Annotated in this window: 78 protein-coding genes, 2 tRNA genes and 1 pseudogene (1 of these 81 cut by a window edge); 24 read left to right on the top strand and 57 right to left on the bottom strand. The window is 44.2% G+C overall.

Features of this window, described 5'->3' with window-relative positions; all coding sequences use genetic code 11:
• From K339_RS0128720 to K339_RS36815, 7 genes are all read right to left on the bottom strand, one after another.
• Window positions 1-254: transposase (locus K339_RS0128720; protein WP_028522830.1), on the bottom strand; the 254-nt coding region annotated here is incomplete at its 3' end.
• 45 nt (window positions 255-299) lie between these two features.
• On the bottom strand, window positions 300-3,437 hold the full coding sequence (locus K339_RS35155) for an Eco57I restriction-modification methylase domain-containing protein (protein ID WP_051398317.1): 3,138 nt from the start codon (window positions 3,435-3,437) through the stop codon (window positions 300-302).
• 95 nt (window positions 3,438-3,532) lie between these two features.
• Window positions 3,533-5,191, bottom strand: coding sequence for an ATP-binding protein (locus K339_RS0128710; RefSeq protein WP_028526685.1), 1,659 nt, complete (start codon window positions 5,189-5,191; stop codon window positions 3,533-3,535).
• On the bottom strand, window positions 5,188-8,442 hold the full coding sequence (locus tag K339_RS0128705; RefSeq protein WP_028526684.1) for a helicase-related protein: 3,255 nt from the start codon (window positions 8,440-8,442) through the stop codon (window positions 5,188-5,190). The genes K339_RS0128710 and K339_RS0128705 overlap by 4 nt, the downstream gene beginning before the upstream one ends.
• A gap of 217 nt (window positions 8,443-8,659) precedes the next feature.
• Window positions 8,660-8,736 (bottom strand) — tRNA-Asp (locus K339_RS0128700).
• 114 nt (window positions 8,737-8,850) lie between these two features.
• A tRNA-Asp gene (locus K339_RS0128695) sits at window positions 8,851-8,927 on the bottom strand.
• On the bottom strand, window positions 8,905-9,135 hold the full coding sequence (locus K339_RS36815) for a hypothetical protein (protein WP_028526683.1): 231 nt from the start codon (window positions 9,133-9,135) through the stop codon (window positions 8,905-8,907). Before K339_RS36815 ends, K339_RS0128695 begins: the two co-directional genes overlap by 23 nt.
• A 48-nt stretch (window positions 9,136-9,183) precedes the next feature.
• Between K339_RS36815 and K339_RS0128685 the strand changes: the two genes are divergently transcribed.
• The 3 genes from K339_RS0128685 to K339_RS35150 all read left to right on the top strand — a co-directional run bounded on the left by K339_RS0128685 (window position 9,184) and on the right by K339_RS35150 (window position 13,083).
• Window positions 9,184-10,284, top strand: coding sequence for a Nif3-like dinuclear metal center hexameric protein (locus tag K339_RS0128685; RefSeq protein WP_028526682.1), 1,101 nt, complete (start codon window positions 9,184-9,186; stop codon window positions 10,282-10,284).
• A 68-nt stretch (window positions 10,285-10,352) separates the two neighbouring features.
• Window positions 10,353-11,084, top strand: a complete 732-nt coding sequence (locus K339_RS0128680; RefSeq protein WP_028526681.1) for a zinc ribbon domain-containing protein — start codon at window positions 10,353-10,355, stop codon at window positions 11,082-11,084.
• A 157-nt stretch (window positions 11,085-11,241) separates the two neighbouring features.
• Window positions 11,242-13,083, top strand: a complete 1,842-nt coding sequence (locus K339_RS35150; protein ID WP_037302116.1) for an alkaline phosphatase — start codon at window positions 11,242-11,244, stop codon at window positions 13,081-13,083.
• Here K339_RS35150 and K339_RS0128670 read toward each other — a convergent pair.
• Together K339_RS0128670 and K339_RS0128665 are read right to left on the bottom strand one after the other, a co-directional pair.
• Window positions 13,060-14,190 (bottom strand): glycerate kinase, encoded by a 1,131-nt coding sequence (locus tag K339_RS0128670; RefSeq protein WP_028526680.1) that lies wholly within the window; start codon window positions 14,188-14,190, stop codon window positions 13,060-13,062. The two genes, K339_RS35150 and K339_RS0128670, sit on opposite strands and share 24 nt — an antisense overlap.
• Before the next feature lie 6 nt (window positions 14,191-14,196).
• A complete protein-coding gene (locus K339_RS0128665; RefSeq protein ID WP_028526679.1) occupies window positions 14,197-16,521 on the bottom strand; it encodes a penicillin-binding protein 1A in 2,325 nt (774 codons plus the stop codon).
• Window positions 16,522-16,705: 184 nt separating this feature from the next.
• Here K339_RS0128665 and K339_RS0128660 point away from each other — a divergent pair, with 184 nt between their 5' ends.
• Window positions 16,706-17,341, top strand: coding sequence for a TetR family transcriptional regulator C-terminal domain-containing protein (locus tag K339_RS0128660; protein ID WP_028526678.1), 636 nt, complete (start codon window positions 16,706-16,708; stop codon window positions 17,339-17,341).
• On the top strand, window positions 17,338-18,672 hold the full coding sequence (locus K339_RS0128655) for an ABC1 kinase family protein (RefSeq protein WP_028526677.1): 1,335 nt from the start codon (window positions 17,338-17,340) through the stop codon (window positions 18,670-18,672). Before K339_RS0128660 ends, K339_RS0128655 begins: the two co-directional genes overlap by 4 nt.
• Window positions 18,673-18,717: 45 nt before the next feature.
• Here K339_RS0128655 and K339_RS0128650 read toward each other — a convergent pair whose 3' ends face one another.
• From K339_RS0128650 to K339_RS0128640, 3 genes are all read right to left on the bottom strand, one after another.
• The gene (locus K339_RS0128650; protein ID WP_169731910.1) at window positions 18,718-19,278 is read right to left on the bottom strand and encodes an SCO family protein; all 561 of its coding nucleotides are present in this window, start codon (window positions 19,276-19,278) and stop codon (window positions 18,718-18,720) included.
• A gap of 104 nt (window positions 19,279-19,382) precedes the next feature.
• Window positions 19,383-19,946: a sigma factor gene (locus K339_RS36305; RefSeq protein ID WP_051398316.1), complete on the bottom strand. Its 564-nt coding sequence runs from the start codon at window positions 19,944-19,946 to the stop codon at window positions 19,383-19,385.
• Window positions 19,947-19,996: 50 nt separating this feature from the next.
• Window positions 19,997-21,517, bottom strand: coding sequence for a D-apionate lactonase family protein (locus K339_RS0128640; protein WP_157607771.1), 1,521 nt, complete (start codon window positions 21,515-21,517; stop codon window positions 19,997-19,999).
• A 215-nt stretch (window positions 21,518-21,732) separates the two neighbouring features.
• Here K339_RS0128640 and K339_RS37330 point away from each other — a divergent pair, with 215 nt between their 5' ends.
• Window positions 21,733-21,891 carry a hypothetical protein gene (locus K339_RS37330; protein ID WP_157607770.1) on the top strand — a complete coding sequence of 53 codons (159 nt, stop codon included), beginning with the start codon at window positions 21,733-21,735 and terminating at the stop codon, window positions 21,889-21,891.
• A gap of 94 nt (window positions 21,892-21,985) precedes the next feature.
• Here K339_RS37330 and pepT read toward each other — a convergent pair whose 3' ends face one another.
• From pepT to K339_RS0128620, 3 genes are all read right to left on the bottom strand, one after another.
• Window positions 21,986-23,224, bottom strand: a complete 1,239-nt coding sequence (pepT, locus tag K339_RS0128630) for a peptidase T (protein WP_028526673.1) — start codon at window positions 23,222-23,224, stop codon at window positions 21,986-21,988.
• Window positions 23,225-23,256: 32 nt separating this feature from the next.
• The gene (locus K339_RS37790; RefSeq protein ID WP_051398315.1) at window positions 23,257-23,781 is read right to left on the bottom strand and encodes a hypothetical protein; all 525 of its coding nucleotides are present in this window, start codon (window positions 23,779-23,781) and stop codon (window positions 23,257-23,259) included.
• Window positions 23,782-23,846: 65 nt separating this feature from the next.
• Entirely contained in the window at window positions 23,847-24,518 is a 672-nt protein-coding gene (locus tag K339_RS0128620; RefSeq protein WP_028526672.1) for an NUDIX hydrolase, read from the bottom strand.
• 71 nt (window positions 24,519-24,589) lie between these two features.
• On the opposite strand from K339_RS0128620, the gene K339_RS0128615 reads away from it, so the two are divergent.
• The 11 genes from K339_RS0128615 to K339_RS0128565 all read left to right on the top strand — a co-directional run bounded on the left by K339_RS0128615 (window position 24,590) and on the right by K339_RS0128565 (window position 34,405).
• Window positions 24,590-25,027 (top strand): DUF2721 domain-containing protein, encoded by a 438-nt coding sequence (locus tag K339_RS0128615; protein WP_028526671.1) that lies wholly within the window; start codon window positions 24,590-24,592, stop codon window positions 25,025-25,027.
• Window positions 25,028-25,108: 81 nt separating this feature from the next.
• A complete protein-coding gene (locus K339_RS0128610; RefSeq protein WP_028526670.1) occupies window positions 25,109-25,888 on the top strand; it encodes a pentapeptide repeat-containing protein in 780 nt (259 codons plus the stop codon).
• A 120-nt stretch (window positions 25,889-26,008) separates the two neighbouring features.
• Window positions 26,009-28,492, top strand: a complete 2,484-nt coding sequence (locus tag K339_RS0128605) for a S9 family peptidase (RefSeq protein ID WP_028526669.1) — start codon at window positions 26,009-26,011, stop codon at window positions 28,490-28,492.
• A gap of 99 nt (window positions 28,493-28,591) precedes the next feature.
• Window positions 28,592-29,380, top strand: coding sequence for a DUF6242 domain-containing protein (locus tag K339_RS0128600; RefSeq protein ID WP_028526668.1), 789 nt, complete (start codon window positions 28,592-28,594; stop codon window positions 29,378-29,380).
• Window positions 29,381-29,504: 124 nt separating this feature from the next.
• Entirely contained in the window at window positions 29,505-29,738 is a 234-nt protein-coding gene (locus K339_RS38145) for a DUF6932 family protein (protein WP_028526667.1), read from the top strand.
• Window positions 29,739-29,829: 91 nt separating this feature from the next.
• A complete protein-coding gene (locus K339_RS0128590) occupies window positions 29,830-30,084 on the top strand; it encodes a hypothetical protein (protein WP_028526666.1) in 255 nt (84 codons plus the stop codon).
• A gap of 33 nt (window positions 30,085-30,117) precedes the next feature.
• A complete protein-coding gene (locus K339_RS0128585; protein ID WP_028526665.1) occupies window positions 30,118-30,516 on the top strand; it encodes a nuclear transport factor 2 family protein in 399 nt (132 codons plus the stop codon).
• A 16-nt stretch (window positions 30,517-30,532) separates the two neighbouring features.
• Window positions 30,533-31,126, top strand: a complete 594-nt coding sequence (locus K339_RS0128580; protein WP_028526664.1) for a GNAT family N-acetyltransferase — start codon at window positions 30,533-30,535, stop codon at window positions 31,124-31,126.
• 16 nt (window positions 31,127-31,142) lie between these two features.
• Complete coding sequence (locus K339_RS0128575; protein ID WP_028526663.1) at window positions 31,143-32,042, top strand: carbon-nitrogen hydrolase family protein; 900 nt, start codon at window positions 31,143-31,145, stop codon at window positions 32,040-32,042.
• Between the two features lie 47 nt (window positions 32,043-32,089).
• Complete coding sequence (locus K339_RS0128570) at window positions 32,090-33,139, top strand: winged helix DNA-binding domain-containing protein (RefSeq protein WP_037302111.1); 1,050 nt, start codon at window positions 32,090-32,092, stop codon at window positions 33,137-33,139.
• A gap of 39 nt (window positions 33,140-33,178) precedes the next feature.
• Window positions 33,179-34,405: an MFS transporter gene (locus tag K339_RS0128565; RefSeq protein WP_028526661.1), complete on the top strand. Its 1,227-nt coding sequence runs from the start codon at window positions 33,179-33,181 to the stop codon at window positions 34,403-34,405.
• A gap of 63 nt (window positions 34,406-34,468) precedes the next feature.
• On the opposite strand, the gene K339_RS0128560 is transcribed toward K339_RS0128565, so the two are convergent.
• The 19 genes from K339_RS0128560 to K339_RS0128465 form a co-directional block, all read right to left on the bottom strand.
• Entirely contained in the window at window positions 34,469-34,924 is a 456-nt protein-coding gene (locus K339_RS0128560; RefSeq protein ID WP_028526660.1) for a hypothetical protein, read from the bottom strand.
• Between the two features lie 138 nt (window positions 34,925-35,062).
• The gene (locus tag K339_RS0128555; RefSeq protein ID WP_028526659.1) at window positions 35,063-35,989 is read right to left on the bottom strand and encodes a nucleoside hydrolase; all 927 of its coding nucleotides are present in this window, start codon (window positions 35,987-35,989) and stop codon (window positions 35,063-35,065) included.
• A gap of 73 nt (window positions 35,990-36,062) precedes the next feature.
• On the bottom strand, window positions 36,063-37,814 hold the full coding sequence (locus K339_RS0128550; protein ID WP_028526658.1) for an ABC transporter ATP-binding protein: 1,752 nt from the start codon (window positions 37,812-37,814) through the stop codon (window positions 36,063-36,065).
• A gap of 263 nt (window positions 37,815-38,077) precedes the next feature.
• Window positions 38,078-38,485 (bottom strand): Dabb family protein, encoded by a 408-nt coding sequence (locus K339_RS0128545; RefSeq protein ID WP_084332344.1) that lies wholly within the window; start codon window positions 38,483-38,485, stop codon window positions 38,078-38,080.
• 19 nt (window positions 38,486-38,504) lie between these two features.
• Window positions 38,505-40,751, bottom strand: a complete 2,247-nt coding sequence (locus K339_RS0128540; protein ID WP_028526656.1) for a TonB-dependent receptor — start codon at window positions 40,749-40,751, stop codon at window positions 38,505-38,507.
• A 121-nt stretch (window positions 40,752-40,872) separates the two neighbouring features.
• Window positions 40,873-42,210 (bottom strand): HupE/UreJ family protein, encoded by a 1,338-nt coding sequence (locus K339_RS35130; protein WP_229598840.1) that lies wholly within the window; start codon window positions 42,208-42,210, stop codon window positions 40,873-40,875.
• A complete protein-coding gene (locus K339_RS0128530) occupies window positions 42,155-43,555 on the bottom strand; it encodes a DUF3500 domain-containing protein (RefSeq protein ID WP_028526655.1) in 1,401 nt (466 codons plus the stop codon). The genes K339_RS35130 and K339_RS0128530 overlap by 56 nt, the downstream gene beginning before the upstream one ends.
• Before the next feature lie 114 nt (window positions 43,556-43,669).
• Window positions 43,670-44,425, bottom strand: coding sequence for a LytR/AlgR family response regulator transcription factor (locus K339_RS0128525; RefSeq protein ID WP_028526654.1), 756 nt, complete (start codon window positions 44,423-44,425; stop codon window positions 43,670-43,672).
• Window positions 44,422-45,396, bottom strand: a complete 975-nt coding sequence (locus tag K339_RS0128520) for a sensor histidine kinase (RefSeq protein ID WP_037302109.1) — start codon at window positions 45,394-45,396, stop codon at window positions 44,422-44,424. Before K339_RS0128520 ends, K339_RS0128525 begins: the two co-directional genes overlap by 4 nt.
• A gap of 327 nt (window positions 45,397-45,723) precedes the next feature.
• Entirely contained in the window at window positions 45,724-46,719 is a 996-nt protein-coding gene (locus K339_RS0128510; RefSeq protein WP_028526652.1) for a zinc-dependent alcohol dehydrogenase, read from the bottom strand.
• A complete protein-coding gene (locus K339_RS0128505; RefSeq protein ID WP_037302108.1) occupies window positions 46,719-48,014 on the bottom strand; it encodes an MFS transporter in 1,296 nt (431 codons plus the stop codon). The genes K339_RS0128510 and K339_RS0128505 overlap by 1 nt, the downstream gene beginning before the upstream one ends.
• Before the next feature lie 20 nt (window positions 48,015-48,034).
• Window positions 48,035-49,156, bottom strand: coding sequence for an alpha/beta hydrolase (locus K339_RS0128500; RefSeq protein ID WP_028526650.1), 1,122 nt, complete (start codon window positions 49,154-49,156; stop codon window positions 48,035-48,037).
• A 33-nt stretch (window positions 49,157-49,189) separates the two neighbouring features.
• Window positions 49,190-50,077: an amidohydrolase family protein gene (locus tag K339_RS0128495; RefSeq protein ID WP_028526649.1), complete on the bottom strand. Its 888-nt coding sequence runs from the start codon at window positions 50,075-50,077 to the stop codon at window positions 49,190-49,192.
• Between the two features lie 130 nt (window positions 50,078-50,207).
• Window positions 50,208-51,335 carry an ATP-binding protein gene (locus K339_RS0128490; protein WP_028526648.1) on the bottom strand — a complete coding sequence of 376 codons (1,128 nt, stop codon included), beginning with the start codon at window positions 51,333-51,335 and terminating at the stop codon, window positions 50,208-50,210.
• A gap of 141 nt (window positions 51,336-51,476) precedes the next feature.
• Window positions 51,477-52,583, bottom strand: a complete 1,107-nt coding sequence (locus K339_RS0128485; RefSeq protein WP_028526647.1) for a 5-methyltetrahydropteroyltriglutamate--homocysteine S-methyltransferase — start codon at window positions 52,581-52,583, stop codon at window positions 51,477-51,479.
• Window positions 52,584-52,658: 75 nt separating this feature from the next.
• Complete coding sequence (locus K339_RS0128480) at window positions 52,659-53,426, bottom strand: 3-hydroxyacyl-CoA dehydrogenase (protein ID WP_028526646.1); 768 nt, start codon at window positions 53,424-53,426, stop codon at window positions 52,659-52,661.
• A gap of 63 nt (window positions 53,427-53,489) precedes the next feature.
• Complete coding sequence (locus K339_RS0128475; protein WP_028526645.1) at window positions 53,490-55,322, bottom strand: feruloyl-CoA synthase; 1,833 nt, start codon at window positions 55,320-55,322, stop codon at window positions 53,490-53,492.
• Complete coding sequence (locus tag K339_RS0128470) at window positions 55,319-56,104, bottom strand: crotonase/enoyl-CoA hydratase family protein (RefSeq protein WP_037302106.1); 786 nt, start codon at window positions 56,102-56,104, stop codon at window positions 55,319-55,321. Before K339_RS0128470 ends, K339_RS0128475 begins: the two co-directional genes overlap by 4 nt.
• Before the next feature lie 167 nt (window positions 56,105-56,271).
• Window positions 56,272-57,081 (bottom strand): LuxR C-terminal-related transcriptional regulator, encoded by an 810-nt coding sequence (locus K339_RS0128465; RefSeq protein WP_028526643.1) that lies wholly within the window; start codon window positions 57,079-57,081, stop codon window positions 56,272-56,274.
• A gap of 121 nt (window positions 57,082-57,202) precedes the next feature.
• On the opposite strand from K339_RS0128465, the gene K339_RS0128460 reads away from it, so the two are divergent.
• Window positions 57,203-58,309, top strand: coding sequence for an OmpA family protein (locus K339_RS0128460; protein WP_028526642.1), 1,107 nt, complete (start codon window positions 57,203-57,205; stop codon window positions 58,307-58,309).
• A 34-nt stretch (window positions 58,310-58,343) separates the two neighbouring features.
• Window positions 58,344-60,377, top strand: a complete 2,034-nt coding sequence (locus tag K339_RS0128455; protein WP_028526641.1) for a tetratricopeptide repeat protein — start codon at window positions 58,344-58,346, stop codon at window positions 60,375-60,377.
• Window positions 60,378-60,669: 292 nt separating this feature from the next.
• On the opposite strand, the gene K339_RS0128445 is transcribed toward K339_RS0128455, so the two are convergent.
• From K339_RS0128445 to mgrA, 3 genes are all read right to left on the bottom strand, one after another.
• Window positions 60,670-61,416 (bottom strand): SGNH/GDSL hydrolase family protein, encoded by a 747-nt coding sequence (locus K339_RS0128445; protein ID WP_084332343.1) that lies wholly within the window; start codon window positions 61,414-61,416, stop codon window positions 60,670-60,672.
• 45 nt (window positions 61,417-61,461) lie between these two features.
• Window positions 61,462-62,652: a PQQ-dependent sugar dehydrogenase gene (locus K339_RS0128440; RefSeq protein WP_028526639.1), complete on the bottom strand. Its 1,191-nt coding sequence runs from the start codon at window positions 62,650-62,652 to the stop codon at window positions 61,462-61,464.
• A gap of 119 nt (window positions 62,653-62,771) precedes the next feature.
• Window positions 62,772-63,767: an L-glyceraldehyde 3-phosphate reductase gene (mgrA, locus tag K339_RS0128435; protein ID WP_028526638.1), complete on the bottom strand. Its 996-nt coding sequence runs from the start codon at window positions 63,765-63,767 to the stop codon at window positions 62,772-62,774.
• 187 nt (window positions 63,768-63,954) lie between these two features.
• On the opposite strand from mgrA, the gene K339_RS0128430 reads away from it, so the two are divergent.
• On the top strand, window positions 63,955-64,608 hold the full coding sequence (locus K339_RS0128430) for a Crp/Fnr family transcriptional regulator (RefSeq protein ID WP_229598838.1): 654 nt from the start codon (window positions 63,955-63,957) through the stop codon (window positions 64,606-64,608).
• Window positions 64,609-64,676: 68 nt separating this feature from the next.
• Here the strand turns inward: K339_RS0128430 and K339_RS0128425 are convergent, their stop codons facing one another.
• The 5 genes from K339_RS0128425 to K339_RS35125 all read right to left on the bottom strand — a co-directional run bounded on the left by K339_RS0128425 (window position 64,677) and on the right by K339_RS35125 (window position 72,017).
• A complete protein-coding gene (locus K339_RS0128425) occupies window positions 64,677-65,192 on the bottom strand; it encodes a nuclear transport factor 2 family protein (protein ID WP_028526636.1) in 516 nt (171 codons plus the stop codon).
• Between the two features lie 83 nt (window positions 65,193-65,275).
• Window positions 65,276-66,598 carry a DUF418 domain-containing protein gene (locus tag K339_RS0128420; protein WP_051398312.1) on the bottom strand — a complete coding sequence of 441 codons (1,323 nt, stop codon included), beginning with the start codon at window positions 66,596-66,598 and terminating at the stop codon, window positions 65,276-65,278.
• A 151-nt stretch (window positions 66,599-66,749) separates the two neighbouring features.
• Window positions 66,750-67,232: a RidA family protein gene (locus K339_RS0128415; protein WP_037302101.1), complete on the bottom strand. Its 483-nt coding sequence runs from the start codon at window positions 67,230-67,232 to the stop codon at window positions 66,750-66,752.
• A gap of 21 nt (window positions 67,233-67,253) precedes the next feature.
• Window positions 67,254-68,801: a SusD/RagB family nutrient-binding outer membrane lipoprotein gene (locus K339_RS0128410; protein ID WP_028526633.1), complete on the bottom strand. Its 1,548-nt coding sequence runs from the start codon at window positions 68,799-68,801 to the stop codon at window positions 67,254-67,256.
• 15 nt (window positions 68,802-68,816) lie between these two features.
• Window positions 68,817-72,017, bottom strand: coding sequence for a SusC/RagA family TonB-linked outer membrane protein (locus tag K339_RS35125; protein ID WP_051398311.1), 3,201 nt, complete (start codon window positions 72,015-72,017; stop codon window positions 68,817-68,819).
• Window positions 72,018-72,274: 257 nt separating this feature from the next.
• On the opposite strand from K339_RS35125, the gene K339_RS0128400 reads away from it, so the two are divergent.
• A complete protein-coding gene (locus tag K339_RS0128400) occupies window positions 72,275-73,033 on the top strand; it encodes a DeoR/GlpR family DNA-binding transcription regulator (RefSeq protein WP_028526632.1) in 759 nt (252 codons plus the stop codon).
• A 48-nt stretch (window positions 73,034-73,081) separates the two neighbouring features.
• On the opposite strand, the gene K339_RS0128395 is transcribed toward K339_RS0128400, so the two are convergent.
• The 3 genes from K339_RS0128395 to K339_RS0128385 all read right to left on the bottom strand — a co-directional run bounded on the left by K339_RS0128395 (window position 73,082) and on the right by K339_RS0128385 (window position 76,403).
• Window positions 73,082-74,329 carry a PQQ-dependent sugar dehydrogenase gene (locus K339_RS0128395; protein ID WP_028526631.1) on the bottom strand — a complete coding sequence of 416 codons (1,248 nt, stop codon included), beginning with the start codon at window positions 74,327-74,329 and terminating at the stop codon, window positions 73,082-73,084.
• A 386-nt stretch (window positions 74,330-74,715) separates the two neighbouring features.
• Window positions 74,716-75,582: an aldo/keto reductase gene (locus K339_RS0128390; protein WP_028526630.1), complete on the bottom strand. Its 867-nt coding sequence runs from the start codon at window positions 75,580-75,582 to the stop codon at window positions 74,716-74,718.
• Window positions 75,583-75,638: 56 nt separating this feature from the next.
• Window positions 75,639-76,403, bottom strand: coding sequence for a hypothetical protein (locus tag K339_RS0128385; RefSeq protein WP_028526629.1), 765 nt, complete (start codon window positions 76,401-76,403; stop codon window positions 75,639-75,641).
• A 153-nt stretch (window positions 76,404-76,556) separates the two neighbouring features.
• Between K339_RS0128385 and K339_RS0128380 the strand changes: the two genes are divergently transcribed.
• Window positions 76,557-77,444 carry a helix-turn-helix domain-containing protein gene (locus K339_RS0128380; protein ID WP_028526628.1) on the top strand — a complete coding sequence of 296 codons (888 nt, stop codon included), beginning with the start codon at window positions 76,557-76,559 and terminating at the stop codon, window positions 77,442-77,444.
• A gap of 2 nt (window positions 77,445-77,446) precedes the next feature.
• On the opposite strand, the gene K339_RS0128375 is transcribed toward K339_RS0128380, so the two are convergent.
• From K339_RS0128375 to K339_RS36810, 11 genes and pseudogenes are all read right to left on the bottom strand, one after another.
• Window positions 77,447-78,640: an ATP-binding protein gene (locus K339_RS0128375; RefSeq protein WP_028526627.1), complete on the bottom strand. Its 1,194-nt coding sequence runs from the start codon at window positions 78,638-78,640 to the stop codon at window positions 77,447-77,449.
• Window positions 78,641-78,775: 135 nt separating this feature from the next.
• Window positions 78,776-79,450, bottom strand: a complete 675-nt coding sequence (locus K339_RS37970; RefSeq protein ID WP_229598843.1) for a 3-oxoacid CoA-transferase subunit B — start codon at window positions 79,448-79,450, stop codon at window positions 78,776-78,778.
• Window positions 79,451-79,504: 54 nt separating this feature from the next.
• Window positions 79,505-80,194: pseudogene (locus K339_RS37965) on the bottom strand (CoA transferase subunit A); the annotation flags it as partial.
• Between the two features lie 142 nt (window positions 80,195-80,336).
• Complete coding sequence (locus K339_RS0128365) at window positions 80,337-80,789, bottom strand: DUF3237 domain-containing protein (RefSeq protein ID WP_229598837.1); 453 nt, start codon at window positions 80,787-80,789, stop codon at window positions 80,337-80,339.
• Window positions 80,790-80,877: 88 nt separating this feature from the next.
• Window positions 80,878-82,113 (bottom strand): flavin-dependent oxidoreductase, encoded by a 1,236-nt coding sequence (locus K339_RS0128360; RefSeq protein ID WP_028526624.1) that lies wholly within the window; start codon window positions 82,111-82,113, stop codon window positions 80,878-80,880.
• 3 nt (window positions 82,114-82,116) lie between these two features.
• Complete coding sequence (locus K339_RS35120) at window positions 82,117-83,316, bottom strand: multidrug effflux MFS transporter (RefSeq protein ID WP_037302096.1); 1,200 nt, start codon at window positions 83,314-83,316, stop codon at window positions 82,117-82,119.
• A gap of 186 nt (window positions 83,317-83,502) precedes the next feature.
• Window positions 83,503-84,711, bottom strand: coding sequence for a 3-oxoadipyl-CoA thiolase (gene pcaF / locus K339_RS0128350; RefSeq protein WP_028526623.1), 1,209 nt, complete (start codon window positions 84,709-84,711; stop codon window positions 83,503-83,505).
• 4 nt (window positions 84,712-84,715) lie between these two features.
• Window positions 84,716-85,474, bottom strand: a complete 759-nt coding sequence (gene madM / locus K339_RS0128345; RefSeq protein WP_028526622.1) for a malonate transporter subunit MadM — start codon at window positions 85,472-85,474, stop codon at window positions 84,716-84,718.
• The gene (gene madL / locus K339_RS0128340) at window positions 85,475-85,843 is read right to left on the bottom strand and encodes a malonate transporter subunit MadL (protein WP_028526621.1); all 369 of its coding nucleotides are present in this window, start codon (window positions 85,841-85,843) and stop codon (window positions 85,475-85,477) included.
• A 212-nt stretch (window positions 85,844-86,055) separates the two neighbouring features.
• A complete protein-coding gene (locus K339_RS0128335; RefSeq protein ID WP_028526620.1) occupies window positions 86,056-87,543 on the bottom strand; it encodes an acyl-CoA synthetase in 1,488 nt (495 codons plus the stop codon).
• 131 nt (window positions 87,544-87,674) lie between these two features.
• Complete coding sequence (locus K339_RS36810; protein WP_084332342.1) at window positions 87,675-89,021, bottom strand: 3-oxoacid CoA-transferase; 1,347 nt, start codon at window positions 89,019-89,021, stop codon at window positions 87,675-87,677.
• 43 nt (window positions 89,022-89,064) lie between these two features.
• On the opposite strand from K339_RS36810, the gene K339_RS0128325 reads away from it, so the two are divergent.
• Together K339_RS0128325 and K339_RS0128320 are read left to right on the top strand one after the other, a co-directional pair.
• Window positions 89,065-89,304: a hypothetical protein gene (locus K339_RS0128325; RefSeq protein WP_028526618.1), complete on the top strand. Its 240-nt coding sequence runs from the start codon at window positions 89,065-89,067 to the stop codon at window positions 89,302-89,304.
• Window positions 89,301-89,687: an HNH endonuclease gene (locus K339_RS0128320; protein WP_028526617.1), complete on the top strand. Its 387-nt coding sequence runs from the start codon at window positions 89,301-89,303 to the stop codon at window positions 89,685-89,687. The genes K339_RS0128325 and K339_RS0128320 overlap by 4 nt, the downstream gene beginning before the upstream one ends.
• Before the next feature lie 4 nt (window positions 89,688-89,691).
• On the opposite strand, the gene K339_RS35115 is transcribed toward K339_RS0128320, so the two are convergent.
• Window positions 89,692-90,330: the final stretch of a 4-hydroxybenzoate 3-monooxygenase gene (locus tag K339_RS35115; RefSeq protein ID WP_051398310.1), read on the bottom strand. The gene runs 645 nt beyond the window's last position; only the last 639 of its 1,284 coding nucleotides appear in the window; its start codon lies off the right edge, out of view; its stop codon occupies window positions 89,692-89,694.

Below are 90,330 nucleotides of genomic sequence, written 5' to 3'. Positions count from 1 at the left end.
AATTCTTTTTCAGCGATTATCTCTTTATAAGCTTGAATCTCTCGCTGAAGGCGAAGAATCTCTTTGTCTTTATCAGAGTTACTAACGCTGGATGGGCTTGAAAAACCTCCTTTTTCGTACTGGGAAACCCAGTTATAAATGTTTGCACTCGAGACGTTAAACTCCTTAGATGTCTTAGCAGCTCCGTGTTCTTTGTAGTAATTCACTATGGTCAGTTTTTCCTCCTGGCTCCATGATTTTTGATGCTTTCCCATTGAATCACAAATTTAAAAGTTATACCCTAATTTGTGTCCAACTTTTTAGCGGGCTAGATTCAAACTATCTCGATAACAGTATTTGAAAAGCGATGAGTTAAAAAAAGCTGTTAAGTAAGCGATATGGTCTCCCGTGATGATAAAACATTTATTATTTGTCATAAAAGCCTTTTCATCGTAATAAAAATTGAGAAATTTAGTAATCTCTGGATAGATGATTTTTTCGTTAAAAAAATCGTCCATATAAGCACAGTTTCTGAGATTGTATGGCGTTTCTCCTTTATCTGTTCTCTTTTCGAGTTCGGGGTAAAAAGTATCTAAGTATTTTTTTATCGCGGGATAATCGTTGATTTGAATGGGTTTAGTGCCTTTTTCCTTGATTCCGTTATGGGTATTGATAATCCACAGGTCTGCAAACTCATACCCATAGCGTTTGATGTCTCTGCCGCGAAGAATCGGGCGTATAATTTCGGCAGATTTTGGGTCAGCAGCAATGAGTTCATCTTTTTTCTTGCCATCAATGATGAAAGCCTCGTTGTAGCCTGTAAGAATACCTCTATAGATATTTATATCCCAATCTTTAAGAGGTGTGCCTATTTTCTCTATTTTTTCTCGGATTCGTTGCTCTATCGGGCTAAGAATTACCCAACTATCAGATGTTTGAAAATGACAGGTGGCTTGGTGCTGAGTAACATAAGTATGTAGAGAATCAGGCCATCTGTTCTTTACCAAACAGGCTTTTGTTTTTCCTTGATTGACACTTTTTTGCGCTATCAGGATATTGGTGTCCACCGTAGCATTATCAAAGATTTTTTGGCCTGCGAAATCAATTAAAGTAATTGGGTTTGTCTTTTCCGCAAAGAACTTTCGTAATGACTCGCCGTAGCCCGCCCGCATCCATTTGTTGGAAGTAATATAACACAAAACACCTTGGTTTTTAAGACATTTGAAGCCCTGTTCATAAAAAAGTGCATAAATATCACCCGTGCGTTCAAACGTGTCAAACTTTTCTCCTTCAAATAATTTGGACAAATACCCTCCCTCGTTTTGTAATTGGATATACGGCGGATTTCCAATTACAATATCAAAACCGCCTTGCTCAAATACATCTTTAAAATAGAGATGCCATAAAAAGTAGGGGCGTTCGTTACGATCTTGGAGAGCATGTAGGTTTTGGCGGCTTTGGGCTACTTGCTGCTGCTCTGCTACGAGTTTATCGTATTCCTTTCGAGTTTTGGGTTTCATGTTTTCGGGCTTGCCCGCTTCGGCAATCCGTCGGTGGAGGTGTCGTTCACGGAGTTCGATATTGTATTCGATGTGGTCGTGTACGGCTTGGTTTATTTGCTTTCGCAGGCTATGTTTCCGCTCGGCATTTTCAACGCCAAAGTATTCGTCAATCAGTTTTTGGAGGTCTTGGGTTTGTTGTGTCTGAAAAATCGTCATTTGGGGCTGTGTCAGATTTCCAAACAAATCACGCTGAGGTTCAAATACTTGCACACTCTGCTGATGAATTTTAGATAAATCAATACCTTCAAAGCTTTCCAAAAGGCTGTTGCCCTGCATGATTTTGTAGTCGAGATTAGGCAGGGGGCTTGGGGTTTCTTCGTCCACCACGAGGGCGAGCCAAAAGCGTAATCGTGCAATATCGACAGCCCCACGCTCCAAGTCCACGCCATAAATAGAGTTTTGGATGATATGGCGTTTGGTGTCCGCAGGGTCGAGCGTAAGGTCGAGCGTCATTTTTGCCTTAAAAATCTCCTGCAACATTCCCATCGGAAACGCCCCCGAGCCAATGGCGGGGTCACAGATTTTTACGTTGTCGAGCAGGGTTTCAATCTTACGGGCATTTTTGACAATAAAACCTTTGGCCTCACCCCGCTCGCCATTACGGATGAAAGACTGAATCGCTTCTACATCTGTTCCCCCATCGGAGCGGTCTGCCGCAGCGGTTAGGGGGCTTTTTAAATATTGAATCAGAGCCTCTTGGCACATGTACTGCACTATCTCTTTGGGTGTATAGAAAGCCCCCTTGTCTTTGTTTTCTTCGAGGAGGTTCTCAAAGATATGCCCCAGCATTTCGGGGTCAATGCCCACGTTGGCATCGTCGGGACTGTTTTCGTCAATGGTGAAATTGTACTGATCAAAAAACTCGAACAAGTCGGCAAAGTAGCTTTCGGGAAAATCAATGTGGTTGGTGTGGGGTTGGTCGTTGTCGAAGAGGCCGCCGTTGAGGTAGGGAACCAGCACAGCCCCCCTGCCCCCGATAGGGGTAAACAAATGACCATCACGCTTTGTGTTAAGAGTTTCAAAAAAAAGTTGGGTAAGGCATTTTGAGTAGAAATGCTGTTTTTCGGGGAAATACTGAAAGAGATTTTTAATAAAGTTTGAATCTCCATTTGCCCAAACAGAAACTCCCCCATCGAGGGCTGGGGGGCTTCCCATCCAGCCTTTTTTCTGCAAAAAGTAAAGGAAAACGATACGTCCGAGGAGTTTTTTGGCGAAGTCACGGATAGGCTTTTCGGTTTTATTGGTGTCGGCTTGTTCGCCGTCTTTCAGAATGTCATAGTATTCGGTTTTATTTTTTAGGTAATGCCAAAATTTTTCGTAGTGTTCTTTGTAGCCTTTGAAAAAATCTTTATTCAGTTTTTCGACTGAGAAAGCGTTGGTGACAGCCTCAATGGTGCTTGTATTTTTGTTACCCATCAATTCCATCAGCCGTCTGGCAGCAGTAGTGCAAGATTCGTTTGGGCCGAGCAAGAAGCTGTACCTTTTGGTGGCGGTTTGGGTGGTGATGAGTTCGCCTTCGTCGTTGAACGTGCTGCTTTTTGAGATAAAAGAAAAGCGGTAGTCTTTTTGTTGATTGGCATGAAAAAGCACCAAAAGCCCTTCAAATTGCCCAGAATCAATGAGTTTGGCGGCCAGGTTGCGGAGTTCTACTCGATTTCGGGCAATAACCTTGTTGTCAGTAAGTTGTACGTCAACAAGCGCCAATCGTTTTTCGTCAGCAAGAGTAATCACGCCAAACTGAAAGGCTTTTTGCACAAAGTCCACGCCCTCAAACAAAGGCTGATAAGCAGAAGACAGAAAAAAATCGGAACGAGTAAAAATGATTCGTACTATCTCCTGCCAAATATCGAGATGATACGGCTTGTGTAGTTTTTCTTTGAGTTCTTTTTCGGTCATGTCAGGGTTTTCTTTTTAGTCTTTTTATTTCAGAAAAAAGAAACAACATCATTAATTATCTAAATATCAATTGATTGTATTTTTTCTTTTTTTATTTATTTTTCATTTCTTTTTTTTTTTGCCAGTTCGTATTTACGATATGTTTTACCACCAGCATATCCTAATTCACCTTCTTCTACCAATTTATACACGGCTTTTTGAATATCCTTTCGGTCAATTTCTTCAAATCGTTGATGAATATCTTCGATGCTGCTTTGAGGTCTGAGGCGTAATTCTTCGATAATCAGGGCTTTGAGGCGGTGCAGTTCTATGACTTTCAGGCTGGCTTTGATATTCAGTTTGGCATTGGCCACCAATTGGGGATTGATAAGGTACTCTGTACCTTTTTTAAGACCACGACTAATGAGCAAACCTTGTTCCGTTAGGCGACTGACATAACTTCTAAGGCGTTCTTCCTCGGGTAATTGTAGCTGCTTGTAGAGCTGGGTAGCCAAGACTTTTTGCCATCTCGATACAATGCCTAAAGTGATAAACTCGCGTTGCGATAGTTGATAGTGATTCGACACATATTCAAGTAGCGCAATGCTTGATTCGTCCAAGATTTTAGATTCCTGTACCACTTTGACACTGTCAAAGTCGGCCTCTACAATTGGAAAAGGTTTGGCGTTTCGGCTACTAATTTCGTACAACAAATCAAAACCTGATCCTTCGCCTTCCATCAGGTTGAGGTCGTGAAAAATTTTGATGAGGTGAGGATTTCGTCGGGCGGTTTTGTGCAGGATATTGTCTTTTGAAATCCCCATCAATAGCCCACCTGGGTTTTTGATTTCCAATCTATCCACATACACACTGATAAAAATATCGCCTGAAATGGTATAGCTTTTGTGCGCAAAGGCATTGATGAGTAGCTCTCTGATAACCCGTTCGTCATAAAACCGAATGGGTTTGCGCTGGAAAAGCCCGTCTTTGAACTCATGGTAGTAAGTAAGTTCGATGGCCTCTTTTTCGATTTCTTGTAATAGCTCTTTGGGATTGAGGGCGTAATCATGCCAATCTAATTTACGGACTTTTTCTTCTAAGTCGTTGTAAACCAAATACTGTATCGTAAGCGGGTACGCCAATCGGCTGCGTTGGGAGGCATTGCCAAGCCACAAAATGCCCAAGTTTGTTAGTTGCTCGTTGTTGATGAGGTTATAATGCTCGGCGATTTCGATATCACTTCTTTGTTTGATACTCTCCTTTACCCTTGGCGATTGTCTAATCTCGTTGGCAAATTTTGTCAGATGTTGGACAGGAATATCATTTAGCCAAACGTTTCGCAATTGCAATTCCCACTGAAAAGCATCTTTTTCAGCTGCAATCCTTACGAGGTCTTCGCTACGGGCCGCATGACATTGATCACCAACCCGCAGGTAAATTTTTCCGTCGTTGGTGGTGGCAATGGTTTTAGAAGACGGCAAAATAGTAAGTTCAAAATACTGCCCTCCGTTAGGATGCGTCAGCACATCGCTGGCGGTCAAACCCACATTAAAAGACAAAGAACGAATTCGAGTGAGGGTTTTGTTGATATCCTCTACATTGATGATTTGTTCAATTGGAGGCTGTTTATTGGTATCTTCTATGCCTATCACGAGTTTTCCGCCTTGCGCATTGGCAAAACAAACCGCTGCTTGGGCTAAGTCTTTAAAACCGCTCTCTCCTTTCTGAATGATACGAATGCTTTTGTAATCAATATGTTGTGATTCGGGTGTCATGCGTCAAAACTTTCAGAAATGATAATTTTGGGAACGAGGTCTTTGGGCGTGGCTGTTACTTTGGCAGTAGGTGTTTGGCGGGTTTGTAAGTTATAACCATGCAAGATTTTGAGCAACTCGTCAAGCAAAACCGACAGTTTCAATTTTGCTGTTTTCTGGTTTTTTTGCAATTTATTGATATCGCGTTGTAGGTTTTGATACCAGCCTTTTTGCAAAGCTTCTTTGGCCAATAGTATCAACGTTTTTTCGTCTTGTCCTAAGTGCGGGACGTTCAAAAAGCCGTTGAGGTACTCTTGGGCTTTCTTTTCGTTGGGGCCTGGTGTAACGTCTATTTTGTGCTGTCGGCCTGCTTCTTGCTCAATATCGGCCTGAAATTGGGCGATGGCAGCCTGTACTTGCTCGTGGTGCAGGGCATGAAGCGCAATGGCTTTTTCGGTGGCTTTGGCCTGAAATTTCTTGACGGCTTCGAGAAACGAAAGTGGCAACACCTCGCCGTTGGCTTGCACATAAAAGAACGCGTCGCGTTTGGGGTTGCGGATAAAACTGATGGTTTCGTGGCGCTGGGTTTTGTCTTTGCGGCCCACCCGTGCCCGCAGGGGCATCTGCTGAATTTTGCGAAAAAAATCGGGATCTTTCTCTCTGAGTTCGCGCAAAAACATCAGGTATTCAAGTTTTTCATCTTTTTCTTCATCAGGGTCTTTGTCAAAAAGGCCAAAAGTTTCGGGGGTTTCGTCGGGGCTATAAATCTGACTATCTTCACCCAATGCTGCGTGGAAGGCTTGCAATTTCATCAAGGCTTTTTTCTGTAATTCGATGTCGTTGTCCACTTGCGCCGTGGGAAAAAAGTTAAATATATGTACCTCTTTGGCCACTGACCCAATACGATTTACACGCCCAATGCGCTGCATGAGTCGGGTGGAGTTCCAAGGGGTATCATAATTGACAATCACGTTGGCTCGGTGCAGGTTTACTCCCTCGGCCAACACTTCGGTTGAGATAACTACCTGATAGTCATTACGCTTCGTACCCGTGTAATTGGCATCAAAATTCTCGCGGATAATAGGCATACGGTCTTTGCGAGTATGACTGTCCACGGTCAAGATTTTCTGGCTGATAAACTGGGGTAGTTTTTTTGCTAAATAGTCGGTGGTTTCTTTGCTTTCCGAAAACACCACCAATTTTTTTTCGTGGTTGATTTCAGTAAACAAGCGGTTTTTGAGGTACTCAACAAAGGTGTCGAGTTTGGGGTCTTTATCGCCAATTGCCTCCCAGAGCGTTACCAATTGGGTTAATATGTCTTGATCTTGTTTCAACCCACTTTCAAAACCTACTACAAAATCATCGGGGGCGCAAATTTCGATGGTGGGGTCGTTGAGTTGCCGTTCCAATACCAAATCTAAGAGTTCATCTTCTTTGCCGTCGTTGATGTACTCGCTCACTGGGAGGTTGGGAGCAATAAAAATACGGCCTTGTTCAAACATGGTTATCATGGCTTGATTGGCCTGTAAGAATCGTCCCAAAGAAGATTTGAAGGCATGAAAACTGCTGTCAATACGCTTGACGAGCATGGTTTTCATGATTTTGGCCAACTGCGTCGCAATCATATCGGCTTTTTTGTACTTCTGTTTTTTGGGAGGTGTCAGAAACCCAATGGCGCGGTAACGGTTGTAAGTTAGGCCCAACGTGGGGTGGGTGAGCAAAAAGATGGTCTGGTCGTAAAGTTGTTCGAGCACTGGGTCTAACTGATAGAAAATTTTTTCGGGGCCGCGCACGTCAGGAAACAGAATGCCCTGCGCCTCCAAATCTTTTGAATATAACTCGTGGGCGTTGAGGTCGGTACGGGTACGCCTCACGGTGAGTGGTTCGATAACTTTGCTACGAATGTCGGTATAAATCAGTTTGACAGCCACCATGGTTTGGGCCATGTCAGGGTCGTTTTTTGCCTTGCGGTAAGCGTCTATCTTTTGTCGGAAAAAGTGCTGTAAATTACCCACTTCGAGGGTAGAATCTTTACTATCTTGAAACAAATATACCAAACTGGCCACATCTTCGGGACGGTTGTTGAGTGGGGTAGCCGACACGAGCATCACTTTCTTATTAGGATGTGAACCATCGGACAGGGTACGACGAGCAGGGGTTTTACAGATTTTTTGGAGGTCGTTGTAAGCATCCGAGGTGTCAGACCTAAACTTGTGGGCTTCGTCCACAATCACCAAATCGTATTTTTCAGGATTACGCACTTTATGCAAGCTACCGTTGGTGATGATTTCATAACTCTCAAAGCCAAATTTGTCAAGGGTTTCTTCCCAGTTACCTTTGAGAGCGGGTGGCACCACAATGAGTGTGCGAGAACGATGTTCGGGAAAGCCGTTTTTGAAATAAAACTTTTTAGCAATGAGCGTGGCTACAATAGTTTTGCCCAAACCAACGACATCCGAAAGAAAAAAACCGCCATGGCGTTCCATTTTGGTGTAACCATCATTGACAGCATCAGTTTGGTACGAGAGCCGTTTGAAGCCCTTAGGTAAATCACCTGCTGAGTTGGGGTCAAACTCAATACTTTTGCCAAAATATTCAACCAAAAATTTTAGATAAACTTCGTAAGGCGTAAAGGCATCATTGAGGTAGGTCTGTTCTTTGAGTTTTTCGACAAACGCTTCGCTAACGGGCACGCCTTCTATCCAAAGTTTATCAAAGGTTTCGGTAGCAAAGGCAATGTCAGTATCGTCACGTAGTTCAACATTGAACTCAAAATTTCGCTGAAGGCCTGCATCGGTCAGATTACTCGACCCCGTGATGACAGACCCGTAGCCGTGGACGTGTTTGGTTTGCTCGCGAAAGATGTAAATTTTGGCGTGAATGTTTTGTTTGGGATGTACCCTGAGTTGGAGTTTACCCGTGGCCAAATCATGAATAAACTGTAACATTCCATCTTCGATGTGTTTGGTGTAGGTAGCTTGCTGAATATTTTCGCGGAGTGAATCAAAAAACTGTTGTTGGGAAAGGTGCGCATCCGCTTGGAAAAGAACACCATTTTTTTGTGCTTCGGCCACCAATTGGTCAATATTAATACCTACCAAAATACGAATTTCTTGGGCTTTTTCGATAAACGGACGAATATGAAAGTAGCCCGTGGCGCGGAAGTAACCCACAAGAGCGTCGAAGAAGTGAATGTTTTTATATTGAAAAACGCCCTCTATTTTTTGCAGGAGGGTGTTGTCGGTTTCATTGGTAAAAAACTTAGTAGCCATATAAGCTTCGATTAGAAGAAAGCTAAATTAAAAGAAAAACCAAAATAGATTGGTTAGAACCACTAAAAAAACCTTTTTTTTAAATTGCTTATAAATTAAAATACGAATCCTACCCTTTCCGATAACCAATATTTTTAATTCAAAAGATTAATACATCAAATTTCCAAGGGCATAAAACAAAAAAAGCCCAGATTTCTCTGAGCTTTTTTGTTTGTGTTGGCGGTCCGGACGGGACTCGAACCCGCGACCCCATGCGTGACAGGCATGTATTCTAACCAACTGAACTACCGGACCAATTGTCTTCTGTCTTTTGTAAACTTTGCATGACAAGCATTTATTCTAAACAACCGCCAAACGCTTTGTGAACTACCAGACCAATATTTTACTTTAAGAACACTTACTTTGTGTTGGCGGTCCGGACGGGACTCGAACCCGCGACCCCATGCGTGACAGGCATGTATTCTAACCAACTGAACTACCGGACCAATCATCTTCTGTCTTTTGTAAACTCTGCGTGACAGGCATGTATTCTAAACAACCGCCAAACGCTTTGTGAACTACCGGACTAAACTGCGTTTTTTTTACTTTTTTGCGTTTTGGTATCGCTGAAAGTGGTGCAAAAGTACTATTTTTAACTTTCAATGCAATACTTTTGCCAACAAAAAAACAGACTTTTTTTTGAATTATTTTCAATTTTTAAGACATAATTCTGATTTTTAAATAGTTACAAGCTCAAAAAAAATGACAAAAATTAAAGACATTACTTACTTTTTAGAAACCATAGCCCCATTATCCTACCAAGAATCATACGACAACGCTGGTCTCATTGTGGGTAACCCTACAGCCTCCGTTACCAATGTGCTCGTTTCGCTTGACTGCACAGAGGCCGTCGTCGATGAAGCCATTGCCAAAAACTGTAATTTGATTGTTGCCCACCATCCCATTGTATTTAAAGGGTTGAAAAAGTTCAATGGACGAAACTACGTCGAACGTACGGTTATCAAAGCGATTAAAAACGACATTGCCATTTATGCCACGCATACCAACCTCGATCACGTGGTCGGTGGCGTCAATTTTATGATTGCCGAGCGCTTGGGCTTGCAAAACGTCCGCATTTTAGCCCCTAAAAAGGATTTGTTGATGAAACTTGTCTTTTTTGTTCCCGTTGAGAATGCCCCAGAAGTCGTGGAAGCCTTGCATAAAGTAGGTGTCGGCCAAATCGGGAATTATGATCATTGTAGCTTTAGCGTCAATGGGACAGGTACTTTTCGCCCCAATGAAGCAGCTACGCCCTTTATTGGGAATGTTAATGAAATCGAACGTGTAAATGAAAGCCGAGTTGAGGTCATTTTCCCTGCTTATTTGGAAGCAACGGTGATGCAAACACTCAACGAAACCCATCCGTATGAAGAGGTGGCGCACTATCTTACGCTTTTGCAAAATACCAATCAAGAAGTAGGTGCAGGAGCAATTGGTCTTTTATCAGAAGGCATTGCTGCTACCGATTTTTTGGCCTATCTGAAACAAAAGATGCAACTAAATGTCATTCGGCATACCGCCATTTGTTCCCCAATTATTCAGAAAGTAGCCGTTTGTGGAGGCGCAGGAGGATTTTTGTTGAACGACGCTGTTCGCCAACAAGCTGATGTTTTCATCACTGCCGATTATAAATACCATGAGTTTTTTGATGCCGATGGCCGCATCCTTATTTGTGATATTGGGCACTATGAAAGCGAAGTTTTTACAAAAGAATTATTGCAACGATATTTGTCGAAAAAATTCATTAATTTTGCGACAATTTTGTCGGAAACTATTACCAATCCAGTAAATTACTACGTGTAAGGTGTCGGTTATCGGACGTAAAGAATGAAATTCTAAACTGAAATAACCACACTTCAAACCCAACAAATATGGAACTGACCGTCGCGCAGAAATTAGACTTATTGCTCAAATTGCAGCAAATTGACTCCGAGTTGGATGACATCAAAAAAATACGCGGCGACTTGCCCGAAGAAGTTCGTGATTTAGAAGATGACATTGCGGGGTTTGAAACCCGTATCGGAAAGTTCAACAACGAAATCAGTGTTCTTGACGAAGAAATTAGCCGCCATAAAGCGACCAAGAAAGACGCTGAGAAGTTGATTGCTCGTTACAAAGAACAACAGATGAACGTTCGTAACAACCGTGAGTACGACGCCATCACGAAAGAAATGGAACTTCAGGCGCTTGAAATTGAACTTGCCGAAAAGAAAATGCGGGAAGCAGAATACAAAATCAAAGCTAAGAAGGAAGAAATCGCAGGAACTGATGGTCTTTTAAAAGAACGTCGCGAAGATTTGAAAGCGAAAAAACAAGAGCTTGATACCATCACTTCTGAAAGCCACGAGGACGAGAAGCAGTTGTTGGATCAGCGCGAAGCCCAAGCCCAAAAAGTAGAAGACCGCTTGTACAAATCGTACACGAAAATTCGTAACAACTCCGAAAACGGATTGGGCGTAGTGAAAGTAAAACGTGGTGCTTGTGGAGGTTGTTTTAACGTAGTTCCTCCTCAGCGTCAGGCAGATATTCGTGAAAAGAAAAAGATTATTGTTTGTGAACACTGTGGACGTATCTTCGCAGATGTTGACACTGAGTACAAATAGTTTATTGTACTTTTCTAACACAAAAACGCTTTGGTATCGTTACCAAAGCGTTTTTGTGTTTATGAGCATTCGTAAAAATTTCACAGTAACATAATCGCCTGTAGTCCAAATAGTCTGTTTGATTGTATTACTATTGTTGCCGCACTAAATTTTATTTATGAAAACTTCGTCTTTTGGCCTTTTATTATTGTTGGCAGGTTTTGTTCATACCAACCTCTATGCACAAATCAACTACACAAATGCCAACATCCACTCCCACAATGATTATCAGCAAGCAAACCCATTTTGGGGTGCGCATACGCTTCAATGTGGCTCTATCGAAGCTGACCTTTACTTGCACAATGGAGAGTTGGTCGTGGCACATTTGCCCTCGGAAGTAAAACCCGACCAAACACTCACAAAGATGTATTTACAGCCTTTGCAACAACAGCAAAAGGCGGGCAAGGGTTATTCTTTCCAGTTTCTCATTGACCTTAAAACCCCTGCCTCTCCTACACTCGATTCGCTGGTGAGTCAGCTGAGTCGTTACCCCGAACTTTTTGGCGAAGGGAAAAACGCACGGGTGGTCATCAGTGGCAGCATGCCAACTCCTGCCCAATTCGCCAATTACCCTTCCTGGATTTCATTTGACGGACGTTTTGAACAAACCTACGATGCCGCAACCCTCAAGCGTGTTGCACTCATTAGTGCGCCGTTTACACTCGTATCTCGTTGGGACGGTAAAGGGCTTTTCCCCAAAGAAGACCGCGAAAAAACCGTTGAATACGTCACGCGGGCGCGTCAACAAGGAAAAAAGGTGCGTTTTTGGGGCGCTCCTGACAACGAGGCCATTTGGAAAGAACTCACTGCCCTTGGCGTTGACTGGATTGGAACTGACCGCCCACAGGTATTGTCTGATTATTTCAAAAATAACAAACCAGCTGATAATCAATACGCGTATCCATCATCGCCTTATACGGTGTACCAACCTACTTACCGTAGTGATGGTGCTACCAAAACACCCAAAAACATTATTTTTTTAATCGGGGATGGCATGGGGCTTGCCCACATGCAGACGGGGTTGGTCGCTAATCACGGTCAACTTCACTTGGCTTTGTTCAAACGCCTAGGCTTGATGCAAACCCAACCTGCGGAAGGCTATATCACCGATTCGGCTGCGGCTGGAACGGCTTTGGCTACTGGGCATAAAACCAAAAACGGCACCATAGGCATGGATGCGACCTTGGTGGCACGACCTTCGTTGGCGGTTGTTGCACGACGCAATGGCAAAAAAACGGCGGTTATTTCTTCAGGTCCCATTACTGATGCCACCCCTGCCGTTTTTTATGCCCACCAACCCAAACGCAGTATGCAAGAAGAAATTGCGGCAGATTTTCTAAAGGAGCCTACGGATATATTGGCAGGTGGAGGCAGCAAATATTTCTTTGAGCGCAAAGACAAAGCAAATTTGGGCGATTCATTAGTGGCGCGTAATTACTCCGTTATTCGTCGGTATGCCGATATTACTTCTGAAACCAAAAAAGACAAGTTTGTAGTTCTTGACGACCAAGCAGGGCTTTCTATGGAGAAAGGGCGGGGCAATTTTCTACCTTTAACCGTAGGAGAAACGGTCAAACATTTTAAGAAAAATGCCCCAAAAGGCTTCTTTATGATGGCTGAAGGTGCTCAAATTGACTACGCTGGACATGCCAACAACGTCTCATACGTGATGAATGAAGTCCTTGATTTTGACCAAGCTGTAGCAGAAGCCCTCCGTTTTGCCGACCAAGACGGCCAAACGCTTGTTATCGTAACGGCCGACCACGAAACTGGTGCCATGGCGCTTACGGGTGGTAGCGAAAAAGATGGAATGTTAAAGGCTAATTTTGGTTCAAAAGGCCACTCTGGCATCATGGTTCCTGTGTATGCCTATGGCCCTCAATCGCAGTTATTTGGAGGAATTTATCAGAATACCGAGCTTTCTGATAAAATAAAGTCATTGTTGGAGAAGCGTAAATAACGACACCAACGAATGTGAGGTTTCCTTCACTCCCTGATAGGCGTATTCAATCGCCTCAGGGAGTGCCATTGGGCGGGGCAAAATTGACCTTGCATACGAAAGTCCCAACGACTGTATGTCGTGGGTAGTCAGTAGGAGTGTTCCACATAAGGCTATCACAGGGATATTTCTTTCCTTGGCGGCTCTGGCAATCCCTGCAATCAACTTCCCTTGCAGGGTTTGTTCATCCATTTTTCCCTCCCCAGTCAATACCAAATCGACCCCTTCTAGTTGTTCTTCAAAGTGCGTTTGTTCCATCACGATTTTGACGCCTTCTTTAAGGTTAGCCTTGAGAAAAAATAAAAGCCCAAATCCTAGCCCACCTGCTGCGCCAGTACCAGGTTGGTACGCCAAATCTATCCCAAAATCGCGTTGAATAATTGCTGATAAGTGTTGTAATCCCGCATCTAAGGTTTTTACTGCTGCCTCATCCGCTCCTTTCTGGGGGCCATAAACATAAGCTGCCCCTGAGGGTCCAAAAAGCGGCGCAGTTACGTCGCAAGCTACATCGATGGTTACGTCAATTAAGGGACTTTCAGGCGGGATAATTTGTTCAATATGAAGTAAATTTTCGCCGATAGGCGCTAGTTCATTGCCTGTTTTATCGCAAAAACGCCATCCAAGTGCTGCCGCCATTCCAATACCTGCATCGGTAGTGGCGCTTCCTCCAATCCCCAAAATAATGTGTTTGGCTCCCGCTTCAAACGCCTTTATTATTAGCTCTCCAGTTCCGTAAGTACTTGTTTTTAAAGGATTTCGTTCTTCCGAACTAAGCAGTTTGAGCCCCGAAGCGCTGGCCATTTCGAGAAAAGCCGTTTGGCGATTGGGAGTCATTCCAAAATTCGCCCTGATAGGACGCCACAGCGGATCCATCACTTCCGTTTCTACAAAAAAACCACCCGCATCTTGGGTTAAAATTTCGGCCGTGCCCTCTCCCCCATCTGCCATTGGAATCGCAATTACTTCCGCCGTTGGGTTGGCGGCCAAAATACCATCACGCATGGCGTTACAAACGTCGAGTCCGGTCAGCGAACCTCTAAATTTATCAGGGGCTAAGAGGATTTTCATCAGGGCTTAAAACAGAATACTTTCATCGTCGGTTACCCTTGGCCGCATGTAGGTGTTGAGGGTGTCCAATTTAGGACCACCGCAACCCAAATTTGCTTCCATGCCATCGGGTTTATAAAAACGCTCGCGACGATACGGCGAACGCTCATTACCTGCCAAGTCAGGGTCTGCATATATTTTTTGCATATAAAGTCCCCAAGCAGGCATCGCAATCCGCGCCCCTTGTCCCAGCGCCATCGTCGTGAAGTGAACGTGGTTATCTTCACCACCTACCCAAACACCCGTTACCAAATTAGGAGTCATCCCCATAAACCAGCCGTCGGTATAGTCTGACGTCGTACCAGTTTTGGCCGCAATGTCATTGTTTTCAGAAAGTCCGTATTGGGTACGAAGACGCTGCGCCGTTCCCCACGGATCTTCAACGGCTCCACGCATGATAAACAACATTTGATACGCCATGCTTGGGCTTATCACCTCTTTTTCATCGACAGGAAACTCCGCCAACACTTGTCCTTCTTTATTTTCGATACGGGTTACAAAACGTGGTTGAACGTGTTTTCCTCCGTTGGCAAAAGTCGAATACGCATTAACCATTTCAAAAACAGATACGTTGGGTGTTCCCAAACAAATGGTTACTTCGGCAGGAATCGGGCTTTTTATCCCTAGTTTATGCGCATATTCGACCACTTTTTTAGGCCCTACCATGCTCATCAACCGCGCACTAATGGAGTTGACCGATTTGGCCAGCGCTTGGCGCAAGGTAAGTTCTTGCCCCGAGAAAGAACCCGTTGAGTTTTTGGGGCACCAATCACCGATACAAACCTGCGCATCGCGAATGGTCGTACAGGGCGTTACAAAGCTTTCATTGATGGCCGAACAATACACAAACGGCTTGAAGGTAGAACCTGGCTGGCGCTTTCCTTGATATACTTGGTCGTACTTGAAGTGTTTGAAGTTAATCCCTCCTACCCACGCTTTTACATCACCGTTTCGCGGATCCATCGACACCATTCCGATACGCAAAAACTTGTTGTAGTACTTAATCGAATCCAGCGGGCTCATAATCGTATCACGGTCGCCTTGCCACGAGAAAACCTTCATTTTGATGGGCTTGCGCAGTTCTTGCCAAATCTTCACCTCATCATCCCCATACACTTTCTTTAATTCGCGGTAACGCCAACTTCTGCGTACAGCCCTTTTTTCAAAATAAGGATCGGGCGCATAACCACCGTTTGTGCCTTTCACAACCCAAGGGTTCATTTTAAGCTCTTTGAAGTGCGTAAAAAACTTGGTCTGTTGGTCGCGCATGTGTTGGTCGGCTGCCTGTTCGGCATAATTCTGCATTCGAGAATCAATCGTTGTATAAATACGAAGTCCATCGCGGTACAAGTCGTAATCGGTGCCGTTTTCTTGGTTGTATTGTGTCAACCAAGTTTTCATCCAATCACGAAGTACTTCACGGAAATAAGGAGCAGGCCCTGTATTGTGGTTTTCGATGTAAAAATTGAGGGCAAGTGGTTTCAGTTTATTTTGGGCAAATTCCTCAACCGTTAAGAAACCATATTTCATCATTTGCCCCAACACCACATTACGGCGTTCCAAAGCCCGCTCTTTAAACAAACGAGGATTAAAACGAGAAGGGTTTTGCAACATTCCCACCAGCAAAGCGGCTTCGGGGAGGTCGAGGTTCCAAGGTTCTTTTTTGAAGTATGTCTTTGCAGCGGTTTTAATCCCATCGGCGTTGTTACCAAACGACACCGTGTTTAGGTACATCGTCATGATTTCTTGTTTGGTATAATTCCGCTCCAAGCGCACCGACAAAATCCACTCTTTGGTCTTGGCAATAACGGTTTTTATAATCGGCAAATCACCCAACGAACCTTTGTATTTGTCGCTGCGGGTTTGAAACAAGTTCTTGGCCAATTGTTGCGTAATTGTACTTCCTCCCCCCGTTGTACCTTGGTCGCTTGACACGAGCCCTTTGAATACCCGAAACATAGAACGGGGGTCGATGCCTGAGTGTTTCACAAAACGCGCATCTTCGGTAGCGATAAGCGCCTTTACAAGGTTAGGGGAAAGTTGATCAAACTCAACAGGCGTCCGATTTTCAATAAAATATTTTGAGAGCGTCTGCCCGTCGGCCGAAATGATTTCCGAAGCTACTTGACTTTCAGGATTTTCGATGGCTTTTAATTCAGGCATTCCCCCAAAAAGCCAAAAGAAATTGAAATAGACTGCTACCAAGTACAAAACAGCGCTTCCGATAATAACGGTAGCCAATTGCCAAAATCGAATGATAGGTTTACGGTACTTTCCGTTCAAAAATGCCATAGTAGATGCTTAAATAATACGCCTCAGAACGCAATTATACGGTTTTTAACTGTATTTTTTTTATAATCATACAAAAAACGTGCAAAACTCGGCATGTTGTTTTACAAAACTAAATACCCGCTTTTACCAAACCTTTTTAGGGCACAGTTCGTTGTTTAATGTGTATTTAGATTGACTACATATCATGGAAAAAGCCGAAAAAATCCGTAAGTCGTATATTGATTATGTCCTTGAAAACGGACAAACTCCTGCTTCCTTTTATGCTTTTGCCAAAAAATTAAAAATGGCAGAGGCTGAACTCTACGAATTTTATACGTCGTTTGAGTCTATTGAAATGGATGTATGGAAGTCTTTTTTTGACCAAGCCCTTAAAACTGCCGAAAATGACCCGACCTACCAAGGGTATAGCGTCCGCGAAAAGTTGTTGGGCTTTTATTATACATGGGTAGAAGTGCTCAAGGCCAATCGGAGCTTTGTTTCATATAGTTACCGAAAACTTCCTCAGCCAGTCGCGGCCAAAAATCCCCAAGAGCTTCGTCTTTTTAAAGAAGCCTTTTTTACGTTTGCGCATGATTTGATGTACGAAGGGCGCGAAAGTAAAGAAGTGATTGCTCGTCCCTACATTGCCAATAAATATCCCGAAGCAGTTTGGCTCAACACGCTTTATATTTTAGACTTTTGGGTAAAAGATACCAGTCGAAATTTTGAATTAACGGATACCGCCATCGAAAAAACGGTGAATACGGGCTTCGATTTAATGGGGCGTTCGATTGTGGATACCGTAGTTGATTTAGCAAAATTCATGTATCAGAACCGATGAAAACACAAGATAGTATCCCCACCTCCAAAGTGGCTCGGGCCACTCAATTCTTAAAAACAGGGGCAAAAATTGGCGGGAATTACCTGAAATACAACGTCAAAAAAATCATTGACCCCACTACGACTCGGGAAGAATTGCACCAAGACAACGCCACCGACGTCTATGCGTCTTTGAGTGAATTGAAGGGTTCAGCCTTAAAAGTAGCCCAAATGCTCAGTATGGATCGCAGCGTTTTGCCCCGCGCGTACGTCGATAAGTTTCAAATGTCGCAATACTCCGCACCGCCGCTGTCGGGGCCGCTGGTCGTGAAGACATTTAGGAATTTCTTTGGCAAAGCTCCGCACGAACTCTTCGACCAATTCGACATCAATGCGGCCAATGCAGCCTCTATTGGGCAAGTACACCAAGCCTCGAAAAATGGTCAGAAACTGGCCGTCAAGGTACAATACCCAGGCGTAGCCGATAGCATCAGCTCAGATTTGAAAATGGTCAAACCCATGGCAGTGACTTTGTTTGGCCTCAATGAAAAAGACGTAGAACGATATACCGAAGAGGTAGAAACCAAACTTTTGGAAGAAACCGACTATGACCTTGAATTGCGTCGTTCGGTGGAAATTTCGGAAGCGTGTAAACACATCGACGGGCTCATTTTTCCCAAATACTACCCCAACCTTTCGGCCAAACGGATTTTGACAATGGACTGGTTGGACGGGTTTCACCTCAAAGATTTTCTCCAAACAAATCCGTCTCAGGAGGTTCGCAATCGGATTGGACAATTACTTTGGGATTTTTATGACCACCAAGTACATAGCCTCCGCCAAGTTCATGCCGACCCGCACCCTGGCAATTTCTTGATGCGCGCCGATGGTACAATGGGCGTCATTGATTTTGGCTGTGTAAAAGTCATTCCTGACTACTTTTACGACAATTATTTTACGCTTATCAATCCTGACACGCTGGATGATGATCCATTGATCGAAAAAATCTTCTATAACCTCGAATTTTTGGTCAAAGAAGACAAACCAAGCGAAAAAGCCCTGTTTAAAGATTTGTTTAAACAAATGATTGTGATGTTAGGCAAACCTTTTGCCGTCGATGAGTTTGACTTCGGCGATCATACTTACTTTGATTCGGTCTATGCATTTGCCGACGAACTAGCCAAAGTGGAAGAAATCAGAAATTCAAAAGTAGCGCGTGGTTCCAAAGATGGCTTGTACATCAATCGTACCTATTTTGGACTCTATTCGATGCTGAATGAGTTAGGCGCTAAAGTTAAAACCACACGTCCTGATTGGCTACGAAGTAAGAAAGAAATGGCACTTATGTCATAACAATTCACAAAAAAGCCATTGAGGACAGTTCAATGGCTTTTTTGATTATTCTAGTTTCAACGTTTTTATATCCTCTACCAACTGATTGATTTCCAGCGGAAGTGTGCCATTGTAAATTCCTCTTATTCGAAGATTTTTATCTACTAATATGACGTTTTCGGTATGTAAAAAATCGTTTTCGCCTTTTCGTATCCCCAAATTTTCATCCGCAAAATACGACCGACGCGCTGTTTCATACATGTCTTTACGATTTCCTGTCAACAACTCCCATTTACTTGCCTCAATTTGATGCTGTTGCGCATAAGCCCGCAACACAGCTACCGAATCTCGCTCTGGTAACACACTGAATGACAACAGCTTTACACCTTTATCGTTGCGAAATGCACGTTGTAATTCTTTCATATTTCCCATCGTTCGCGGACAGAGACTTGGGCAAGCCGTAAAGAAAAAATTAGCCACGTGAATTTTACCCCATAAAGAATCCGAATCCACCCATTGATTCGCTTGATTTTTAAAAACAAATTTCTTCAGCTGGTGGATGGTATCCATTGAGGCCGACGATTCTACCCAATGCGGGGTAAAATCGGGCGTGTGATAATAGGGCAATCGGGTTGTATTTCGTTGTTCAGTTGTTGGTTGACAAGAACAAGCTATGAGTACTACAAATCCAGAAAAACAAAAACGTGTCAACATGGCTGAAAATAAGTACGTTATATTTTTATTGAATTTGCCCCCCGTTCGTTTTCTCCCATGCAGCCTTTGGCGCCGAGCAGCCCAAATCGCCGTCCGTTCTGAATGACATAATTGGCTTTGATTTGCCCATTCACGTACCACATTTGTTGTTTCCCTTCGGGTTGACCTTCGTTATTGTAAGTGCTTAGGCTATACATTTGCCCGTTTTCAAACCATTCGTGATGAGTTCCTGTGGCTACGTCCTCCGAAAAATGATAGTCAAATTTCGGAATTCCATTGGGCCACCAACCTTTGTGCAAGCCATTTTTATGGTTTTTGTGGTAGGTTCGTTGTTCGGCTAATTGCCTATTTTCGTACCATTTTCGGTAAATCCATGAGCTTACTTTGGATTCACCCCTAAACTTATCAATCGACTCATACACTTCCATAAACACCTCTTGAGCGACGTCTTCTGCTTCTTCGGGGTGCTGAACAATGGCCAATACCGTATTAAACACTTTCGTTTGATAGTGCTCAACCAAGTATCGAAACGCCACCGCTTGACGTGATTGAAGTCCTTGAAGAAGTTCTAAATCGTTCAAATGGAATCAGATTTATTCGTTTAGATGCACCTTCCTCTAAAAACTTGCGGTCAATGGTGATTTTTTTTTGGAAATATTTCAAACGCAGGATACGGAGTCCCTTCTAGGGACAGAATTCCCAGTTCGCCTACCGTACGTAAAAGCGTGGCAGAAGCCACTGTACTTGCCGACAGACTCCGAAAAACTTCTGATAACCAATCTTTTGTAAAATCTGTCGATTGGCGCGGGTCTATTTGTTTTGAAATGGGAATTTGAACATCCGAAAGGGAAGAAGCGTAGGGATTGGCGCGGGCTCGTAGCGAAATAAAGTTGATGTGAACGGGTTTATTATACAAATGTTCGGCACTTTCTGTTTGGTATTGCAGCGTTTCGGCATTTTCTAATATCGTAAGATTGTCAAAAGCGTGTGCCTGCGGATGGTAGGAAAACGTGACAAAATCGGCTTCTTTGGCCTCAAAACGGTTGCGGTTTAGTTCCGTAAAATTGTAATTGGTACCTACCCCAAATTTTATCTTTGGAAGTTGTTTCTTAAATACTGGAATTAGATCAATGATTCGTTGCGGCGTAGTTACCTCATTTTTAGAAAACAACAACACACTACTGATATTCAAGCGATTCTGTTGACATATTGACACAAATTCTTCCAAGTTTTTTTCCTCCTCTTCCCCTATCGTAAGGGCTACTTCCAAAGGTAAACCAAGGTCAAAGGCATTTTCGCAATGGGTAGAAAATTCAGTAATCCACGAGGCGGAAGGAAGTGCAAGGTCGATTCGATAATGCGTCAACTGTAGTTTTTTCAACTGGTCGATGACTTCCTTTGCCAATTCTACCGACTCAACCGACGCCCCAATTCCCAACTGAAAGGTAGTTGTTTTCGAGGGCAAAACGGTTTGTTCTGGCTTCATTTCCAAAGATGGATTTTCGACGGGCGGATGAAGCGTAATTCGTTGAAAAACAGTATTTCCTTTTTTATGCAAAACAGGAAAAGGTTTGGACAAGGGTGTACAAAACGTTTTAAAAGACGCATCTCCCCAATTTCGCTGGTCTTCGGTTTCAAACGTATCTCCCTCAAAATCCATTCGATACGCCGCTCCATCCTCCACTTGCCATGTCATCGAACGAATCATCAGAAAAGGGTCTTCTGGTGAAATGTATCTGGGAAAAATGGAAGTAGAACTAGAACCATCTTCATGAAGAAGAGAAACGGGCTGATTAGCAATTCCTTTGATAGGATGTAACACGCAAAACCCAGCTCTGTTGCTCCGCACGTCTATCAATGCTTTTCCAGAAATTTCAAAGCTAATTGTGCCATTGTCAGCTCCGTTGATAGCTACCTCCCACTCAAAAATCGCCGTAGAAGCTTCATCTACATGGTTACACTTATAATGAATTTGAAAGCTAGTATCATCTTTTTGAACAACTTCATCAAAAATGACTTTGTCAAACGTGCCCCAATTGTGGTCACGTAAGGCAAAATAAATCATCCGAACTATTTCTTTTCCTTGATGTTTTAACTGACGAATGCTCCCTTGTTCGTATAAAAACGCATACTTGCCCGCTTGTAATATCATTAACAATTTGTTTTGAATTAACATTTAAAACCAAAAAAGGCCACTTTTTATATCAAAATAGCCTATCATTTTATCAAGAACTTACTGTACTCACTCAACAACTTTTGGGTGTTCTTGGCATTTGGCTATTCATTAATTGTACTTTTCCAATTCACAATTTGGGCTTTATTTGTATTATTCCGACCTTTGTGGTACATTCATCAAACAGCAAGACCATGATCGCAATTAATTTTGAATACATAAAAGCCTATTTTGAACTTGCCAAATCAACCAACTTGTTCAAACGCTTTTTGACTTGGTTTCTACGTCATCAATCAGCCTTTGAAACCATTGCCCGTACTGGACAACCCTTTGGAGGAAACGTCTTTAAATAACCCATAAAAAGCAAAACACCGCGCCCAAACTAAAAACCAAAACTTCGTTCGCATTTACTCTATCGTGCGCGGTGTTGCTTTATATCATGTAGAATTAGTGTTTTTCTTCCCAAATCTGGCAAAGGTTGACGATTACCTCGACTGCTTTTTGCATGTCTTGGACCGAAACCCATTCCAATTTTGAGTGAAAAGCATGACCACCCGTAAAAATATTGGGGCAAGGCAAGCCCATGAAGGAAAGTCGAGAGCCATCGGTTCCGCCTCGGATGCTTCTTTTTAACGGAGTCAGCCCTGAGCGGTGGATTGCTTCCCATACGTATTCCGAGACATGCGGGTGATTATCAAGCACTTCTTTCATGTTTCGGTATTGTTCAATGACCTCAAAATCGGCCGTTGAGTGGGGATATTGTTGTAAAACTTGGTCAAGAATCCCTTTGAGGTAGGTTTCTTTTTCGTGAAGACCTGCCACCGTGAAATCACGAATGATAAAGCCTAGGGTCACTTTTTCTTGGATTCCTTCGATGTTTGTCGGGTGGATAAACCCTTGTTTTTCTTCGGTTGTTTCGGGCGAAAGGCTATCTTTTGGTAAGGCCGCAATGACATCGGCGGCTATTTTAAGGGCATTTTCGAGTTTTCCTTTGGCAAAACCAGGGTGAGCACTGATGCCACGAATGGTAATTTTTACGGCGTCGGCACTGAAGGTTTCGTCTTCAAACGAACCAAGACTTTCGCCGTCAATGGTATAGCCAAAATCGGCGCCTAATTTGGCCAAATCCACTTTGTTGGTTCCTCGGCCAATCTCTTCGTCGGGCGTAAAGAGGATTTTAATCGTACCGTGCTTGATTTCAGGGTGTTCCAACAAATAACGTACGGCATCCATAATTTCGGAAACACCCGCTTTGTTATCAGCTCCCAATAAAGTGGTGCCGCTGGCAGTTACAATGTCATTGCCAATTTGCGCCTCTAAATCAGGGTGTTCCGAGCGACGAATCACCTGCGCAGGGTCGTCGGGCAACACAATATCAGAACCATCCCAAGCTGCATGTACCAAAGGTTTGACACCCGCACCAGAGCAATCGGGCGAGGTGTCCACGTGCGAACAAAAGCAAATGACAGGGACATTCAACTTGGTTGTATTGGCGTGGAGGGTTGCATATACGTAGCCGTGTTCGTCGAGGTGGGCATCCACAACCCCCATTTCAAACAATTCGGTCACCAACATCCGACTCAGGTTTTTCTGTTTTTCGGTCGAAGGTTGTAAAGTGGAATTAGGATCTGATTGGGTATCAATTTGAACGTATCTTAGAAACCGTTCGAGTACTGTTGATGACATATTTTTGTTAAATTAAACTTGCAAAGTCTTGGTTATTCTAGGGCAGGTTTGAGCTCATCGACGGTAACGGTACCTCCTGCGTGGGTAAATTTTAGTTTTTTTCCAGTCCCATCCTGTGCTTGCTGAACTCCCCAAAGGGTCAAGCCTTCGGTACTGTAACGGGCTATTTTGTCTTCTTCTTCAATCTGCAACACATTTTGAGGGGCATAATAGGCATATTTTGTCTCGTTTTGACTACCACTGAACGTCGCAGGAATGGTTTTAATGGGAGCCGCCACTGTGGCATCTTTCTTTTCTGTTTCCTCGGGTTGCGTAGCTTGATGCTCGCGCACAAACGAAGCAAGTTCCGCACACAAAGCGGCTACTTTGGCTTTCAGCCCATCGTTAAACATGTCGCCAATCATCACCATTCCTGATTGCCACTGCCCCATTCCTCCCAATTCGGCACTGTTGAATTGCACTTGAAAACCACTTGTGGTTTGTAATCCTTCCAGTAACGTCCGTACAGTTGCTTCGGTTATCTGGTATTTGGCGGCGATATCGTGAATTTTTGACATGGCAGTATCTGATTTTTGGTTAATTATATCGTATGAATACTAGTAAAAAACCATACCAATCCTATTTATAACTGCTTCAACAACTCCCAATCTTCGATTGCTTTTAGGTATAAGAAATCAAGCAAAATACCATTGACGTTATTGATGAGTCGGTGCCCTTCCAAAAATGGCAAAACACAAGTTACAATTCGCTCATGTTCAGAGGCTTCGCCCATAAATCGCTGATCGTACGACATAATTTTTTCTTTGGGAAGCTCAATCTCACAATAAAAATAGTACATCGCTTCATCGCTTGTACCTGTAGAAGGATACGCAGGAGCATCCATGAGCCTAACCAACTGACTTTGTGAGACTTCAATCCCTGTTTCTTCCCATACCTCTTTGGCAGCTACTTTGTAGGCGTCCGATTCGCTGTCGAGCATTCCTGCGGGATGTTCGTAGGTAAGCGACCCGTCACAGATACGACGTTGACGTACCAAAAGCAAATATTTTTCCTTCGTTCGCTCATCAATCAAACATACCAAAACGCAAAGCACCTCTCCTTTTAAAAAACAAATAGGGGGAATTTTATCACCTTCAGGCGTAGTGGCATCGAGCATGAGTAGTGAAAACAATGCCTCACCTTTATGGTTGTGGCGGGTAAATTTTTCATCAATTTGATGAATATTGAGGCCATTTTTCAACAATCGACCTTTCCAAAGATTAAATTTGTGGGAGTCAAATACGTTTTCTTTCATCCGAAGCAAAATTTAGCCACAAAGTACGACAATATCACTCATTCTCACATAGTCTCATTTGTTCATTTTACATGGAACTTTCTATCTCGACTCCCGCTATTTTATTTTCAACGGTCTCGTTGATGATGATTGCTTTTACGAATCGCTATTTGGCGATTGCGAGCTTAATTCGTGAGCTTCACGATAAATTTCGACAAAATCCCGACAAAAATTACGTGGATCAAATCAAGCACCTTCACCGTCGCGTGCATATTATTCGCAACATTCAGTTTATCATTGTCACCAGCCTGTTGCTAAGTGCGGTTTCGATGTTGGCCATTTATTTGCATTACCAACCCTTTGCCCAAGCCCTGTTTTTTGTGGCTCTTTTGATGCAGATTGTCGCCCTTATGCTGTCTATTTGGGAAATTACGATTTCGATTCACGCCCTCAAAATTGAATTGAGTGACATGGAAGCCCAACTCGGAAAGCGGTTCGATTTATTTGGTCGCTCGCGAGCTAAAGAATAATTTTTCAGCTTCCGTGCAACCAAGCTGTGCTTTTTGGCATCTTATATCAAAAGCCATTTTAACACTAAAAAGCACACAACCATGAAACGCCTTTCCATTTTTGTTTTCGCCTTTTGCGTATCTCTCGTCAGTTTTGCACAAAAAGAAGTTTCAGCCAAAAGCATTTTTGAGGCTATTGACAAAAAACAACAAATCCAATACGACGGCGTCGTAGTTGTAGGAACACTGGATTTAACCGAATTATCCAACAAAAAACGCAAGAATAACAAAGCGTCTTGGGACGAATACAAAAGTACAGTCGAAGTACCCGTTGTATTCAGAAATTGTACTTTCAAAGGAGATGTCATTGCGTATAAAAACCTCTCAAAAGACGGCAAGCGTAAAAGTATCGCTGGTTTCAACATCGAGATGGGCGAAATGAGTACAACCTATTCCACTGATTTTACCGAAAACGTGGTGTTTGAAAACTGTACTTTTGAAGGAGATTCTGAGTTTAAGTATTCAAATTTTGCGCGGGTTGCCAACTTTTCGGGTACGAAATTTAGCCAGCAAGCCAATTTCAAATACGCGCATTTTAAAGGAGAGGCGTCATTTTCGGGCAATCAGTTTAGCGAATATGCCAACTTTAAGTATGCGGATTTTGACGACCAAGTATATTTCAAAAATGCTCGCTTCCGCGACTACGCCGACTTCAAATACGCTCATTTCCACGACGGCGTATCCTTCAAAAGCGGCCGTTTCCAACGTCATGCCGACTTCAAATATACGAACTTCTCAAATGACACTGACTTCCAAAGTACCGACTTTGAAGGCTCTACCGATTTTAAATATTCCAATGGCAAACGCTACGTAAGCCGTTAGGAGACGAACATAAAGCGACAAAAAAGGGAGGTTCGACGCCTCCTTTTTTGTTTTGGTAGGTTTTAGACCCAAAGCAGGGCGATTTGATTTAACTTGCAACAAATCAAACAACTAAAACCCATGAAAAAAGCGCTATTCTTTGTCGGATGCTTGGTCGGTTTTTCGGCCTTTGCTCAAGACAATGCGGGGTATCAGCTGCCTCCCAAAAACCTAGCTGATTTGGTCACGGCCCCTCCTACTCCTTCCGTGAGTGTTGATAGCAAAGGGCAGTGGATGCTGGTCTCGGAGCGAAACACCTCCACAACCACCATCGCAGAACTTTCACAGCCCGAACTTCGATTGGCAGGTTTACGCATCAACCCCGCCACCAGCGGCCCTAGTCGCGCCGTGTTTATCAACAACCTCAAGCTCCGCCGCGTAGCTGCCAATGCCACCGACGTGCAGGTGACTGGTTTACCCACCAACCCACAACTGTCAACCGTACAGTGGTCGCCCGACGAAACCAAGGTAGCTTTTACCAACACCACCGACTCTAAAATTGAGCTTTACGTTTTAGACATCAACAGTGCTGCCGCTCGCAAAGTAAGCGACATTGCCCTCAACGCCGTTTTGGGAGTTCCTTATCAATGGTTGTCTGATAGCAAATCGTTTATCATTCGCGGGATTCCTGCCAGCCGTGGGGCTGCGCCCGAAATCAGCCGCATTCCGACGGGGCCTACGATTCAAGAAAACCTTGGAACGAAAGCCCAAGCCGCTACTTTCCAAGATTTGCTCAAAAACCCTTCGGATGAAAAACAATTTGAATATTACGCCACTTCACAAGCCATGAAGCTGGGACTCGACGGAAGCCTACAACCGATTGGGAACGTTGGGGTAATCGCGACCTCTTCGCCTTCGCCAGATGGTAAGTATGTTTTGTTAGAAACCATTCATCGTCCGTTTTCGTATTTGGTGACGGTCAATCGTTTTCCTTCAAAAGTTGATATTTACGAAACCACTGGGACGTTTGTAAAAACACAAATTGACATTCCTTTGCTCGAAAACGTGCCTTGGGGGCCTGATGCAGCGCCTTCGGGACAGCGTGGACACAACTGGAGAAACGATGCTGCCGCAACACTGTACTGGGTAGAGGCCCGCGACGGTGGCGACCCTAAAAAGAAAATCGCTATCCGTGATGTAGTTTTGACTTCAGACGCTCCATTCACGGGCGAGCCTAAAGAAATTTATGCGGCGGCGTTCCGTTTTGGCGGCGTAACCTGGGGCAATGACCAAACGGCCCTTTTCTCAGAACGCTGGTATGCCACCCGTAAAACCATAACCAAATTGGTGAATCCAAGCAGTCCTGCCAACCCTGTTGTGTTGTTCGACCGTTCGTCAGAAGACCGTTATAACAATCCTGGTTCGCCCGAATTAAAGAAAAACCAATACGGAGAGTACGTACTTGACATTACCCCAACGGGCGACATTTACCTCACAGGCCAAGGTGCTTCGCCCGAAGGAGATCGTCCTTTTGTTGACTTATTTAACTTAGCTACTAAGCAAACCAAACGTCTTTGGCGTTCGGAAGCCCCTTATTTTGAGCGTCCAATCAGCATTTTAAACGCTGAAAAAGGGCTGATTCTAACCTCACGTGAATCACAAGAAGAACAACCTAACTATTTCATCCGTAACCTAAATCCTGCACAAAAAAAAGGTAAAAAGCCTGCCGAACCCGCGCTAACGCAAGTGACGTTTTTCCCGCATCCTTATCCGCAATGGAAAGGTATTCAGAAACAACAACTTCGCTACAAACGCTCCGATGGCGTGGATTTGACCGCAACTTTGCTTTTGCCTCCAGGCTACAAAAAAGAAGACGGGCCATTGCCTACGTTTTTGTGGGCATACCCTGCCGAATTTAAAAGCGCTGCTGCCGCAGGGCAAGTGAGTGGTTCGCCGTATCAGTTTAACCGTATCAGCTATTGGACAGGTGCCGCTTTTGCCACGATGGGCTATGCCGTACTTGAAAATGCTTCCATTCCAATCGTGGGTGAAGGCGACAAAGAACCAAACGATACCTACGTAGAACAACTGGTGGCCAGTGCCAAAGCTGCCATCGACGAAGGCGTACGCTTAGGAGTAGTTGACGCCAACCGCGTCGGTGTAGGTGGCCACTCGTATGGCGCCTTTATGACCGCTAACTTACTCTCTAACAACAACTTATTTAAAGCAGGCATCGCGCGTTCGGGTGCTTACAACCGTACGCTTACTCCGTTTGGTTTCCAAAACGAACAACGTACTTACTGGCAAGCCCCCGATGTTTACAACAAAATGTCGCCATTTATGAATGCTGACAAAATGAAGACGCCGTTGTTGCTCATTCACGGCGAAGCTGACAACAACACGGGGACATTCCCCATTCAGTCGGAACGTTATTATAATGCGCTGAAAGGAATGGGCGCTACGACCAAATTGGTCTTTTTACCTTACGAAAGTCACGGTTATACGGCCAAAGAATCGCTATTGCACATGCTTCATGAAATGGGCGGCTGGCTAGATAAGTATGTAAAAAATGCCTCTGCGATCAATACAAATACCAAAACGGGTAAAATGTCAGGAGAAAAATAGCCCAATACTATCACTTTATTGAAAACCTAACCCTAGTTCGCAAGGACTAGGGTTTTTCTTTGGTACATTTGACTCCGAAATCATAAACTCACATACTTAATGAAAACGTTACTTATTTACACGCTTGTTTTGGTTGGTTTACTACTTACCACCACTGAATTTGCCCTTGCGCAACGATGGGAGCAAATTGGGAAGAAAGGGGATTGGGAAAACACCCTTGATGTCGTTGCGATGAATGGTTTTTTGTACAGCATCGAGAAAAATGGAACCCTTTTTAGAACCGATAAAAACGGCAACTATGAGCAAATCGGGGCAAAAGGTGAATTTGACAATGCTAATTTCTTGGTTGCCATGGACGGCGAAATTTGGACGGTTGAAGACGGTGACTTGTACCGCACCAATCCACGCGCCAGTACGTGGCAACGAGTTGGGAAACAGGGCGATTGGAAAGAAACAGCAGGCATGGTTTCTCTCAACGGAAAGCTATACAGCATTGAAACCAATGGAACGCTTTACGAAACCAACAAAGATGGCACTTGGACGCAAATCGGAGCCAATGGCGAGTTTGGCGAAGCCGAAATGTTAGAATCAATGGACAATCATTTGTGGACAGTCGAAAAAGGAACACTCTATAAAACCAATATACGATTGCTAAGATGGCAACAAGTGGGAAAAGTCGGGGACTGGGCAAATACCGTTGCGATGGTGGCTGACGGAGGTTATTTGTGGAGTGTAGAAAAAGATGGAACGCTCTTCAAAACGGATAAAAATGGAGCTTATCAGCAAATTGGCGAAAAAGGTTTACTCAGCGAAGTAACCCTCATTGTAGCCATGGACGGAATGCTGTATGTAGTAGAAAACGGAACGCTTTACCGTACGAGAGGCTAATTAAAGTAATTGACAACGGAAGCCTCAGCGAAAGTCGCTGGGGCTTTTTGTTTGGCAAGAACTATTGTTTTGTATTTGAAAATCGTCCAAGAATGAATTACTTTGCAATAAGCAGTTTAGAAAGATGAACTTTGACGCATTTGGCAATTTATTCCCTTACGAAATCATTCACATTGATAGAGCTCGTTTTGAGAAAATATTCGTTGATAATTTCTCCATATCCACTTCACGGAGACCTATTTTCAATAATTATCTAGCATTTATAGACGTTTTAAAAAACAACCTACAAACACCTTTTTATCAATGGATTGATGGAAGCTTTGTAACCTCAAAGCAAAATCCAAATGATATACTTTAGGGTGGCTACATTTATTCTCAAAAACACGTGTTCAAAGAGACGGCAGGAAGTATGAGAAAGGAATTATTCAAATAAATTTCGATGACTAATCATGGAAACTCCCATTTCACAAATCGAGTATTTAAAAGAAGATATTTTTGATGTTCTTGACCTTATAGACCGAGCTAATCGTTCTATTGAACGGCATCAATCATTGAACCCATTGGACGTGTTGGCTATCGAAGGCTTTAAACGGGTTCGTGAACAACATGCGTCTAGATTAGATCAGTTAATGGCTCAATTTGGTCTTCATCTTGCAAAAACAAGTGATGATGCAGGCGAATATCACTATGCCATGGCATCTTAAATACCATTGTTAAAACTATTTTAATTATTTTACATGACTGCACTAGAAATCGTTCAACAGTATTACACCTACTTTAATCAAAAAAACTGGCAAGGCATGTTAGACTTGCTCCATCCCCAAGTTCGGCACGAGCCTAATCAAGGAGAAGTCCGCATCGGAAATGACAAATTCACTGAGTTTATGCAGAAAATGGACGATGCCTACGACGAAACTTTGACTGACATGGTCTTCTTTTCATCATCAGACGAAACCCGAATTGCGGCCGAATTTGTCGTAAATGGGACCTATAAGCAAGCAGAGGAAGGTCTCCCACCCGCCCACGGCCAAAAATATGTATTGCCCGCAGGTGCATTTTTAGAAGTAAAAGAGGGAAAAATCACGCGCGTTACTACCTACTATAATTTACCACTTTGGATTAAATTAGTGTCTTAACCACCAAAAGACAAAAATGCACACAACACTTTCTTTTGACACCAAACGCGGAGCTGAAATTGCTTCGGTATTTGAAGGACTGGGGAAATTACGAATCACCGTTTTTCGCGATTTTCCCTACCTCTACGAAGGCACCCTCGAACACGAAAAAGAATACCTTCAAACGTATGCCAATTCAGAACGTTCGTTTTTATTTTCGGTATATGACGGCTCCGAAATGGTAGGCGCGACCACCTGCATTCCATTGGCCGACGAAACTCCCGAAGTACGCCTTCCTTTTGAAGAAGCAGGATTTGACATTCATTCCATTTTTTATTTTGGAGAAAGTATTCTCTTACCTGCATACCGTGGAATAGGACTAGGCCACCGTTTTTTTGACGAACGTGAAGCCCACGCGCGTAGTTTTGGTACGTTCACCACTACTTGTTTTTGCGCTGTAGTTCGCGATAACCACCCCGCCCAGCCCCAAGATTACCGTCCAAACGACGCTTTTTGGACAAAACGAGGCTACGAAAAAGAGCCATCGTTGCAAAGCTCCTTTGAATGGCTCGACCTCGGAGACACTGTGCCTACCGTAAAACCAATGATTTATTGGATACATCGCTTATAAAATTGCTTTTTCATCAATGTCCCTCACCCTTGCCACCGCCCAATACCCCATCACCGAACATAAAAATTGGGACGAATGGGTGCTTCATACCGAGAAATGGGTAGCCCAAGCCGCCCAACAAAAAACCCAATTGCTTCTTTTTCCTGAATACGGTTCGATGGAATTAGTAAGCATCCTTTCGCCCGAAATCCGTCAGGACATTCGCCAACAAGTGATTGAATTAAGTGCCTTGCAAGGAGATTTTTGCCAAGTTTTTGAGGAGTTAGCCCGTAAATACCACGTTTGTATTGTTGCTCCAAGTCTTCCAGTTGTCGAAGATGGCAAGCCTTACAATCGGGCTTTTGTATTTTCGCCAAAGGGGTTAATAGGACATCAAGACAAGTTTTTTATGACGCGTTTTGAAGACGAAGAATGGGGAATCCAATCTGCGCCAAAGGTGCTCACACTTTTTGAAGGAGATTGGGGAAGCTTTGGGGTTCAAATTTGCTACGATGTCGAATTTGGCATTGGCGCCCAACGTCTTTGTTCAGCAGGGGCATCATTAATTCTCGCTCCGAGCTGTACCGAAACCATCCGAGGAGCCACCCGCGTTCACGTAGGTGCGCGTGCAAGGGCCTTGGAAAACCAATCTTACGTAATTGTTTCTCAAACTGTCGGGCTTGCTGAATGGTCGCCAGCGGTGGACATTAATTATGGCTACACGGCCATGTACTGCCCTCCCGATAAAAACCTGCCCGAGGAAGGTATTGTTGCCCAAACGCCTCCACAACAAGCAGGCTGGTTAGTAGAAATGCTCGATTTTTCGCTCATCGAAACCGTCCGCGCAGATGGGCAAGTCTTCAATTACCAAGACCACCAACGCCTTCATAATCAATTCATCAGCGATGACATAACACTCATCAAGCGGTTGATTTAAGTTCTTTTTCTTGCAAAAAAATAAGATTAACACCTAACAACTCAGCCATGATACACATTGCCCATCAACGATTAATCAATCAGAAAATCATTGACAGAGGTTTTCAACAACCCCAAGATGCGGTAGAATTTTTGGGCGCCGTACAAGCACAAGACTATCCCATGTCCAAATGGGCAGTGGGGATTCGTACAAAAAACGCTACTGACAAAATGGTAGAGCAAGCGCTTGATGAAGGCTTGATTTTACGAACCCATATTCTTCGCCCCACTTGGCATCTTGTATCTCACAAAGATATTCGCTGGATGCTCGCCCTGACCGCACCGCATATCCATCAAATTTCGGCGCATTATAACCGAAAAATGGAGTTGAGCAATGATTTATTGAATCTCACAGACGCGTTATTGGCCAAAGCCGTTGAAGGTCACAAACACCTTACCAAGGCCGAATTAATGGCACATTTAGAATTAGCAGGCATCAATACTTCAGAGGGGCGTAGTTCACTCATTTTGATTCATGCCGAACTTAATGGAGTCCTTTGCAGTGGTAAACAAAACGGAAAGAATAACACCTATGCCCTACTCGAAGAACGGGTAACGCCTACCCCGAGTTATACCCGAGAAGAATCTTTGGGGCTTTTGGCTCGTCGTTATTTCCGTAGCCACGGCCCCGCAACCCTCCACGATTTTGGATGGTGGTCGGGCTTAAAAATCAGCGATGCCAAGGCAGGTCTGGAATCTGTTAAAGGTGAGTTTGTATCTGAAACCATTGAAAATCAAACTTATTGGTTTGTTCCCGACAACCAAACAGCATTACAGCCCTCGACTTTTTTGCTTCCTGCTTTCGACGAATTTATGGTAAGTTACAAAAACCGAGCAGCCTCCCTCGATTCTACAAACGTTTCGGCGGCCATCACCGCCAATGGAATTTTTAAACCCATTATTGTCGTTGATGGACAAGTCAAAGGGCTTTGGAGCAGAACCGTCCAAAAAGAAAAAGTAAGCATTCAAACTCATTTTTTTTCTGATACAATAACCGACCCTCTTCTAACCAAAGCCGCCAAGGAATTTGCGTCCTTTTTAGGAAAAGAAATGACGTAAGCCTATTTATCCCTTCTAATTTCCTCTCATTCATCACACATGCAAGCACCCCAAACAACAACTTTTACATCTTACCAAAAAATTGTTATCGCCCTCTTAGCACTCACTCAATTTACGGTAGTTTTAGACTTTATGGTCATGTCTCCGCTGGGAGACTCCTTGATGAAGTCCATGAAAATATCTCCAACACAATTTGGATTTGTCGTTTCGAGTTACGCCTTTAGTGCGGGAATTTCTGGCTTATTAACAGCAGGTTTTGCTGACAAATTTGACCGTAAAAAGCTCCTTTTATTTTTCTACACGGGTTTTATCATCGGAACACTTTTTTGTGGATTGGCACCTACTTACGAAACCATCGTCGCCGCTCGAATCATTACGGGTTTATTTGGTGGCGTTATTGGCTCGATTAGTATGGCTATTATTACCGATTTATTCTCGCTCCAACAGCGCGGGCGGGTCATGGGTTTTGTCCAAATGGGATTCGGGACAAGTCAGGTTTTGGGAATCCCTATCAGTTTATATTTGGCCAATGGCTGGGGCTGGCAAGCGCCATTTATTATGATTGTCGGTCTGAGTATTATATTGGCCGTTGTCATTCTAAAAATACTTCAGCCTATCACCGCTCACTTGGCCATTCAATCAGAGCGAAATGCCCTGTCTCACTTGTGGCATACCATCGCAAAACGCGACTATCGAATTGGATTTATGGCCACCTCTTTATTAGCGATTGGTGGTTATATGATGATGCCTTTTGGTAGTGTTTATGCCGTCAATAACTTAAAAGTAAGCCAACAACAATTGCCCATTATTTTTATGGTAGCAGGCATTAGTACATTGATTACGATGCCTATGATCGGGCGTTTGAGCGACCGAATAAGCAAGTTTAATTTATTCACCATTGCTTCCGTTTGGATGGTTATTATGGTGCTTATTTATACGCGCTTGCCCGTTATACCGCTCTGGGCTATTATTATTTTCAACGTTTCAATGATGGCTGGGATTATGAGTAGAATGGTACCCGCTACCACCATGACATCGGCAATACCAGACCCACAAGACCGAGGTGCATTTATGAGTGTGAATGCTTCTTTGCAACAAATAGCGGGAGGATTAGCGTCTTTTATTGCGGGTTTAATTGTGGTTCAGCCCACCAATTTTAGCCCGCTTGAACACTACGATACACTCGGAATTGTAACCTCAAGTATTACACTGCTTTGCATAGGAATGATGTATCGGGTCAAATTACTGTTGGATACAGCTAAATAAAAAAGGGAAAGCCACTGTTGCAGTGGCTTTCCCTTTTTTGTACAAAGAAATAATTAGACGGGATTAATCTTCGTCTTCGTCATTTCCTTTTTTGGTACGAGGTTTCTCGTCAACAAGCTTTGCAAAAAAACCAGTTCCGATTCCGTCCAAATCTATTTTTTTAATTGTAAAATGGAATTCAGTTGTTCTGTAAGCCAATCCCAATCTGATAAAAATACCTTTCAACAACAATGAAAAACCACGGCCGATTTTTACAAGCTCGAATGCAGTTGGGTCACTTTCGTCTGAAGGGATAAGATAAAGACCAACAAATCCTTTTTTGTTTTGATCTACACCTACTTTAAAACGAGCTGTCAAGGTAGATTCAACGCCCAAAAATTCGAGGGTAGGTAAAGGCAAGCTCAATTTACCATTTGAAGTAATATGTGCTTCTGGAACAAAAACTTCCTCTTTAACTACTCTTGTCTTTTCGACAAAATTATCCTCTTGTGTGAAGAATTTAATTTCTTTCTTTTTCATTGTTATTTTTTAATATATGTTAAGATTACTTTAACCACAAAGGTAAAAAAATAACATTTCAAAGCAATTTTTCTTTAAATTAAAATGGAAAGTCAAAAAAATGACTTTCCATTTTGGAGTTTTTCTAAGAAAGCAATCTTAATCAAACGAGCCATATAATTGGGCTAAAAACTTTTCTCTTGATGCTTCTAAAACAACCTCCATATTTGGTTTAAGCTTGAGAATATTTGTATGATCTACAATGGTTTGTCCACGGGTGAGCCCTTCACCCAAAACTACTTCCACATAGCGTTTTTTTATGTCCGTTGCGACCGTTCTGTCTAGGGCAATAGCCACGGTTATTGGGTCTGGTAAATCAAAGCCCATTTCCCCTGTTATCTCCGATGTAAAACGTGCTTTTGCACCTTGAATATCCACCACAAAATCGGCCAAAGGTTTTTGAATATTCCGTAATTCTTGCGTTGCTTTTTGGTCAAACGCCGCATATTTTATGGAAATATCCCACCCTACCATTGTCATATTCATGCCCGATTGAAACACCATTTGGGCAGCTTCTGGATCCACCCAAATATTATATTCTGACACAGGCGTGATATTTCCATATCCAAAACCAACTCCCCCCATAATCACACACGATTTTATTTTAGAGGCAATTTCTGGTGCTTTTGCCAAGGCCAATGCCATGTTTGTCAACGGACCTAACGTGATGATTTCTATCTCATTAGGAAACTTATTTACTGTATCAATGATGGCATCTACGGCATGTCCTTCCAACGGTTTGCGGCCTTTTAAATCCAACCCAATGTCGCCCATTCCATCGTCTCCGTGAACAAACTGAGCGGTAAATAAAGGACGAATCAAAGGCTTTTCGGCACCCAAATATACCTTCGTTTCATACTGGCATAAATCAACCATATAAAGCGCATTTTGTAGGGCTTTATCGGCTGGCACATTTCCCGCCACAATCGTTATTACTTCTACCTTTACATCAGGCGATTTCATCGCCATCAGCAACGCAACGGCATCGTCCGAGCCTGTGTCTGTATCAATCAACAAATGTCTCATTGGCTATTTCATTAATATACACTAATCTGATTTTTGTTTGTTTTCATTTGCGAGTAAGCTACTATTACAACGCTCACCCAATGGTTTCACTTTCTCCAACTTGCTGGCGCCACATGGCGTAATAAAGCCCTTTTTGAGCCAACAAATCGTCGTGATTTCCTGCTTCTACCATTTTCCCTTTTTCAAGCACAAAAATTCGGTCAGCGTGCATAATTGTGCTCAAACGGTGGGCAATAAGAACGGTAATATGCTGTTCATTATTCGACAAATCACGAATTGTTTGCGTGATTTCTTCTTCGGTCAAAGAATCTAAAGCTGACGTAGCTTCATCAAAAATCAACAAATTGGGGTTTCTTAACAACGCCCGCGCAATGGATAAACGTTGCTTTTCTCCGCCCGACACTTTCATTCCTCCTTCTCCAATCACGGTGTCTAAGCCATTATCAGCACGGTTTAAAAGCGAATAAGCTGCTGCTTTTTTCAACACATCTAAACAATCGGCATCGGTAGCAGATGGCTTCACAAATTGAAGATTTTCGCGGATTGTACCTGAAAACAACTGGGCATCTTGTGCCACAAACCCAATTTGTTCTCGAAGCTCATCTTTGTCAATTTCTCGGCTATCTATTCCGTTGTATTTAATATGTCCTTGCTCGGGATCATACAAGCCTACTAAGAGTTTTATGAGCGTAGTTTTACCACTTCCCGAAGGCCCCGCAAAAGCAATTGTTTCTCCTTTTTTAACCTCAAAACTAACATCTTGTAAAGCCGTTCTCGAAGCGGTCAAATGTTTAAATGAAACGCCCCGAAAATCAATTTTTCCAATTTTTGTCAGCGTCGCAGGTTTGGCAGGTTTTGCCTCAATAGGACGGCTCAAAATTTCGCGAAAATTATTTAACGACACCTCTGCCTCTCGGTACAGTTGTATCACATTTCCCAACTCTTGAAGTGGCCCAAAGATAAAAAATGAATACAATAACAGTGAAAAATATTGCCCAATCGTCAGTACTTCTTTAAAGATAAGCCAAAGCATCAGCGCAACAATACAACTTCGCAGAAAATTAATGGTTGTACCTTGAACAAACACAAGCGTCCGTACAAATTTTACTTTACGAAGTTCTAATACCAGAATTTTTTCAGTATTTCCATTCAAACGCTTTACTTCTTGGTCGGTAAGTCCCAAGCTTTTTACCAACTCAATATTTCGTAACGATTCCGTAGTACTTCCCGCCAATGCCGTCGTTTCGGCTACAATTTTGGTTTGAATTTTCTTGATGCGTTTACTTAGCACTGAGCTCAACCACGCAATGATCGGAATTGTCAAAAAATAAACGGGGGCAATGGGCCAATACACGCTCAGGGCGTAGAAAATCACAAACGTAATACCAATCACCGATTGAAAAACGACGTTTACGACCGACGTAATCATGCGTTCGGTATCGGTTTTGACTTTTTGCAACACACCCAACGTTTGCCCACTTCTTTGGTCTTCAAACACTTGATAAGGCAAGGCCAGCGAGTGTTTAATCCCATCCGTATAAATCTGCGTACCAACACGCTGGGTAATCACACTAATAAAATAATCTTGAAAGTTTTTGGCAATCCGTGAAACCATTGCGGCCCCAACTGCCATTCCAACATATTTTAAAACACCCCATATATAATCGCTTTCGTTGAAATCCTTGATGTGCGACGCATAACGATCGATGACTAAGCGATAAATGTAGGGATCGAGCAGGGAGAAGATTTGGTTGATAGCGGCCAATGTCAAGGCCACAAAAATAAGTTTCCAATAAGGTCGGAGGTAGCGGTAAAGTATATCCATGGGAGCAAAACACCAACCTAGTCCATTATGTTCCTAAAAACAAAAAGAGGCTGTCCCAAAAGCCTAGTATCACCAAATTATCTTCGGCCTCTGTTCAACCTCACCCCCTAAATCCCCCTCTCCTTTCTGGAGATGGGGACTTTTTAAGCCCTTCTCCAGAAAGGACGGGGCCGCCCGAGCGGAAGGGTTGGGATGAGGTTGAAACCAAAGAATATTTTGTAACCTATTACTTTTGAGACAGCCTCTTTGTATTACTAAACTTTTTATTGCTGAAAATACTGCACCGCACTAACTGCTTCGATGTAGTCAGCGCCTACTTTCATGTGCGCTTGGTGTTCGGGAGAAGCACCGTAAAGAGGTAAGTCCTTCTTATCTCCAAACGTAAAAACATAGACATGCTTTACGTGGGCGGGATCTTTGGTATCGTCCACGACACCCCATTCGTACGACCGAACCATTTTTAATTTAGCTAATCCTTTAAAAGATTTATCAACCACGCCGATTTGCGTGTCAGACGTTCCTGACTTGAACGTCACCGTTACTGCATGTTTATACAGTTTTTCGGATTGCTGGTAAGAGGCAAATCCGTACAGGCCGAGCAGCAGTGCTAAGCTTAATGCAAAAGCAACCACTTGAAAACGAGACGGTTTCATTAGAGTAGAGTAAACCATGGGTTAGAACAAAAGAAAATCAAAACTGCCAACTAATGCTCAACTTGGCATTAAATGGCGTTCCTGGGGTAAAATGGATTTCTTCCACAGGCTCCGTTTCGTTCTGAAGGCGGCTTTCGGTCGCAAATTGGGTTTCTTTCCATTGGGTATTGAACATATTTTGCACCGATAAACCTACTGAAAAACGATTTTTGGAATAATTCACCAAGGCATCCGTCACAAAGTAGCCCTTGGCCACAATGCTATTGTCCTCATTTGCAGGTCGGTTGCCTATATAACGATAACGTAAACTGCCACTAAAACCTTGTTCTGTTTTTAAAGTTAATCCACCTACGCTCGTAAAATTAACGGCCAAAGGCAGATAATTCTGGCCTTCGGCTTCGCCTACGGCGCGTGGTTTGGCCCAGTTGGCATCCAAATCAAAGAACAATTTTTTCGATAATTGATAGCGCATAGACACGTCCACGCCTTTGCGCACCGACTTGCCCGAAGGCTCCACTACACCCGCATCACCGACATAAACAAATTCTTGGTTGAGCCACAAGTACCAGTATGAGGCGTTAAGGAGCATGCGCGGGAATGGCTTCCAAATCGCCCCTAAATCAGAACCGTAAGCGGCTGGCAAAACCTCTAAGCCGTTTTGAGCCACCACCGCGCGGGTATCGTTGGAATGAAAACCTTTGCCGAGGTTTACGTACAACTGCACATTGGGGTTGTAGGTATAATATACGTTCAATTTGGGCGAAACGATGGCCGCGTTGGCTTTAAATTTCGTATTATTTTGGAGTTTGTCGAGGTATTGGTTGTTAAAATAATCAAAACGAACCCCCGCCGTCGCCGACAAACGTGGGCTTAATTGGATGGTTTCGTCCACATACACGCCCACATTGGCTTCGTTGACATCGCCTAATTTGATGGCTTCCAATAGTTGGGTGCGGTCTTTGGTCCGCGACAATTCCGAACCGTTGGTAAGGTCGTGGCGGTAATTAAGGCCCGCATTAAAGGTGGCTTGCTTGTCGCCAATGACGTGACCTATTGAATAATTGGAGTTATAACCCCACAAATTTCTACCTTCTTTTTGGCGAATTTGATCACCATTTACGGGGTCAACCAAGAAGAAGGTGAAGTTAGAATAAAGTTCAAAATTGTAGTTCGAGTAAAAGAATTGGTTCTTCCAAACGTGGTTGCGCTTGGTCAATGTCACCAATTCCGCGTTGACGTTGGTACGGCTGGTCTCGCCACCTTCGTTGGGGTCAATTGCCCCATAAAAACCAATCGAGCCATCGGCTACTGAGCGGTCAGGGATTTGCCCCGAAGCATTCCACTTGCTCCAAAAAGTCGAAGCCGTCAGCGTCAGGTTGGTATTTTGGGTTAAATGCCCGTGGTATTTTCCCAACAAATTGATTCGGTTGAAATTCTGAGGAGCTTCAAAATACGCATCCGAGTAGTTGTATTCACCCGCAAGATAGACATTGTGCTGGTTTGTTTTCAGCACATTAACCCCCGACACCAACCGATAGGTGTTAAACTGCCCTACTTCGGCTTTGGCAAAACTGCGTTCTAAAGTCGTTTTGGTACGAAAATTGGCCCAGCCCGCCGTAGCAAAATTTCCTTTGTCGGTATCGTATAGACCCTTTTTGAAATCCACCCCTTCAATCAATTCTGGAATAATAAAGTGCGCATCGGCATACCCTTGGCCGTGCGCGTGCGACACCATGTTGATAGGTACACCGTCCACCGTCAGACGAATATCAGTTCCGTGGTCAATGTCAAAGCCACGCAAGAAAATTTGTTCGGCTTTGCCTCCGCCCGCGTGTTGACCAATGACCAGCCCGGGCACAATCCGAAGCACTTCTTGGGAATTATTGATGGGGCGCGTTTTAATGTCAAGGCTAGAAATCACTTGTTGGTGCTGCGGATTGGAGGCCGACACTTTTACTTCACTCAGTTGGACTTGCGATTCGGACAGTCCAAATTCCAAGTTTACACTCTCATCTTCTTTTACTATTACTAGCTGATTTTGAGCAGAATAACCCACAAATGACACCTCAATTCGGTACGTATTGGGTTCTAAATTATTGATTTGAAAAAAGCCCGTCGCGTCAGTCGTTGCTCCTTTTTTAGAATCTGCCACCACGACGGTAGCTCCTACAATGGGTTGTTTGGTCGATTTATCGATAACCCTCCCGACCACGCTTCCAAGGTGGGCGAAAGCGACATAAATACTTAAATGAAGAACAAGTAGTGTGGAAATAAATTTTTTCATGAATTTGAAATAGCGTTTGTAAATAAGTTCGGCAAAGTTAGCGACTGAAGATGTTACTTTTTATAACTAGCATTGTTTTTAGAAAATATTTTCTAAAAACAATGCTAGTTATGACCCGATTTTACAAACGAGCCAACCATTCAGTCACAAAATTGGGACTTTCCTGTATTCGTTCTACCATCCAGGCAAATGCCAAAATCATCATCATAACTGCTCCTACAGTACGTATAAGGCCGTAAGAGGAGGTTTTGGCCAATAAAAACAACAAGGGAAATGCCACCACAATTAGGGCTAGTTGCATCAATTCAATGCCTATATTGAACCCTAAAATGCTCAGTACCATTTGAGTAGTTGATAAATCAAGATTAGTGAGTGTTTCGGCAAACGCTAACCCATGAACCAAGCCAAACAAACCCGCAATGATGACTTCACGTTTAGGATAAATGGGCTTCAACGCATGAAACGCCGACACCAAAATTGTGATGGCAATAAGTACTTCAATAGGTTTAGCAGGAAAATGTAACCATTGAAGTGACCCAATGAGTAAAGTCAGCGAGTGCCCAACGGTAAACGCCGTGACAATTTTCAGAAGATTCAATAAGCTGGCTTTCAACTCCATACGTTTGTGCCAACGACCCTCCGAAGCAACCAGCATGGCAGGAAAAAGAAGCGTCAAAACAAACAAAAGGTGGTCGGTGCCTTCGGCGATGTGGTCAATGCCCAAATGCACCATGTTGGTAAATCCTTTCCAGCGGCTTCCTTCTGCTAAACTCACCAAAAACGGATTCAATTTGTTATTGACTACATCCCACTCAATGACCCCAATCTGTTGGGTAAGGGTATCTTCCCGTACCAACCCCTGCGCCCAATCTTGCTTGACGTGAATCAGGGCTTTGTGGCTCGCCACTTGGTGCAGAATGACGTCATAATCAAAGAAAAAGTTGCGCAGGTCGTAGCCAAACGGAGGCACCATGTCAAACTGAACGACCAATTCTTTGTAAGTACCAACAATGGGGTCGGTGCTTTCCAATAGCTGCATTGAGCCAATCGTAACCGTCCAGGGCATTCCCTCAAAACTCTTGGGACGTATATGTTTTACTAAATACCTCCGAAGCGAGTCCCCTAAACGCGCTACTAGGCGTTCTAAATGATCGTTGACACGCATTCCAATCGCCGATTGAAGCTCGCTTAAAGGCAACAAAACCTCACCTGAAATGTGCTTTTCGTGAATGTTCAAGACGACCATAGAGCTGGGCATGGGATGGGCAAAGAGATAGCCCCCTTGCCCCCATTGAGAGAACAAAAATACTAACACCAAAAGCCCCCTGACCCCCAATGGGGGCATTTTTTTACGAAGCTGCGAAATTGCACTCCTCCCCCATTGGGGGTTGGGGGGCTGGGCTTTAGTTACCGCCATAATCTGATTTTCTATCTCTCCAAACTGAGTGAGGGTGAACACCGTTTTTGATGATAATTCCTCCTTGCATCGACCATTCAATCCATACACTTGGGCCATCAATCAACAAATAATCACCTTGCGCCGCCATGGTTGTACCTCCGTAGTAAGAAACGTAGGTTTCGTCTAACTCGGATTTGTATTTGGCCAATACTGCCGCAGCCGCTTTATCATCCAAATCATCGACATAAGTTTTAATCGCAGCCAACAATAAGTCTTTCTGAGCAGTGGTCAAGTTTCCAGCCTTTACCCCCGTTTTAGTAGTTGGAAAACTACCATCTTTTTGAGGGCCAACAATCAAATCATTTTGCGCCGCCGAACGCTTGGCCGTAGCTAGTTCTGTGGTACTCAAGCTTTTCATAAAATTAGCAAATGCCGCTGTTTCTTGTACCATAGGTTGTATAGTTTTCCCTGTATTGGTCGATGTCCAAGTTGGGTACGGTTCTGTTGAGCGGAACGACGGCGTGCCGCCTGTCATTTTGCCTCCACTGTAGGTATAAATGATGGTTCCGTGGTGGCCTCCAATTTGCAAACACCACAAGCCCGTTGTACTTGGCGTTCCTAAAAACCCGATGTAGTAATTACCCGAACCATAACCACTATCGCCTCCGTTGGCTCTTAGGTAATCATCAGCATCAATAATCCCTGCATATTCTTCACTTCCTTCGTTGGCACCTGTTCCCGTCGCTACTTTTAACAAGTTATAAAAAGCAGTCCATTGCGCAGTTGAAAACATACTTGACACCAACCCAACGCGTCCTTTGTACAAAGATTGGGGCAAATTACTCCAAAGTTTGGCCTGCGCGACGGTGTAAGTATATTGTGCCGAGGCCACCTGCGAAGAAGTCAAAGTAGTTTTAAACGCCTCGGCGGCAGCCACAATCGCCGCAATATCGGTATCCATTGACCAAACCGTACCTGTACCCGACGACGAACTTGCGGCAGATACCGTAAGCGACAACGTACACGATTGGCCACCTAATGAAATGGCAAAAGCAGCCGTCCCGCTGGCTGAGGGAGTCCCTGAAATGGCATAGGTCACTGAACCTGTTCCCGACACCAACGTACCTGCTGCTAACGTAGCGGTCAAGCCCGTAACGCCCGTAGAGGCAATTCCCGAACCTGCCGAATACCCCACTCCATTGCCTCCCGTATAGGGCACGGTGGCCGTTCCCGTAAAAGCAGCATTGGCTTGTGGCGTTCCTGAAAAAGTCACCGAAGCACAGGTAAGGGCCGTAACAGTCGCCGCTGAAGTCGTAGGTGTTGGGTCATCGGTTGACTTATTGCAGGCAATCAACAGTACAATCATGCTTACAGATACACTTGCGAGAAAATGATTGATTTTCATACTAACTTATTGAATTTGGTTTCAATTGGTTAGACGCAAGTTTTGAAATCTATGTTGAAAAAAATGGTTGGTTTGGAAGTGAAAAGGAAAAAAATGTAGGTGAATCGTCGTTCTTTAATGTTGTTCAAACCATCGCTTGAAGGGCGTCACTTTTTCTTTGCTGATGATAATCGGGAAACTCGCTTCGGGCTGCACTTTTACGTTGACTCGGCTATTAAAGTGCGATTCTATTTCGACTATGCTTTCTCGTGAGAGAATGTATTGGCGATTGGCGCGGGTAAATTCTGCGGGGTCAAGCTGACCTTCCAAGTCCTCCAACTTAAAATCAACCACCAGTTTGCGTCCGTCGTACAATTGACCGTACACCAGCCCATTATCAATAAAAAAGTAAGCAAATTCTTCGGTCTTAATGGGCAAGAGCTTATCTCTAAATTTCACTAAAAAGCTTTTACGGTAGGCTTTGGGCATAAACACTTGCTTCTGAATCAGTTCGTTCAGGCGTTCTTTTTGCATCAACTGTTGGTTTTGAAACTTCTCAATCGAAAAACGTAACGAGTCTTCGTCGATAGGTTTCAACAAATAATCTACACTGTTGTGCTTAAACGCCCGAATGGCGTATTCATCAAAGGCCGTCGTAAAAATAATGGGCGTTTTGAGCTGCACTTGCTCGTAGATTTCAAACGAAATTCCGTCGGCCAATTGAATATCCGAGAAAATTAAGTCGGGGTTTGGGTTGGAAGTAAACCATTTTATTCCATCGGCCACGCTTTCAATTACGGCTACAATAGCATGTAAAACGCCAATCTCTTGCATCAAAAACTTCAACTGACTAACCGCCGCTGGTTCATCTTCAACAATCACTATATTCATGGTATCAATGGTAAAACTACGCAAAACGCTTCGCCTTGTTGGATCTCGATTTCTTGATTGGAAAGTAGTTTAAACCGTTGGTTCAAATTGGCCAAGCCAATACCCGTCCCCGCCGAATGGGGTCGTAAATTCAAGGAATTACGCACCAACATCTTTTGACTATCCAACTGATATTCAATAAATATGCTCAGTGGATAGGCCGATGAAATAACGTTGTGTTTGATGGCATTTTCAATCAGAAGTTGAATCGAAAGAGGTGGAATTTTTACGGGCGCCTGCTCATCCACGTTTTTATAAATTTTGAGGTTATCACCAAACCGCATCTGCAAAAGAAAAATATAGCTATCCACCAAATCCATTTCTTCTTTGAGCGTCACCAGCGACTGTTCTTGCATCGTCAACGAATACCGAAGTACTTGCGAAAGTTTCTGTAAATAACGCTGACTTTGGGCTTTGTCTTCGTTGATAAGCCAACTAAGGGTATTGAGAGAATTAAACAAAAAATGCGGGTTGAGTTGGTTTTTAAGGGAGTTAAGTTGAACCAATACATTTTCGTGTTTAAGCTGTTCGTTTTCCAGCAAAACCTCATTTTTCTTTTCCGCTTCGGTCATAAAACGGCTAAAAAAGTAAGCAATAATCGCCATCAATACGCCGCGAACAACCACCGTCCCTCCCGTTTTGAGGGGCAAACCTATGATAAAAAAGTTGGCCAATGTCAGCCCAACACTATATACCAATAGTATAGCCCCCGCTCCTACCCACTGCTTAGTTACTGCTTCGTTTTTCTTTGTCGCTTCATAAATCCATTGAATAAAACCCATGGCAAAGGCAACACTGAATGCTATTTGCAAAAAAATATCCAATTGAACGATGGGACGGTTCAATCGAGGAAGGTTGATAAAAACGATGGGAAAATTGACAAACGATGCCACAAACAGGGCGATTCCCCAAACAAATCTTTTCTTCGTCATTATAGAATATCAAGCCTTTAGCTATAAACTCAAATGTACTATTTCTTATTCTAGCTACGGAAACAAATAAATCTGAAAAGGAAAAATTTGCCAGTGAATCTAATTACGGGTTGTAAGCAACCCTTCGCACAAGGGGCTATTTTCTAAACTTTGTCACGCGGGCATCTTTGATTACCCCTTTCCAATTTAATCCAAAACCAAAATTATAGACATTTCCATCGGTATCTTTGTGGCAAATCAGGTCGTAAGGATTTCTATGATTCAAACAAGGCGCTCCCGTCTCCATTCGACACTAACTTATCGGGTTGTGAGCAACCCTCAGCACTGTCACACGGTCACGACAATCTTGCTTTCGTCCCCACTCGCAGCTTTTTCCAAAGCTGTTTGGAGTTCATCCAAGGGAACAAAACTTGATATAATGTTGCTGGGAGTAACCACTTTTCGTTGTATCAATCGGATCGTTCGTTTAAAATCAGTAGGATGATGGTAGATAATCGAGGGGATAAACGTAATTCCTTCGCGCGCTATCCGTAAGGGCGTAAACTCCGCAGGGCGTTCTGATAGACCCACCAATATCACTTCCGAACCACGCGGAGCCGCCGCAGCTACTAACGTTGCTGTAGCAGCCGAACCTGCACATTCAAACACCGCAACTACCTCATTGTCAGTCCACATTGAAAGCAATATTTCGGCATCACCATTAGCAGGAATTGCCCCTTCTTGCGTAGCTTTTTGTAATTTTTGTGGGTTAATTTCAGTAACCAGAACCCGATAACCCAATCGAATTGCTAAATGACAAAGCAGTAGGCCAATCGCCCCAAGGCCGATGATTGCAATGGCATCACCAGGTTTGGCTGAAGCGGTAAAAAGGGCGTGAACTCCCACGGCCATGGGTTCGATACAAACGGCGTCAAGGTCGGAAATATCGTCGGGAACAGCCCACGCAAACTCCGAAGGAATGCACACATATTCGGCAAAACAACCGTTTTCGAGCAGACCCACTACGCGTTTGTTGGAACAAATATACCCTCGCCCGCTTTGACAGAAATCACACCGATGGCAGGGAATATTGGGCTCTACCACTACGCGCTCCCCTATTTCTCGACCAACGACGCCTTCCCCCAGCTTATCAATCACGCCCAGCCCTTCGTGACCGATGACAGTGGATTTTGTTAACTTTCGGTGTCCTAAAAACAAGTGAACATCCGACCCGCAAATGCCTACATTGGTGAGTTTTATCCGAACCTCCCCCGCGTTGGGCTCGGGCGTATCAATGGCGCGATGAACAATTTTTCTCGGTTCTTCTAAAAATGCTGCTTTCATTACTTTAATTTATCAGACTTTATGGCCCAAATACAAGCTCCCATGACCAATAATGGAATAGAAAACGCGACAAACAAGGCATTAATGCTCATGCCAGCGTCGGAAAAATAGCCAAAAAGAAGTGGCCCTAAAATAGCCCCTACTCGACCTATTCCAACGGTATATCCGACACCTGTGGCGCGGAGGTGGGTGTCGTAGAGGCGGGATAGCGTTGGCCAAATACCATTAAAACCTCCTTGCACAAAAAAGCCAATCAGGAGTACCAAACCAAAAATCAACCCTGTCGTAAGGGTTGAAAACGCATAGACTTGCATTACCGCAAAGGCGATTAACATAAACATCAGGATGGTTTGACGAAGCCCCAAACGGCTACCAATTCCACCCACGGAGGCCGACCCAAAAGCGGCCCCAATGTTGAGCATAATCCCCACCCAAGTCGCCAATTCAAACGGTAAACCCGAATCTTTGGCGATGGTTGGCACCCAACTCATCAGGGTATAAAGTGTTAGAAAACCAAAGAATGCTGCCACCCACACTTTTATGGTACTATCCTTATAATGAGGCAAAAACAACGCTTTTACTCCCACATTTTCTTGATTTTTGACGACAACAGGCAGCGCTTCTAAGTTCGGAAGCCCCATTCGTTTCAGCAGTCGATTAACGGAAGGTAACCTATCGGTGGTTGGATTTTGGAGCATGTAGTCAATAGAATCGGTCATGTAAAAATACACCAATACCCACATCAGCAATGAAATGCCGCCTGCCACCAAAAAGGCCGTATGCCAGCCGTACACTGGAATGTATTTTGCACAAAAAAGTCCCGTCAGAATTGCCCCAATGGGCCATCCTGCTTGCACCAATCCTACGTTAAAATCGCGGTATTTTTTGTTGGAAAACTCGGCAGCCGTAGCAGCCATGGTGGGCAAAATACCTCCAATGCCCAACCCCGTTATGAATCGAAACAGGAGCATAAGGCCATATTGATGCCCCAGCCCTACCCCAAACATACCAATCGTAATCATCCCTACCGAAAGGAGAAAAATCAGGCGGCGTCCGTGTTTATCGGCCAAGGGAGCAATCAAAAAACACCCCAGCGTCATCCCTGCCAAACCCGCGCTAAAGATATACCCCATTTCGACTTTAGAAAGTCCCCATTCTTTGATAATTTCGGTACTGGAAAAGGAGACAATCAGTACGTCGATGCCATCATTAAAATTTAAAATAAAACAAATCGCCACCATGAGCCACTGAAAACGTGACATGGGGCGAGAAGAAAGTTCCTGACTTGGGTTCATATACAAATTAACGGATAATATTACTCTATAAAACCTGCTTTTGCTTTTTGACCCGTTTTAACCCAGCCTCTTAGCTCATCAAACGCTTGCCCTGTTTGCTTATCGGTAAAATTACAGTGACCTTGTCCATTGGTATATTTTACGGTAAAATAAGCCTGTTTTCCCTGCTTTTGAAGCATGTTTTCGTAACTCACAATCGCCAAATCAGCAGGAATCAATTGGTCGTACATGGTATGCAACGCCAACGCAGGCTTGTTGGTGTTGCCCGTTCGGTCGTATTTATCAAACAACGTATTCTGGCTCACGGTAGCGGCTAATCGTTCCGCTTTTTGATTGACTTCTAACGCATTAGAAAAACGACCATAGACAGTATTCGTATTATCGTACGGGTTTCCGCCTGCTTTTTGAGCAACGTCCCGCAAAACCCCTTCACCAAACGCCAAGGCAAAGGCAAGGTCGTCGGGCTTCATGTCAAAGTGTTTGGCAAATTCCACCGCAAGCAATGAGTCCTTCGCGAAGATTGCTTTTTTCATGATGGCTGCTTTCCGAAATGCCGCAAACATGGGCATTGACTCCTTCGGTTTTGAGACATCAAAAATCTCGTTCAATGAGGTCGCAATGCCTGGAAAAAGGCCGTTGAACGTCGCAAACATATCAAACTCTTTGCGGGTTTGGAGGTAAATTCTTCCTGCCAACGGGCACATGGGCAGTCCTCCGTTGTAGTTTTGTCCAAAATTTTCGAGGGTCGCTAAAGTAACTCCTCCCCCCATCGAATGCCCCGTCATAAAAGTTGAATCAGGCTGTCCGTACGTTTTGACAAAATACTGACGCAAGGCTTCGGTATCGTCCACCCCTTGAGCCAACGCCAACCCCTGAATTTTATAATCAGAAGCCGCAACTGCATAGCCACGTTCTAAAAAAGGAGTCATTCGCTTGAGCCACGCAGGGTCTTGGCTTTGGCGAGGTTTTGAGCCCATAAATTCGTAACCATGGGCGTACATGACGAGTTTTCCTTTCCAATTTTCGGGAAAAAGAATACGATAACGCGCACCGTCGATGGCGCCTGAGTCGATTTTGGAGATGTTTTGAGCCCCCAAAACTCCTGATAAAAGAAGTATGAAGGGAAGGAATAGTTTTTTCATTTTGGTAAATAATTTGGGGACACAAACTTTGTGCTACTCCGTGTCTAGTCTATTTGATAATAAACCCAGCATTTTTATTGCATTTTCTTTGAGAATCAGCGGCTTTACTTCTTCTTTAAAACCCGCGTCAGCAAAATCTTTCATCCAACGTTCGGGCGTAATCAACGGAAAATCTGTTCCAAACAACATTCGGTCTTTCAACAAGGTATTGGCGTACTGAATGAGTTGTTTGGGGAAATATTTGGGCGACCAGCCGCTCAAATCAATGTACACGTTGGGCTTGTGCATGGCTACCGACAAGGCTTCATCTTGCCAAGGCCAACTTGGGTGGGCAATGATAATGGGACAATCGGGGAAATCAATGGCCACGTCGTCGAGGTGCATCGGATTTGAATACTCCAAACGCAATCCTCCTCCTCCACGCACCCCACTTCCAAAACCTGAATGACCGCTGTGAAAAAGCATCGGAAGTTTGTATTCAGCTATCACTTCGTATAGGTGATACGCCATTTTATCTTGGGGATAAAAGCCCTGCACCGTTGGGTGAAACTTAAAGCCTTTGACGCCATAGTTTTCAATTAACTCACGCGCTTCGCGGGCTCCCATGCGCCCTTTGTGCGGGTCGATGCTCGCAAAAGCAATCATAACGTCATCGTTTTTGAGCGCGGCTTCTGCCACCTCAATGTTAGGAATGCGCCGTTTACCCACATTGTGCTCCGAGTCAACCGTAAACATTACAAACGCCAGGTTATTGTCCCGATAAAAATCGGCCGTTTCCTGAATCGTCGGACGTTTGTCTGACTTAAAATACTTCGCAAATGCCTCGTCCAACTCAGGTCGATAGTCATCATGCGGCTGGCAACACGACACTTCGGCGTGCGTGTGTACATCAATGGCGATTACTTTTTGAATATCTATCATACAGCCTCTCAGCGGCGAACCGCTCTAGCCCCCAATGGGGATTTTTTTAATTTTTGTATCAGCGCTGTCCCCCAATTCAAATTGGGGGACGCACTGGCCCCGCGTCTCTGACGCCTTTATTCACTCAGGTTTATATCATCAAAAACTCTTCATAGTTAAGCGGATGAATAACCTTTAGACTTGAGTCAGCGTAGGCATCGGTAAATGTTTTAGGAAATTTTACTTTCGTTTGAGGATTCCATTTAAACTCAAATGCTTCAATGCTACCATCACGTTCTTCCAAATAATCAATCTCTTGTTGCTGAGTTGTTCTCCAAAAAAATCGGCTACCATACATTTGGGTATATTTGAGCATTTTCATTCGCTCGGCAATCAAGTAATTTTCCCATAATTCGCCAGCATCCGTTCTCAATCCAATAGATTTGAAATTATTAATAATTGCATTTCGAACGCCATTGTCGTAAAAATAGATTTTGCGCGATTTTTTAAGTTCATTCCTCACATTACGACTAAAAGCATTGAGTCGGAAAATCACAAAAGCTTGCTCTAATAAGTCAATGTATTTTTCTACCGTATTTTTATCTGCCCCCACCAATTGCCCTATTTCATTATACGAAACTTCACTTCCTAACTGTAAGGCCAAAGCTGTTAAAATTTTGCTTAACAACGATGACCTTTTTATTCCTTCGTACAAAAACAAATCTTTGTGCAAATAGCTGTCTGTCAACAGTATAAGCACCTCTCTTTCATTCCCGACCTGATTAATAATTTCAGGATATGTACCATAAACAAGCCTGCTTTCGAGTAATCTTTTTTCGGTTAATAAACCTTGATGATGTACCAGCTCCCCAAATGACAATGGATATAAGTAAAACTCATATTTACGACCTGTAAGTGGTTCATTTAGTTTGTTAGCAAGCTCAAATGCGGACGAACCAGTCGCTATTATTTGGACTTCTGGAAAATTATCAACGGCTAGTTTTAAGGTCAGACCAATATTTTCAATCCGTTGTGCCTCATCAATAACCACTATTTTAGCCTGACCAATCAAATTTTTAAATTGGGTAGAAGTGGTATTTCCCAAAGCCAAACGCACATCAGGTTCATCTCCACTGAGCCAACTTATAGGAAGACCAACTTCGGTGGCAATTTTTTTTACTAAAGTCGTCTTCCCTACTTGTCTTGGGCCAAAAATTAAAATCGCTTTTCCTTTAAAAACTCTCGCTTTGATTTCTGTTTCAATGGCTCTATTTATCATAATTTTCGATTTAATTCACTAATTTATATAATATTTTTTGAATTAAATCGAAAATTATGATAAAAATTACCCTTCAATTCAGTTGAACGCTGTCCCCCAATTCAAATTGGGGGACGCACTGGCCTCGCGTCTCTGACGCCTTTAGGCCGTTCCCCACACTTTAATAGCCGTATTGACAACCAACTCCATTTTTCGCCATTGGTCGTCGTGGGTCATGTCGTTACCGTGGTGGGTTGACGAAAATCCACACTGTGGACTCACGCACATCTGCTCCAACGACATGTATTGCGCCGCTTCGTCGATACGTTTGGCAAGGTCATCAATGTCTTCTAATGCCTTTACTTTTGAAGAAATAATGCCCAAAACCACCATTTTATCTTTTGGCACAAAACGCAGCGGGGCAAAATCGCCCGAACGTTCGTCGTCGTACTCCAAGAAATAGGCGTCCACGTTGATACTGTTAAATAAAATATCGGCCACAGGCTCATAACCTCCTTCGGCAAACCACGTACTGCGATAATTACCTCGGCAAAGGTGAATACCCACCGTCAAATCATCGGGGCGACTATCTATCACCGAATTAATCAAAGCCGCATAGGTTCGGGGTAATTCGTTGGGGTCTTCACCACGCTCCACAGCGGCTGCCCGCATTTTAGGGTCGCAGAGATAAGCCAAGTTAGTATCATCCAACTGCAAATAGCGCAATCCTGCTTTGTACAAATGGTCGATTTCTTGGCGATAGGCCGCCGCCAAATCATGAAAAAATTCGTCCATATCGGGGTACGAATTGATGTCAATTGACTTTCTCCCTCCCCTAAAATGCACCATCGTTGGTGAAGGGATTGAAACTTTTGGCGTCTGACTTGCGACCGATTTGAGGTAGTTAAAATCCGCTACTTGAATGTCTCTAACGTGCTTCAATTTGCCCGTCACACTCAGTTTCGGCGGGGTAAAACCATCTTCGGCTACTTTGGCATTTGGATTGGCTTCAATTCCACCCGTTACGGTAACACCGTCCAGTTCTTTCAAAAAATCGAGGTGAAAATAATCCCGACGAAACTCGCCGTCAGTAATGGCTTTCATCCCCGTAGCTTCCAATTTTTTTACCGTTTCGGCAATTCCTGCATCTTCAATGGCGCGAAGTTCTTCGGCCGATATTTCGCCTTTTTTCCACTTTAAGCGGTTTTCTTTTACTGCTGGCGTACGCAACAAACTACCGACGTGGTCGGCTCTAAAAGGAGGGTTCATAGTAGTAAAGCCCCCCACCCCCAATGGGGGAGTCTTAGTGTTTGTTTATCCCCCCGTTGGGGGTTAGGGGGCTTGTTATTTTGCGGCCATTCGGATAGCCCCATCAAGGCGAATCACCTCTCCGTTAAGCATTTGATTTTCAATAATGTGTTTTGCCAAAGCAGCATACTCATGCGGCTGGCCCAACCTCGACGGGAACGGTACTTGTTGCCCCAGAGAAGCTTTTACGTCGTCGGGCATTCCCATCAACAGTGGCGTTTCAAAGATGCCAGGCGCAATGGTCATCACGCGAATACCCATCTTAGCAAACTCACGAGCAATGGGCAAGGTCATTCCGACAATGCCACCCTTGGAAGCCGAGTACGCTGCTTGCCCGATTTGCCCGTCAAAAGCAGCAACAGAAGCCGTATTGATAATGACTCCCCGCTCACCGCTTTCGCCAGGTTCGTTTTGTTGCATCGCCGCCGCCGCCAATCGGATGACATTGAAGGTACCAACTAGGTTGATTTGAATAACTTTTGAAAAAAGATCAAGTGTATGTGGGCCGTTTTTTCCTACCACTCGCTGGGCTGGCCCAATTCCTGCGCAGTTCGCTACTCCATTAATACTTCCGAAAGTCTTGATAGCCAATGTAATGGCTGCTTGTACCTGTTCTTCATTGCTGACGTCGGTTTTGGCAAAGCGAGCTTGCGCTCCCAGTTTGCTTTCTGCCTTTTGGCCTGCTTCTTCGTTTACATCTAGTAAAACAGCATTACCGCCGTTTTCGATAATCATGGTTGCCGTGGCCAATCCAAGCCCCGAAGCTCCACCTGTTACGAGAAAAGTTTTTTGTTGTATGTTCATAAAGCCTCTCAGCGGCGAACCGCCCTGTCCCCCAATGGGGGTATTTTTGTTTATAATTAAGCCCTAACCTACATTTACTCCCCCATTGGGGGCAGGGGGGCCGTACAATTTTTCCACCAAGTTAGCCCTATATTTCAAAACTGCGCGCTGATTTAATGACCCTTTATCCGTAATTTCTCCCAAATCAATCGAGGGTGGATCAATGGCGATGATGTACTTTACTACGCGACTAGCACTACCCGTTGCTTGATGTTCAAGCCGTACGAGCATTTCATCCAAATAATTCCGAACCCTCACATCATTAAAAGCCTCTTCATTGTTAGACGTTGGCGATAAGCCTGCTAACCCACGACAAGCCTCTGGATTTAAAAACAAAATCGCTCCTACATATTCCCTATCCAAGCCCGTTAATACCACATCCTGAACGACGGGCGAGCCTGCCGTCAACACTTTTGCTTTCAAAACACCTACATTCACCCAAGTTCCTGTCGAGAGCTTGAAATCTTCAGCGATACGTCCGTCAAAAATGAGTCCTTTGTCGGGATTATTTTCATCTAAAAATTTAACGGCATCCCCCGTTTTGTAATACCCCTCTTCGTCAAAAGACGTCGCCGTCACTTCGGGATTTCGCCAATATCCAGGGGTCACGTTGGGCGCTTTGTAACGAGCCTCTAGTTTGTCGCCATCGGGTACTAATTTCACTTTCATTCCTGCGACAGGAACGCCCAACAAGCCCGAAAAACTTCCTCCCCAATTGGCAAACATCGCCGAAGGTCCCGATTCAGTACAGCCCAACCCCGTAATGATAGGTACTATTTCACCCGTGTTTTCGACGGCCAATTCCTCCCAACGGTTCCAAACAGGTTGCGCCAGCGAAGCCCCTGCATAAAACAGAATTTGTAACTTCTTAAAAAAGGTCTCTCGAAGCTGAGGCTCACGGTCAAAATACGGAATCAACATTTCAAACCCTTTGGGCACGTTGAAATAGGCCGTTGGAGAAATCTCGCGGAGGTTTTGAAGTGTCGTTTCAATGCCTTGGGGAGTTGGCTTTCCTTCGTCGATATACAACGTCCCTCCGTTGTAAAGAGCCAATCCAAAATTATGATTTCCCCCAAACGTATGATTCCAAGGTAGCCAATCAATAAACACGGGCGGTTCAGTTTTCATAAAGGGAAATGCCTGCGTTATCTGCTGTAAATTAGCACACCACATTCGTTGGGTATTAATCACCCCTTTGGGCAAGCCCGTTGAGCCTGAGGTAAAAAGAACTTTGGCAACGGTATCGGCATCGACTTTCTCAAACGCTTCCTGCACCTGCAAAGTTGGTTCAACAGAAAGTATCTGTGCAAAATCAACTCCTTCACCCCCATCGACAGTTACAAAAGTAGCCTCAGAAAAAAGAGCCTTTGCCAACTCCAAGGCTTTGGCATAAATTCGTCCATTTTGAGCAAAAACCAGCCCTGGGGTCATCAGTTGGAGCGTATGACGGAGTTTTCCAAAATCATCCGATACCAACGAATAAGGGGGAGAAATCGGCGAATAAGGGATTCCCACGTGTACGGCGGCCAAGGCTAAAAGTGCATGTTCAAGGCTGTTTTCGGACAAAATCACCAAGGTTCTTTCTTCCGACAGTTCTAAATTCAGTAAATATTGCGCAATACGCTCCACTTTTTGGAGGGTTTCGGCATAAGTCAATTTCACCCAAATTCCGTCTTCATTTCGCCTTGCAATGAAGACAGACTCAGGCTTTTTTATCGCCCAATAGCGCAATTTCTCCGTTAGTTTTACAGGATATTCTTCTAAAAGAGCCAAAAGTTCAAACTCAACAATGCCGTCTGAATAAACGTTTTTTCGGGTTTGAGTAGGGCCAAAATGGACGTTTTTAAACCGCATCATTCCCCCACTTTTTTAGCTCGTCCTTCCAAAAAATCGCGCAATCGTTCTTTGGCTTCGGGGGCACTCTGGGCAATGGCAGCCATCAGTGATTCCATCAGCAACCCTTGTTCTGGCGAAGCATCCACAATTCTTGGTAGCACCTGTACCAAGGCAAAATTGGTCATTCCTGCGTTAGAAGCGACTTTTCCAGCCAATTCAAGGGCTTTTTCTAGACTTTTTCCTGTTTCTACTAAATATTGAGCAAGTCCAATTCGCTCACCTTCTTCGGCAGAATATACCCGCCCTGTGAGCATCATATCGGTCATACGTGCCAGGCCAATCAGCTTGGGCACACGCACCGAAGCGCCTCCACCGACAAATATTCCCCGCTGTCCCTCAGGCAAGGCGTACATGGTGGTAGCATCCGCAACTCGTAAGTGGCAGGCACTCGCAAGTTCTAAACCTCCGCCTACGACCGCCCCATGCAAGGCTGCAATCACGGGCACAGGCCCAAATTGCACTTTGTCCAACACCCGATGCCACATGCGGGAATGGTACACCCCTTGGGATGCGTTGCGTTCTTTGAGTTCAGACAAATCAAGTCCTGCGGAAAAATGTTTTCCTTCGCCGTAAATAACCATGCACCGAATAGACGCGGGAATGGCATCCATCACTTTTTCTAAGTCTAGCAGCAGAGCATCGTTAAAAGCATTACGTTTTTCGGGTCGGTTGAGTCCTACCAAAAGTGTACTTTCTAAGACGCTTATTTTTAGAAGTGCTGAGGGAGAAGGGAAGTCACTCATTATCCAAAATTGAATTGATTTATTTCAACACAAAATTGAACAATAAAAAGAAATTAAAATAGGAAAAATGCGAGCATTAGTGTGCAATATCAATCTTTTTCTAGTTTGATAACGATAAAAGAGCATATAAGCTTTTCTTATAATGTCTTATATGTTAAAACCTACAATCACTCAAACCAACCCATTGTTAGTGCTTTGGCGGTCAGTTCGGCCATGTTTTTAACCCCACATTTTACAAACATATTGGTGCGGTGGTGCTTGACCGTATTTTCACTGATGCCAAGCTCGGCGGCAATCACTTTAATACTTTTTCCTTGGGCGATGAGCTCAAGTACTCGTTTTTCGGCAGGGCTAATAGGAAGCAGTTGGGTTTTACGAATAATCCCTTCGTGTATAGGAATATTTTTCATGTGTTCAGGATTATTCGTGTCGAGCAGAAAAAAACGAAGTTTAGGAACGGGGTCAAGGTGCGTAATGTCCGTAATGAGGTCAAATTGAAAGACACCGTTGCCCAAGTTATCAAAAAACAACGTTGAACTTTGTTGAAGCGCATGAAATGAAGTACCGTTTTTACGCAAAAACTGATACGTATGAGACGATTTAACATTTTTACGAAAATCGACGGGTTGCGCATAAAAATACTGCCAGAAAAGTTCCGCCGATTGAACCGTCGCCATGAGTTGTTCGGGGGTAGTAAAGCGCGCAGCTTGAATAAAAGGAGCATTTGTAAGTTCTTCTTTCGTATATCCCGTCAATTGTTCGATGGCCCCACCCACCTTTACCCACTTCGCATTTTTCATGTCCGAAATAAACCAACAATACGGCCCAACGGCATAGATACGTTCCAACGTTTCAGTAAACGAGAACTGGTTTATATACGAGTCTAATTCCGAATCTCTCGGAAGATATTCATAAAAGCTCTTTAGTTTTCGATAAATCTGCTTTATCTCTTTCCGAATACGAATTAAATCACTCATAGTCAAGGTGTTTTTACGAAATATAGATATTTTCGAGCAATTCAATAGCACAAATGTGCTATTGACAGGTGGAAGGCCTTTTCCTAGTTTTAGAACGACGTTTAAACCTACTTTCAAAACAATGAAAAAAAACCTTCTCTTTGCACTTTTTCTTGGTTGCAGCCCATTATTCGCCCAAGTTTCTGAAAAAGCCTACGCAAAATTTGGCTTTGTCCCAGGTGATAAGGTATTGTTTGAAGACAACTTTACGGGCGAAAGTTCTGACGAAATTCCTTCGCATTGGATAATTAGCAGTGGAAAAGTCGAAATCGCCAAAATTAACGGCGAATTGGTAATGGGCTTCTTGGATGCTTCTCCCAAAGCCTACCCGCGCATGGCCAAAAATAAAAACCTTATCGGCACCAACCGATTCACAGTTGAGTTCGATTATTTGTGGCGTCACAATACCAAACCTTTTGCGCAAGCCATCGGCGACGGCAATAGCGGTGGCGACAAATTACTGATTCAGTTTGCTACCGACAAAGAGTGGGACAGCGTACGAGAAAAACTCGGCGATTTTGAAGAAAGCATCTACCTCTATTCCATTGGTAATGTTGAGTTTAAATCTTTCAAAGGGCAATATAAGGGTGGCAAAAAAATAGCGGATAGTGAATATATTTACGAAGACCTCTGCGACAAATGGGTACACGTTTCGATGGCGGTCACCGAAAAATCCTTGAAAGTCTATATGAACAGCGAGCGCGTTCTGAACGCACCTATCGAAAACGGTCAAGCCTTTAACATTGAGATAGTAGCCGATGGAAGTACGTACGAAATGAGTTCGCAGCTGTTTTTGAAAAATTTTCGCATTGCCGCAGGAGGCGTTGATCCTTACAAAACACTAACGACCGATGGGAGATTTATCGCACGGGGCATCAATTTTGACGTCGCCAAGGCAACCATCAAGCCCGAAAGCATGGGAACGCTCAATACGATGGTTGCGATGATGAAGGAACATCCCGAACTAAAATTTGAAATTGGAGGCCATACCGATGCCGACGGCAACGAGGCAGTCAATTTAAAACTATCCCAAGAAAGAGCCGACGCCGTCAAAGAAAAGCTGATCTCGCTCGGGGCAGATGGTACAAAACTTACCACCCAAGGGTACGGCAAAACCAAACCTATTAGCGACAATACTACTTTTGAGGGAAAAGCCGAAAATCGTCGAGTAGAATTTGTAAAACTTTAAAAATCAATCCTAACCATGGAAAAACTCACCTATTATGAAAACTTTATTCATCTTTTACTTAACCTTAATTGGAATAAACGCACATGCACAATACGGCTGGGATACGGTCAAAGAAAGCGAAGATCGACCGCTCAAAGAAAATAGTGGCGTACATTATGACCAAATCAAAATTCCTACGGAGGAAGTGCTCACAAAAGTACTCGCCCAAGCCAAAGGGCTAGCTATGGAGTTTTTGGATAAGAAAAACAGAAATTTTAGAATTGAATTAGACCGAAAAATCAGCGGTGCCAACGGAAATGAATTAACCGATTTAGCAACCCTATTTTTTCTAAAAGGGAGTTCTAATACAGCCGTTTATTTATATGCAATAGCTGCCGAAAGAAACAGAATCGACACAACCACTTACCGTAATTTGGGGGTTTGCCTCAAAAACATTGATGCCTACTTATTGTCGTACAGAATTTTGTTGTATGCCCAAAAACAAACACCTCAAAACCCTACATTGCTGGCCAATCTCGGTTGGGTTGCTACTTCGGTGGGTGATTTTACGACGGGAAAAAAGCACTTTGAAAGTGCATTGTTAGTGTCCCCAAACCACTACCATGCCATGAATGGTTTAGCGGCGATTGCCACAGCACGTGGCCAAAATGCGGAAGCAGACCGCTGGCGTAAACTGGCTTGGTCGAAAAAAATAACGTTTGCGGGTGCGCTACAAAGGAAGGAAGAACAGTCACAAAAAATTGCGAAGGTCAACCAAAACGAAGGCATAAACGAAAGCACAACCTTGCCCGCCGTCAACGACGTGCTTCCCCTCATAGATTACGAAGAGCGACCTTTCGGCGGAAATACCGCGAATGGACTTCATTTTCCCGAACCTCCCGCCGAATACAGTAGTAGCTTGCTCAAAACAATGCAAAATCAACGGGTTATCGAAGATTTTCATACGTCATTGGTGGACGAAAACCACCAACGTATTGAGCGCATCATGGTGACATTGAATACCCTCGAAACGAAGTGGCAAGAACAATCCAAAGTAAAAGTAATTGATAATCATATCGTTGTACCCTACCCCTACACCAAAGAACTGGCAGCTCTTGATTATTATGAGCAGCTCTTCAGCAACCGTTCCATCGCCTTCACGCGTCGGTTTAACAACGAAACAAAAGGGCATTACTTACAAATGAATGACCAGTTTCTGTCTGTCAAACGTGCTTACGAAACCAGTGCCCAGCAATGCGGCGATAATGAAGATTGTCAAGAGCGAGAACGCAATAAGTATTGTCAAAATGTTCAAAAGTTGCTGAACAATTATCACCAGTATTTTTATGAAGCATGGTTGAATTTATATAAAAACACCACCAACGATATACGGGCGTACGAGTCCAAGACCGATCGCTATCTAATGGCGCTCAAAAACCCTCACCTACATCAATTAGGCAATACACGCCGCAAAGAAGCCGCCCAAATGATGTATCAGTATGGGTTGGCACATGCCAGTTGGGCTACTTGGGCCAGCAATGCGGCCAATACGTTTTGCGAAGTGGAGGAAAAAATTGAGGAAGATTCGGTCATTACGGAACAAGTACAACGATTGATGAAAACCCACAAGCTTGAACTTTGGGAAGATGACGACGAATGCCCCTTACCTACGTGGAATATCGACGCGGGAGTGATAGAAAGCGAGGCCAATTGCGAAAAAATCAACTTCTCAATCAATACTCCCAGTCCAGGTGTCAAAGGAACGCTCGGGTTAGAGCTAACGTGGGGAAACGATTGGGGTGAAGATGAACTTGAGCTACAAGCGGGATTGAAAGCTGAAAAAGAGGTGGGAGGCCTGACTGTAGGAGGAAAGGTTGTCGAATTTATTACCATTACGGGAAATAAAGGAATTGTGGACGCGGGTTTAAAAGGAGAGGCCACCGCTTCAATATCGGGCACAATTTCGGGCAAAAGCGGCGATTTAGGCTTAAAAAGTGAAGGAAAAGTTGAATTTGGCATCTCTGCTGCCAAAGGGATTTCATCACTCACACCTTCACACGCATGGAAATTCGCCCCAGGCGTTGAGTAAAACCTTCTGTTTTGGCTTAAACTACCGATTTTTTAAATTTTACCCGCTGATTGACGCAGATTTAAAACCGCAGAAAAACGCAAATAGTTAAGACTATAAAAACCTCTTTCAGCGAAAATTTGCGCTTGTATTATTCAGCGAGCATCTGCGGGTAAAAAATAAAAATCCCTAATTGACCAGTAACCGCCTTACAACCAAAGGCTACGGAGAAACCAAACCCATTGGCGGCAATAAAACTTTTGAAGGAAAGGCCGAAAATCGTCGGGTTGAGTTTGTGAAAGTAAATTAGTCATCACACTTTCCCGACAAATTTCACTTTTCTTTTCACAGCCTTTAACCACGCTTGGGTAATAAGCTCATGCCCTGAATAAGTCGGGTGTATGCCATCCCAAATCCAATAATCGTAATTAGGTTGATTAGAAAAACGTGCAAATACTGCCTGTAAATCAATAAAAATTGCGCCAAACTCCACCGCTATTGCTTTAGATGCTGCATGGTATTGGTTAAATAAATCCAAGTGAGTGCGGTGCATTTCCCCAAAGGTAGCACCAACAGGCACCAAAAACGGAGACATAACGACACACGTCACATCAGGAAACTGGGTAACTGTGTCTTTCATTAATGTTCGAAACGTTGATTCATAATTTGCGGGAGAATGCAAATCATCAGAAGTTTTGACGTACTTATGAAAATCATTGATGCCAACCAACACCGTTAAAACCTCTGGTTGATGGGCATACACATCCGTTGTCCAGCGTTCTTTTAGGTCGTTGATGGTATTCCCACTTATACCTCGATTCACAAAAGATAACCCTCTTTCGGAAAATTTCGCACCCAAACGCGTAGCTATGCTAAAAACATAACCATGTCCCAAAATGTGATTGGGGTCGGTATTTCGGCCTCTATTCCCATCAGTAATTGAATCCCCAATAAATACAAAACGTTTGGGATTCGTAACATGTGCTCGTGGTACCAAAGGCGACACGGCTGCTGTGGTCAGGAAAGTTCGTCGGGAGAGTTTCATTATGAATAAAGCCATATAAAAAAATTTAAGTTCTTATATGGCTTTTAGGGTGGTAAAAGATTATTTCTTAAAAATACGGTACAAACGCCCTTGGTCCGTCACGGCGTAGATAGCCCCGTCTTTGCCTTGTGTTACGTCGCGGAAACGTTGGTATTCCTGCGAAAGAAGACGCTCCTCTCCAACCACTTTATTGTTTTCAATCACCAAACGCGCAATGTGCATCCCGCTCAAACAACCCACAAACAAGTTGTTTTTCCACTCAGGCATCATGTCTCCACTGTAAAACGTCATTCCGCTTGGCGATACCGATGGATCCCAATAATAAACAGGTTGCTCCATACCTTCTTTTTGCTGAATCACTTCCCCAATCTGTTTGCCACTGTATTCGATTCCGTAAGTAATCACAGGCCAACCGTAGTTTTTACCCGATTGCACGCGGTTGATTTCGTCGCCGCCTCTTGGGCCAAATTCATTCGACCATAAATCGCCCGAAACAGGGTTAAATGTAAGCCCTTGCACGTTGCGGTGTCCGTACGAATACAACTCTGGTTTGGCTCCCGCCGTGCTGGCAAATGGACCATTGGCAACGGGTTTTCCATCGGTAGTGATGTGGACAATTTTTCCTAAACTAGAGTTCAATTGTTGCGCTTGGGGGCGGGTTACCATGTCCGAGCGCTCGCCTGTACTCACAAACAAATCGCCTTTTTTATCAAACAAAATACGACCTCCGTAGTGAAGATTTCCCTTGTGGGCAGGCGTGGCACGGTAAATAACCGTCGCACCTTCAATCTTTGTCTCATCGGCCGAAAGTTTTCCTTTCGCTACCGAAGTAAGCGTTCCACCGTCAAAGTTTTCGGCGAACGTCCAATATATCATTCGGTTTTTGTCAAAATTAGGGTCGATGGTAATTCCCAAAAGTCCACCCTGACCACTGGTATTTACGGCAGGAAGTCCCGTAATGGGCTTGCTCAATTCGCCGTTGGCTTTGGCAATACGTAAATTCCCTGCTTTTTCGGTGATAATCAAACGTCCATCTGGCAAGCTTTTTACGCCCCAAGGAAACGTCAAGCCTTCCGAAAGAACCTTAAATTCGTACGGAGTTTGGGTTTTTACGCCGCCAATTCGGGTTTGTCCAGCAAAGGCCGATTTGTAGGTCGAATTGGGAGCTTTTGTTTCAACTGGTTCAGTTTGACCCCACGAAGCGTACGCCAATGTGCCAAATACCATCGAAAAAAGTGCTGTTTTTTTCATTTTAGAATCGTTTGTCTTTTGTTTAAAAAGTTAAAATTAGAACACTGATTGAACTGATAATCAGCGATTAAAATCCGCCAAAATCTGTTTTATCCGTTCCATCGGTGTTCTATTAGCAATTAGCTTAAAATTTGATTAATCTTCTGCAACTCCTCCGCCGAAAACTCCTTATTTTCAAGGCATTTCAACGAATCGGTAAGCTGCTCTGGTTTACTAACACCCAAAATCACCGAAGTAATGCGCGGGTCTTTCAGTATCCATGCCAACGCCATTTGGGCTAAGTTTTGGCCTCTTTGTTGGGCAATTTCGTTCAATTGAAGCACCTGATTAAGTTTCTCTTCAGTGATACGGCCACTTTCCAACGCCCCATTTCCGCGTCCCGACGCCGCTCTTGAGTCAGACGGAATGCCCTTCAAGTACTTATTAGACAACAACCCCTGTGCCAAAGGCGAAAACGCAACACAACCCGCGCCGTTTTGTTCCAACACATCGAGGAGTCCGTTTTCCACCCAGCGTTCAAACATCGAATATTTTGGTTGGTGCACCAAGCAAGGTGTACCCATTTCACGTAACATCTTTACTGCCCTTTCGGTTTCGGCGGCGTTGTAATTTGAGATACCCACATAAAGCGCTTTCCCCTGGCGAACAATCAAATCCAAAGCTGCCATGGTTTCTTCCAAAGGTGTTTCGGGGTCGGGGCGGTGGTGATAAAAAATATCCACGTAGTCCAAGCCCATGCGCTTCAGGCTTTGGTCGAGGCTCGATACCAAGTATTTTTTAGAACCCCATTCGCCATACGGGCCTTGCCACATATAATAGCCTGCTTTGGTGGTGACAATCATTTCGTCGCGGTAAGGCAGCAGGTCTTTTTTCAAAACGCGACCAAAGGTTTCCTCGGCCGATCCCGCAGGCGGTCCATAATTATTGGCCAAATCAAAATGGGTAATGCCTTTATCAAACGCCAGTGTGATCATGTTTCGAGCATTTTCGAACTGGTCAATTCCCCCAAAATTGTGCCACAAGCCCAACGAAAGGGCAGGAAGTTTAATGCCACTTTTGCCGCATCGGCGGTATTCCATGGCGTCGTAACGCTGCGGAGAAGGTAAAAAAGCCATAGTATGTTATTTTTGCATTGATTTTAAAAACGATGCGCAAAAGTCGGGGTTATGAATCAAATAAAAATTGAACTGGAACAAGAAATTTGATTCTGTCCCATCTTTGTGAAAATGTTTTTCTCGAAGATGTAATACCCGAATGGAGAGTTTTCTGAGTTTATCTGTGTTATTAAATCTGTGAACATCTGTGAGACGATTTTTTTCACACGGATGTTCACAGATGGAATACCCGCAGATTGACCCAGAAATCTACCCTATGCACGCACAACTTCATCAATACATTTCTCGCTTTGTTCAACTTACGGAAGAAGAAACACAAGTGGTCGCCGACTGTTTGAAATGGAAAACTTTTCCCAAAAAAACGGTACTGCTCCAAGCAGGCGATGTTTGCCATTTTGAAGCCTACGTCATTAAAGGTTGCATTCGAGAATATTTTACTGACAAAGACGGCACTGAACTCACCTTGGAATTTGCCGTTGAGGATTGGTGGGTGAGCGATATTAGCAGTTTTGAACACCAAACTCCCAGCAGGATGACGATTGAGACGCTCGAAGACTGTGAATTGTTGGTACTTTCTCGGGAATCTAAAGACGAATTGCTCCGACGCGTCCCTAAACTGGAACGTATGTTTCGCCTGATGATTCAACGTCACTTGGCCGTTATTCAAACCCGATTGCTCCGCACGGTATCTTATTCGGCCATGGAGCAATTAGAGGAATTTTTGAAACGCTACCCAACCCTTCCCAACCGCGTGCCGCAGCAGTACATTGCGTCGTATTTGGGAATTACGCCCGAGTTTCTTAGCAAGTTAAGAAAGCGGCAAATGATGGGTAAAAACTGAATAACTGGCGTCCCGCCCCAGCAACACAAATAGTCAAAACTGCTTCTTGAGTTTTGTTAAAAGCGTAATCACTTCAACGCCTCCCAGTCTTCCTTAGAAGCCTTGGCTTTTTGGTACTCCATCAAACAAAGCCACTTGCCGTCACGCTTCACCAGTAAGGCTTCCAAATGCGTATAACCCTCCGAAATGAGCTTACCCGTGCCATCATGGGAAGTGAAATAGAAAATGCCCGTTTCGTGTGCGGTGGTTTCATCACCTATTCGTTGAGAAAAGCGAAACTGCACGTTGTCCATCTGCTTTCCTTGTTTGGTATTGAGAAAACCCTGTTTCCAGCCAGCCAATGCCTTCGTCATCGGATAGGATTGCTTATTTTTTCCCGAGGTAGTCACCAAGACCGCATTTTCGTGACAAGTGGCTTTGTAACCTTCAAAATCACCTTCTTTGACCGTTCGAGATATTTCCGCCCAATAACTCTTGTCTATTTCGGATTTGCGAAGCTGGTCTGCTGCCGATTGTGCTATCGTTTTGGTGACTGTCAGGAAAGTTAAAAGCAGGGTTGTCAGAAAAAGGATGTTTTTGTTCATTGTTAGGATTGGTTTTTGGGTTAAAGATAGCGAAAATACCGTGAGAGCTTTTCACTATTTGAGGTTTTTAAGACTTTTGATACTCACCGCTTCATCGGCTGCCCCTTCCAATACGTCAGGCTCCTCCACAGCCATTCGAGTGGGCCAAAAAGAAAGTATTTTAGCCAAATTGGACTGATAATCAACTGAAAAGCCCAAATAGCAAGCACCACAACATAAATTTGATAAAACGCCAACTCTGCGTAGTAATTCAGGCCATATCCAAAAAAGAAAAGTGTACAAATCAGCGAATGCGAAATGTAATTGGTAAATGCCATTCGCCCTACCGCCACCAAACGGTTCATCAAGCCCTGTACCACACCCGATTTGTAGAGCAAAATTAGCGCTGCGGCATGAGCCATCACCAGTAAAATCCGCTGAAAAGGGTATATCAAATTAACCCAGTTGATGGGTACTTGTTCCATACGAGCAAGATTTGCTTCAAGCGTTGAGAAATGATGAAAAGCATAATAATTGGCATAAATCACCAAGGGTAAACCAAGCCCGTAGCCAATTTTAACGACTCTCCAATATTCTTTGTTTGACCACGCTCCCGTCAGAAAACCCCATTTGAAAAGTGCTAAACCCAACAGCATCAAGGCCAGCGAATCCCAAATTTCAAAAGGCAAATACTTGGTCTGTATATCCAACGCAATCGGCCGCAAATAACCCGCAACGGTACTGTAATCTGACTTCATCTTTTTGGTGTTCGTTTTCGCATCTTCGCGATTAGGAATCATTGTTTTCTCAATCTCACGCCATTCGGTCAGCGCTTTTGTTTGGGTCGCTGTCAGGGTTTTGTTCTCACTTTTGGCTTTGGTAGCTTGAGAGTAGGCAATGCGTTTTTCACGAATGTCTTGGTACTGAATGGCGCCCGCCACAAAACTAACCACCGCTACAATGGGCACCGCCCACACCAAATATCGAGGTGGCACGTTGCGAAACAAATACAAAATCATTCCACAAACGGCGTAGAGGTAGAGAATCTCGCCAATCCACAATATGAGGTGCGCGTGAATCAGACCAAAAATCAACAACCAAAACATGCGGCGGTAATACAGCCAATGCACTGACGTTCCTTTGGCGCTTTTGTTAGCAATAAAAAGCAAGACCCCCGCTCCAAAAACCATCCCAAACATGGCCCGCATCTTGCCTTCAAAGAACACTCCAATGAATTGATAAAGCCAAAAATTGAAACTATCAGGGTCATTTTTGAATGCCTCAAACGAATAATCGGCCATCGAAAAACCTGGAATATTCATCATTAAAATACCCAACAGCGCGAAGCCTCGTAACATATCAATGAGGGAAATGCGGCTGTTTTCTGACACAGGTGCAGCAACGCTGGAAGACGTGAGTTTTTCCATGGGTTATGAACGTTTAGCGAGAAATAGAGTTTAGGTTTGAAAAAGTACGTAATTTTTTGATTATCAAAAAATTAAAAAAAAATCCCTTGCAAGAGTCAGGCTCCTACAAGGGAAATAAATCGGGGTTACGTGAAGGCGTTTTGCTTGTCGGTTATTCGTATAATTCAAACATTGCTTCAATTTCTACAGGAATGTTGTCGGGTAACGTGCCCATTCCAACCGCACTCCTTACGCCAATGCCATTTTCAGTGCCCCACACTTGGGCAAATAACTCACTGCATCCATTGATGACGTACGGATGACGCAAAAAATCGGACGTACAGTTCACCATTCCCAATACTTTCATTACCCGCTTTACTCGGTCCAACGAACCTACGTGGGTTTTGATAGTTGAAAGCATCGTGAGCCCCACTTGACGGGCGGCTAACTTGGCTTGCTCTATGTCTAACTCCTCGCCTACTCGCCCGATTATCAAGCTTTTATCATCCTGTACTGGCCCGTGACCCGAGAGAAACAAGTACTTTCCATCAATCAAATAAGGCTTATAGACCCCAAGCGGTGCGGGTGCAGGAGGTAACGATAATTCGAGGGCTGCAAACGCCTCTTCGGGGCTCAATGTTTCAATCACTGTCATGTTGTTGATTACTTTTGTGAATTATTGCTTATCCCACCAAACGCGCGTCAATAAATCGTCCGCTCCTTGGCGTTGAACGGCTTCATTGTACGAAGCTCGGTTGAGGGTTTGTTCCAAAACTGGGTACAAGAAACGACGGAAAATCTTACCACCCGTGGCGTTTCCAGGATATACGTTTGGCACCAACGCAGGGTAGCCCGTACGACGGTAATTGTTGTAAACCTCCTGAGCATCAGGGAAAATCCCCGCCCAGAATTGGTAATAAATTTGTTCGGTTTGTTCGGCTACCGTTCCCGATGTTTTCAACGCATGGGCCGTGATATAGCTATCAATGCGGGCTTTGTCGATGACGTTGGTGACGCCACTGATTAAATCCCACTGCTGCATGGCAGCACGAATACCTGTTTCGTACAAAGCTGAAGCCGTTTCGGTTTTATACCAACCTTTTAGCGCAGCTTCTGCCAACAAGAAGTTAGACTCTGCTGCGGTAAACAACAACAATGGCGCATCTACTTTCAACACCGTCGTTTGCTTCGGTTCAGAATACGTTATAAAATCAGAAGGCTTGGTCCCGTTGATGGTCGCAGGTAGTCCTTTCTGAATGCTCTCATCCGAACTTGCCGCTCCATTGACATATACCACCGACAACACCCCTAAACGCGGGTCTTTATTGGTTTTCAATGAATTAATAAACACATCTTGGTATTTTCCACCTTCGGTGTTGTTTGTTCCATCGGCACGGAGGTAGTTGTCGTTCAACAATTGCCACGCGATTGGGTTTTTGTTGATGTTTTGGCCCGAAGCCAAGTAACTCACTTTGGCAATGTCGGCATAGTCACGAATCACTCCACCCGCGATGGCCTTTGTCACCCAGCTTTGCGACGCAGCTGCGTCCACTTTCGACAAACGCATTCCCAAACGAAGCATGAGTGAGTAGGCAAACTTTTTCCATTTCGTACTATTGCCCTGATAAATCAAATCTGAATTACCGAAGGTCGTGGTGTTTGAGGCATCAAACGCATTCGCCGCCGTTTCCAACTCCTTCAACATATCGGCATAAATCGCACTTTGAGCGTCGTATTTGGGCTGGAATATCGAAAGATTGTATCCCTGTGCTGCTTCTGAGTACGGAATATCACCGTACAAATCCGTCAGGCGACTGTAACAAAATACGCGCCAAATACGCGCTGCGGCGTAGAGGTTTACTTTGGAGGGGTCATCTTTCACTGTTTTGATGACCTCTCCAATTTGGTTGATTTGAGTAGGGTAAGAATTGGAAAAAACACCACCCGTGGCGTTTACTTGCGACGCAGTATATTTTGAGCCGAAGCCTTCCACGTCGTTGTAGCTCGTGGTATATTGCATAAGTCCAAACAAAAGACTGCCTTTGTTTCCGCTGTTGGCAGCTCCGTCGTAGATGGCCTTGCTAAAAATGTAAGGGGTTGTCGGTACCGAAACCGCATTAGGGTTGGTATTGATTTCGACAAAATCTTTATCGCACGAGGCAAGGATAGCCATGCTACTCAATGCGAAAATCGGGAGTTTATATCTTGACAATAACTGTTTCATTTTCTTGTGCTTGGGTTAAAATTTCAGGTTCAAATTAATCCCGTACGAGCGTGTACGTGGCAAACCAATCGACTCAATTCCTTGGGCTGAACCGTTGGTCAACCCTTGTTCGGGATCAAAATTGTCGGTCTTTTTGAAGAGAATCAACAAGTTACGCCCCACCAACGACACACTTACCGATTTTACGCCTACTGCTTTCAGCAGCCCCGCAGGCAAGTTGTACGATACGATGATTTGACGTAGCTTCACAAAGCTTGCATCATGCACAAACAGCTCGGTGTAGCGGTTCAAGTTGTTGTAGTAAGCACTGCGTAAGTTGGCCACGGGAACCGTGTAGGCATAAGCATCTCCTTTAGCCGTTACTCCTTTCAAAGCCAATCCATTTTCTCGTCCTGGCAAGGTAGATTTCATCAAACCCAAACGCGTAGCATACACTTCCATTACGGAAAAAATACTCCCGCCAAACTTGCCGTCCACCAAGGCATCGAACGTGAAGTTTTTGTACTTAAAAGTGTTATTTAATCCCATCGTATAAGGATGTACGCCATTTCCTAAGTACTGGTTGTTGTCGGTTTGCAACGGAAGGTTTGAGTTGGTATCATAAATGATATTGCCCGCTGCATCTTTCTTCATGCGGTAACCATAAATACCCCCGAAAGGCATTCCTACTTGGTTGTTGATAAACGCATTTCCGTTGGCAGAGCTACCAATCGAGAAAGTCGAAATTCCGTCGGCCAATTTTAGGACTTCACTTTTGTTATACGCAAAATTGAAACTTGTATTCCACGAAAAGTCGGTTGCTTTGATAGGAGTTCCTTCAATCAATAACTCAATCCCTTTGTTGCTCAACTCCCCCGAGTTCAAAATGGCACTCGTATAACCCGAAGCCCCCGAAATAGGTACACTTACGATGTCGTTGGTTGATTTTTTGTTGTAAACAGCCGCGTCAATGTTGATTCGTCCGCCAAACAAACGCGTGGTAAAACCAAACTCAGTCGTGGTAGAAGTAAACGGTTTAAGCTCGGCATTGGTGATGGAATTTGAGCTTACGTTTTGCAACGGCACCGAACTAGCACTTGGCACGCTACTATAGGCAAGGTTGATAGCGTAAGGATCAGGACCACCACCGCCTACTTGCGCCCACGAAGCCCGCAATTTTAAGAAATCAACTGCATCGGGCATTTTAACAATATCCGAAAGCATCAAACTTGTCCCAACGCTTGGGTAAAAAATACGGTTGTTTTTAGGACTCAAGGTCGAAAACCAGTCTTGGCGCCCCGACAAAGTCACAAACCAGCTATTTTTCAAATCCAAATCCACCGACCCAAACACCGAATTGGTCTTTATTTTACTAGCAACAGGCGTGGCAATGGACGTTGCTAGGTTTGAATAACTGTAGAAATACGGAATCGTATAACCTTGGCCAAAGAAATCAAACTGGTTGTTTTCAAATTGACGCGTATTGGCTCCCGCCAACGCCGACAAGCCAATCGACTCTCCAAAACGAGTATTGTACGATGCCGTAACCATGCTATTGGTTTCTGATACATCCGACTTGATACCATCGTACTGCCCTTGCGGAATATACTGTCCGCCCGTTGGCATGATACTCGTAAAATTATAATTGTAAAAATCGCGCGTAGTCGTTGCCTTTAGCGTGAGATTTTTCAAGATGTCGTACGACACAGACGCTTGACCAATAAAGCGGTCTTTGGTATCGGTTTGTTTGAACTTATTGATAAAGAAATACCCGTTGGTCACAATCCCTGCGTCGTTCCAGAAAATTTCGTTTCCGTTGGCATCATGGCCTGGATCTAACCAGCGAACATCCACCGTATTGGCCACTTCATAAGCCATCCAGTTGGGGTTTCCGAGGGCATCCCCCGCAATCGGGCGGTTATGACCCTGTTCACGATTATACTGCATCACGGCCTCTGCACGAAGTCGGCTACTCAAATTGGCAGAGACGCTCAAGTTGGCCGATTTACGGTTATACGTATTGGATGGCAAAACGCTTTTAGCATCCAAATCAGACACTGATAAACGATACACAACGGCATCGTTTCCGCCAGAGAGCGCAATTGAGTTCGTGAGGTTAATGCCCGTTTGGTAGAAATTTTTTAAATTATTTTTTTGGGCAACATAAGGGTGCGTTTTTCCGTCGGCAGCTACATAATCCGTGGAACCGTCAATTTTTGAGCCAAACGAACGGCGACCTGTGGCTTGCGCCTGAGCGAGTGTTGTAGGTTTTACGCCACCGTCGCCTTGGCCGTATTCGTACTGAAAATCAGGAAATACCGACACATTTTCCATCGTAAAGGTTCCGTTATACTCTACCCCTACTCCTTTTTGAGATTTCCCTTTTTTAGTGGTAATCAAAATAACCCCATTGGCACCACGAGAACCGTAAAGCGCCGCCGCAGCACCGCCCTTGAGCACCGTCATCGATTCAATATCGTCGGGGTTGATGGCCGCAATCCCATCCCCACGGTCGGTACCTGCTTTTGTTCCTAATCCATTGACCAGCGAGCTTCCACCTGGTACGCTGTTGTCAATCGGCATCCCGTTGATAACGTACAAAGGCTGGCTATTGCCTGTCAATGAGCCATTTCCACGAATCACCACGCGACTAGACCCACCTGGCCCCGTCGATAGTCCCGTCGCATTTACCCCCGCAATTTTACCCGTCAGGGCGTTTGCTACGTTGTTTTCCCGCGCTTGCGTAAAACCCGTTCCTGCAATTTCAGTAACCGAGTACGACACCGCTTTTTTGTCCTTTTTAATCCCGAGGGCAGTGACGACTACTTCGGCAAGTTCTTGCGCACTTTCTTTCAGTTGCACCGTAACGGACGTTTGCGAAGGACTAAGGGTCAGTTCATAGGGTTCATACCCAATAAAACTCACCACAATTGTTACGTTTGTGGTACTTAGTGCTTCGGGAAGCGCCAATTTAAAGTTACCCTCTGCATCCGTACTTGTCCCAATTCGCTGATTTCCTTTCACAATTACCGAAGCACCCACCACAGGCATTGCGTCTTTTGCGGACACTACAGTCCCCTTTAGCTCGCCAATAGCCGCAAATTTTGCAGCATTTTGCAAATTCGCCCTCCCAGTCCCATGTGCATCAGAAGGGATAAAAGGGCTAAAAGTCAAGCACCCTGCCAGCGAAAGCCACAGATAGCGTTGATTTTGCTTAATAAGTCGATTTTTTTTCATATAGAGTTAAAACAGTTTGATAAGAACAAGGTGTTGGTAGTAATAGTGTTAAATCTTTGCAATATTTGCACAATGTTAAAAGATTATTATCTATTTACCGCAAAATTTGCAATTAAATTTTACTAAACCCCGCATAGCGCGTATTTTTACTTAATAGTTTTGCTGTTTTTGCAATATTCTAGTTATAGCTTTAGTAGCCATTTAGAATTTTACTTATCTTTGTATCGTACAATCGTTTGTTAATTTTTTGCAATAAAATGTCTGTCAATCTGCTTAAAAAAGAGCGGAAGGACCTGATTTTGAAAGAAATCAACGTCCATACGCGTATTTCGTTAAATGAGTTAGTGGATAAACTCAATGTCTCGGAGGATACTGTTAGAAGAGACATCAATGAACTTTCGGAAGAGGGAGAAATTATTAAGATTCGGGGAGGCGCCATGTCAAAGGCATACCACCATACCTCCAATCTCAAAGAAACCTACGCACATTCTCAGAAGGAGATTATTGGCCGCAAAACGCTCCATTTACTGAAGGAAGGAATGCTGGTCATCATCGGCGGCGGAACCACCATCCGCGAATTTGTCAAGCTCATCCCCGATGATTTTTCGGCAACGTTTATGACGGTTAACCCCCTGACTGCCGTGGAGTTGCTGGACAAACCTAACCTTGAAATTATCCTGATTGGGGGTCAATTGTCGCGCTACAGCCAGATGTCGGTTGGTGGTGAAGTACACCATCGACTATCAGAAATGAAAGCCGACCTTTGTATTATTGGTACCAACGCCATTGATGTACAAACGGGCTTAACTGACTCTGACTGGGAGACCGTGCAAGTGAAAAAAGCCATGATGAAAGCCTCTGACAAGGTGGCGATTTTGGCGATTTCGGAGAAATTAAATTCGGTAATGAAGATGAAAATCGCCGATTTGGACGAAATTGATTACCTCATTACCGAACTTCCCGCCGATGCGGCTATGATGGCGGCGTACCAAAATAGCAAATTGAAGGTGTTGTAGAAGGGGGAGTTTTAGACCATATTTTAGGTAAACAAAGATGGTATTCCATCATTCTTTGTCAATTTTATACATTCTTCCCCCGTCGGTAATCGCATAAAGCGCACCATCCGTTCCTTGGGTAAGGTCCCGAAACCGCTGTCCTTCAGAAGTAAGAAGGCGCTCTTCTCCCGTGACTTTATTGTTGGTAATGACCAGTCTTGCAATGTGTTGGCCACTCAACGCACCTACAAAAAGGTTGTTTTGCCATTCGGGAATGCGGTTTCCCTTGTAGAAAGTCATCCCGCTAGGAGATATGACAGGATCCCAATAATAAACGGGCTGTTCCATTCCATTTTGTTGTTGAATGCCCGAACCAATGGTTTGTCCACCGTATTCAATACCGTACGTAATGGTAGGCCAACCGTGATTTGCTCCTGGCAGCACCCGATTGATTTCATCCCCGCCACGAGGGCCGTGTTCGCTTTGCCACAACTCTCCCGTAGTTGGATGCAGTGCAATGCCTTGCGGATTTCGGTGTCCGATGCTAAACAACTCAGGTAAAGCCCCTGTTCCATTAAATGTTGGATTGCCAGAGGCAGGGCCACCATCGGTCGTGATGCGAACGATTTTCCCCAACGCCCCCGAAACCGATTGTGACAGCGGACGAGTAGCTAAGTTGGAGCGTTCGCCCGTACTGACGAGTAAATGTCCCGTTTTATCAAACAAAATACGCCCGCCATAATGCAAGGTGCTGTTGGCCGCAGGATTCGCTCGGTAAATGACGGTTGCATTTTCAATGGCCGTCTCGCCCATCGCCAATTTTCCTTTGGCTACTGCGGTGACTGTTCCCCCCGTTACATTTTCCGAGAATACCCAATAGACCATTCGGTCGGTTGCAAACGATGGCGAAACGCATACGCCAAGCAAGCCCCCCTGCCCGCCTGCGTTAACGGTTGGGATACCCGTGATAGGCACGCTCACCGTTCCCCCAGCCGTAACGATTCGCATTCTTCCCGACTTTTCGGTGACCAACAATCGTCCGTCTGGTAGCGAAGTGATGCCCCACGGAGCACTAAGCGAAGACGTAAGAAGGGTAACTTTATATGGCGTAGTGGTTTTCACTCCTCCAACCCGAGTTTGTCCCGAAAAAGTTGGTTTATAGCTTGTATTGGCGGGATTGGTTTCAACGGGGTTGCTTGTCGTTGGATTACTCGGAGTAGGATTTTGCGTTGTATCAGACGTACTATCTGCCTCTGAGCAAGCTATTATACTGAGCATCAATCCAGTAATCACGGTTAATTGAATGGTGTATTTCATACTGTTACAAATTTGCAGATTCCTATTTCCAACGCCTCAGCAATCTATTTAGTATTGATTTAACCCATTTTCACCTCGGTATATCGCGCGCCATTGGGACGCAGATGACGCTAATGCTTTGTAACGCAGATTATCGCAGATTGATTAGTAAAAATCTGCGATAAATTTATTTATCCGCGTCATCTGCGTTCCCAAGGTTCTACAATAAGTTATCCATATCGAAGGGCATTTTTCGTACTCGGGTACCTGTAGCGGCAAAAATAGCATTGGCCAACGCTGGCGCTACAGGTGGCAGCCCAGGGTATCGGCATCCGCCTCTACTGGCATCTTTTTGCTATTGATATTTAGGTTGTATTTTTTCATCTCTGTAAAGCTTCGCTTTGGGGTTACTTCAATTTTCTACCAAAAACTGGAAACTTGCTAAATTCTCCGTAGTCTTTAATTTGTTCAATCGTTTGTAGAATTTGCATGTCTTCAGTAGCGATTTCAAATTCCACTTCTGCATTATTTTTCATGTGTAGTGGATTAGCCGTTTTTGGCAAAGGCAACAAACCAAGTTGAAGACAATAGCGAATGGATAATTGTGGCACCGAAACCCCGTATTTTTCTGCCATTTTCACGACTGACTGATTTTTCATCAATTCACCATGTGCCATTGGCGAATAGGCTTCCACCAACATACCTTGTGCCCGCGAGTACTGAATCAATTCCAAAGGCGTATTACTTATATGGGCCAAAATTTGGTTAACCATGGGTTTTACGGTACAAGCATCGAGGATATTTTCTATGTCCTCTTTTTGGAAATTTGAGACTCCAATTGCTCGTAATTTTCCAGCACGATACGCCTCTTCAAAGGCTCGCCACACTTCTCGGTTGCCCTCAAAATAACGTTCGTCTTGATGAAACTCCATCCACGGTTTTGGGCTGTGAATCAGCATCAAGTCAAGGTAATCTAAACCAAAACGTTGTAATGAGGCGTCAATGGAAGAAATAGCACCTTGATATGACTTAATGGCCGCATCCAACTTTGACGTAATGAATAATTCTTCTCGCTGAACTTGACAGGCTCGAACGCCATCCCCAACTCCGTTTTCATTAGAATACGCCTGTGCTGAATCAATATGTCTGTACCCTAAATTAACCGCGTCAATGACCGCCTGAGCGGCTTTTTCGTTGCTAATTTCCCAAGTACCAAGCCCTAGCTTCGGTATTTCGACTCCGTTTGAGAGGATAAATTTTTCGTTTAAAATCATGATTTGATGTGTTTAAGGTGAATAATCAATGACTGTTTATAAAGGCCGTTGGCCTGTTATTTCAGGTTTTTGCTAAAATTGTAACTCACACCAATATTCCACATAAACGCCTTGTTTCCAGGCAAATCAGCTTTCATTGTTTGGTTGATGGTAGAACTGAGGCTAAATGGAAGTCTCTTGTGAGCTAGAACTGTGGTTAGCGTAAAATAGTCACCTCTAAAGCCATCCGTGTGTAAGAAAAATACCGACGGAAAAAGGCTGAGTCGAACGTTTTTGGACAAACCCAAATCGGCAAAAGCAGTATTCAAAAACAAGACGTTGGTAAACTGTGGGCCCCATTTTTGAAAGGCATGGCCTTGTAAATACATGGCACTCACACCAAATTTTTTGCTGATTTGATAACTTGGTACAATTTCAAACGCCCCGAATCTGAGCATCTCGGTAATTTCTTTGGTAACTCCTAGTTCGGTATCTTCTCGGCGAATTAAATTGAAAGCAGGGTGTACGCCCACCCTTAAACCAAACTTTTTAGCATCTACCAACTTGTAGCGAAGCCAAAGAAGAACACCACCTTTGCTGGCATTTGGTACGAGGCGAATATCTGGCTCGAAACTCAATCTTTTTTTACGCCAAGCTAAGTTTGAGATGAAGGCGGGGCTATTGAGCGAAAACGAAGGAATAATAGAAAAGCCATTGTTGGTAATGCCTACGGAGCCTGAAAAATTGGTCACATTTTGGGTGCTATCTGTCGTTTGAGCCAAGGCAATTAGAGTAAAAAAAGCAAAAAGAATGGAAAGAACGAGGAAGTTTAAAAGCTTCATTGATAGGTTGTTAAAATAGATACTGAGTAATTCTTTTGCAAAATTACTTCAGCCCCTACCTACTCCTTTTATACATTTTACGGTTTTACCTACCATTTTCACTGATGTTATTTCAATTTGTGTTTGAAGGTGGTAGTTTTGAAAAAAAAGCCCATGATAATCTTCGATACTATCAAAACCTACAGCGAATTTTTTAAAAATAAAACGCTGCATCCGCTGATCAACTATGTTGATTTGAATAAATCGGACGTGATTCCGAGGCACAAAGCTCGTATTGATTTTTATGCCATCATCACCAAAGAAACGCTTTGCGGTGAGTTCAGGTATGGCAATAAATCGTATGATTATTCCGACGGTTCAATGATTTTTATCGGGCCTAATCAGATTGTAGGCAGCGAACCCGAAGGAGAAATACATCAACCCTACGGCAAGGCGTTGGTATTTCATCCTGACCTCATTAAGGGTACGAATTTGGGGAAGCTAATTCATGAATACACTTTTTTCAGTTATGAGTTACATGAATCGTTACATCTATCGGACAGAGAAAGAGAAATTGTGGATCACTGCTACACAAATATCATCTCAGAAATTAGCCAGAATATTGATAAACACAGTAAAAAGCTGATTGTAGCCAATTTAGAGTTATTACTGAAATACTGTTCTCGTTTTTACGATCGCCAGTTTATCACGCGCGAACACGTCAATTATGGCTTAATCGAACAGTTTGAACAGAAGATTAACGACTACTTGTGGAGTGAGCACCTAACATTGAATGGTCTGCCTAACGTGGCATACTTCGCCCAAGAACTCCACCTCTCAGCCAATTATTTTGGCGATTTGGTCAAAAAAGAAACGGGAAAATCCGCCTTAGAATTTATTCATTTGAAACTCCTCGAAGTAGCCAAAGAGCGAGTGCTTGATTCGACCAAATCAATCAGCGAGGTATCGTACGAACTTGGTTTCAAATACCCCCAGCATTTCACTCGATTTTTCAAGCAAAAAGTGGGGGTAAGTCCGTTGGAATATCGGGGAGTGAATTGAGATTAACGAAAGTCGAATAAAAACTGCTGCAACGTGAGGTGATGAATGCCTTTGTACGTATTGGTCGTAGCAAAGCTATTTTGACTAATAACGTATTTCGGGTAGTTATCGTTGATAAGCAGTAGATTGCCAAATTCTCGGTCGATAGTCGCTTGTTCATGAAGCAAGTACGCCACTTGAAAATAGGTTATTTCTTGGTTTTTAGTGGCAATAAAATCTACCTCTTTGTCAGCCCACGCGCCCGTTTTTACATCATAACCACATGATTTTAAGTGATTAAATACTACATTTTCATATACCTTCTGAATATCTTTTGGGGAGAATCCAACGATATTATTCCTAATACCAATGTCCTCAAAATAGTATTTTTCGCCCACTTCAAAGATTCGCTTACCATTTATATCTTGTCGTTTTACCTTACGCACAATAAACGCATCGACCAGAAACTTGAGGTAATCAATCACCGTGTTGATCGATATTTGTATTTGTTGTGACTTGAGATAATCACTGATTTTTTTGGCAGAAAGCTGACTACCTACGTTGTCGGCGATGTAATTGACCAAGTTCTCTAAAAAAGCGACGTTTCGTATCTGATTGCGCTTAATAATGTCTCTGTACAAAATCGAATTGTAGATATTTTGCAAATATTCGCGCTTTATTCTGTCGTCGTCTGGTAGTATTGAAAGGCCCGCTAATCCACCAAATTGCAAGAATTTTTGAAAATTAGGTTCATTATTTTCGGCTTCATTAAGCTCTAAAAACTCTCGATAATCCAGCGGGAATACTTCTACTTCGATGAGGCGCCCACTGAGCAAGGTAGCCAATTCGCCCGAAAGTAGATTAGCATTGCTTCCCGTGACGTAAATATCGAAATTGGGCTTTTTGTAGAAATTACGTAGCGACTTCTCAAACTCTTTTATTTCTTGTACTTCATCAATAATAATAGCTACGCTTGATTGGGTTGTGTTGGCTATAATGTAATCGTTGAGCGATTGATAGTCGATAATGTTATCAAACTCATAGTTTTCTTTGTCAATATAGATTACCTGCACACCTTTAGCGGAGAGTTCGTCGGCAATCATTTGTAGCAGAAAACTTTTACCTACCCGCCGCTGTCCTAGCAATACCTTGATAAGCGGCTTGTTGATATAGGGTCTAATTTGCTGAAGATATTTTTCTCGTCTAAGTATTTTCATTATACTGAAATCTTACTGTAAAAGTAAATAAATTTTCAGTATAATGAAAACATTTGCAGATTCGTATTAAAATACTCCCATTTTCAAGCAAAAAGTAGGGGTAAGTCCGTTGGAGTATCGGGGAGTGAATTGAGGTTATACTTCAATCACAGGCACGTCGCCTTCCACAATCAGTTTTCCTTCTGTCACCGACTGAACATATTCGATGGTAATGCCTGGGGCAATTTCCAATAATTTGAAGCCTCCTTCGGGTACTACCTCAAATACCCCCAATTCGGTCACGATTTTTTTGACACAGCCAATGCCCGTCAGCGGCAACGTGCAACGTTTTAGGAGTTTAGACTCACCCGCTTTGTTGACGTGCTGCATGGCTACAATAATGTTTTTGGCCGAAGCCACCAAGTCCATCGCGCCGCCCATGCCTTTCACCATCTTACCAGGGATTTTCCAATTGGCGATGTCTCCGTTTTCAGCCACTTCCATCGCACCCAAAATTGTCAAGTCCACGTGCTCGCCGCGAATCATGGCAAAACTCTCGGCTGAACTGAACAACGACGAACCCTCTTGCATCGTCACGGTTTGTTTACCTGCGTTGATGAGATCCGCATCCACGTTTTCTTCGGTCGGGAACGGCCCAATACCCAACAAGCCATTTTCTGACTGAAGCACTACGTTGATGCCTTCGGGGATATAATTGGCGACTAAGGTAGGAATGCCAATACCGAGGTTGACGTAATAACCGTCGCGGAGTTCTTTAGCAATGCGCTTGGCGATACCGAATTTGTCGAGCCCCACCCCTGCCCTCTGCATCGGCGGACCGCCCTGTAGGGAGGGGGTATTTGTTTCTTTTTCAGAAACTGAAGTACTTACCGTCCGCTGCTCAATGCGTTTTTCGTAATCTTTTCCTTCAAAAATACGCTGAACGTAGATGCCTGGTACGTGAATTTCGTTGGGGTCGAGGGTGCCCGCAGGAACTAATTCTTCCACTTCGGCAATACAGATTTTACCCGCTGCGGCCATCATTGGGTTGAAGTTACGCGCCGTACCGCGAAACACTAAGTTGCCAGACGTATCTCCTTTCCAAGCCTTTACAATCGAAAAGTCAGCGCGCAGCCACGATTCCAGCAAGTATTTTTTTCCGTTAAACTCTCTAACCTCCTTTCCTTCTGCTACTTCGGTACCAACCCCCGCAGGTGTAAAAAACGCGGGAATCCCTGCTCCTCCAGCTCGTACTCGTTCGGCCAATGTTCCCTGCGGAATGAGTTCAACTTCTAACTCTCCCGAAAGCAGCTGTCGCTCAAACTCCTTATTTTCACCCACATACGACGAAATCATTTTTTTAACTTGCCGCTGTTGGAGCATTAATCCTATCCCAAAGGTATCGACACCTGCGTTGTTAGAAATGCACGTTAACTCTTTGACTCCTTTCGCCACCAAGGCCGAAATGCAGTTTTGGGGAATTCCACAAAGTCCAAATCCTCCTAGCATCAGCACGGCTCCATCTTCTATATCGGCCACGGCCTCAGCCGCGCCACTTACTACTTTATTTATCATTGTTTATCCTCTGTTAATCTGTTTCTGGATCCAATCGGGTCTGTCGGGTCTGACTATCGTCTGACCCTGTCCCCTGCCTTAGCTCACGGTCAGACGGTAGTCAGACTGATACCATTGCTTGTAAAACGACCCACGAATGGCTTTAGTTTATTTTATACACCTGAATCAGTACTTTATCGGGCTTACGAATCCCCGTCGCTACAAACACCGATTGGCTCAACCACGCATACTTAGGATCGGCGGTTTCAAAAATAGGAATCGAGCGAAAATAATACTCCGACGGATCTACCTCTTTGCCTTCGGACAGTCGTTTCATCACCTCGGCAGGGCCGCGCCGAAGCCCTTGATTGACAATGGTTATCAAGGCTCCATCTTCGGTTATTAATACATAACGAGCGTCCAATTCTGCCACTCCGTCGGGGCGAATTACTTGCCAATCGTAGCCCCCTGCTTGTACGTTACCTTTGATTTCAGGCCCTTCAAACGTACCTCCCGTAATTGGAATCATACGTCTGTTACCACGGTGCGTATCACCCATCACTTGAATGGCCGATACCTCTACGCTTAATTCAAATGCAAACTCTAATTCCATCATTGATTTCTTATTTAAAGTCACCCTCGTGGTCTCCATTCATTCACTTTTTCAGTTTTAAATTTATGGGTTTTGCCGTTTTACGGTTCATTTACTTCTTTTGGTTAAGCGTCTGCACATCAAAGCCCGCAATTTTTTTATAATGATCCATCACGTTTGCCAATTCTTCGTGGGGAATTTCATCTGGCGTAAACCCTTGTGGAAAACGTTCTTCCATCATGTCCATGATTTGATCGGGGCCTTTCGCTCGGTTTTGAAGGACTACTTTAGCCGCCGCAGGAACCCGTTCTTTATCGTAGGCTTCCAACGCGTCAACTACGTTTTCTGAAGTTAACAGACATTCTGCCAAATAGTCTGCATCAAGAATCGCCTGCGATGCCCCGTTGGAACCAATCGGATACATGGGGTGGGCCGCATCTCCCAAAAGCGTTACTCGCCCAAACGTCCAGCGGTCGAGCGGGTCACGGTCCGACATCGGGAACTCATAGACGGCTTTGGCTCCGTTAATCATGGCGGGAACATCCAACCAATCAAACGTCCATTCTTTGTAGATATCTACCAACCTAGCTTTATCTGCTTCGCGGTTCCAGTCGCGGGCCGTCAATCTCGACTTACCTTCTTTCAAATTACCTACCCAGTTGATGAGGTAATTCCCATCTGCATCGGGCGTGGGGTCGATGGGATACACCACCATTTTTTGCTGCATACTCCCAATCATCGCCATCGAGCTCCCGTTCAAAAAGGGCTTCATGCGCGTTGTACCACGATAAAGTACATTTTCGGAATAGACAGGAGGCCCTTCGTTGGGATACAGTTGTTGGCGTACCACCGAGTTAATTCCATCCGCGCCAATGAGTAACTCACCCGTTTCCACTCTGCTATTTTCGCCCGTTTCTCGATTGGTAAAATACGCAGTTACACCCGTTTCATCTTGCTCAAAGCGCGCCAAGTGGTGATTAGCAATTAGGCGTTCTTCTCCAAGTACTCGCTTGGCTTCTTCCCACAAAATCATTTGTAACGTGCCTCGGTGAATAGAAAACTGAGGCCATTTGTACCCCGCAAATCGTCCACGAGGTTCCGTCCAAAACTGTTGCCCAAACTTATTGAAATAGACCAAATCAGTGGTTTCAATCGCATTTTTTGCCAAAATACCTTGGAGGCCAAGGTTGGTAAGTACCCTCACCGAATGTGGGAGCGTATTGATTCCTACACCTAGTGGTTTTACTTCTTTGACCGATTCAAAAACCTTTACTTCAAAACCAGCTTGGTGAAAGCGCAGGGCAGTGGTAAGTCCTCCAATTCCTCCGCCGATTATTATAATTTTCATGGTTTAATCTTTAAAATATGGTTGAATATGATTAGCACCAAACCATAACCCCAACAACCCTATGAATGCCACCCCTGCCATGACGCCTACCATAGGCATGGCAGTTCCGTTGTCAAAATAACTACAAATAGCAGAAGCCACAGCCCCCGCACCCATCTGAAAACTGCCTAGTAATGCCGTAGCAGAGCCTACATTTTTAGAAAAAGGGCGAATAGCTAAGGCCATCGCATTGGCCCCAATCATTCCCAAACAAAACGTGTACACCGCAACGAGGGCCATCAAACTCCCTAAGGAGAGGTATTGAAAAGCTACCACCAATACCAATCCAATGCCCATAACAGCTTGGACGAGTAAACCCCTCAGCGCGATGGTCTCGCTTGAATGGTATTTTAACAACCACCTATTTAACTGGCTTCCGACAACAAAAGAGGCGGCATTGAGACCAAATACCCAGCCAAAAGTTCGCTCGTCGAGGCCAAGGAGTTTCATATAGACAAAAGGGGCATTGGCAATAAAGGCAAAAATCCCCGCCGTATTCATGGCGGCTACGATGGTAAAACCGATAAAGGCGCGGTTTTGGATAATCGAATAAAAATCAGTGAGTACGGCTTTAGGTTTCAGTGATACGCTTCGGTCTTTTCCCCTCGACTCGGGTAAATAGAAATAAACCAACACCAAAATAAGACTAGCAAAAGCCGCCAACACCCAGAAAATGGCTCTCCAGCCCATACCTATCACCACAAAACCACCTACTGAGGGAGCAATGATGGGGGCAATGCCCATCACCAAGGTCATGGTTGAAAATACTTGAGCCAAACGATTGGCAGGAAAAACGTCGCGAACAATGGCGCGGTTGGCGACCATTCCCATGCTTCCTCCGATGGCCTGAAAAAATCGAAGTAGGATTAACCCTTCCACGGAATTGACCATCGAACAGCCAATACTCGCAATGATGTACAGCCCCAGCATGATGAGCAGGGGATTTTTACGTCCAAAACGATCTACTAGCGGGCCATTGAGAAGCTGTCCCAAACAAATCCCCACAAAATAGCTACTCATCGAATAGGCCACTTCGGCGATAGTTACGTTCAATTCTTGGGCAATGGTGGGAAATGCAGCCAAGTACATATCGGTCGAAAATGGCCCGATACCTTGCAAGGCTCCTAGAAGTAATATGATTTGTTGTTCTTGTTTTTTTGTCATGAAGAAGGGGTTGCAAACCTATGAGGTTTTGTACTCTTTTAATTTTCAAACCTCATAGGTTTATTTAAACCAAAATTGACTAATTATTGGAATAGTGCAAATTTCCAACAATTAGTCAAAAAATGGATAGGCGAAATTCGTCTTATTTTATGCAGAATCAATCAAATCACCAAATTAGCCATTCCCCTACACCCGCTCAATCACAACCGCGTACCCCATTCCTACGCCTACACACATCGAAGCAAGGGCATAACGTTGTTGCGAACGAACAAGCTGATTGACAGCCGCTTGCACAATACGCGCACCTGACATACCGAGGGGATGACCCAACGCAATCGCTCCACTGTTTGGATTGATACGGGCATCGTCATCGGCTAAACCTAGGTTGCGAGAAACGGCCAAACACTGGGCCGAAAACGCTTCGTTAAACTCAATGACGGCCATATCATGAAGACTCAAGCCTGCTTTTTGGAGTGCTTTTTGGGAAGCACCTACAGGGCCAATTCCCATAATTCGAGGCTCGACTCCCACTACTGCCGAACTTACAATTCGGGCTTTAGGAATTAAATTATACCGTTTTACTGCCTCTTCTGAGGCAATAAACATCGCCGCTGCACCGTCGTTTAAGCCTGAAGCATTACCCGCCGTGACCGTTCCACCTTCTTTTTTGAAGGCAGGTTTTAGCTTGGCCAATCCTTCCAACGACGTACTTGGCTTTACAAATTCATCTTTTTCAAAAACCGTCACATTGCCTTTTCGGTCGGTCATTTCGACGGGAATGATTTCTTCGGCTAAAATCCCATTTTGCTGCGCAGCAAACGCTTTTTGCTGCGAACGATACGCAAACAAGTCTTGGTCTTCTCGGCTGATATTGTACATTTCCGCCAAGTTTTCTGCCGTTACGCCCATGGCATCGGTTCCGTACAATTTGTGCATTTTGGGGTTCACAAAGCGCCAGCCAAAACTCGAATCAAACATCTGAGCATCGTTCCCAAATGGCTTTGAGGTCTTTGAAATGACCCACGGCCCGCGCGTCATGTGCTCTACACCTCCTGCGATAAACACATCACCGTCTCCCGCCTTGATGGCTCGATTGGCATGAATCACCGCCGACATTCCCGAAGAACATAGACGATTCACCGTCTCCCCAGGCACGGTATAGGGAAGTCCCGCCAGCAACAACGCCATCCGTGCGACGTTTCGGTTGTCCTCCCCCGCTTGGTTATGACACCCCAAAATCACATCTTCCACTGCCTCAGCAGGAATGGAAGGATTACGTTTTAATAATTCGATAATCGGGAGGGCGGCCAAATCATCCGCTCTTACGGGCGACAAACTGCCGCCAAAACTACCAATCGGTGTACGAATGGCATCTATGATAAATGCGTCTTGCATATAACTATACAATTGTTCTAATAATTAAATAAAAAACCGAAGGGCACAGCAAACACCCTAGACCCGTATAAAAAGTAGCGGTCAGTGCGCCGTAAGGCACCAATTTGGGGTCAGTGGCGGCTAAACCAGCCATAACACCAGCGTTTGTTCCCATGATTCCACCAAAGACCATCGCGGCATGAGGATTGTCTAACCCAATTCGCTTGGCGAGCAAGGGCGTGGCAATAGCCACTACTGTCGCTTTTACGACACCCGTGGCAATGCTCAACGCAATCACCTCCGAACTAGCTCCGATGGCCGCTCCCGTCACTGGACCAACGATGTACGTACAGGCACCCGCTCCAATCGTGGTGAGGCTGACGGCATCGTGGTAACCCATGACCCAGGCCACGCTCAAACCCACAAAAAAAGCAACGACGATGCCTATCATCAACGAAATAGCTCCGACCAAACCCGACTTACGCATCAGCAAGATACTTGCACCAAATGCGGTGGAAACAATCGCAAAGTCGCGAAACATGGAGCCGCCGAGTTGTCCCATTCCCGCCAAAAATTTTACGTCGGCAATGCCTTTTTCCCCACCAGTAATTACTCCACCTACGTAGGCCAACACTAATCCAAAAATGATAGCCACGGCAGGCGTTGGGATTTTTGAGAATAAAAGCCGCTTTGAAACTCGATCGGCGACCATAATGAGTATTCCTACGACCAAAAACGCCACAACCAACCCATTTTTTTCCAAAAACTTGAGAAGGATTTCCATTTATTGTTCCGTTGAAGGTTTAAAGGCTTTGGTTAAATATGGGATGGTAAAGTAGCACAAAAGGACGGGTAACGCTCCCGCCAACACCGCCACTGCACCACTCGAAACGGCGAGTTTGACGTTTTGGGTAGAGGCCATCGCGACAATAATAGGAATGTACATTTGATTCCAAAATTGAATGCCCGATTGGGTCAGCGAATCCAGTTTCCCCTGTTTTTCTAACCAACTGTTGACCACAATTAGCAAAAGCATGGCAAAACCAACGCCACCCACGTTGGCCTCTACGCCGAGCCAACTACCGAGGTATTCGCCGAAAATTTGTCCGACGAGGTAACAAAATGCAAGAAGGGCTACGCCGTAAATGACCATGGGTATTTTTTTGTTATCTGTTAATTGTTAACAGGATGGCAAATCTCCTGTAACTCCAGCCTTCAGGCTGGGGCAACGTAAAAAAACTCCAAAATATGGCTTTAGCCTTGACAAATTCGGGTTCATCAGTCAAGGCTAAAGCCTCATACTTCCACCATATTCTGACTTCCCCAGCCTAAAGGCTGGAGTTAATAGAGTACCCAAGAGGCTAATTATAAAAACAACGGCTTCAAGTCGTTTTTGGTCACTTTGCCCATGGCATTTCGTGGGAATTCATCCACCACTTTGTAGTGACGAGGGGTTTTATAGGCTGGCATTTTCTCCCGAATCCATGTGTTTAATGCCTTCAAGTCTATTTCTTTTCCGTCGGTAATAATGGCAGCGACGACCAGTTCACCCCATTCCTCATTCGGAATCCCAATCACGCTACAATCTTTGATGGCAGGATGGGTTCGGAGCACTTCTTCGATTTCGAGCGCGGATATTTTATACCCTCCCGACTTGATAATATCAATCGAATCGCGACCCAAAATCCGATAATAGCCTTTTTCTTTTACCGCGACATCGCCCGTTTTAAACCAGCCATCTTCCGTAAATGCTTTTTGGGTCGCTTCTGGTCGGCGCCAATATTCCAGAAAAACGTTATTGCCTTTAATTTGAATTTCGCCCGCAGCTCGGCCTTTTACTTCATTTCCTTCGTCATCCACCAACCGAACTTTTACCCCCGCCAACGGTTTTCCGATGTAGCCTGCTTTCCGTTCACCGTCGTATGGATTGCTTATTCCCATGCCAATTTCGGTCATACCATAGCGTTCCAAAAGCGTGTGCGTACTTATCGTTTTCCATTTTTCCATCACCGTGACAGGCAACGCAGCCGACCCCGAAACCATTAAACGAAATTTCGATAGGGCTTCGGTGACTTCTTGTTGGCGTTCGACGGGGAGACTTTCCCAATAGGAAATTAGCTTAAAGTAAATCGTAGGAACGGCCATAAACAGGTTGACTTTACCTGCCAAAAATAGCTCAAACAAGCCCTCCGCCGAGAAAGAAGGCAAAAATTGCACGGTTGCTCCCGACCACAACGCGCACGAAACGACGTTGATAATGCCGTGAACGTGGTGCAACGGCAACACACATACGATATGGTCATTTTCGCTCCATTTCCACGATTTTATCAAGGTCGAAATCTGAGCTTCGAGGTTTGCGTGGGTCGTAACGACTCCTTTGGGCAGGCTTGTTGTACCACTTGTGTATAAAATCATGGCACGACGGCTCTTTTCCAACGTCGGTAAACCCTCACTTGATGAATTGACGGGGCTTTCTTCTCCCAAAACAATCAGGCGAAGCCCTTTTTCCTCCACCCATTCTTTTAGCAAAGCGACGTATTCAGGGCCGACTACCACTATTTCGGCTTGGGTGTCTTCAATTACGTACTGCAACGATGGCAACGGATAGGTAATACACAAAGGCGCCGCGACACCGCCCGCCAGCCAAATCCCCCATTGCACCCGTACATAATCAAAGCCTGGAGAGACCATGAAGGCGACGCGGGTTTCCTTCAAGTCATCAGATGACTCAAGGAGTTGGTGCGCAAAAGCCCTTGATGCGTCGATTAACGCTTGGTAGTTATAACTTTCTCCTCCTGCAACAATCGCCTCTTTTGCAGGATTTTTAAGTGCATTCGCCGTGATTTTCAACATTTGAGTTTTGGCTTTAGGCATCTTTTATTTTTTTGTGTCAAAATAGAACGCAGATACTACCGTAACGCTGATTATCACGGATTTGTAGTATCTACGCTTCCTCATCACTTATCTCTCCTCTCTTATCGCTCTTAAGAAAGTTTTATCTCAAAAGCAGCACTTGTCTTCGCTTTTACTTCTTCTAAGCTTACGTTTGGTAATAATCCCGTCAGGGTGAGTTTCCCATTTGGAAATTCAAATACCGCCAGTTCAGTAATGACCATATCAACGACCCCCGATGCCGTGAGGGGCAAAGTACATTGAGGAACAATTTTTGAGGAGCCATCGGGGTTGGTATGGGTCATAGTAATGATGAGTTTTTTGGCACCTTTAGCCAAATCCATCGCACCACCTACGCCAAGTAGGGGTTTGCCAGGCACGGCCCAATTGGCTAAGTTAGCTGCCTCGTCCACTTCAAGCCCGCCCATGATAGCCACGTCGATGTGACCACCGCGAATCATCGCAAACGAATCTGCACTATCAAAATAACTACTTCCTTTTAAAGCAGTTACGGGAATTTTTCCCGCATTGACTGGGTAGTCCATTGCTCCACCCCCATCGGCGGGAACAGGGCCTACGCCTAACATACCATTTTCGGTATGCAAAATAATGCCATGCTCTTCGGTAATCAAATCGGCTACGAGGGTCGGAATGCCTATTCCAAGATTTACCACATCGCCATTTTTGAGTTCAGCCAATGCGCGTTTGGCCATGTTCATCCGACTTTCGTCCACTTTCTTGGAAGACGAAACCGAAGCCGAACTACCCAAATCTTCCAACGTAAGTTTGGCTTCCACCAAATAATCAACAAAGCAACCAGGAGTATGCACAAACTCAGGGGCAATCTCTCCCACGGGCACAATTTCCTCTACTTCCGCAATCACCAAATCGGCAGCGGTTGCCATCGCTTTATTGAAGTTGTTTTCCGTCATTCGGTACTGCAAATTACCTGCGGTATCGGCCCGCCAAGCCCGAATAAACGCTACGTTTCCTTTGAGGGCTTTGATAAATACTTGCTCTTCCCCGTCAATGATTTTCGTTTCTCGCCCCTGCGCAATCAGCGTCCCCGCCGACGTAGGCGTATAAAACCCACCAATACCCGCCCCACCTGCCCGAAGTGCCTCGGCAAGCGTTCCTTGAGGTAACAACTCATATTCCACCACTCCTGACTGAGCTGCTTTGACGGCATCGGGGTTTGAAGTAAAAAATGAACCTATCATCTTTTTGAGTTGGCCATTTCGTAACAAACGTCCCCCTCCTAGGCCAGGTTCACCTGTATTATTTCCAATAAAGGTAAGGTTTTTAGTGCCAATTTCGGCCAAAGCATGCATCAAATGCACGGGATTGCCCGTCATACCAAAACCACCTTGGAGCAAAATATCACCTTCTTTGACCATACTAGCCGCAGTATGAAGGTCTATTATCGGTACTTGTTTCATATCGTTATGCGAGAAATTTGTATATTCGTAAAAAAAACAGACTATGATTACGCTACGCCCAATTGACGAAGTGATTGACTTTATTACCTCATTTCCAGAACCACAGCAAATCCTTGATTATAAAGCCTCCCCTGCTCTACAAGAGCGTGTAGAAGACTTAATTTATAAAAAGAAAACTTCTGAACTTAGTTCAGAGGAAACACTCGAATTAGAACGGTACCTCTTACTTCAGCATATCATGATTATGGCTAAAAAACGAGCCCAAAAGCAACTAAATTCATGAACCGTTACATTCCTGATTCACTCAAGAAACAAGTAATAGAAAGGGCTAACTATCGTTGCGAATATTGTTTACAACCCGACTTATTTGCTTACATCGCCCATCAAATTGACCACATCATCAGCATAAAACATGGAGGCCAAAACAATTTAGACAATTTGGCTTATGCTTGTTTTCAGTGCAATATCAATAAGGGTAGCGATATTGGAACTATGCTTCTCCCTGATAGAATTTTTATTAGACTCTTCAATCCCAGAGAAGATAATTGGCACGACCACTTTGAAATCGACAACGGCGTTATTTACGCTAAAACCACCGTTGGGCAAGCCACTATCAAAGTACTAAATCTCAACGACATTAACAGAATCATTGAAAGAAATGATTAATTAATCATCCAACAATTCCCCCATTGGGACGGGTGGTGCGCCACTGCGACGCCGCGCGGGCAAGGGGGCTAGCTTCAAAAGGCAGCCCAACGTAGTTTTCGGCAATCGTTGTGGCGTATGCTTTTGAGATACTGATGTAATCAAATTTCGCTTTTTGTAGGTGGTACTGAAACGACCCGTGCTCGTCTTGCTTGTGAAAAAGTGTCGTCATAAAGTTGGAGAAATCTTGCGCTCTCCATATTCTTTTCAACGCAATCGTCGAATAGTCGTCCAACATTTTCATGGAGTTGTTTTTGTAAAAATTCACAAATCCATCCACCAAATGTTTTACGTCGGCAACGGCTAAGTTTAGCCCTTTTCCGCCCGTCGGAGGCACAATATGAGCTGCGTCCCCTGCCAAAAACAACCGCCCTGCCTGCATATTATCGGTAAAGAAGCTACGCATCGGGGTAATACTTTTTTCAAATATCGGTCCCGACTTCAACGTCCATCCTTCTGTACCCAGACGAATTGACAACTCTTCCCAGATACGATCATCTGACCAGTTGTCAACGTGGTCGTCGTTATCGACTTGGAGATACAAACGACTTACTTTGTCCGAACGTAAGCTGTGCAAGGCAAAGCCATTTTGGTGATAGGCGTA

The sequence above is a fragment of the Runella limosa DSM 17973 genome (assembly GCF_000482465.1).
GTDB lineage: Bacteria > Bacteroidota > Bacteroidia > Cytophagales > Spirosomataceae > Runella > Runella limosa.
The sequence above is the reverse complement of the archived record's forward strand: the minus strand, read 5'-3'. Positions and strand labels throughout refer to the sequence as shown.

What these genes read in the sequence shown, in the direction of transcription:
- K339_RS35155 (WP_051398317.1), bottom strand. Translation starts at nt 3,437, where the DNA reads ATGACCGAAAAAGAACTCAAAGAAAAACTACACAAGCCGTATCATCTC.
- K339_RS0128710 (WP_028526685.1), bottom strand. Translation starts at nt 5,191, where the DNA reads ATGACACCCGAATCACAACATATTGATTACAAAAGCATTCGTATCATT.
- K339_RS0128705 (WP_028526684.1), bottom strand. Translation starts at nt 8,442, where the DNA reads ATGGCTACTAAGTTTTTTACCAATGAAACCGACAACACCCTCCTGCAA.
- K339_RS0128685 (WP_028526682.1), top strand. Translation starts at nt 9,184, where the DNA reads ATGACAAAAATTAAAGACATTACTTACTTTTTAGAAACCATAGCCCCA.
- K339_RS0128680 (WP_028526681.1), top strand. Translation starts at nt 10,353, where the DNA reads ATGGAACTGACCGTCGCGCAGAAATTAGACTTATTGCTCAAATTGCAG.
- K339_RS35150 (WP_037302116.1), top strand. Translation starts at nt 11,242, where the DNA reads ATGAAAACTTCGTCTTTTGGCCTTTTATTATTGTTGGCAGGTTTTGTT.
- K339_RS0128670 (WP_028526680.1), bottom strand. Translation starts at nt 14,190, where the DNA reads ATGAAAATCCTCTTAGCCCCTGATAAATTTAGAGGTTCGCTGACCGGA.
- K339_RS0128665 (WP_028526679.1), bottom strand. Translation starts at nt 16,521, where the DNA reads ATGGCATTTTTGAACGGAAAGTACCGTAAACCTATCATTCGATTTTGG.
- K339_RS0128660 (WP_028526678.1), top strand. Translation starts at nt 16,706, where the DNA reads ATGGAAAAAGCCGAAAAAATCCGTAAGTCGTATATTGATTATGTCCTT.
- K339_RS0128655 (WP_028526677.1), top strand. Translation starts at nt 17,338, where the DNA reads ATGAAAACACAAGATAGTATCCCCACCTCCAAAGTGGCTCGGGCCACT.
- K339_RS0128640 (WP_157607771.1), bottom strand. Translation starts at nt 21,517, where the DNA reads ATGATATTACAAGCGGGCAAGTATGCGTTTTTATACGAACAAGGGAGC.
- K339_RS37330 (WP_157607770.1), top strand. Translation starts at nt 21,733, where the DNA reads ATGATCGCAATTAATTTTGAATACATAAAAGCCTATTTTGAACTTGCC.
- pepT (WP_028526673.1), bottom strand. Translation starts at nt 23,224, where the DNA reads ATGTCATCAACAGTACTCGAACGGTTTCTAAGATACGTTCAAATTGAT.
- K339_RS37790 (WP_051398315.1), bottom strand. Translation starts at nt 23,781, where the DNA reads ATGTCAAAAATTCACGATATCGCCGCCAAATACCAGATAACCGAAGCA.
- K339_RS0128620 (WP_028526672.1), bottom strand. Translation starts at nt 24,518, where the DNA reads ATGAAAGAAAACGTATTTGACTCCCACAAATTTAATCTTTGGAAAGGT.
- K339_RS0128615 (WP_028526671.1), top strand. Translation starts at nt 24,590, where the DNA reads ATGGAACTTTCTATCTCGACTCCCGCTATTTTATTTTCAACGGTCTCG.
- K339_RS0128610 (WP_028526670.1), top strand. Translation starts at nt 25,109, where the DNA reads ATGAAACGCCTTTCCATTTTTGTTTTCGCCTTTTGCGTATCTCTCGTC.
- K339_RS0128605 (WP_028526669.1), top strand. Translation starts at nt 26,009, where the DNA reads ATGAAAAAAGCGCTATTCTTTGTCGGATGCTTGGTCGGTTTTTCGGCC.
- K339_RS0128600 (WP_028526668.1), top strand. Translation starts at nt 28,592, where the DNA reads ATGAAAACGTTACTTATTTACACGCTTGTTTTGGTTGGTTTACTACTT.
- K339_RS38145 (WP_028526667.1), top strand. Translation starts at nt 29,505, where the DNA reads ATGAACTTTGACGCATTTGGCAATTTATTCCCTTACGAAATCATTCAC.
- K339_RS0128590 (WP_028526666.1), top strand. Translation starts at nt 29,830, where the DNA reads ATGGAAACTCCCATTTCACAAATCGAGTATTTAAAAGAAGATATTTTT.
- K339_RS0128585 (WP_028526665.1), top strand. Translation starts at nt 30,118, where the DNA reads ATGACTGCACTAGAAATCGTTCAACAGTATTACACCTACTTTAATCAA.
- K339_RS0128580 (WP_028526664.1), top strand. Translation starts at nt 30,533, where the DNA reads ATGCACACAACACTTTCTTTTGACACCAAACGCGGAGCTGAAATTGCT.
- K339_RS0128575 (WP_028526663.1), top strand. Translation starts at nt 31,143, where the DNA reads ATGTCCCTCACCCTTGCCACCGCCCAATACCCCATCACCGAACATAAA.
- K339_RS0128570 (WP_037302111.1), top strand. Translation starts at nt 32,090, where the DNA reads ATGATACACATTGCCCATCAACGATTAATCAATCAGAAAATCATTGAC.
- K339_RS0128565 (WP_028526661.1), top strand. Translation starts at nt 33,179, where the DNA reads ATGCAAGCACCCCAAACAACAACTTTTACATCTTACCAAAAAATTGTT.
- K339_RS0128560 (WP_028526660.1), bottom strand. Translation starts at nt 34,924, where the DNA reads ATGAAAAAGAAAGAAATTAAATTCTTCACACAAGAGGATAATTTTGTC.
- K339_RS0128555 (WP_028526659.1), bottom strand. Translation starts at nt 35,989, where the DNA reads ATGAGACATTTGTTGATTGATACAGACACAGGCTCGGACGATGCCGTT.
- K339_RS0128550 (WP_028526658.1), bottom strand. Translation starts at nt 37,814, where the DNA reads ATGGATATACTTTACCGCTACCTCCGACCTTATTGGAAACTTATTTTT.
- K339_RS0128545 (WP_084332344.1), bottom strand. Translation starts at nt 38,485, where the DNA reads ATGGTTTACTCTACTCTAATGAAACCGTCTCGTTTTCAAGTGGTTGCT.
- K339_RS0128540 (WP_028526656.1), bottom strand. Translation starts at nt 40,751, where the DNA reads ATGAAAAAATTTATTTCCACACTACTTGTTCTTCATTTAAGTATTTAT.
- K339_RS0128530 (WP_028526655.1), bottom strand. Translation starts at nt 43,555, where the DNA reads ATGAAAATCAATCATTTTCTCGCAAGTGTATCTGTAAGCATGATTGTA.
- K339_RS0128525 (WP_028526654.1), bottom strand. Translation starts at nt 44,425, where the DNA reads ATGAATATAGTGATTGTTGAAGATGAACCAGCGGCGGTTAGTCAGTTG.
- K339_RS0128520 (WP_037302109.1), bottom strand. Translation starts at nt 45,396, where the DNA reads ATGACGAAGAAAAGATTTGTTTGGGGAATCGCCCTGTTTGTGGCATCG.
- K339_RS0128510 (WP_028526652.1), bottom strand. Translation starts at nt 46,719, where the DNA reads ATGAAAGCAGCATTTTTAGAAGAACCGAGAAAAATTGTTCATCGCGCC.
- K339_RS0128505 (WP_037302108.1), bottom strand. Translation starts at nt 48,014, where the DNA reads ATGAACCCAAGTCAGGAACTTTCTTCTCGCCCCATGTCACGTTTTCAG.
- K339_RS0128500 (WP_028526650.1), bottom strand. Translation starts at nt 49,156, where the DNA reads ATGAAAAAACTATTCCTTCCCTTCATACTTCTTTTATCAGGAGTTTTG.
- K339_RS0128495 (WP_028526649.1), bottom strand. Translation starts at nt 50,077, where the DNA reads ATGATAGATATTCAAAAAGTAATCGCCATTGATGTACACACGCACGCC.
- K339_RS0128490 (WP_028526648.1), bottom strand. Translation starts at nt 51,335, where the DNA reads ATGATAAATAGAGCCATTGAAACAGAAATCAAAGCGAGAGTTTTTAAA.
- K339_RS0128485 (WP_028526647.1), bottom strand. Translation starts at nt 52,583, where the DNA reads ATGAACCCTCCTTTTAGAGCCGACCACGTCGGTAGTTTGTTGCGTACG.
- K339_RS0128480 (WP_028526646.1), bottom strand. Translation starts at nt 53,426, where the DNA reads ATGAACATACAACAAAAAACTTTTCTCGTAACAGGTGGAGCTTCGGGG.
- K339_RS0128475 (WP_028526645.1), bottom strand. Translation starts at nt 55,322, where the DNA reads ATGATGCGGTTTAAAAACGTCCATTTTGGCCCTACTCAAACCCGAAAA.
- K339_RS0128470 (WP_037302106.1), bottom strand. Translation starts at nt 56,104, where the DNA reads ATGAGTGACTTCCCTTCTCCCTCAGCACTTCTAAAAATAAGCGTCTTA.
- K339_RS0128465 (WP_028526643.1), bottom strand. Translation starts at nt 57,081, where the DNA reads ATGAGTGATTTAATTCGTATTCGGAAAGAGATAAAGCAGATTTATCGA.
- K339_RS0128460 (WP_028526642.1), top strand. Translation starts at nt 57,203, where the DNA reads ATGAAAAAAAACCTTCTCTTTGCACTTTTTCTTGGTTGCAGCCCATTA.
- K339_RS0128455 (WP_028526641.1), top strand. Translation starts at nt 58,344, where the DNA reads ATGAAAACTTTATTCATCTTTTACTTAACCTTAATTGGAATAAACGCA.
- K339_RS0128445 (WP_084332343.1), bottom strand. Translation starts at nt 61,416, where the DNA reads ATGGCTTTATTCATAATGAAACTCTCCCGACGAACTTTCCTGACCACA.
- K339_RS0128440 (WP_028526639.1), bottom strand. Translation starts at nt 62,652, where the DNA reads ATGAAAAAAACAGCACTTTTTTCGATGGTATTTGGCACATTGGCGTAC.
- mgrA (WP_028526638.1), bottom strand. Translation starts at nt 63,767, where the DNA reads ATGGCTTTTTTACCTTCTCCGCAGCGTTACGACGCCATGGAATACCGC.
- K339_RS0128425 (WP_028526636.1), bottom strand. Translation starts at nt 65,192, where the DNA reads ATGAACAAAAACATCCTTTTTCTGACAACCCTGCTTTTAACTTTCCTG.
- K339_RS0128420 (WP_051398312.1), bottom strand. Translation starts at nt 66,598, where the DNA reads ATGGAAAAACTCACGTCTTCCAGCGTTGCTGCACCTGTGTCAGAAAAC.
- K339_RS0128415 (WP_037302101.1), bottom strand. Translation starts at nt 67,232, where the DNA reads ATGACAGTGATTGAAACATTGAGCCCCGAAGAGGCGTTTGCAGCCCTC.
- K339_RS0128410 (WP_028526633.1), bottom strand. Translation starts at nt 68,801, where the DNA reads ATGAAACAGTTATTGTCAAGATATAAACTCCCGATTTTCGCATTGAGT.
- K339_RS35125 (WP_051398311.1), bottom strand. Translation starts at nt 72,017, where the DNA reads ATGAAAAAAAATCGACTTATTAAGCAAAATCAACGCTATCTGTGGCTT.
- K339_RS0128400 (WP_028526632.1), top strand. Translation starts at nt 72,275, where the DNA reads ATGTCTGTCAATCTGCTTAAAAAAGAGCGGAAGGACCTGATTTTGAAA.
- K339_RS0128395 (WP_028526631.1), bottom strand. Translation starts at nt 74,329, where the DNA reads ATGAAATACACCATTCAATTAACCGTGATTACTGGATTGATGCTCAGT.
- K339_RS0128390 (WP_028526630.1), bottom strand. Translation starts at nt 75,582, where the DNA reads ATGATTTTAAACGAAAAATTTATCCTCTCAAACGGAGTCGAAATACCG.
- K339_RS0128385 (WP_028526629.1), bottom strand. Translation starts at nt 76,403, where the DNA reads ATGAAGCTTTTAAACTTCCTCGTTCTTTCCATTCTTTTTGCTTTTTTT.
- K339_RS0128380 (WP_028526628.1), top strand. Translation starts at nt 76,557, where the DNA reads ATGATAATCTTCGATACTATCAAAACCTACAGCGAATTTTTTAAAAAT.
- K339_RS0128375 (WP_028526627.1), bottom strand. Translation starts at nt 78,640, where the DNA reads ATGAAAATACTTAGACGAGAAAAATATCTTCAGCAAATTAGACCCTAT.
- K339_RS37970 (WP_229598843.1), bottom strand. Translation starts at nt 79,450, where the DNA reads ATGCAGAGGGCAGGGGTGGGGCTCGACAAATTCGGTATCGCCAAGCGC.
- K339_RS0128365 (WP_229598837.1), bottom strand. Translation starts at nt 80,789, where the DNA reads ATGATGGAATTAGAGTTTGCATTTGAATTAAGCGTAGAGGTATCGGCC.
- K339_RS0128360 (WP_028526624.1), bottom strand. Translation starts at nt 82,113, where the DNA reads ATGAAAATTATAATAATCGGCGGAGGAATTGGAGGACTTACCACTGCC.
- K339_RS35120 (WP_037302096.1), bottom strand. Translation starts at nt 83,316, where the DNA reads ATGACAAAAAAACAAGAACAACAAATCATATTACTTCTAGGAGCCTTG.
- pcaF (WP_028526623.1), bottom strand. Translation starts at nt 84,711, where the DNA reads ATGCAAGACGCATTTATCATAGATGCCATTCGTACACCGATTGGTAGT.
- madM (WP_028526622.1), bottom strand. Translation starts at nt 85,474, where the DNA reads ATGGAAATCCTTCTCAAGTTTTTGGAAAAAAATGGGTTGGTTGTGGCG.
- madL (WP_028526621.1), bottom strand. Translation starts at nt 85,843, where the DNA reads ATGGTCATTTACGGCGTAGCCCTTCTTGCATTTTGTTACCTCGTCGGA.
- K339_RS0128335 (WP_028526620.1), bottom strand. Translation starts at nt 87,543, where the DNA reads ATGTTGAAAATCACGGCGAATGCACTTAAAAATCCTGCAAAAGAGGCG.
- K339_RS36810 (WP_084332342.1), bottom strand. Translation starts at nt 89,021, where the DNA reads ATGAAACAAGTACCGATAATAGACCTTCATACTGCGGCTAGTATGGTC.
- K339_RS0128325 (WP_028526618.1), top strand. Translation starts at nt 89,065, where the DNA reads ATGATTACGCTACGCCCAATTGACGAAGTGATTGACTTTATTACCTCA.
- K339_RS0128320 (WP_028526617.1), top strand. Translation starts at nt 89,301, where the DNA reads ATGAACCGTTACATTCCTGATTCACTCAAGAAACAAGTAATAGAAAGG.